This window comes from Streptomyces sp. ISL-96 (genome assembly GCF_018614035.1).
GTDB lineage: Bacteria > Actinomycetota > Actinomycetes > Streptomycetales > Streptomycetaceae > Streptomyces.
In genome coordinates, this window is sequence record NZ_JAGGPA010000034.1 from 1 (window position 1) to 114898 (window position 114898).

Here is a 114898-nt window from a genome sequence, read left to right on the forward strand (position 1 = left end):
CCCCGGCCCGAGGACACCCCCGGACCGGTCACACCATACGAATCAACGACCCGCGAAGTACGGGTCTAGGAGTTCGATCAGAGGCTGTTCCGGCCGCCGCGATTCACCAGCACGACGGCTGGACAGGGATGCTGGGGTGCACCGCCGTCCGGCGTCGTTGATGTCAGCCGTGGATGTCAGAGAAGGTGGGTGCTTTCTCGTCCATGGGTAGTCCACGGCGCTGTTGCGCAGTCAGACACTCGCCTCGGCGGAGAGGAAGCCGCGAGAGGAACGCCAGGACAGTATCGACCACTGCGACTGGGCCGACAACAGTGATCCCGAGCTCAGCAAGGATCCGGCTGAGATCCGCGACAGGGCGGAACCGATCGAGCCGACCGACAGGGCCGAGCCGACCGGCCCGATGGACAACACCGACCCCACCGAGCCGATCGATAGCATTGAGTTCTGCGACCACAGTTTGGCCGACTGGGCGGGCCGGTCGCTGAAGTCTTTCCGGCTGATCAGCATGCGGCCGCTGAGCTCAACTCTGCTACTGCAGGGCAGCAAGGCCCCTCTGCAAATCGTCGAGGTTCATGATCGGCTCAAATGTGACCTCCGCGCCCATCTCCTGGAAGAACGGATCGGCGATGGATGGCAGCTGTGAGCTGTCCTCCATGTCGAATACGAGAAACATGGTGCGCCCGCCCTCAGGGGTGAAGTAGGCGGCCTCGGGCTTCAGCTGCTCGATGGCTGACTTCAGTGACTTGGGCATCGCTCCGCCCTTCGTCACCTGATTCGACATCTGGGTGTCCATGCGGGCCTTCATCATCATCCGCATCGCACGCTCTCCTCGCGCACCGCGACCTGCGCGGTTCCGTCCGCGCTCGCTGAGATCCGGTGCATCCCGCTCAGCTTCACCTCGCTGATCACCGACCGCAACATCTTCTACGCCCTACGTGACAACAGGGAGGGATGGCGTTGCGACGCGCAGACATCTGCAAGGTCGGTGGAGCGGGTTTGGCCGGTGGCCTGCCCGGTTTGGGGTCGAGCATGATCAGGGGGCCGTACGCTGGCCGGCAACTCGGGCAGGCTGTGATCCTGCCCGGAATTTGAACGAGTGGCCCCCTGGTCTTGCTCGACGCGGGACCCGAACCGGGGAGGTGGCTAAAGCCGTGGAGCCGACCGCCCCAGCCACTGCGGGGTTTCCCCACCTTCTGCCCGCAGCACGTAGCGCGCCGCCGGGCGCGGCCAGCCGGGGCGCAGACAGGAGGCAGGCCGCGCCGCAGAGGCGGCGCGTCCCGCGCCGTGCGCGGGGTCTTGATCGAGGTAGAGAAACCTGTAACAGGCCCATCGGGGCGGGCAGCTACTCCAGGTCGTAGTCGGCGGCCAACTCTCGGTCCCCACCAATGAAGTCACGCGCGTACTCCGTAATTTGGCCGTGCTGATCCCAGTAGTAGTTGGCCATGGTGAGGGTTGGGGATCCCGGCTCGACCTCAAGGAGCGGCGCCACGTCGTCAGGAACGGCGCGAACGGACACGACGTCTCGACGCTTGGTGGCCCTCCGTCCAGTGCGGTCCTCGATCAGTCCGAAGGTCATCTTCGGAAGTGGCCCACTAGAGATCAGCTCCGGTGCCGCCTGTGCAAGATCGGCAGGTAGCCACGATGTGGAGAGAGCAACTACGCCTTCGTCGTCCAGGTACCGGCGACGGCGCTGAACGACGGGGCTCCCTTCGTCCACCTCTAGGGCGTCGGCCACCTCGGCAGGGGCCGGGATCAGTTCAGCGCTCACGATCTCTACGCGTTCACCTGGCCGAAACCCGCTTCCCGTTGTGCGCTGCAACTGAAGTCGATCAGGACCAGTCGTGATCTTGCTCGGCATGCGCGCCACCGTTCCAATCCCAGAGATGGTCTCTGCGTACCCCTCTGCCCGCAGCACTGCCGCGACACGCGTGGCCGTTCCGACCGATACGCCCTCGTCGCGGATGATCTCGCGCACAGACGGAATGCGGTCTCCTGGTTGCAGCTCACCGCGCTCAATCGCGCCCTTGATCTGCGCGGCGATACGCCGGTACGGGGGCAGCGCCGGTGAGTTGCCGGTCATACGTCAGCTCCTGTTCTAAAGCACCTCAGTACACCCCCTGACCGGGGTGCCGCTCTAGAACACTATAGAGCTGTCCTCGCTGGTCCGATAGGCGAGAACTCGCACACGTCTTGACCCGGGGGCGGCGCTCCTACCGCCAAGCAGATTCGCCGCCCCCTTCGTCCCTCTGAAGGGAAGTTCCATCATGCCTGCGACGCTCACTCCTTCGCGAACCGCGTTACTGTCTCCGGCCGTTGTGGCGAGCCTGCCTGACGTGTCGTTGATCGTGGCGCTGTACGCCTCCGACTGCGTTTCCCTGCGCCACCTGGACCCGGCGAAGATCGCCGCGTTCATGGTTGACGGCGCGAACCGCTGGGGGCTGGCGCAGCTCATCGAGCGAACGTGTGACCTGGTTGTGTTCTGGCAGCGCTGCGCCGACCAGATCACCACCTCTGAGGACTGGGCGGAGCACCACTCCCGTTTCGACAACAGCCGGATCATCCGCTTCTCCCTCGATGCAAGCGAAATGGCTCCCGTTCGCCAACACCTGGCCGCCATGGCCTCTGAGGCGGTGGCCGCATGACTGCCTCCGTGGTCGTGCCACTAACCAACGTGCCTGCTCCGCCCGTTCAGCCGCCCGCCTCTGGTGTCCTGCGGGCTCCGGAAACCCCTCTCGGGAAAGCACGGGTGGCGCGGGGCTGGTCTCAGCACAAGGTCGTACGCGCCCTGATCCTCACGGCTGATCACTGGGGCTGGGAGATCGCCACTGAGAGCTCGTTGAAGGTCTTCGTATCGCGGTGGGAGAACGAGACCCATCGGCCGGGAGCGACCTATCAGGTCCTGCTCTGCGCGATCTTCCGCGCGACCCCGGACGAACTGGGCTTCACCCGGCCTGTGCCTGTGGTCTCGCTGTCCCAGCGGGTCACCGCGCTGGAATCCCTGGTCCGTGACCTCTCCGAACAGCTCGGGCAGGTGGCCGCGTGACCGACTTCCCCGTTGCCCCGGCGGCCGTGGCTGATGTTGCGGCCGCTGTCGGCACCGACCCGATCACCCTCGCGGACATGCTGCGGGTGGCCAACTCGCCCAGCTTTGAGCGCTGGCAGGAACAAGTCCGCCGTACTGGTGGCTGTGCCAACCCCATCCACTTGAGCGGCCATTCGCGGACCGTGGACACGTTGACGGGTGAGTTCTTCGAGTACTCCACCAGCAGTGAGCCGGGCGGCCGTCTGCGGATCGCCTGCGGCAACCGCCGGGCCTCGCGCTGCCCGTCCTGCGCCTGGACCTACGCCGGGGACACCTACCACCTGATCATGGCCGGACTCGTCGGCGGCAAAGGCGTGCCCGCCACCGTGGCGGAACGGCCCCGCGTCTTCGCGACGCTCACCGCCCCCTCGTTCGGACCGGTCCACAACCGCCCCGACTCCGGTCGCTGCCGCTGCGGCACCACCCACGCCGAGGATGACTCCGCCCTGGGGACGGCTCTTGATCCAGAGCGCTACGACTACGCGGGCGCGGTGCTGTGGAACAACCACGCCGGGGCCCTGTGGCAGCGCTTCACCATCTACCTGCGCCGTGAGGTCGCCGCCCGCGCCGGACTCACACAGGCCGCTTGCAAGGCTGAGGCTCGGGTCTCGTTCGGGAAGGTCGCAGAGTTCCAAAAGCGCGGGGCGGTCCACTTCCACGCGATCATCCGTATCGACGGACCGGACGGGCCCGACACCCCGGCCCCGGCCTGGGCGACGGTCGAACTCCTCGACGACGCGATCCGCGCTGCCGCAGCACGGGCGACGGTTCCGCTCGCGCCCGCCGGCCGATTCCCCTCCCGAACCCTGCGCTGGGGAACTCAACTCGACGTCCAGCCCATCGGCGCCCTTGAAGACCAGGCCGACATCACGGAGCGGTCCGTCGGTGCCTACGTCGCCAAGTACGCCACCAAGGCAGCAGAGACGACCGGCACTCTCGACCGCCGCATCGGGGAGCTCTCGGAACTGGACCTGCATCCCGAACTGCCCGACCACACCCGGCGGCTGATCGAAGCCTGCTGGGACCTGGACGCGGACTACCCGGATCGGCTGCTGGCGCACTGGTCCCACATGCTCGGCTTCCGGGGCCACTTCTCCACCAAGACGCCCCGCTACTCGACCACCCTCGGGGCCTTACGCGGGGCGCGGGCCGACTGGCGGGCCCAGCAAGAACGCCGGGAACGCGGCCTGCCCGACCTGGACCAGGGCGACGACACCGAGGACACGACGCTCGTACTCGCGCACTGGGAGTACGCCGGGCAAGGCCATACCCCCGGCGAATCCTGGCTCGCGGCCTCCATCGCCCGCGACCTCAAGCTCAACCGCGACACGGCACGCGAAGCACTGGCGGCCATGCCAGCCCTCGACGACGCGGAGGTGTGGGCATGAAGCGGCCTCTGCCCGACCGCTACCTGACACCGGTCGACCTGGCGGACCTCCTCGGCGTGCCTGTCGAGACGGTCTACCAGTGGCGCCGGAAGGACACCGGACCTCGGGGCTTCCGCGTCGGCCGACACCTCCGTTACGACCCGGAAGACGTACGCGCCTGGGTCGCCACCCTCATGGAAGAGGCTGCCTGATGGCTGGACACGTGCAAGACCGCTGGTACAAGACCGAGCCGGGGGCGGACGGCAAGTCCATCAGGGTCAAGACCGACCGCTTCGGCGTCGGCCTGCGCTACCGCGCCCGATACATCGCTCCGGACGGCACGGAGAAGAGCAAGGCATTCCCCGACAAGCAGAAGCGCAAGGCGGATGCCTGGCTGGCCAACATCGAAGCCGACATGACGCGCGGCGACTACGTCGACCCGAAGGCGGGCAAGACCACGTTCCGGCAGTACGTGACTGGCTGGCTGAAGACACAAACCACTGACCCGGCGACGCGGGCCGCCGTCGACATGCGGCTTCGCCTGCACGCTGTCCCTTACTTGGGCTCGCGCACCATGGGCGCAATCCAGCCCTCGCACCTGCGGCTCTGGATGCGGCAGATGGAGGACGCCGGACTATCGCCTGGCTATCGCCGTGTGATCTTCGCGCACGTCTCAACGGTCTTCACCGCCGCTGTAGAAGACCGCGTAATCAAGGACAACCCGTGCCGTGCCCGCTCGGTCAAGGCGCCTCGGCTCGATCCTCGCAAGGTCAAGCCCTGGACGTACGAGCAAGTGATGAGCGTGCGCTCGGAGCTCCCCGGCCGCTACAGCGAGATGATCGAGGTTGCCGCCGGATGCGGGCTGCGACAAGGAGAGGTCTTCGGGCTCGCTGTCGAGGATGTCGACTTCCTCGGCGGTGTCCTGCACGCCGTTCGCCAAGTCAAGCTGCTCGGCAGCCGCGCCGTGTTCGCCCCGCCCAAGGGTGGCAAGGAGCGTGACGTACCGCTCCCCGAGTCGGTGGCCTTCGCACTCGCGGCTCACATCACTCGGCACAAGCCCACAGAGGTCACGCTGCCGTGGAAGACCGTGGACGGGCCGCCGGTGACGGCAGCCCTCATCTTCGTCAGCGCTGAAGGGCTGGCGCTGAACCGAAACCGCTTCAACGATCGCGTCTGGCGTCCCGCCCTGCGTTCGGCCGGCATAACGACCGGTCGCGAGAACGGCATGCACGCGCTGCGGCACTTCTACGCCTCGGTCCTCCTCGACGCGGGGGAGAGCATCAAGGCACTGAGCGAGTATCTCGGGCACCACGATCCGGGCTACACCCTCCGGACCTACACGCACCTGATGCCGAACAGCGAGACCCGGACGCGGGCCGCCGTTGATGGGGTCTTCGCTCGCCAAAGCCGGGCCGCCGACGGCCCTGACACGGCCCAAGCGTCAGACTAGGCCGCTGACCTGCGGAAAGCTCAAAAGCCGAAGTTCTGCGTCCACCAGGGGCCGCCGGGGCCCATGTGCACGCCGACGCCCAGGGTCTTGAAGTCGCAGTTCAGTATGTTCGCCCGGTGGCCTTCGCTGTTCATCCAGGCATCCATCACGGCTTGGGCGTCGGCCTGGCCGCGGGCGATGTTCTCGCCGCCCAGGCCGCTGATGCCCGCCTTTTCGGCGCGGTCCCAGGGGGTCGCCCCGTCCGGGTCGGTGTGATCGAAGAAACCGCGGGCTGCCATGTCCTGGCTGAAGTCCTCGGCCAGCGCGGCCAGGGGGCCGTCGGCCCGGACCGGGGCGCAGCCGGCCGCCGCCCGCTCCTGGTTCACCAGGGCTACGACGGTGGCCTCGGCGGTGGCTTCGCTGCCGGAGCCCGCGGCGTTGCCGTTGCCGAGGCCCGGGATCCTGGCCGGGGGAGTGGGCGCGACGCGGTCGGGCTTCGGGCTCTGGCTTTTCTCGGGCGCGACCGGCTGCTTGGCGCGGCTGTCCGGGGCGGCCGTCCTGCGCTCGGAGGGCTTCGCCGACGGCTCGGCGGACGGCTTCTCGGAGGGCTGCGTGGGCTGCGGTGCCTTCGGCTTCGGCGACGGGGACTTCGAGGGCGCCTGCGCGCGTCCGGTGTCCTCGGCGGCGGGCGAGGACGTCTGGTCCGTGGGCTCCACCGAGGTGCCGCCCTGCGGCTGGAGCTCGGGCGGACCTTCGGTGCGGATCTGGTCGGCCGACCCGCCGCTGAAGGAGTAGTTCTCCCCGCCGGGAAGCAGCCCGGAGGCCACCGCCACGGCGCCCATGGCCACGGCGGCGGAGACCCCGAGCAGCCCCGTGCGTACGGGCGCGGCTCGCTTCTTCCGGCGGCGCGCACCACCCTGATACCGGCCTGCCGGGGCGTCCGCGTGGTCTGCTGCTACGGGTCCGGCGGCGGAGCGACGATGGCGTCCCATCTGCTGTGCCTTCCTCAATGCTTACTCGACGTGGTCAACGTCAATGCGCCTCACCCGAATGGGTGAGGCCTCATTTCGTCGGGACTGTACGCCATGACGCGTGGGGGCGAAGTGCCTCGTGAGCAATTGGCCAGTTAGCGTGCAGTCATGAACGAAGACGTGCGGCTCACCGCCTGGGTACGCGGTCGCGTACAGGGAGTGGGCTTCCGCTGGTTCACCAGGGAAAACGCTTTGGAAATCGGCGGCATCACCGGCTTCGCCCTCAACCTGGACGACGGCCGGGTACAGGTGGTGGCGGAGGGACCGCGTGAGAATTGCCACCGTCTGCTGGAATGGCTGCGCTCGGCCGACACTCCCGGGCGGGTCGACGGAGTGACAGAGATCTGGGGCACACCGCGCGGCGGTTATACGAGCTTCGCGATCCGGTGATCATTCGTGGCTCGGGGGCGCCTCCGGCGCATTCCGCAGCTGCCCGTGTCAGGTGCCTGGGACAGAAACGACCTGGTGGTTGCCAAGAAACGCCTGTCGTGGAAAGCTGCCGACTACGGATGATCTCTACGCCCCCAGGGCCCCGCAGAAGAGGCGGCACCGCGCATTCCGCGGCTGCCCGCTCCCGGGCTGCCCAGCGATACGGGGCGTGATCGTGTTGACCGTCAAACTTTTTGGTGAGACTCTGGAAGCCCCGCGCACCTTAGCTGTTTGGCATTGAGAACAACAGAGATGACAAGCACCGCGGGTGCGATTCCCTCACGACCCACCACCGCTTCGGTCGGTCACTCAGTGTGGAGGACCATCCATCATGGCAAAGGCGCTTCTCGGTTACGTCGGCGGTTCCGACCCGCGACTCCTCGCCGAGATGCGACGGCTTCAGCAGCGCGTCCAGGATCTTGAATCCGAGCTCAACCGGATTCAGTCCGAGAACGACGCGCTCAGCGCCGCCGCTCACCACCGCGGAGATTCGCTGCTCGACAGCATCGACATCGACGTACCCCAGGCGGAGCCTGCGCTCACCTGACACGGCTCGTAGGAGAATCCGAGCCCGTCAGGCTGTCCGTATCAGCCGCTTGAGATCTGCTTCAAGATCTACCAGCAACACATTGCAAGGGACGCTTCGGCGTCCCTTCTTTCTTTGCGCCCCGTCTGTAGACCTCTTCGCTTACCGTCTGATGTGCCCTGCACCTTCAGAGGTGAAACCGGCGGTGAAAGGTAGAGTGCGGCGGTGCATCTCAAGGCCATGACTCTCCGCGGTTTCAAATCATTCGCATCGGCCACGACGCTGCGGTTCGAACCAGGGATCACCTGCGTCGTGGGCCCGAATGGCTCGGGCAAGTCCAACGTGGTGGACGCCCTGTCGTGGGTGATGGGAGAGCAGGGCGCGAAGTCGCTGCGCGGCGGCAAGATGGAGGACGTCATCTTCGCCGGTACGACCGGGCGGCCGCCGCTCGGGCGCGCCGAGGTCTCGCTGACGATCGACAACTCCGACGGGGCGCTGCCCATCGAGTACGCCGAAGTCACCATTACGCGGATCATGTTCCGCAACGGCGGCAGCGAATATCAGATCAATGGCGATACGTGCCGGCTGCTCGATATCCAGGAGTTGCTCTCCGACTCCGGGATAGGGCGCGAGATGCACGTGATCGTCGGGCAGGGCCAGCTGGACTCCGTACTGCATGCCGATCCGATGGGGCGCCGGGCGTTCATCGAGGAAGCCGCGGGCGTCCTCAAGCACCGCAAGCGGAAAGAGAAGGCGCTGCGGAAGCTGGACGCGATGCAGGCGAATCTCTCGCGCATACAGGACCTGACCAATGAACTGCGCCGGCAGCTCAAACCGTTGGGCCGGCAGGCGGCGGTCGCGCGGCGGGCCGCCGTCATCCAGGCCGACCTGCGCGACTCCCGGCTGCGGCTGCTCGCCGACGACCTGGTGAAGCTTCGCGAGGCACTGCGCGCCGAGATCGCCGACGAGGCGGCGCTCAAGGAGCGCAAGGACGCGGCCGAGGCGCAGCTGCGGGCCGCGCTGGCGCGGGAGGCGGAGCTGGAGGAAGAGGTACGCCGCCTCGCTCCGCGACTCCAGCGGGCGCAGCAGACCTGGTACGAGCTGTCGCAGCTGGCGGAGCGGGTGCGCGGCACGGTCTCGCTGGCCGACGCCCGGGTGAAGAGCGCGACGACCGCCGCCCCGGAGGAGGAGCGGCGCGGGCGCGATCCGGAAGACATGGAGCGCGAGGCCGCGAAGATCCGCGAGCAGGAGGCGGAGCTCGAAGCCGCGCTGGAGGCGGCGCAGCGGGCGCTGGAGGACACGGTCGAGCACCGCGCGGGACTGGAGCGCGAGCTGGCCGCCGAGGAACGCAGGCTCAAGGACGCGGCCCGCGCCATCGCCGACCGGCGCGAGGGCCTCGTCCGGCTGAACGGCCAGGTCAACGCGGCCCGTAGCAGGGTCGGCTCGGCCCAGGCGGAGATCGACCGGCTGGCCGCCGCGCACGAGGGCGCGCGGGAGCGGGCCGCCGCCGCGCAGGCGGAGTACGAGCAGCTCAAAGCCGAAGTGGACGTGCTGGACGCGGGCGAGTCCGACCTGGCCGAACAGCACGAGGCGGCCAGACGCGACCTCGCCGAGGCGGAGACCGCGCTCACGGCGGCCCGGGAAGCGGCCACCTCCGCCGAGCGCCGCCGGGCGGCGACGTCCGCCCGGCACGACGCGCTGGCCCTGGGGCTGCGGCGCAAGGACGGCACGGGAGCACTGCTCGCCGCGCAGCCCCGGCTGACCGGCCTGCTGGGCCCGGCGGCGGAGCTCCTTACAGTGGCCCCCGGTTACGAGGTCCCGGTGGCGGCGGCGCTGGGCGCGGCGGCCGACGCGATCGCGGTGACGGACCCGGCCACGGCCGCCGAAGCGATTCGCCTCCTGCGCAAACAGGACGCGGGCCGAGCGGTGCTTCTGCCGGGCGCGCCGGCGGTCCCGGTCGCGGAGGCCGCTGGGTCCGCCGACGGCGACGCTGCCGGACGGCATCACGGCGTATCGGGGCAGGGTGCGGCTCCGGCTGTTGCCGATCTGGTGCGGGGGCCCGCCGAGCTGATGCCCGCCGTGCGGCGGCTGGTGCGGGACATGGTGGTCGTCGGGACGCTGGAGGACGCCGAGGATCTGGTTGCGGCGCGGCCCTCGCTGACCGCTGTGACCGCTGAGGGCGATGTTCTCGGGGCGTACTTCGCGCAGGGCGGGTCGGCCGGGGCGCCCAGTCTGCTGGAGGTGCAGGCATCCGTCGACGAGGCCGCCGCCGAGCTGGAGGACCTGGCCGTACGGTGCGAGGAGCTGGCCGGGGCGCAGCACCGGGCGCAGGAGCGGCGTAACGAATGCGCCCTGCTCGTCGAGGAGCTGGGCCGGCGGCGAAGCGCCGCCGACCGGGAGAAATCGGGCGTCGCCCAGCAGCTCGGGCGGCTCGCCGGGCAGGCGCGCGGCGCCGCCGGCGAGGCCGAGCGGTCGGCCGCTGCCGCCGCCAGGGCCCAGGAGGCGCTGGAGCGGGCCGTCGAGGAGGCGCAGGAGCTGGCGGAGCGTTTGCTGGTGGCCGAGGAGGCGCCCGTACAGGAGGAGCCGGACACGTCCGTGCGGGACCGGCTCGCCGCCGACGGGGCCAACGCCCGCCAGACCGAGATGGAGGCCAGGCTCCAGGCGCGTACGCACGAGGAGCGGGTGAAGGGGCTCGCGGGGCGCGCGGACGCGCTCGACCGGGGGGCGCGCGCCGAGCGTGAGGCGAGGGCGCGTGCCGAACAGCGGCGCGCCCGGCTGCGCCACGAGGCGCAGGTGGCGGCGGCCGTCGCGTCCGGTGCGCGCCAGCTGCTCGCGCACGTCGAGGTCTCGCTCGTACGGGCCGCCGAGGAGCGGGCCGCGGCCGAGGCGGCCAAGGCGGAGCGTGAGCGCGACCTGGCGGCCGAGCGCGGCCGCGGCCGGGACCTCAAGGGCGAGCTCGACAAGCTGACGGATTCGGTCCACCGCGGCGAGGTGCTGGGCGCCGAGAAGCGGTTGCGCATCGAGCAGCTGGAGTCCAAGGCGCTGGAGGAGTTGGGGGTGGAGCCCGCGGGACTGGTGGCGGAGTACGGGCCCGACCAGCCCGTACCTCCGTCGCCGCCCGCCGAGGGCGAGGACGTGCCGGAGGATCCGCAGGACCCCCGCAACCAGCCGCGGCCGTTCGTGCGCGCGGAGCAGGAGAAGCGGCTCAGGGCGGCCGAACGGGCGTATCAGCAGCTCGGGAAGGTGAACCCGCTCGCCCTGGAGGAGTTCGCGGCCTTGGAGGAGCGCCACAAGTTCCTGTCCGAGCAGCTTGAAGACCTGAAGAAGACGCGCACCGACCTGATGCAGGTCATCAAGGAGGTCGACGAGCGCGTCGAGCAGGTCTTCAGCGAGGCGTTCCAGGACACGGCGCGGGAGTTCGAAGGAGTCTTCTCGCGGCTCTTCCCTGGCGGTGAGGGCCGGCTGATTCTGACGGATCCCGACAACATGCTCACCACGGGGGTGGATGTCGAGGCCAGACCGCCGGGCAAGAAGGTCAAGCGGCTGTCGCTGCTCTCCGGCGGTGAGCGGTCGCTGACGGCCGTGGCCATGCTGGTGTCGATCTTCAAGGCCAGGCCGAGCCCGTTCTACGTCATGGACGAGGTCGAGGCCGCGCTCGACGACACCAATCTCCAGCGGCTGATCCGGATCATGGAGGAACTCCAGGAGAGCTCCCAGCTGATCGTGATCACTCACCAGAAGCGGACGATGGAGGTCGCCGACGCGCTGTACGGCGTGTCCATGCAGGGGGACGGCGTCTCAAAGGTCATCAGCCAGCGGCTCCGCTGAGACGCCCACTGTCATCTTCACAACTTGAACGCAAGCAGAGGTGTCTGGCCTGTGAATTTCACGTTCCTCACCTCTTGACTTCGAAACCTGAAGGAATAGTCTCGGCAGCGTCGTTTTTACCTTCAAGTGGTGCGCGGCGCGATGCTGTGCCCCACTTGCACTGCTTGCCCCCCACGCCAGGCGACGCGGCCAGGCACCAGGAGTTGATGTGACCAGCACTGCGAAACCACTGGCGTCCGGAGCCCGCGAGGCCCACCCGGACCACCTCGGCCACGTCATCTTCATCACGGCGGCAGCCGCGATGGGCGGTTTCCTCTTCGGCTACGACAGCTCGGTGATCAACGGCGCTGTCGAAGGCATCCGCGGGAAGTACGACGTAGGATCCGGCACCCTCGCCCAGGTCATCGCCATCGCCCTGATCGGCTGTGCCGTCGGCGCCGCCACCGCGGGCCGCATCGCCGACCGCATCGGCCGGATCCGCGTCATGCAGATCGCTGCCGCGCTGTTCACCGTCAGCGCCGTCGGCTCCGCGCTGCCGTTCGCCCTGTACGACCTGGCCTTCTGGCGGGTGCTCGGCGGCATCGCCATCGGTATGGCTTCGGTCATCGGCCCGGCGTACATCGCCGAGGTCGCCCCGCCGGCGTACCGCGGCCGCCTCGGCGCCTTCCAGCAGGCCGCCATCGTCATCGGCATCGCCGTCTCCCAGCTCGTCAACTGGGGCATCCTCAACCTTGCCGACGGCGACCAGCGCGGCAAGCTGTTCGGCATCGAGGCCTGGCAGGTCATGCTCGGCGTGATGGTGGTCCCGGCCGTCCTCTACGGTCTGCTCTCCTTCGCCATCCCCGAGTCGCCGCGCTTCCTGATCTCCGTCGGCAAGGTCGACAGGGCCAAGGAGATCCTGGCCGACGTCGAAGGCAAGAACATCGACCTCGACCTGCGCGTCGTCGAGATCGAGGAGGCCATGCGCAGCGAGCACAAGTCCACCTTCAAGGACCTGCTCGGCAGCCGCTTCGGCTTCCTGCCCATCGTCTGGGTCGGCATCGGCCTCTCCGTCTTCCAGCAGCTCGTCGGCATCAACGTCGCCTTCTACTACTCCGCGACGCTGTGGCAGTCCGTCGGCATCAACCCGAGCGACTCGTTCTTCTACTCGTTCACCACGTCGATCATCAACATCGTCGGCACCGTGATCGCCATGATCTTCGTCGACCGGATCGGCCGCCGGCCGCTCGCGCTCATCGGCTCGACCGGTATGGCGATCGCCCTAGCCTTCGAAGCCTGGGCCTTCTCCGCGAACCTGATCGACGGCAAGCTGCCGCACACCCAGGGCATCGTCGCGCTGATCGCCGCCCACATCTTCGTGCTCTTCTTCGCCCTCTCGTGGGGTGTCGTCGTCTGGGTCTTCCTCGGCGAGATGTTCCCGAACCGGCTGCGCGCCGCCGCGCTCGGCGTCGCCGCCTCCGCGCAGTGGATCGCCAACTGGGCGATCACCGCGAGCTTCCCGAGCCTGTCCGAGTGGAACCTCTCGGGGACGTACGTGATCTACACATTCTTCGCCGTGCTCTCGATCCCCTTCGTGCTCAAGTTCGTGAAGGAGACCAAGGGCAAGGCGTTGGAGGAGATGGGCTAACCCCCGCTGCCCCTCTCCTCGAACACGGCACTGCCCCGGCTCACCCGTTGAGCCGGGGCAGTACGTCTTCCGCGAACAGCTGCAGGCTGCGCCAGCCCTCGTCCACCGGCATCCCGCCGCACAGCGGATGCAGTACGAGACTGCCGGCGGCCAGTGCCACGCACTCCTCCGGGGTCACGACGCGGTAGACCCCTTCCTGGCGCAGCTCGTCGACGCTGGTCGCCCGCGAGCGTACGGCCGACTTGATGTCCTTGGACTGCCAGGAGGCGTACGTCTGCGCCTCGTGCAGGAAGTGCTCGCCGTACTGGGCCCAGACGCGGTCCGGATCCTCCGCGACATGCAGCAGCGGCGTCTCGGCCGTCGGCATCATGCAGAAGCCCTCGGTCCCGAACTCCGCCCGCCGCTCGTGGTAGTACGACTCCAGCTCCGGCAGGTGCGCGCTCGGGAAGAACGGCAGACCGAGCCGCGCCGCGCGCCGGGCCGCCGCCTGCGAGGACCCGCCGACCAGCAGGAGCGGATGCGGCTGGGTGTACGGGCGCGGCGTGACGCGCACGGTCCTGCCCCGGTACGGGAAGGGCTCCCCGGTCCACGCCAGCAGCAGCGTTTCGAGCACCTCGTCCTGGAGCCTGCCGCGCCGCCCCCAGTCGACGCCCAACTGCTCGTACTCCTCCGGCCGGTATCCGATGCCCGCCACCGTGACCAGGCGCCCCTTGCCGATCAGGTCGAGTACGGCGATGTCCTCGGCCAGCCGCAGCGGCTCGTACAGCGGCCCGATGATCGCGGAGACGGTGACCGTGATGCGCCGGGTCGCGCCCAGGACCGAGCCGGCGAAGACGAAGGGGGAGGGCAGCCAGCCGTTGGCGGTGCCGTGGTGCTCCTCGGTCTGGACGGTTCCGATGCCCCGGTCGTCGGCGTACGTGGCCATCTCCAGGGCGGCGCGATAGCGGGCCGCGTGGGTGTCGGGGGTCGCGTCGGGATCGACGAGGTTGAAGCGGACCACTGTGAAGGCCATACGAACGTCCCCCTCCGCCGGCGTGTGGATGTGGCGAAGGGGGACGTTAGTTGACGTCGCGTCAGTTGGACAGGCTTCCGACGGGCTCGGACTCGGGCCGCGCCGCCTCGGCCTCCGGCTCCTGAGCCACCGGCTTCGTCCTCGGCAGCACCGCGTACAGCGCCGCCGCCACGACGACCGTCGCCGCCCAGCCCAGCCCGTTGCGCCCGATCCAGGAACCGGCGAGCGGCCCGGCGAACCAGTCGACCTTGGTGAACAGCAGGCCCGCCACCAGCGCGACGCCCCATGCCGTCATGGCCTGCCAGGCGAAACCGCCCCGGTACCAGTAGCCACTGGTGCGGGTGGTGTCCATCAGGGCCTCACCGTCGTACGTACGACGGCTCAGCATGTCCACACCGAAGACACCGATCCACGCCGAGAACGCCACGGCCAGCAGCGTCAGGAAGGAGATGAACGAACCGAAGAAGCTCGTCGCCACCACCATCAGCAGGAAGCCGAAGATCAGGCTGATGATCGCGTTGACGCTCACGGCCCAGGCGCGCGACACGTTGATGCCCAGCGTCTGCGCGGTGAAGCCTGCCGAGTACATCGACATCGAGTTGATCAGCAGCATGCCGATCAGGGCGATCAGCAGGTACGGAACGGCGATCCAGGTCGGCAGCAGCTCACCGATGAACGACACCGGATCGGTGGCCGACGCCAGGTCCGGCGTACTGACGGCCATGACCGCGCCCATCAGCACCATGGGCAGGACGACGACGCCCGCGCCACCGATGGTGGCGGAGACCAGGCCCTTGCCCGACGCCGTACGCGGCAGGTAGCGGGTGAAGTCCGGGCCCGAGGGGACCCAGCTGATGCCGCCCGCCGCGATCGTGCCGATGCCCGCGATCATCATCGCGGTCGAACCGGCCGGCTTGGCGAACACGGCGGACCAGTCGGTGCCGGCGATCAGGTAGACCAGCACGAGCACGCTGAAGGCGCCGAAGAGGTACGTCGACCAGGTGCTGCACCGGCGCAGGGCGTTGATGCCCAGACCGGAGACGAGGAAGGTGCAGCCGACGAAGAGCAGCAGCGTCACGACGATGAGCGCGGTGTTGCTCTCGATGCCGAAGAGCAGATCGAGGACCGTGAGGACGGCGTACGCCCCGGTCACCGCGTTGATCGTTTCCCAGCCCCAGCGCGCGACCCAGATCAGCGAGCCGGGGAAGAGATTGCCCCGCTGGCCGAACACCGCCCTGGAGAGCGCCATGCCCGGGGACCCGCCGCGCTTGCCCGCGATCGAGATCAGGCCGACGAGTCCGTACGAGACGACGGGCGCCGCGACGGCCACGGTCAGTACCTGCCAGAAATTCAGGCCGTTGAAGACGACCAGGCCGGCGCCCATCGTGAGCAGGAGCACGCTGATGTTGGCGGCGACCCAGGTGGGGAAGAGTTCACGGACGCGGCCCGAGCGCTCGCTGTCGGGTACGGGCTCAAGACCGCGGGTCTCTATCGCGCCCTCGGACTCGACCGGGGCGGACGTTTCAGGCATGGGGGAACTCCGTGCAGGGGTGGGGGGAACGAACAGCATCTTACGGGCACACCAGCGTGCGGTCCCCCCAAAAGGTCCAAATCCTACGCAAGCGCCTCGTGTGATCCTCCCATAAGGCTCTGTGCGTATGGCTGTGGCTGATACTGGGTGAGTTATGGAAATCGTCATCCTTGCTGTAGTCATCGCCCTGGTCGCAATCGGCGCCATCAGCGGGCTCGTGGTCAGCAGCCGCAAGAAGAAGCAGCTGCCGCCCCAGGCGCCGCCGACCACGCCGACCGTCACCGCCCCGCCCGCCGAACCGCAGGTCGGCGAGGACGCGGCGCCACCGCGCGACGAAGCGCGCCGGACCATCGAGGAGGTGGACCTCCCCGACGCGTCGACCGCCGTCGAGGAGCCCGTCGCCGTCGAGGACCCGGTCGTCGCCGAACCCGTCGCGCCCGAGATCGAGATCCCCGAGCCGGCCGCCGGCCGCCTGGTGCGGCTGCGCGCCCGGCTCGCCCGTTCGCAGAACACGCTCGGCAAGGGTCTGCTGACCCTGCTCTCCCGTGAGCACCTCGACGAGGACACCTGGGAGGAGATCGAGGACACGCTGCTCACCGCGGATGTCGGCGTCGCCCCGACCCAGGAACTGGTCGAGCGGCTGCGCGAGCGCGTACGGGTGCTCGGCACGCGTACGCCGGACGAGCTGCGCGCACTGCTCCGCGAGGAGCTGCTGAACCTGCTCGGTACGGACATGGACCGCGCGGTCAAGACCGAGAGCGCCACCGACGTACCGGGCATCGTCATGGTCGTCGGCGTCAACGGCACCGGCAAGACCACGACCACGGGCAAGCTCGCGCGTGTGCTGGTGGCCGACGGGCGCAGCGTGGTGCTGGGCGCCGCGGACACCTTCCGCGCGGCCGCCACCGACCAGCTCCAGACCTGGGGCGACCGGGTCGGCGCGCGCACGGTGCGCGGGCCCGAGGGCGGCGACCCGGCGTCGGTCGCCTTCGACGCGGTGAAGGAAGGTATCGCCGAGGGCGCGGACGTCGTACTCATCGACACGGCGGGCCGGCTGCACACCAAGGCGGGGCTCATGGACGAGCTCGGCAAGGTCAAGCGCGTCGTGGAGAAGCACGGACCGCTGGACGAGGTGCTGCTGGTGCTGGACGCGACGACCGGGCAGAACGGTCTGGTGCAGGCGCGGGTGTTCGCGGAGGTCGTGGACATCACCGGCATCGTGCTGACGAAGCTGGACGGCACGGCGAAGGGGGGCATCGTGATCGCGGTGCAGCGCGAGCTGGGCGTACCGGTGAAGCTCGTCGGCCTGGGTGAGGGTGCGGACGATCTGGCCCCGTTCGAGCCGGAGGCGTTCGTCGACGCCCTGATCGGCGACTAACGCCGCCGCGCCCGGCCCTGCGGAGGCTTGTTCCCCACCCCGCCCCTTCCCGAACTGGAGCTCCGCCCCAGACCCCGCTCCTCAAACGCCGGAGGGGCTGAACAGTGCCGCGTTGCGGCAACTTTCAGCCCGTCCGGCGCGGGAAGGGACGCCCCTACGCCGCCGGCGACCGGTGTGCCACGTACGCCAGGGTCCCCAGCAGCAGCCTCGCCTGCGGCGGCGACTGGGCCGTGTCCAGGGAGGGCGGCCGAAGCCAGCGCACCGGCCCGAGCCCGGCCAGATCGGACGGCGGGGCCACGATGTGGTCGCCAGGACCAAGACCGCGCAGGTCGAGGTCCGCGTCGTCCCACCCCATCCGGTAGAGAAGGCGCGGCAGCTCCGACGCGGCACCCGGCGCGACGAAGAAGTGCGCCCGCCCGTCAGGAGTCGCGGCGACCGGCCCCACCGGCAGCCCCATCCGCTCCAGCCGTACGAGCGCCCGCCGCCCCGCGGCCTCGGCGACCTCGATGACATCGAACGTACGCCCAACCGGCAGCAGCACCGACGCCCCGGGGAAGTCGGACCACGTCTTCGTGACGTCGTCGAGGGTCGCACCCGCCGGCACCTCGGGCGCGAAGTCCAGCGGGTGAGCCCCCGGCGCCGGGCACGACGTATCGCCGCACGAGCACTCCCGCACCGCGGAGCCCGTTGCCGAGGCTCTGGCGCCCGGCACGACCGCCCAGCCCCACAGCCCGGTGTACTCAGCCACCGTTGTGCAGTCCGACATGCGGCCGCGGCGCCGTGAGCCGGACCGCGTCTCCCGGCCGATCGTGAAGCCCATGCCCCTCCAACGGGTCCAGTGCACCGGTGGTTACGTCCTGGAGTCAATCTGTGACGCTGTGCTGCCGTCGAGGCGGTCCAGCGGCGCACCGAGGCATAAGCGGTGGTGCGGGCCGGGCCGAGCGCTCCGGCGCGCACCGCTCCGCCGACTCCCGATCGACGTGTGTCAAGTCAATCGCGCCCGGCGCCGGAGGAGTTCATCCGATGGGGTGGCGAATGGTGGCGTTTGTGGAATCACCATGGCCGGAGGCGTGATCGTAGGATTACTTTGAGTACACGAACCTCGGAAACGACCGCGCATGCGGGTATGCCGGAGGCAAGTCGGTTTCCTGTTCGAGGGGGCGCATCCCGGGGACAGCAGGCCGCAAGTCACGGCATTCTGTTAGGGGTTCGGGCAACGAGGCAAAGAGGCTTCAGCGGGATGGGGGCGTTCCAGTGAGCGGCAGTGGCGCAGGCGGTACGAACGCTGGAAAGCGCCCGAACGAGCAGCTGGGCTCGTGGTTCGTGCGCAGCGGCTGGTCCAAGGGTGAGCTCGCACGCCAAGTGAACCGCAGGGCGCGCCAGATGGGCGCCCACCACATCAGCACGGACACCTCACGGGTGCGCCGCTGGCTGGACGGCGAGCAGCCGCGCGAGCCGATCCCGCGCATCCTCTCCGAGCTCTTCTCCGAGCGCTTCGGCAGCGTCGTCGCCGTGGAGGACCTCGGACTGCGCTCCGCGCACCAGTCACCCTCGGTGTCCGGCGTCGATCTGCCCTGGGCGGGCCCGCAGACCGTCGCACTGCTCAGCGAGTTCTCGCGCAGCGACCTGATGCTCGCCCGGCGCGGGTTCCTCGGCACCTCGCTGGCGCTCGCCGCGGGACCCGCCCTCATCGAGCCCATGCAGCGCTGGCTCGTCCCCGCGCCTGCCGGCGAGCCCGGCCGTCCGGAATCCGCCGCGGCCGCGCGGCGGCCGTCCCGGCTCTCCAGGCCGGAGCTGGACCTGCTGGAGTCCACGACCATGATGTTCCGCCAGTGGGACGCCCAGTGCGGCGGCGGACTGCGGCGCAAGGCGGTCGTCGGGCAGCTCCACGAGGTCACGGACCTGCTCCAGGAGCCCCAGCCCGAGGCCACTTCCAAGCGGCTCTTCAAATGCGCCGCCGAGCTGGCCGAGCTGGCCGGCTGGATGAGCTACGACGTGGGACTCCAGCCCACAGCCCAGAAGTACTTCGTCCTCGCCCTGCACGCCGCCAAGGAAGCGGGCGACAAGCCCTTCGGGTCGTACGTCCTGTCCAGCATGAGCCGGCAGATGATCCACCTCGGCCGGCCCGACGACGCACTGGAGCTCATCCACCTCGCGCAGTACGGCAGCCGCGACTGCGCCACCCCCAGGACCCAGGCCATGCTGTATGCGATGGAGGCCCGCGCCTACGCCAACATCGGCCAGCCCAGCAAGTGCAAACGCGCCGTGCGGATGGCCGAGGACACCTTCGCCGACGCGGGCCTGGACGGCGAGCCCGAGCCCGACTGGATCCGCTTCTTCTCCGAGGCCGAGCTCAACGGCGAGAACGCCCATTCCTACCGCGACCTCGCCTACGTCGCCGGCCGCAGCCCCACGTACGCCTCGCTCTCCGAGCCCGTCATGGAGCGCGCGGTCGAGCTCTTCGGCAAGGACGACGAGCACCAGCGGTCGTACGCACTCAACCTCATCGGCATGGCCACCGTGCACCTGCTGAAGCGAGAGCCCGAGCAGTCCGTCGTACTGGCCGAAAAGGCACTCGGCGTCGCCAGGCGCGTGCGCTCCGAGCGGGTCAATACCCGCCTCCGCAAGACCGTCGACACCGCCGCCAGGGACTTCGGTGACGTCGCCCAGGTCCTCGACCTCACCGACCAGCTCGCAGCCCAGCTGCCCGAAGCCGCGGAAGCGGTCTGAGGGCCCGGTCGGCGGCCACCACAGACGCCGGTCGCGACAGCCACCCCGTGAAGCCGACTCGGCTCCCCCACCGCCAGGTCAACGGGTAGCCGTCGCGGCCGGTTTTGGCTGTGCGGGCTGTCCCGTACATGACGTGGGCAGAGGGTATCGGCGGCTCACCGACCCGGTCCGGCGGTTCATCCGTACGTAACACGCATGACCTCTTCGTCACTGCGGCGAAACATCGAGCGGCATCGACGGAAACGGCGCTGCGCCAATCTCATGGCGCATAACCGGCTCATCCCTTTGCTGCCGACAGGCCAACAGGCTCCGCCCCCGCACGGGCCGCACCGACGACGAGGAGACGCCGATGCCTCCAGGCATCATGACGCTCGCCGCAGACAAGATCGAACTGTCTGCCGCCAATACCGGCTTCATGCTCATCTGTTCCGCCCTGGTGATGCTCATGACGCCGGGCCTGGCCTTCTTCTACGGAGGCATGGTCCGGGTCAAGTCCACCCTGAACATGCTGATGATGAGCTTCATCAGCCTCGGGATCGTCACGATCCTGTGGGTGCTGTACGGCTTCAGCCTCGCGTTCGGCACCGACGTCGGCTCGGTCATCGGCTGGTCCTCGGACTACGTCGGACTGAGCAACATCGGAGTCACCGAGCTCTGGGACGGCTACACCATCCCGGTCTACGTCTTCGCCGTCTTCCAGCTGATGTTCGCCATCCTCACCCCCGCCCTGATCAGCGGCGCACTGGCCGACCGCGTCAAGTTCACCGCCTGGGCGCTGTTCGTCACCCTCTGGGTCACGGTCGTCTACTTCCCGGTCGCGCACTGGGTGTGGGGCTCCGGCGGCTGGCTCTTCGAGATGGGCGTCATCGACTTCGCGGGCGGCACGGCCGTCCACATCAACGCGGGCGCCGCCGCGCTCGGCGTCATCCTCGTCATCGGAAAGCGCGTCGGGTTCAAGAAGGACCCGATGCGCCCGCACAGCCTCCCGCTGGTGATGCTCGGCGCCGGGCTCCTGTGGTTCGGCTGGTTCGGCTTCAACGCCGGCTCGTGGCTCGGCAACGACGACGGCGTGGGCGCCGTCATGTTCCTCAACACCCAGGTCGCCACCGCCGCCGCCATGCTCGCCTGGCTCGGATACGAGAAGATCCGCCACGGCTCGTTCACGACCCTGGGCGCCGCCTCCGGCGCCGTCGCGGGCCTCGTCGCGATCACCCCGGCCGGCGGCTCCGTCAGCCCGCTCGGCGCGATCGCCGTCGGCGCCATCGCCGGTCTGCTGTGCGCCATGGCCGTGGGCCTGAAGTACAAGCTCGGTTACGACGACTCCCTGGACGTCATCGGCGTCCACCTCGTCGGCGGTGTCGTCGGCTCCCTCCTCGTCGGCTTCTTCGCCACCGGCGGCGTCCAGTCCGACGCCAAGGGCCTCTTCTACGGCGGCGGGCTCGACCAGCTCGGCAAGCAGGCCGTCGGTGTCTTCGCGGTACTGGCCTACTCTCTGGTGGTCTCCGCTCTCCTCGCCTTCGTCATTGACAAGGCGATGGGCATGCGGGTCCCCGAGGACGACGAGGTCTCCGGCATCGACCAGGTCGAACACGCCGAGACCGCGTACGACTTCAGCGGAGCGGGCGGCGGTTCGGCCTCCCGTACGGCCGCACCCCCCACGACGGGCCAGACCGACAGGGCCGGCGCCGCGACGCAGACCAAGAAGGTGGACGCATGAAGCTCATCACCGCAGTCGTGAAGCCGCACCGGCTCGACGAGATCAAGGAAGCCCTCCAGGCCTTCGGAGTCCAGGGACTCACGGTCACCGAGGCCAGCGGCTACGGCCGCCAGCGCGGCCACACCGAGGTCTACCGGGGCGCCGAGTACACGGTCGATCTCGTACCGAAGATCCGGATCGAGGTACTGGTCGAGGACAGTGACGCCGAAGAGCTCATCGAGGTGGTCGTGAAGGCCGCCCGTACGGGCAAGATCGGCGACGGCAAGGTATGGAGCGTGCCGGTCGAGACGGCGGTCAGGGTACGGACCGGCGAACGCGGCCCGGACGCCCTCTGACCGGCACGTACACAACGGGAGCTGCTGGGTGACGAGCGTAGAAGTACCTACCGAACCGTCCGACGACTCGGGACCCAGCGGCTACGCGGCGGCCCGGCTGCGACTTCTCCAGGAGGAGTCGCGGTCCGGGCCGTCGCGCCGTTCCGGCCTCGCCGGGCTGACCGACGACTGGCTGGACGCACTGTTCACCACGGCCGCCGCCGAAGTGGGCGTGCGCGGCGCGGCCCTCGTCGCCGTCGGCGGATACGGGAGAAGCGAGCTGTCGCCGCGCAGCGACCTCGACCTGCTGCTCCTGCACGACGGGCGGGCGGAGAAGGGCGCTCTCGCCGCTCTCGCCGACCGGGTCTGGTACCCGGTCTGGGACCTGGGCCTCGACCTGGACCATTCCGTACGCACACCCGCCGAGGCCCGCAAAACCGCCGGCGAGGACCTCAAGGTGCACCTCGGACTCCTCGACGCCCGCCACATCGCGGGCGACCTCGGGGTTACGGCGGGTCTGCGCACCGCCGTACTCGCCGACTGGCGCAATCTCGCCCCCAAGCGGCTGCCCGAACTCCACGAGCTGTGCCAGGAACGGGCAGTGCGGTCGGGGGAGCTCCAGTACCTCCTCGAACCCGACCTCAAGGAGGCGCGCGGCGGCCTGCGCGACGCCACCGCCCTGCGCGCCGTCGCCGCCTCCTGGGTCGCGGACGCCCCGCGCGAGGGCCTCGACGCGGCGCGGCGCCGGCTCCTCGACGTACGCGACGCACTGCACCTGACCACCGGGCGCGCCACCGACCGCCTCGCCCTCCAGGAGCAGGACCAGGTCGCCGCCGCGCTGGGGCTGCTGGACGCGGACACGCTGCTGCGGGAGGTGTACGAGGCGGCGCGCACCATCTCGTACGCAAGCGACGTCACCTGGCGCGAGGTGAACCGGGTCCTGCGCGCCCGGTCCGTCCGCCCGAGGCTGCGCGCCATGCTCGGCAGCAAGACCGCGCCCGAGCGCACCCCGCTGGCCGAGGGCGTCGTCGAGCAGGACGGCGAGGTGGTGCTCGCCCGTACCGCGCGCCCCGAGCGCGACGCGGTCCTCCCGCTGCGGGCGGCCGCCGCTGCCGCCCAGTCGGGGCTGCCGGTCTCCCTGCACGCCGTACGCCGCCTGGCGGCGGTCGCACGGCCACTGCCGGTGCCGTGGCCGGCGGAGGCGCGCGAGGAACTCGTCACGCTGCTCGGCGCCGGCGACGCGACGGTGGGGGTGTGGGAGGCGCTGGAGGCCGAAGGCCTCATCACGCTGCTGCTGCCGGACTGGGAGCGGGTGCGGTGCCGCCCGCAGCGCAACCCCGTGCACACCTGGACCGTGGACCGGCACCTGGTCGAGACGGCCGTACGGGCCTCCGCGCTCACCCGCCGCGTCCACCGGCCCGACCTGCTGCTGATCGCCGCCCTGCTGCACGACTTCGGCAAGGGCTGGCCCGGTGACCACTCGGTGGCCGGTGAGATCATCGCGCGCGACATCGCCACCCGGATCGGCTTCGACCGGTCGGATGTGGCTGTCATCGCCACGCTCGTACGCCAGCATCTCCTCCTCATCGAGACCGCGACCCGCCGCGACCTGGACGACCCGGCAACGGTGCGCGCGGTCGCCGACGCGGTCGGCGCCACCGGGACCCTCGAACTCCTGCACGCCCTCACTGAGGCCGACGCGCTGGCCACCGGGCCCGCAGCCTGGTCCACCTGGCGCGCCTCACTCGTCACCGACCTGGTGAAGCGGGTCGCCGCCGTCCTCGCGGGCGAGGAACCCGCTGCACCGGAACCCGTCGCTCCGAGCGCCGAGCAGGAACGTCTCGCCATCGAGGCGTTCCGTACCGGCGGGCCGGTGCTCTCGCTGCGCGCACAGACGGAGGGGCACGGGAAGGAGGCGGGGGAGGAGCCGGAGCCGCTGGGCGTCGAGCTGCTGATCGCCGTACCGGACCAGCCGGGTGTCCTGCCCGCCGTGGCCGGCGTTCTGGCGATGCACCGGCTGACCGTACGCACGGCGGAACTGCGGGCCGCCGAGCTGCCGGACTGGGCGGACGGCCCGGATGCGCGGGCCGGCGTACTGCTGCTCGACTGGCGGGTGGCGGCCGAGTACGGGTCGCTGCCGCAGGCCACCCGGCTGCGGGCGGACCTGGTACGCGCCCTGGACGGCTCGCTGGACATCCCGTCCCGCCTTGCCGAGCGGGAGCGCGCGTACGAGAAGAACCCGCGCAGGCGCGGCGCCCAGGCACCGCCGCCGCGCGTCACGGTGGCCCCGGCCGGATCCCGCCTCGCGACGGTGATCGAGGTCCGCGCCCAGGACGCGCCGGGCCTGCTGCACCGCATCGGCCACGCCCTGGAGGCGGCGAAGGTACGCGTGCGCAGCGCACACATCAGCACCCTGGGCGCGAACGCGGTCGATGCGTTCTACGTCACGGGGGCGGAGGGCGCCCCGCTCCCGGACGGTGACGCGGCGGCGGTGGCCAAGGTCCTGGAAGAGGCTCTGAGGTGGGCAGCGGCGTAACCTCCTGCCGCCTGCGGGTGTTCACGTCGCGTACGCGCTCCCTGCACGCGCGGGGGTGACCCGGTCGCCGCGAGACGGCCCGAGAGGGTATCGAAGCGCTCCCCGCAGCGGCGGGGATCAGCCCTCGCCCGTACTTAGTACGGGCGAGGGCTTTCCGCTTGGCGAGGTCCGGATACCCTGGAGGGCGATTGACCTGCCCCACCCCCGACCTTGAGGACCGACGAGCGCCGTGTTCGATACTCTTTCCGACCGCTTGGCGAGCACTTTCAAGAATTTGCGGGGCAAGGGCCGCTTGTCCGAGGCGGACATCGACGCCACCGCGCGCGAGATCCGTATCGCTCTGCTCGAAGCGGATGTCGCGCTGCCCGTTGTTCGCGAGTTCATCAAGCAGATCAAGGAGCGCGCCGCCGGGGCCGAGGTCTCTGCCGCGCTGAATCCCGCGCAGCAGGTCATCAAGATCGTCAATGAGGAGCTTGTCGGCATCCTCGGTGGCGAGACCCGGCGGCTGCGGTTCGCCAAGAACCCGCCCACCGTGATCATGCTCGCGGGTCTCCAGGGTGCCGGTAAGACGACCCTCGCCGGAAAGCTGGGCCTGTGGCTCAAGGGCCAGGGCCACTCGCCGATCCTGGTCGCCTGTGACCTCCAGCGCCCCAACGCCGTCAACCAGCTGAGCGTCGTCGCCGAGCGCGCCGGTGTCGCGGTGTTCGCGCCGGAGGCCGGCAACGGCTCCGGTGACCCGGTCAAGGTCGCCAAGGACTCGATCGAGTACGCCAAGAACAAGCTGCACGACATCGTCATCGTCGACACCGCGGGCCGCCTCGGTATCGACCAGGAAATGATGCAGCAGGCCGCGGACATCCGCGACGCCGTCAGCCCCGACGAGATCCTCTTCGTCGTCGACGCGATGATCGGCCAGGACGCGGTCAACACCGCCGAGGCCTTCCGCGACGGCGTCGGCTTCGACGGCGTGGTGCTGTCCAAGCTCGACGGTGACGCCCGTGGTGGCGCCGCGCTGTCGATCGCCAAGGTGACCGGCCGCCAGATCATGTTCGCGTCCAACGGCGAGAAGCTGGACGACTTCGACGCGTTCCACCCGGACCGCATGGCGTCCCGCATCCTCGGCATGGGCGACATGCTGTCGCTGATCGAGAAGGCCGAGCAGACCTTCAGCCAGCAAGAGGCCGAAGCGATGGCGGCCAAGCTGGCGAAGGGTCCCAAGGAGTTCACGCTCGATGACTTCCTGGCTCAGATGGAGCAGGTCAGGAAGATGGGCTCGATCTCCAAGCTGCTCGGCATGATGCCGGGCATGGGGCAGATCAAGGAGCAGATCGCCAACATCGACGAGCGCGACGTGGACCGTACCGCCGCGATCATCAAGTCGATGACCCCCGCCGAGCGTCACGACCCGACGATCATCAACGGCTCGCGCCGTGCCCGCGTCGCCAAGGGCTCGGGTGTCGACGTCAGCGCCGTGAAGAACCTCGTCGAGCGGTTCTTCGAGGCGCGCAAGATGATGTCGAAGATGGCCCAGGGCGGCGGAATGCCGGGCATGCCGGGGATTCCGGGCATGGGCGGCGGCCCCGGCCGTCAGAAGAAGCAGCAGAAGCAGGCCAAGGGCAAGCGCAAGAGCGGCAACCCGCTGAAGCGCAAGCTGGAGGAGCAGGCCGCCGCCGAGCGCCGCGAGCAGGCCGCGCAGTCGGGCGGCGCACTGGGTCTGCCGGCCGGCCAGAGCGCTCCTCAGGACTTCGAACTCCCCGACGAGTTCAAGAAGTTCATGGGCTGACCAGCCAGGTACGTACGCCCTGTGGGCGCTCTCTCCTCGCACGGAGTGGGCGCCCACAGCGCTTGTGTCAAGGGGTACGCGCGATCAAGTAGCGGAACACGTTCGACATCCAGACCGTTCCGTCCCGCCGCACATGGGGGTGCAGCGCCTCGACGAGCTCCTTCTCCACCTGCGCCGGATCCGTGGCCCGTACGGCCGCGTCGAAGAGCCCGGTCGACAGGAGGCCGCGTACGGCGCTGTCCATGTCGGCGTAACCGAAGGGGCACGCGACCCGCCCCGAGCCGTCCGGCTTCAGACCGGCCCGCGAGGCCGCGTCCTCCAGGTCGTCCCTGAGCGCGGGACGCCATCCGCGGCCGGCACCGCCGCCGCCGGTGGCGCGCAGTGTCTCGGTGAGCCGCGAAGCGACCCGCAGCACCGAGGAGGTCGCGCAGCGCTCGGGCGGGCCCCATCCCACCAGCACCACCGCGCTGCCGCGCTCGGCGAGCGGTATCGCGCTTGTGAGCGCCGCGGCCAGTCCCTCGGAGTCGCCGGCCGCACAGCCGAGCGGTTCGAAGGCGGTGATGAGGTTGTACGCCGGGGCGGCGCCGTCGCAGACCTCCGCCGATTCGCCTTCGTACAGGCGCGTGGGTTCGTCCGGTGTGTCCTCGGTACCGCTCAGGCGCTCACGGGCCAGCGCGACCCGGTCGGGATCGGCTTCGACGCCTGTCACACGCGCGCCTCGCGACGCGGCGATCAGCAGAGCGAGTCCCGAGCCGCAGTCGAGGCCGAGCAGCCGGGTGGCGGGGCCCACCTCCAGCCGCGCGTACGCCGCTTCGTACAGCGGGACCAGCATCCGTTCCTGGATCTCGGCCCAGTCGCGGGCGCGCGCGCCCGCGTCCGCCGTCGGCGCGGAGGCTGCGTTCGCGTGGTGCCGGTGGTGCCGGACGAGCGTTGGTGTCATCGAAAGCGCCCCAATCCGCCGAGAGGTCATTACGTGTCCTGATGGACGTTCCCCCGTGTGCGTGCGCTTGTACTCCCCGTAGCCAGGGAACTCCGCATCCGTCACCAAGTCCAGGGGTTGAAGGGCAATGCTTGTGTGCCCCTGCCGTGCGCCCCCGCGCCGGAGCGGATCCAGGTTCCAGAGTGCCGTCGTCCGGCCGATCCCGCCACGGGAAGGGCCGGTGGCGCGGTCACGGTGCGCCCCCGGTACTGTCGCCGTCGGTGGCCGGTGCCCATTGAGGCGCCCACCCGCGCCCGGAGCCCCACTCGCGCCCCCTGGAGCAACAGATGCCCCGGCGTGCGGCCTTTGCCTACGCGCTGGGGCGTACGCGCTGGTACGACCCGGGTTGATGCGAGCTGGGCGGGTCCTCCGCAGATCAGCGCACCCGCCCTCGTCAGGACGCATCGATGGCAACTGACTGGTACGTGCAAATTATTTGGGATGGCCCGGAATAGGAACACCGGGGCACCCCGGCTCGTTGTCACGACGTGAGCACGACACCACCTGTTCTCGCCGCAGAGCTGGCGCAGGCGTGGGCCGACATTCAGCGGTACCACCCCGAGCTGCCAGATCTAGCCGCGCCCGAATCCCTGATCGGAGAGTCGTCGTCCGCCTGTGGCGCCGAGCTCTCCTTCGAACGACTGCTGCACGAGGCAGTCCACGGCATCGCCGCCGCACGCGGCGTCCGTGACACCTCGCGCGCCGGCCGCTACCACAACCGCAGATTCCTCGCGATCGCCGAGGAGATGGGCCTCGACCACCCCGAGGAGCCGCATCCCAGCAGTGGCTTCTCGCTGGTCTCGCTCAACCCCGAGGCGAGGCGGCGCTACCGGCCGACGATCGAGCGGCTCCAGCGCGCCCTCAAGGCGCACACGGTCGCGACCACGTCGGACACCAAGCGCTCCTTCCGCGGGCCTGCCGCCCGGCACGGCTCGTCCGGCGGCGGGGTGCGGGTCAAGGCCGTCTGCGACTGCGGGCGCAACGTCCGCGTCGTGCCCTCGGTCCTGGCCCAGGCCCCGATCGTGTGCGGGGGCTGCGGAAAGCCGTTCCGTATCCCGGAAGTGGTGGCCGCATCGAGCTGACAGCCTTTTGCTGACTCCAGATACGCCCGGTAAACGCCCGTGCGGAGCCGTGCCGGCCGGGCGTCGGCCGGGTGCTGGTCGGGTGATGTCTGTGCCACAGGTGTGTGGCACAATGGCTAGCTGTACTCGACAGCCGCACAGGAACCCTCTCGCCTCCGGCTGACGCGTCCATCGGGCACCCCGAGTACCGCAACCCCACGTGGCATCTTGTTGTGCCCAACCACGTCATAGACCAGGAGACACCACTCCAGTGGCAGTCAAGATCAAGCTGAAGCGTCTGGGCAAGATCCGTTCGCCTCACTACCGCATCGTCGTCGCCGACTCCCGTACCCGCCGTGATGGCCGGGCCATCGAGGAGATCGGTCTGTACCACCCGGTGCAGAACCCCTCGCGCATCGAGGTCAACTCGGAGCGTGCCCAGTACTGGCTGTCCGTCGGCGCCCAGCCGACCGAGCCGGTCATGGCCATCCTGAAGCTCACCGGTGACTGGCAGGCGCACAAGGGCCTCCCGGCCCCCGCGCCGCTGCTGCAGCCGGAGCCCAAGGCCGACAAGCGTGCCGCGTTCGACGCGTTCGCCAAGGGCCTCGAGGGCACCGACGAGTCCAAGGGCGAGGCGATCACCCAGAAGGCGAAGAAGGCCGACAAGAAGGCTGACGAGGCTCCCGCAGCTGCGGAGTCGGCGTCCGCCGTTGAGTCGACCGAGGCCTGAGCATGCTCGAGGAGGCTCTTGAGCACCTCGTGAAGGGCATTGTCGACAACCCCGACGATGTGCAGGTCGCCTCGCGCAACCTGCGCCGTGGGCGCGTGCTGGAAGTCCGGGTTCACCCGGACGACCTCGGCAAGGTGATCGGCCGCAACGGCCGTACCGCCCGCGCTCTGCGTACCGTCGTGGGCGCCATCGGCGGCCGTGGCATTCGCGTCGACCTCGTCGACGTGGACCAGGTCCGCTGAACAAGTTGGCTGTTTTACCTAGATACGCCGGCTCGGGCCGGGAAGGGCTCGCGAGCCCTTCCCGGCCCGTAGTCGTAAGACAGGAGAAACATCAAGTGCAGCTCGTAGTCGCGCGGATCGGCCGCGCCCACGGGATCAAGGGCGAGGTCACGGTAGAGGTACGTACGGACGAGCCGGAGCTGCGGCTCGGACCCGGCGCCGTACTCGCCACCGACCCGGCCACCGTCGGGCCGCTGACGATCGAGACCGGCCGGGTGCACAGCGGACGGCTTCTGCTGCGCTTCGCCGGCGTCAAGGACCGCACGGCCGCCGAGGCCCTGCGCAACACCCTCCTCATCGCCGAGGTCGACCCCGAGGACACTCCGGAGGACCCGGAGGAGTTCTACGACCACCAGCTGATGGACCTCGACGTCGTCCTCGCCGACGGCACCGAGATCGGCCGGATCACCGAGATCACCCACCTGCCCTCGCAGGACCTGTTCATCGTGAAGCGCCCCGACGGCAGCGAGGTGATGATCCCCTTCGTCGAGGAGATCGTCGCCGAGATCGACCTCGAAGAGCAGCGCGCGGTCATCACCCCGCCGCCCGGCCTGATCGACGAGAGCGAGGCCGAGGTCGTGTCGTCGCGGGACGACGGCCAGAAGGACGACCAGGCATGAGGCTCGACGTCGTCACGATCTTCCCCGAGTACCTGGAGCCGCTGAACGTCTCCCTCGTGGGCAAGGCCCGCGCGCGCGGGCAGCTCGGGGTACACGTGCACGACCTCAGGGACTGGACGTACGACCGCCACAACACGGTCGACGACACTCCCTACGGCGGCGGCCCCGGCATGGTCATGAAGACCGAGCCCTGGGGCGCCGCCCTCGACGACGTCCTGGCGGACGGCTACGAGAGCGGGGCGCACGGCCCGGTGCTGGTCGTGCCCACGCCCAGCGGCCGCCCCTTCACCCAGGAACTCGCGGTCGAGCTCTCCGAGCGGCCCTGGCTGGTCTTCACGCCCGCGCGCTACGAGGGTATCGACCGCCGCGTCATCGACGAGTACGCCACCCGGATGCCGGTGTACGAGGTGTCCATCGGGGACTACGTCCTGGCGGGCGGCGAGGCGGCCGTACTCGTGATCACCGAGGCCGTCGCCCGGCTGCTGCCGGGTGTGCTCGGCAACGCCGAATCGCACCGCGACGACTCCTTCGCCCCCGGCGCGATGGCGAACCTCCTGGAAGGCCCCGTCTACACCAAGCCGCCCGAGTGGCGCGAGCGCGGTATCCCGGACGTCCTGCTCAGCGGCCACCACGGGAAGATCGCCAGGTGGCGGCGGGACGAGGCACTGCGGCGTACGACCGCCAACAGGCCGGACCTCATCGAGCGCTGCGACCCCGCGGTCTTCGACAAGAAGGACCGGGAGATGCTGAGCATCCTCGGCTGGCGGCCCGGCCCCGACGGCCGATTTGGGCGTAACCCCGAGGCCGTGGAAGAATAGGCCGCTGCTGTACGTCCGGCGTGCGCCCCTGCCACAGGGGGAACGACGCCCGCCCGACGCGGACAGCGCCCGAAACTCTCTTATCGAATTCCGTCGATGACCTGTGGCATCGGCGAGGAAGCAGACTCACATGTCCAGCCTTCTCGACTCCGTCGACTCCGCATCGCTGCGTACCGACCTTCCCGCGTTCCGCCCCGGTGACACCGTGAACGTCCACGTTCGCGTCATCGAGGGCAACCGCTCGCGTGTGCAGCAGTTCAAGGGTGTAGTCATCCGCCGCCAGGGTGCGGGCGTCCGCGAGACCTTCACGGTCCGCAAGGTCTCCTTCGCTGTCGGCGTCGAGCGCACCTTCCCGGTGCACAGCCCGATCTTCGAGAAGATCGAGCTCGTCTCCCGCGGTGACGTCCGCCGCGCGAAGCTGTACTTCCTCCGTGAGCTGCGCGGCAAGGCCGCGAAGATCAAGGAGAAGCGCGACCGCTAAGTCGCGCGTTCGGCGCCCGGGACCGGCCGGATAGGCTCACGTCCCGATGGACACCGAAGCACACGTCACGGAGCGCGACCGCTCTTCCGACCCCGAAGCAGGGGCGGAAGAGGGGTCGCGCTCCGCGCGTTTTCTCGACGCCCCGTGGCGCGGGCCGGCTCTGCTCGGCGCCGCGTGCGCGGCTTTTCTGCTGCTCTTCAGCACCTTCGTCATGCAGCCCTTCCTCATCCCCAGTGGCTCGATGCAGCCCACGCTGGAGATCGGCGACCGGGTGCTCGTCAACAAGTTGGCGTACCGTTTCGGTTCCGTACCACAGCGCGGTGATGTGGTCGTCTTCGACGGCACGGGGTCCTTCGTACGCGAGGCGCCCGCCGGGAATCCGGTCACCGGGCTGGTGCGGTGGGCGGCCGCGGCCGTGGGACTGGCCGAGCCCGCCGAGACCGACTACATCAAGCGCGTGGTGGGCGTGGGGGGCGACCGGGTCGTGTGCTGCGACAAGCGGGGGAGGGTCGAGGTGAACGGCCGGCCGGTGGACGAGGAATACCTGTATCCGGGCGACGCCCCGTCGCGGGTCCCGTTCGACATCGTCGTACCGCAGGGGACGCTGTGGGTCATGGGGGACCACAGATCGCGCTCCCGCGACTCCCGTGACCACCTGGGTGAGCCGGGCGGAGGCATGGTGCCCGTCGAGAAGGTCGTGGGGCGGGCGGACTGGATCGGCTGGCCGGCCGGCCGCTGGGGCTCGCCGGCGCGGCCGGACGCCTATACGGACGTACGCGCGCCGGGGCCGGTCGGGTCCCATGGGTAACCGGGGACGGGCACGGGCGAGCCACCGTGCGGACACCCGGCTGCCCACGGGTACGCGGCCGACGAGCGGGCCCGCGCTGCCGGGGCGGGCGGACCGGCGCAAGCTGGCGCGGCGGGTCAAGCGGCGGCGGCAGAGATCGGCCGTCAAAGAGATTCCGATCCTGATAACCGTGGCGCTGCTGATCGCCCTCGTACTCAAGACCTTCCTGGTGCAGGCCTTCGTGATCCCGTCGGGCTCGATGGAGCAGACGATCCGGATCGGCGACCGGGTGCTGGTCGACAAGTTGACACCGTGGTTCGGATCCAAGCCGGAGCGCGGCGATGTCGTGGTCTTCAAGGACCCCGGCGGCTGGCTGAAGGAAGAGAAGACCGACATCAAGGACGAGCCGGTCGTCCTCAAGCAGATCAAGGACGGCCTGACGTTCATCGGGCTGTTGCCGTCCGAGGACGAACAGGATCTGATCAAGCGGGTGGTCGCGGTCGGCGGGGACACCATCAAGTGCTGCGACGAGGACCGGCGGGTCACGGTCAACGGCGTACCGCTCGCGGAGCCGTACCTGAATCCGGGCGACCGCCCCTCCGACCTGCCGTTCGATGTGAAGGTGCCGGCCGGGCGGCTGTTCGTGATGGGGGACCACCGGTCGAACTCCGCCGACTCCCGTTTCCACCTGGACGAGCGGTTCGAGGGCACGGTCGGGGAGGAGGAGGTCGTCGGGCGGGCCGTCGTCATCGCGTGGCCGTTCAGCCACTGGCGGAAGCTGGAGGAGCCCGAGACGTACGCGGGCGTTCCTGATCCGCGCGGCGGGGCGACGTCGGCCGACGGCTCGTCGAATAGGGTGTCGTCCCAGGATCCGAACGCGATGATCCTGCTCCCGACCCCTGCGGAACTCCCGCTCGTTATGGGAGTGGTGGGCCTGCGTCAGGTTTGGCGTGGGCGGTGGAACGGAGTAAGGAGTGGATGTGGGGGATTTGGCGGTCGGCGCACGATCCGAACGCGACGAGCCCGAGGAACGACCGGAGTCACCCGCAGCCGTGAGCGATGACGTACGGGGCGAAGACCCGAGCAACAGCGACAGCAGCAGTGCCAGCAGTGGTGAGGGCGCGGGGCCGAAGAAGCCGCGCTCGTTCTGGAAGGAGCTGCCGCTGCTGATCGGCATCGCGCTCCTGCTCGCGCTGCTGATCAAGACCTTCCTGGTGCAGGCGTTCTCGATCCCCTCGGACTCGATGCAGAACACCTTGCAGCGGGGCGACCGGGTCCTGGTCGACAAACTGACGCCGTGGTTCGGCTCGGAGCCGGAGCGTGGCGAGGTCGTGGTGTTCCACGACCCGGGCGGCTGGCTGGAGACCACTGCGGCGCCGGACCCGAACGTCGTACAGAAGTTCCTCAGCTTCATCGGCCTGATGCCGTCCGCGGAGGAGAAGGACCTGATCAAGCGGGTCATCGCGGTCGGCGGGGACACGGTCGAGTGCAAGAAGAACGGGCCGGTCAAGGTCAACGGGAAGGCGCTCGACGAGAAGTCGTACATCTTCCCCGGTGACACCCCGTGCAACGACGAGCCCTTCGGGCCGCTCAAGGTGCCGGACGGCCGGATCTGGGTGATGGGCGACCACCGCCAGAACTCGCTGGACTCGCGTTACCACCAGGAGCTGCCGGGTCACGGCACGGTCTCGAACGACGAGGTCGTCGGGCGCGCCATCGTGGTGGCGTGGCCGGTGAACCGCTGGTCCACGCTGCCGGTTCCGGGCACGTTCGACCAGCAGGGGCTCAATGCCGCCGGTGTCGCCCTGGCGGCGGCGCCCGGTGCGCTGGGCCTCGCGGGAGCGGTGCCGCTGGTGCTGTGGCGCAGGCGGAAGCTGACCGGCGGGCGTACCGCCGGGTAGGGTGCCGCTCGGATCAGCGATTTTCGATCTCCTAGGTGGGGAGCGCTGCGATGAGCGGAACAGGACGTAGAGAAGGCGGCCACGGCCGGCTCGGCAACGCGTTGTCCGGGCTGGCCGTGGCCGTCGGCTGTGTGCTCTTCCTCGGCGGCTTCGCCTGGGGAGCGGTGCAGTACAAGCCGTACACGGTGCCGACCGATTCGATGACTCCCTCCATCAAGGCGGGGGACCGGGTGCTCGCGCAGCGAATAGACGGCGGCGAGGTGCGGCGCGGAGACGTGGTGATCTTCACCGACTCCGTGTGGGGCGATCTGCCGATGGTCAAGCGCGTGGTCGGCATCGGCGGCGACAAGGTCGCCTGCTGCGGCAAGGACGGCCGGCTGACGCTGAATGGCAGGCCCCTCGACGAGCCGTACCTGGCGGGCGGGGAGCCGGCGTCGACCACTCCCTTCACCTCCGAGGTGCCCGAGGGCCATCTCTTCCTGCTGGGTGACGAGCGGCGTACGTCGGTGGACTCGCGGGGGCACATCGAGGACGCCGCCAAGGGAACGGTCCCGGTGGGCAGGGTGGACGCGCGCGTCGATGCCGTTGCCTGGCCGTGGGGCGGGCTTCTCGAGCGGCCGGACTCCTTTGAGGCACTGCCCGGCGGGGTTTCGGAGCCCGGACCGGTCGCTCCGGTGCTGGCCGCTGTGGCCGCAGGTGGGGTGCTGATCTTCGGCGGGGCGGCGTACGGACCTGTCGCGAAGCGGGTCGGGCGGCGGAAGGCGGGTACCGGTGGACGGTGAGGCGACTGTGGACTCTGAGGTGGCTGTGGACTCGCAGGCAGCGGCGCGAGAGCCGGTAGAGCTCCGGAAGGTCGCGCGGGTGATCCTGCTCGACCCGGACGACCGCGCCCTGCTGATGCACGGGTACGAGCCGGAGGACCCGGCCGTCACCTGGTGGTTCACGCCGGGCGGCGGGCTGGAGGGCGACGAGACGCGCGCCGAGGCCGCGCTGCGCGAGCTGGCTGAGGAGACGGGGATCACAGAGGTCGAGCTCGGCCCGGTGATCTGGCAGCGGCACTGCTCGTTCATGTTCGACGGGCGGCGCTGGGACCAGGACGAATGGTTCTACCTGGCCCGTACGACGCGGACCGAGACGGTGCTGGACGGGCTGACCGGACTGGAGCTGCGGAGCGTCGCGGGGCTGAGGTGGTGGACCTCCGCCGAACTGTCCGCGACGCGTGAGACGGTGTACCCCATCAAGCTCGCCGGGCTGCTGCGTACGCTGCTCGACGAGGGTCCTCCTGGTACGCCGATGGTCTTGGCCCCGGAAGTCGCATAGGGGCGCACGGGGCTGGCGCACAATAGGGGGACGCAAGGCTGAAGGGGAACATGCCATGAGCGCCGAGGACCTCGAGAAGTACGAGACCGAGATGGAGCTGAAGCTCTACCGGGAGTACCGCGATGTCGTCGGTCTGTTCAAATACGTGATCGAGACCGAGCGGCGTTTCTACCTCACCAACGACTACGAGATGCAGGTGCACTCGGTCCAGGGTGAGGTCTTCTTCGAAGTTTCCATGGCGGACGCCTGGGTCTGGGACATGTACAGGCCGGCCCGGTTCGTCAAGCAGGTGCGCGTGCTCACGTTCAAGGACGTGAATATTGAGGAGCTCAACAAGAGCGATCTCGAGCTTCCGAGTGGCTGACTTTTCCACAACTGACGGGTTGTCCACCAAGATCCACTAGTTGGCGGTGATCGCGGCACATTCGGTTCCGGAGGTGGAACCGGATGAACGCGAAGAATGCCACAGGAGCACTCGGCCGGTACGGCGAGGATCTCGCGGTGCGCAGGCTGGTCGAGGCCGGAATGACCGTCCTGGAGCGCAACTGGCGCTGCCGCGCGGGAGAGATCGACATCGTCGCCCGGGACGGCGACGCACTGGTCGTCTGCGAGGTCAAGACCCGCAGAGCCGGACCGTTCGAGCACCCGATGCAGGCCGTCAGGACCACGAAGGCAGAGCGGCTGCGCCGCCTCGCCGAGCGCTGGACGCACGAGCACGGAGGACCCCCGCCGGGCGGGGTGCGTATCGACCTTGTCGGGGTGGTGCTGCCCCGGCGCGGGGCGCCCGTCGTCGAGCATGCGCGGGGGGTGGCGTGATGGGGTTCGCGCGCACGTGCTCGGTGGCCCTGGTCGGCGTCGAGGGTGTGGTGGTGGAGGTCCAGGCGGACCTCGAGCCGGGAGTGGCCGCCTTCACGCTGGTGGGGCTGCCGGACAAGAGCCTGGTCGAGAGCCGGGACCGGGTGCGGGCGGCGGTGGTCAACTCCGGCGCGGACTGGCCGCAGAAGAAGCTCACCGTGGGGCTCAGCCCGGCCTTCGTGCCCAAGAGCGGCAGTGGGTTCGATCTGGCCGTCGCCGTGGCCGTGCTGGGGGCGGCGGAGCGTATCGATCCCAGGGAGATCGCCGATCTCGTGATGATCGGGGAGCTGGGACTCGACGGGCGGGTCCGGCCGGTACGCGGCATCCTGCCGGCCGTCCTCGCCGCGGCCGAGGCCGGGTACCGGCAGGTCGTCGTACCGGAACAGACGGCGGCGGAGGCCGGGTTGGTGCCCGGGGTCTCGGTTCTCGGCGTGCGGAGCCTGCGCCAGCTCATCGCCGTACTCACCGGGGCCGAAGTGCCGGAGGAGGCGCGGGACGAGGAAGGGCGGCCCGACGCGATGCTCGCGGGGCTGATGGTGCCGGGCGCGGGGGTGGGGACCGGGCTGGCCATCGGTGACCGAGGGGGCGGGGGTGACGGCGGCCCGGACCTCGCGGACGTCGCGGGGCAGCACGCGGCCCGTACGGCCCTTGAGGTCGCTGCCGCGGGTGGCCACCATCTGCTGCTCCACGGGCCGCCGGGCGCGGGCAAAACGATGCTGGCGGAGCGGATGCCGGCCGTCCTGCCGCCGCTGACCAGGCAGGAGTCGCTGGAGGTGACCGCCGTGCACTCGGTGGCGGGCATCCTGCCGCCCGGCGAGCCGCTGGTCAGGACAGCGCCGTACTGCGCCCCGCACCATTCGGCGACGATGCAGTCGCTGGTGGGCGGCGGCAACGGACTGCCGAGGCCGGGAGCTGTCTCGCTGGCGCACCGCGGGATTCTCTTCCTGGACGAGGCTCCGGAATTCAGCGGGCGGGCACTGGACTCCTTGCGCCAGCCGCTGGAGTCCGGGCATGTGGTGGTGGCGCGCAGCGGGGGTGTGGTGCGGCTGCCGGCCCGGTTCCTCATGGTGCTGGCGGCCAATCCGTGCCCGTGCGGACGGCACACCCTGAACGGCTCGGGGTGCGAGTGCCCGCCGTCGGTGATCCGCAAGTACCAGGCGCGGCTGTCGGGGCCGCTGCTGGACCGGGTCGACCTGCGGGTGGGCGTGGAGCCGGTGCAGCGGGCGGATCTGCTGGGCCAGGGCGGTCGGGGGGAGACGACGGCGGTGGTCGCGGAGCGGGTGCGGGAAGCGAGGGCGCGGGCAGCGGCGCGGCTGGAGGGCACCCCGTGGAACACGAACAGTGACGTGCCGGGGCATGAGCTGCGTACGCGCTGGCATCCGGCGGCCGGTGCCCTCGGCGCGGCGGAGCGGGACATGGAACGCGGGCTGCTGACGGCCCGTGGCCTCGACAGGGTGCTGCGCGTCGCCTGGACCGTCGCCGACCTGGCTGGCTGCGACCGTCCCGGCGAACGCCATGTCGATCTGGCGCTGGAACTGCGTACGGGGATCGCGCGGGGCGCGCCTGCGCTGATGGGAGGGGCGGGATGAACGGGGGAGCGGGCGAGGAGACGGCGGAGGGAACGGCGGAGGGGGCGGTTGGCGGCGTGGGGGACCTGGAGCGGCTGGCGAGGGCGGCGTTGACGCGGGTCATCGAGCCCGGGGACGAGGTGGGCGGGCGGTGGCTTCGGGAGTGCGGGGCGGTGGAGCTGATGCGCAGGCTCACCTCGCTCGATTTCGACGAAGCGGCCGAGGTGCTGACCGGCGTGACGGGCAAGTGGCTCGGCGGCTACCGGATGCGGGCGGCGGCCGCCGACCCCGCGCGGGACCTGGCGGCAGTTGCGGAGGTCGGCGGCCGCTTCGTCTGCCCCGGCGACGAGGAGTGGCCCGGGCAGCTCGACGACCTGGGGGACGGCAGACCGGTCGGGCTGTGGGTGCGGGGGCGGCCGCATCTGCGGATGTGGGCGCTGCGGTCCGTCGCCCTCGTCGGGGCCCGGGCCTGCACGTCGTACGGCGCGCACATGGCGGCGTCACTGGGAGCCGGACTCGCGGAGCGGGGCTGGGTCGTGGTGTCCGGGGCGGCGTTCGGCGTTGACGGCGCCGCCCATCGGGGGGTGCTGGCCGCAGGGGGCGCCACCGTGGCGGTGCTGGCGTGCGGGGTCGACGTGGTGTATCCGCGCGGGCACGCGGAGTTGATCGGACGTATCGCGGAGCAGGGGCTGGTCGTCGGGGAGCTGCCGCCCGGAGGTCATCCCACAGCCAGCCGGTTCATCCTCAGGAACCGGGTGATCGCGGCCCTGACCAGGGGCACCGTCGTCGTGGAGGCGGAGTACCGCAGTGGCTCACTGGTCACGGCGCGCAGCGCGCAGCGGCTCGGGCGTTTCACGATGGGCGTGCCGGGCCCCGCCACCAGTGGACTCTCGGCCGGCGTGCACGAACTTCTGCGGGGCGAGGGCGTGCTGGTCACCGACGCCGCGGAGGTCGTGGAGCTGGTCGGGGACATCGGCGATCTGGCCCCGGCGCGCCGGGGGCCCGTACTGCCGAGGGATCTGCTGGATCCGGTCGCGGCACTCGTACTGGAGTCCCTGCCGGCCCGGGGCTCCGTCGACGCGCGCGGCGTCGCCCGAGGAGCGGGGACCACCCCCGACGACGCACTCGGCAAGCTGTACGAACTGCACTCCTTGGGGTTCGTTGAACGGCGGGGTGACGGCTGGCAGTTGACGCCCGGTGCCATACACCATGCGAACGTGCGGCGAGGCGGTACTTGACCAGCGGCATTCGGGTGAAAAGGTACTGGTGATGACCTTCTCAGCCCTCCCGGACCGCTTCCCGGGGCTGTCGTACACGATGACGGCCCCGGGGCTGTCTGTGCCTCACGGCGTTCATCTTGAAGGGGGGCATCCCATATCCTGCGCGGACTGCGACACCTCAGTCACGCTACGCTCACGAGGTTCCCGCCCAGACGCATGATCCCCCCGACGTCACAGCAGAACGGCTCAAGGCAACGCATGCCCCAGCACACCTCCGGGTCTGACCGCGCGGCAGTGCCACACGCGGCGCGTGGCAGCGTGCGGCCCGCCGCACCCTCGTCGCTCGACGAGTTGTGGCGGTCGTACAAGACCACGGGCGACGAGCGGCTGCGGGAGCAGCTGATCCTGCACTACTCGCCGCTGGTGAAGTACGTCGCGGGGCGGGTGAGCGTCGGGCTGCCGCCCAATGTCGAGCAGGCCGACTTCGTCTCCTCCGGGGTCTTCGGGCTCATCGACGCCATTGAGAAGTTCGACATCGAGCGGTCGATCAAGTTCGAGACCTACGCGATCACGCGCATCCGCGGCGCCATGATCGACGAACTGCGGGCGCTGGACTGGATCCCGCGTTCGGTGCGGCAGAAGGCAAAGGCGGTCGAGCGCGCCTACACGACGCTGGAGGCGCAGTTGCGCCGTACGCCCACCGAGAGCGAAGTCGCCTCGGAGATGGGCATCCTGCTCGAAGAACTGCACGCTGTTTTCAGCCAGTTGTCGCTGGCGAACGTCGTCGCCCTGGAGGAGTTGCTGCACGCCGGGGGTGAGGGCGGCGACCGGCTGAGTCTCATGGACACGCTGGAGGACACGCACGCCGACAACCCGGTCGAGGTGGCCGAGGACCGGGAGTTGCGCCGGCTGCTGGCCCGGGCGATCAATACGCTGCCCGAGCGGGAGAAGACCGTGGTCACGCTGTACTACTACGAGGGCCTCACGCTGGCAGAGATCGGCAATGTGCTCGGGGTCACCGAGAGCCGGGTCAGTCAGATCCACACGAAATCGGTCCTCCAGCTGAGGGCGAAGCTGGCCGACGCGGGGCGTTGACCCCGGCGCTGAATCGTCCCTGCCGCGCTCGTTGTGTCGACCGTTGTGTCGTCCGTCGCGTCGTCCATTACGTCGTCATCCGGGCGGCTCATCCGTAGAGTGGGACCGTGCCAAGGATTCGAGCGGCCTCGGTGGCCGAGCACCGGACAATGCAGCGCGGCGCCCTGCTGGACGCCGCCCGCTCCCTGCTGTCCGAAGGCGGTACGGAAGCGCTGACCTTCCCCGCCCTCGCTGAGCGCACCGGGCTCGCCCGGTCGTCCGTGTACGAGTACTTCCGATCGCGGGCCTCTGTGGTCGAGGAGCTGTGCGCGGTCGACTTCCCGGTTTGGGCCGCGGAGGTCGAGAACGCCATGGAGTCGGCCGATACCCCGGCGGGCAAGGTCGAGGCGTATGTACGGGCGCAGCTGGTTCTGGTCGGCGACCGGCGGCACCGGGCCGTGGTCGCGATCTCCGCGAGCGAGCTGGACGCTGGTGCGCGGGAGAAGATCCGCGCTGCGCACGGTGGGCTGGTGACGATGATCGTGGAGGCGCTCGGTGCGCTGGGGAGCGAGCAGCCTCGGCTCGCGGCGATGATGCTCCAGGGGGTTGTCGACGCTGCGGTGCGGCGTATTGAGCTTGGTGCGGCGGAGGATCCGGGCGTGATCGCGGATACGGCTGTGGCGATGGCGCTGCACGGAGTGCAGGGCTGACGGCTCGCGCCTGCGGCGGGCTCTTTCTCCACCCCGCCCCTGCTTCCGGGACGCCGAAGACGGGGAGCAGGCGTGGTGGGGCTCGGTGGAGCAGGTGGTCCGGCAGCAGCGTCAGTGGGTTCAGGTAGGTGTTGCCTCGGAGCAGGCCCCAGTGCAGGCAGGTTGTCGGGCAGTGGGACGGGCCGGGCTGGAGTACGGCCACCACTTGGCCCTCGGATACCTCGTCGCCCTTCGCTACCAGCGCGCGCACCGGTTCGTACGTCGTGCGCAGGGGTGGGTCGCCCGTGTCCGGCAGGGTGATGGACAGGACTCCGCGTCCGGCCACCGGGCCCGCGAAAGAGACCCGGCCGGCGGTCGCCGCCCGTACCGGATCACCCGGCGTGGCCGCCAGGTCTGCGCCGCGGTGGCCCGCCGCGTAGGGGGACGGGGGCGGCTCCCAGGCGCGTAGGACCAGGGGGCGCTCGCCCACCGGCCACACCGCCGCCTCCGGGAGCCGGGTGGACATCGCGGTCATGAGGATCAGTACCAGCGCAGTCATGGGGTGCATGACCGAACGGTCGCGTGATCGGGCGATTCGTGGGGATCATGGCCCCGATCTGTGGATTGGCGGCCGGTTGTGGACATCGCCGTCACCCGGCACCGCATAGGTCCCGTACACTTCTTGTGGCGATCCGGGTCACCGGGTCGACTTCGCACGCCCCGCCACCACGCCCTCTCTGCGGTCGGTGGCCGCGCCGCTCGGTCCCTCGTGGCACGGCGCATGGGGCGTCAGGCGTGACCGCAATCCTGCGGTCGCGGCAAACCGAGTAACTCAAGGAGTACGGCCATGGCCGTCGTCACGATGCGGGAGCTGCTGGAAAGCGGCGTCCACTTCGGTCACCAGACCCGTCGTTGGAACCCGAAGATGAAGCGATTCATCTTCACGGAGCGCAACGGCATCTACATCATTGACCTGCTCCAGTCGCTGTCGTACATCGACCGCGCCTACGAGTTCGTCAAGGAGACCGTCGCCCACGGCGGCTCCATCATGTTCGTCGGCACCAAGAAGCAGGCGCAGGAAGCGATCGCCGAGCAGGCGACGCGCGTGGGCATGCCCTACGTCAACCAGCGCTGGCTCGGCGGCATGCTGACCAACTTCTCCACCGTCTACAAGCGCCTTCAGCGTCTGAAGGAGCTTGAGCAGATCGACTTCGAGGATGTGGCCGCGTCCGGCCTCACCAAGAAGGAGCTCCTGGTCCTCTCCCGCGAGAAGATCAAGCTGGAGAAGACCCTTGGCGGTATCCGCGAGATGTCCAAGGTGCCCAGCGCCGTCTGGATCGTGGACACCAAGAAGGAGCACATCGCCGTCGGTGAGGCGCGCAAGCTCCACATCCCGGTCGTCGCGATCCTCGACACCAACTGTGACCCCGACGAGGTCGACTACAAGATCCCGGGCAACGACGACGCGATCCGCTCCGTCACCCTGCTCACCCGCGTGATCGCCGACGCCGTCGCCGAGGGCCTCATCGCCCGTTCCGGCGCCGCCACTGGCGACCAGAAGCCGGGCGAGAAGGCCGCTGCCGAGCCGCTCGCCGAGTGGGAGCGCGACCTGCTCGAGGGCGACAAGAAGGCTGACGAGGCTGCTCCGGCCGCCGACGCCGCCGCCGCAGAGGCCCCGGCTGCCGCCGAGGCCGAGGCCGAGGAGACGGCTGCCGCTCCGGCCGCCGACGCCGAGAAGGCCGACGAGGCCGCTGCCCCGGCCGCCGAGGCCGAGCAGGCCTGACACCCGTCACGGTTGACGACGGCGGGGGAGGGTGCGACGAGCGCCCGCCCCCGCCGCCACCCGTAGATCTTCGCTTCGACTTCGAGAGAGATTCACAAATCATGGCGAACTACACCGCCGCGGACGTCAAGAAGCTTCGTGAGCTCACCGGCGCCGGCATGATGGACTGCAAGAAGGCGCTCGACGAGTCCGACGGCAACGTCGACAAAGCCGTCGAGGCACTGCGCATCAAGGGCCAGAAGGGCGTCGCCAAGCGCGAAGGCCGTTCTGCCGAGAACGGTGCCGTCGTCTCCCTCATCTCCGAGGACAAGACCTCCGGCGTCCTGCTCGAGCTGAAGTGCGAGACGGACTTCGTCGCCAAGGGTGACAAGTTCCAGGCCGTCGCCAACACGCTCGCCGAGCACGTCGCCAAGACGTCCCCGGCCGATGTCGAGGCGCTGCTGTCCTCCGAGATCGAGCCCGGCAAGACCGTCCAGGCGTACGTCGACGAGGCCAACGCCAACCTCGGCGAGAAGATCGTCCTGGACCGCTTCGCGCAGTTCACCGGCGGTTACGTCGCGGCGTACATGCACCGCACCATGCCCGACCTTCCGCCGCAGGTCGGCGTCCTGGTCGAGCTGGACAAGGAGACCGACGAGGCCGCAGCGATCGCGAAGGATGTCGCTCAGCACATCACCGCGTTCTCGCCGAAGTACCTGAACCGCGACGAGGTCCCGGCGGAGATCGTCGAGAACGAGCGTCGCGTTGCCGAGGCCACCTCCCGCGAGGAGGGCAAGCCCGAGGCCGCCCTGCCGAAGATCGTCGAAGGCCGTGTCAACGGCTTCTTCAAGGACGTCGTCGTGCTCGAGCAGCCGTTCGCCAAGGACAACAAGAAGTCCGTCCAGAAGGTTCTGGACGAGGCCGGCGTCACGCTGAAGCGCTTCGCGCGCATCCGCGTCGGCGGCTGAGTCCGTACGCGATCGACCCAAGACCCCGATAGGGTCTGACGCAGTCGTCCGCGTGCGCGCCGGACGACCGCAGATCTGACGAGGAGGCCATTGCCGTGAGGGAACCGCGAGGATCCACCGGCAATGGCCTTCTTCGTATGTGCACGAGGAGATCTCCATGAAACAGGGCGCGGACGCCAAACAGTCTGCCGACGACACGATCGACAACGGCAAAAAGGTCGGCCGCTTCATGCTGAAGCTGTCCGGTGAGGCGTTCGCCGGCGGTGGAGGGCTCGGCGTCGACCCCGACGTCGTGCACAAGATGGCGCGCGAGATCGCCGCGGTCGTACGCGACGGCGCCGAGATCGCCGTCGTCATCGGCGGCGGCAACTTCTTCCGTGGTGCCGAGCTCCAGCAGCGCGGCATGGACCGGGCGCGCTCGGACTACATGGGCATGCTCGGTACGGTCATGAACTGCCTCGCACTCCAGGACTTCCTGGAGAAGGAGGGCATCGACTCCCGCGTCCAGACCGCCATCACCATGGGCCAGGTCGCGGAGCCGTACATCCCTCTGCGCGCCGTACGCCACCTGGAGAAGGGCCGCGTCGTCATCTTCGGCGCCGGTATGGGCATGCCCTACTTCTCCACGGACACCACCGCCGCACAGCGCGCCCTGGAGATCGACGCCGAGGCCCTGCTCATGGGCAAGAACGGTGTGGACGGTGTCTACGACTCCGACCCCAAGAAGAACCCGGACGCGGTGAAGTTCGACGCGCTGGAGTACGGCGAAGTGCTCGCCCGCGACCTCAAGGTCGCCGACGCCACTGCCATTACCCTCTGCCGCGACAACGCGCTTCCGATCCTTGTCTTCGAGCTGCTGGCCGAGGGCAATATCGCGCGCGCCGTCAAGGGTGAGAAGATCGGCACTCTCGTGAGCGCACAGGGCACCCGGGCCTGATCCGGCAGTGCCCTGTGAGGGGATAGACAAAGCCCTGGCGGTCGGACACCGTTCAGGAGCAAGACGCGGGTTACGCCGGGCCTGAATGCTGAGTTCCGGCCCCACTCAAGACATGCAGGAGCAGTGGTGATCGAAGAAATCCTCCTCGAGGCCGAGGAGAAAATGGAGAAGGCCGTCGTGGTGGCCAAGGAGGACTTCGCCGCGATCCGCACCGGCCGTGCGCACCCGGCGATGTTCAACAAGATCGTGGCCGACTACTACGGTGCGCTGACGCCGATCAACCAGCTCGCCTCGTTCTCGGTCCCCGAGGCGCGCATGGCGATCGTGACGCCGTTCGACAAGAGCGCGCTGCGCAACATCGAGCAGGCGATCCGCGACTCCGACCTGGGCGTCAACCCCAGCAACGACGGCAACATCATCCGGGTGACGTTCCCCGAGCTGACGCAGGACCGCCGCAAGGAGTTCATCAAGGTCGCCAAGACCAAGGCCGAGGACTCCAAGATCTCGATCCGCGCCGTCCGCCGCAAGGCGAAGGAAACCCTCGACAAGCTCGTCAAGGACAAGGAGTCCGGCGAGGACGAGGTCCGCCGTGCGGAGAAGGAGCTCGACGACACCACCGCGAAGTACGCCGCGCAGGTGGACGAGTTGCTGAAGCACAAGGAAGCCGAGCTGCTCGAGGTCTGATGAACGACTCTTCCTGGGGGGCCCCGGCGCGCGGCGGTTACGCCGCCGCGTGGGGACCCTCCGACCAGGGGCCTGCCCCGGCGGGTCCCGCCTACGATGCGCAGCAGGCCGAGCAGACTCGCCCCATGCCCATCGTGCCGCCCGAGGAGCCCATGCCTACCCAGCCGACGCCCCCACAGAAGAAGCGTGCGGGGCGGAATCTGCGTGCCGCCATAGGGGTGGGCCTGGGACTCGGCGCGGTGATCATCGCGTCGCTGTTCATCTGGAAGGCCGCGTTCGTCGGCGTGATAACGGTCGCCGTGGTGGTCGGTCTGTGGGAGCTGACCTCGCGGCTGGAAGAGCGCAAGGGCATCAAGGCTCCGCTGGTGCCGCTCGCGGTCGGCGGCGCGGCGATGATCGTGGCCGGGTACGTCAGGGGCGCGGAGGGCGCGTGGGTCGCCATGGCGCTCACCGCGCTCGCGGTGCTGGTCTGGCGGATGACCGAGTCGCCCGAGGGCTACCTCAAGGACGTTACGGCGGGCATCTTCGCGGCGTTCTACGTACCGTTCCTGGCGACGTTCGTCGCGATGATGCTGGCGGCCGACGACGGTGCGCAGCGGGTGCTCACCTTCCTGCTGCTGACGGTGGTCAGCGACACCGGGGCGTACGCCGTGGGCTGGCGCTTCGGCAAGCACAAACTCGCACCGCGCATCAGCCCCGGGAAGACCCGGGAAGGGCTGGGCGGCGCGGTCGCCTTCGCGATGGCGGCGGGGGCGCTGTGCATGGAGTTCCTCGTACACGGTGGGACGTGGTGGCAGGGACTGGTGATCGGTTTCGTGGTGGCCGCGAGTGCGACGCTCGGTGACCTCGGCGAATCTATGATCAAGCGGGATCTCGGCATCAAGGACATGGGCACGCTGCTCCCGGGCCACGGCGGAATCATGGACCGGCTGGACTCGCTGCTGCCGACGGCTCCGGTGGTCTGGCTGCTGCTGGTGATCTTCGTGGGTACGGGCTGACGCCACGCGGCGGTAGCCGCAAAATTGAGCACAGCGTGTGTGAGGGGTCCGTCGTCCACAGGGCGGCGGGCCCTTTCCGTATGTCTGCGTCACTGGCCGCCTGTGGGCCGTCACGTTTCCCGTTGGGCGGGTAGAAACACAGCGCGTTGCATACCGTGCGCCCGGGCGGACACGTGAGGATCGCCTTCGGTCGGCGTCGGGATGAGTCCAGCCGCCGCCAGTGCGGGCTTCCACTCCTGGATACCGCCGCCAACACCAGGTGAACGCTCGCCCAGGTACGGAAGAGGGCCAGCGGTACGACGTGATCGAGGGTGGCTTCCCGCAGAGCCCTTGAAGGGCGGGATTGGGTGCGCATCGACGTGTGGCGCACCAACAAAGGACTACAGGCGTACTACGAGCGGCAGGGCTTCACGCACGTGCGAACGGAGAGCCCGGAGCATCGACGCTCTGGCTGGCTCGCGCAACGCCCAGTCCACGCACTGGCGTTGCCGCATCAGCGGTTGAGGTCGGTCACGACTCGTGACCGACAGACGAGCGACTTCTAGCATCAGCCAGGCATGGCGCTGCCAATCTGGTTACGCAGTGCAATGAGGGCCGCCCTTCGGGCGGGCGACTTCTTGGGCGTGCCGGCCTCGAACTGCGCACCTCGATGATCTGGGTCGGAGATCTCCTCCAAGCAGCCGATTGATCACGACATCACACCGCGTCGCGGAGCGGCAGCAGCCCGTGGTGGTGACGAGGAACAAGGCGATGGTCTGCCATAGAGCGGATCCGCGATACGGGACTCCGGCGTGAACCCTCCTCCGCCGTTCGGAGCCGGGATTGCCGGTCGCGGAGCACTTTGGCGCGGCTTAGCCTGAGATCAAGGGTCCTTCGAGCAGAAAGGAACCTCAAGATGCATTTCGTCCTGATCGCGACCCACACTCCGGAAATCTGTCCGACCTCCAACGCGACCACGCGCGACCTGTTGCTGAAGACCGCCCCTGACATGCCGAACCTTGCCCAGAAGGCAGGCGTCGACATCGTGGCCGGTCCCTTCGTCAACCGTGAGCACACGATTGTCGCGGTCGTGCAGTCCGACAAGGTCGAGAATGTCGACCGCTTCCTGATGGAGACTCGTATCCCCCACTGGAACCGCGTCCGTGTGCTGCCGTCGCTGACCATGGAAGAAGGTCTCACCGAGGTCCAAGCGCAGACGCCGATCTTCTGACCTTCCGGGCCGGGCCGGGCCCGGGCCGTCCGAGGGTCACCAATGATGACCAATGACACCCATTGACGACCGCTACGGATTGCTTCCCAGGCTTGTCACGACGCGGGGTCTGCGACACTGGTGAGACCATGCCTGTACCTGGAGAACTCACTTTCGTCGCGCCGCGCGGAGCCAAGAAGCCCCCGCGGCACCTCGCCGACCTCACGCCCGCCGAGCGCCGCGAGGCCGTGGCCGCGATCGGTGAGAAGCCGTTCCGCGCCAAGCAGCTTTCGCAGCACTACTTCGCGCGGTACGCGCACGACCCGGCGGAGTGGACCGACATCCCCGCCGGCTCGCGGGAGAAGCTCCAGGCGGAGCTGCTGCCCGAGCTGATGACCGTACTGCGGCATGTCAGCTGCGACGACGACACCACCCGCAAGACCCTGTGGAAGATGCACGACGGGACGCTCGTCGAGTCCGTCCTGATGCGCTACCCGGACCGGGTCACCATGTGCATCTCGTCGCAGGCCGGGTGCGGCATGAACTGTCCGTTCTGCGCCACCGGGCAGGCCGGTCTCGACCGCAACCTGTCGACCGCCGAGATCGTGCACCAGATCGTCGACGGCATGCGCGCGCTGCGCGACGGCGAAGTGCCTGGCGGCCCCGCGCGGCTGTCCAACATCGTCTTCATGGGCATGGGCGAGCCGCTCGCCAACTACAAGCGGGTGGTCGGTGCGATTCGCCGGCTGACCGATCCGGAGCCGGACGGGCTCGGGCTGTCGCAGCGCGGCATCACCGTGTCGACCGTGGGCCTGGTGCCCGCGATGCTGCGCTTCTCCGACGAGGGCTTCAAGTGCCGCCTCGCCGTCTCGCTGCACGCGCCCGACGATGAGCTGCGCGACACCCTCGTGCCGGTCAACACGCGCTGGAAGGTGCGGGAGGTCCTGGACGCGGCATGGGAGTACGCCGAGAAGTCCGGCCGCCGGATCTCCATCGAGTACGCCCTGATCCGTGACATCAACGACCAGGCGTGGCGCGGTGACCTGCTGGGCCGCCTCCTCAAGGGCAAGCGGGTGCACGTCAACCTGATCCCGCTCAACCCGACCCCGGGCTCGAAGTGGACCGCGTCCCGTCCCGAGGACGAGAAGGCGTTCGTCGAGGCGATCGCAGCTCATGGCGTGCCCGTGACCGTACGGGACACCCGTGGCCAGGAGATCGACGGAGCGTGCGGGCAGCTGGCCGCTACGGAGCGATAAGGCCCGTGTAACGTGGGCCGCACATTTACATATTCCGACAGGGGAGCGCCACAGCGCTGAGAGTGCGGTACGCCGCAGACCCTCTGAACCTTGCCCAGGTCATTCTGGGTAGGAAGTTCGGTCTACTCGAGCTGTTGCGCCCTGCCCGTTTTCTGCGGGCAGGGCCGCGTCTCTTCCTGGATGTGCCATCCCAGGAGGAATTCAGTGAGCACCACCAAGAAGTTCGCGGTCACCGCCCTGGCCGCCGCCCTCGGCGTCTCGACGCTCGCGGCGTGCGGGAGCGACAAGGGCGAATCCGCGTCCGGCGACGGCAAGAAGTCCAAGACCGTCACGCTCGTCAGCCACGACTCCTTCAACGCCTCCGACGCCGTACTGAAGGCATTCACCAAGGAAACCGGCTACACGGTCAAGGTCCTCAAGAGCGGGGACGCGGGCGCCGCCCTCAACCAGGAGATCCTGACCAAGGGCTCCCCGCGCGGCGACGTCTTCTTCGGCGTCGACAACACGCTGCTTTCGCGGGCCCTCGACAACGGCATCTTCACGCCGTACGAGGCCAAGGGGCTCAGCGAGGTGCCGGTCGAGCTTCAGCTCGACAAGGGCAAGCACCGCGTCACGCCCGTCGACACCGGCGACATCTGCGTCAACTACGACAAGAAGTACTTCGCCGACAAGAAGCTCGCGCCGCCGAAGTCCTTCGACGACCTGATCAAGCCGGCGTACAAGAACCTCCTCGTCACCGAGAACGCCGCGACCTCGTCGCCCGGCCTCGGCTTCCTGCTCGGCACCGTCGGGCAGTACGGCGACGACGGCTGGCAGGGCTACTGGAAGAAGCTCAGGGCCAATGGCGTCAAGGTCGTGGACGGCTGGGAGCAGGCGTACAACGAGGAGTTCTCGGGCTCCGCGGGCGGTAAGAAGGCGAAGGCCGACCGGCCGCTCGTCGTCTCGTACGCCTCCAGCCCGCCCGTCGAGGTGCTGTACGCCAAGCCGCAGCCCAAGGAGGCGCCGACCGGCGTCGCGACCGGCACCTGCTTCCGGCAGACGGAGTTCGCCGGGCTGCTGAACGGTGCGAAGAACGAGGAGGGCGGCAAGGCGCTCATCGACTTCCTCATCGGGAAGAAGTTCCAGGAGGACATGCCGCTGAACATGTTCGTGAACCCGGTGATCAAGGACGCGAAGCTGCCCGAGCTGTTCACGAAGCACGGCGTGGTCGTCGACAAGCCGCAGACCGTGGCCCCGGACAAGATCGCCGACAACCGTGAGCAGTGGGTCAAGTCGTGGTCCTCGCTCGTCCTGAAGTAATCAAGGCGAAGGCGAAGGCGACCAGAGACGTGCGCGGGAGCGCGGTGCGGTTCGGTCTCCTGACCGTGCCCGTCGCGTTCTTCGCGGCCTTCTTCGCCTATCCCGTGGCCGCGATCGTCGGCCGCGGGCTCAAGGTGGACGGCGTCTGGCAGTTCGGCCGGATCGGTGAGGTGCTCGGCGATCCGCACATCACCGGTGTCCTGTGGTTCACCACCTGGCAGGCGCTCGCCTCGACAGCGCTGACGCTGCTGATCGCCCTTCCGGCGGCGTACGTCTTCGCGCGGCTCGACTTCCCCGGCAAGCAGCTGCTGCGCGCGGTGATCACTGTGCCGTTCGTGCTGCCGACGGTCGTCGTAGGGACGGCGTTCCTGGCGCTGCTCGGGCGGGGCGGGCTGCTGGACGAGGGGTGGGGCGTACGGCTCGACACGACCGTGTGGGCGATCCTGCTCGCCCACGTCTTCTTCAACTACGCAGTGGTCGTACGGACCGTGGGCGGCCTGTGGTCGCAGCTCGACCCGCGCCAGGAAGAGGCCGCGCGGGTGCTCGGCGCGGGGCGGTTCGCCGCCTGGCGGCGGGTGACGCTGCCGGCGCTTGTGCCGGCCGTGGCGGCCGCCGCGCTGATGGTCTTCCTGTTTACGTTCACCTCCTTCGGCATCGTGCAGATCCTCGGCGGGCCCGCCTACTCCACCCTGGAGGTGGAGATCTACCGGCAGACCGCGCAGTTCCTGGACCTGCCGACCGCGGCCGTGCTCACGCTGGTGCAGTTCGCTGCGGTGGGCGCGATCCTCGCCGTACACGCGTGGACCGTACGGCGCAGGGAGAGCGCGCTGAAGCTGGTCGACGCGGCGCAGACCTCGCGGCCGCCGCGCGGGGCCGGGCAGTGGGCGCTGCTCGGTGGGGTGCTGGCGACGGTGGTGCTGTTGATCCTGGTGCCGCTCGGGGTGCTCGTCGAGCGGTCGGTGGACGGGCCCGACGGGTACGGGTTCGGGTACTACCGGGCGCTTCAGTCGGCGGCCGCGAGCGGGGGCACGTTCCTCGTACCGCCGCTGGAGGCGGTGTGGAATTCGCTCCAGTACGCCCTGGTGGCCACCGCCATCGCGCTGGTCGTCGGCGGGCTCGCGGCGGCGGCCCTGACGCGGCGGGCGGGGCGGCTGGTGCGCGGGTTCGACGCGCTGCTGATGCTGCCGCTGGGGGTTTCGGCGGTGACGGTGGGGTTCGGTTTTCTCATCACGCTCGACCGGCCGCCGCTGGATCTGCGGACGTCGTGGATCCTGGTGCCGCTGGCTCAGGCGCTGGTGGGTGTGCCGTTCGTCGTACGGACGATGCTGCCCGTACTGCGGGCGGTCGACGCGCGGCTGCGCGAGGCGGCGGCGGTGCTCGGGGCCTCGCCGCTGCGGGCGTGGCGGGAGGTCGACCTGCCGATGGTGCGGCGGGCGCTGCTGGTCGCCGCCGGGTTCGCGTTCGCCGTATCGCTGGGCGAATTCGGGGCGACCGTCTTCATCGCGCGGCCCGACAATCCGACGCTGCCGGTGGCCGTGGCGCGGCTGCTGGGGCGGGCGGGGGATTTGAACTACGGGCAGGCGATGGCCCTGAGCACGATTTTGATGGTGGTGTGCGCGGTGTCGCTGCTGGTGCTTGAGCGGATGCGGCCCGACCGATCCGGATCCGGGGAGTTCTGATTCTGATGCTGCGGCTGGACGGGGCGACCGTACGGTTCGGGAAGCGGGCGGCGCTCGACTCCGTGGACCTGGAGGTCGCCGACCACGAGATCGTGTGCGTGCTCGGGCCGAGCGGCAGCGGGAAGTCCACGCTGCTGCGGGTGGTCGCGGGGTTGCAGGCGGCGGACGCCGGGCGGGTGCTGCTCGACGGGCGCGACCAGCGCGGGGTGCCGGTGCACCGGCGGGGGGTTGGGCTGATGTTCCAGGATCATCAGCTCTTCCCGCAGCGGGATGTCGGCGGGAACGTCGCCTTCGGGCTGCGGATGCGGGGGCAAGGCAAGGCGGAACAGGCGCGGCGGGTCGGTGAGCTGCTGGAGATGGTCGGCCTGCCGGGCGCGGGGCGGCGCGCGATCAGCACGCTGTCGGGCGGTGAGCAGCAGCGGGTCGCGCTGGCGCGGGCGCTGGCTCCGGAACCGAAGCTGCTGATGCTGGACGAGCCGCTGGGGCAGCTGGACCGGGGCTTGCGTGAGCGGCTTGTCGTGGAGCTGCGTCAGCTTTTCGGGCGGCTGGGTACGACGGTGCTTGCCGTGACGCACGACCAGGGCGAGGCGTTCGCGCTCGCCGACCGGGTGGTGGTCATGCGGGAGGGGCGGATCGCGCAGACCGGTACGCCGCTGGAGGTCTGGCAGCGGCCGGCCTCCGAGTTCGTCGCGCGCTTTCTGGGCTTCGACAATGTGGTGGCGGCGACGGTCAGTGGCGAGGCGGCCGACACGGTGTGGGGCAAGATCCCTGTCCCGGCGGGGACGGCGCAGGGGGAGGCGCGGCTCCTGGTCCGGCCGGCGGGCGTCAGGATGGTTCCGGCCGAGGACGGGCTGCCGTGCGTGGTGACGGGGCGGACTTTCCGGGGCAACCATGTCGCCGTACTGCTGCAGCCGATGGGCGCGCCGCTGCTGGAGGCGGAGTGCGCGCTGCGGGACGCGCCGGAGCTGGGGGCGCGGGTGGGGGTCGCTTTCGCGGCGGAGGAGGTCGTGGTGCTGGCGGAGCCCTCCGAGTAGTGACGCTGATTGTGGGTGGGGCGCTGGTGGGTCGCCGGCGCCGGTCGGTGTGGTCGCGGGTGTGGGGGCTGGGGAGCTGGCGGACCGTACGCGGGGAGCCGCTGTGGCGGCCTGCGCCGGTGACCGGGTGACCCCGGTGACCCGGTCCGGGTGACCCGGCGATCAGAGGGAACACGCGGCGATCAGCGAACCGCTCAAGCGTGACCGTGGTGTCTGACGGTGCCGTCGGCTGTGGGTTTTGCGCCGGGTGGCTCGGCGGCGCCGGTCGCTGCGGCCGGGGAGCCCAGGGACCGTACGCGGGAAGCCGCTGTGGCGGCCTGCGCCGGTGACCGGGTGACCCCGGTGACCCGGTCCGGGTGACCCGGCGATCAGAGGGAACACGCGGCGATCACAGCGAACCGCTCAAGCTCGATCGTGGTGTCTGACGATGCCGTCGGCTGTGAGTTGGTGCCGGTAGTTCGCCGGTGCCCGTCGCTGTGGTCGCGGGTGGCCGGGGAGCTGGTGGAGCGTACGGCGGGGAGCCGCTGTGGTGGTCCCACGGTGGTGACGCGGTGATCAGTGGGGACACGCGGTCGGCGGTGATCCATGCGGGGGCTTCGGGGCGTCGGGCCGGTAGGCGGGGCGGCTCCGCCGTCAGGTGAGCGGGGGCGTTCTGGGGGCTGGTGGCGGGTGGTCCGGTCAGGCTTGCCGGCCCGGCCGGACCATGCCGAGTTCGTACGCCAGGATCACCGCCTGCGCCCTGTCCCTGAGGCTCATCTTCGTGAAGAGGCGGTTGATGTGGGTCTTCACGGTGTGGTCGCTGATCGTCAGCCGGCGAGCGATGTCGGCGTTCGACAGGCCCTGTGCGATCAGCACCAGCACCTCTGCCTCGCGGGCGGTCAGTTCGCCGACCGTGCGTACCGGCTGCGGGGCGGTCCTCGCGCTGATGAACTGCCCGATCAGCCGCTTCGTGATCTCGGGCGAGAGCAGCGCGTTTCCGGCGGCCACCACCCTGACCGCGTGCAGGAGTTCGGGGAACGTCGCGTCCTTGAGGAGGAAGCCTCCGGCACCGGCGGCCAGTGCCTCGTACACGTACTCGTCGAGGCCGAAGGTCGTCAGCATCAGGACCTTCGTCGCGCCGTCCGAGGCGGCCAGGATCTCGCGGGCGGCCTCGATGCCGTTCTTGTGCGGCATGCGGATGTCGAGCAGGGCCAGGTCGGGGCGGGTCTCGGCGGCGACCCGGACCGCCTCCGCGCCGTCCTCGGCCTCGCCGACCACCGCGATGTCGTCCTGGGTGCCGAGCAGGCTCACGAAGCCGGTCCGTACGACCGCCTGATCGTCGGCCACTATCGCCCTGATCACCACGGAAGCTCCCCCTCCACCAGAAATCCGCCGTCCGGGCCCCGGCCCGCACTCAGCCTGCCGCCGACCAGCTCCGCCCTCTCGCGCATTCCGGTCAGGCCGTGGCCGGTCGTGCCGGTGGGGCCCGGTCCGTTGTCGCGTATGCGCAGCGTCAGCCGGTCGGAGCCGTAATCGATCTCCACCACCGTACGGGCGCCGGGCGCGTGCTTGCGCGCGTTGGTCAGCGCCTCCTGGACGATGCGGTACGCCGACAGCTCCCACGCGGCGGGCAGCGCGAGCCGCTCGCCGGTGACCTTGAGCTCCGCCTCGCCGCCCACCGCCCGGTGCTGGTCGAGCAGTTCGGCGAGGTGGTCGAGGGTCGGCTGCGGGGCGGTGAGGGCCGTGGCGTCCACCTGCGGGGTGCGCAGTACGCCGAGGAGGCGGCGCAGCTCGGCCATCGAGGAGCGGGCGGTGGACGCGATCTGCTGGAAGCCCTCGCGGGCGGCGGGAGTCAGGCCCGGCGTGGTGTACGTCGCGCTCTCCGCCTGCACCGCGATCATCGACACCGAGTGGGAGACGATGTCGTGCAACTCGCGGGCGATCGCGGCCCGTTCGGCCTCGGCGGCCTGCTGTCGCTCCATCGCGATCAACTGGGCCTGTGCCAGCGCGCGTTGCTGCCGGGTCTCCTCCCGGGCGCGTACCGCGTCACCCATCGACACGGCTCCGAGGAGCACCACCGACAGCACGAACGCCTCGGCGAAGAGCCCCAGCGAACCGGGGCCGCCGAGGGCGGGCACCGGCAGTCCGTCCTGCCGTGACCAGCCGGCGATGTGCGCCAGATTCACCGCGAGGGAGCCGAGCGTGCCGCCCGCGAGCAGGATCGCCGGGTGGTGGACGCGGTGGCGGCCCAGCGTGTAGAAGCCGACGAGTCCGCTGATGATGGTGCAGATGTAGAGGCTGCTGCCCGCGGCGAAACTGACCAGGCCCGCGGCGACCGTGAGTACGGCGACGGGCGGGCAGGAGCGCCGCCACATCAGCGAGGCGGCGGAGAGCAGTACGCCGATCGCGATCGTCACGGAGCCGGGATAGGCGAACAGTTCGGCGACGGCGAAGGCCGTCAGTGCGCCGCCGGTGATCCACGGGTAGGAGGGGGCGGCGATCCAGGCGAGAAAGCGCTGCCGAGGGGACGAACTCATGCCCCCATTCTTCGGACAGGGCCGGCGGTGTGCGTCACCGCAGGGGTTGAGCCGGCCGCCGGATGTCATGCCACGGGTGGAGAGCGAGGATCGGATTCTCGTTTGACGCGGTGGGTACGGGCGATTTCTAGCGTTGCGCGGTATGAGTGATCTCCGCGTTCCGGTGTACATACCGTCCGTCGGGCGTGAGCGGTACGGGTGGGCCGCCTGCGCGGCCGCCGCGCTCGCGCTCGCCGCCCTTTCGGATCTCGCGCCCCACCGGTTGTGGGGTGTGATCGCGGCCGTCGGCTATGGGCTCGCCGCGGTCACCGCCTCACGGGCCCTCGCCGTGGCCGGTGCGGTGCTGCTGCCGCTCGGCGTCCTCGTCTCCGCCGGGCTCGCACAGCTCGAAGTCGCCGTCGTGGAGCGTTCGGGGCAGCTGCTGGCGGCGACCGGCAGCCCGTACCTCTCAGCGCCCACCGCCGTCGCCGACTTCAACCCGTATCTGCCGGGCATGGCGCTCTTCGGACTGCTCCCCGGTGACAGCCGGTGGTGGATGGGCGCGGTGTTCGTCGGCGCGCTGGTCGCCGTGGGGGGCGCGGGGCGGAGCCGGGGGACGGTATGGCTGATCGCGTGCCCGGTCGTCGCCCTGCCCCTGTGCGTGGGCGGCACCGACCTGCCTGTCGTCGGGCTGATGTGTCTCGGGCTGTGGTTGGCGGGGCGGGGCCGGTCCTGGCAGGCGGGGCTGGTCCTCGGCGCGGTCGCCGCGCTCAAGTGGACGGCCTGGCCCGCGCTGCCGGTCGTCGTCGCTCTTCTCGCCGTACGGCACGGAGCGCGGCCGGCGGCGCGTTTCGCCGCCGTGGCTCTGGGAACCGCGTCGGTCGCCGTCACGCCTTTCGTCCTCGCGGACCCCGCCGGTTTCCACGCGAACGTCGTCGCCTTCCCGCTCGGCCTCGGTACGACGGCCTCGCCCGCGGCCAGCCCGCTGCCCGGCCACCTCCTCGCCGCCTACGTGCCGGGCGGCGCGGTGATCGCCCTGTCACTGCTCGCGGTGAGCGCCCTGCTGCTGGCGGCGTCGCTGTTCGTACGGCCGCCGCTCACCGTCCTCGCCGCCGCGGACCGCCTCGCGCTCGGCCTCGGGCTTGCCATGTCCCTGATGCCGGCCACCCGCTTCGGCTACCTCGTCTACCCGCTGGTGCTCTGGGCGCTGCCCCGGTGCGTCCCGCCTGCGAGCGGCCGGCCGGGCTACTTGGCCGACAGGCGGGCGAGCGCCGCCGGGGCCTCTTCGACGGTGTCGACCAGGGCGATGCGGGACTCCATCGGGCGGTCCTTGGCGAGGGACTGGAGGAGGGGCCAGGTGGGGAGCTTCTCGGTCCAGTGGGCACGGTTGACCAGGACCATGGGGGTCGGCTCGCCGCGCGACTCGTAGTAGTTGGGCGTCGCGTTGTCGAAGATTTCCTGAACCGTGCCGGCCGCGCCGGGCAGGAATACGACGCCGGCGTTGCAGCGTGCGAGGAGGCCGTCCTCGCGGGTGGCGTTGGCGAAATACTTGGCGATGTGGCCGGCGAACGCGTTCGGGGGCTCGTGGCCGTAGAACCAGGTGGGGAGGCCGATGGAGTCGCCGCCGGACGGCCACCGGTCGCGTACGTCGAAGGTGGCGCGGGCCCAGTCCGTGATGGAGGGGGTGAACGACGGGACCTTGGCGAGGAGTTCCAGGGCCTCGTCGAGTACGGCGTCGTTCTGGAAGGGTGCCATGTACGCGCCGAGGTTCGCGGCCTCCATCGCGCCGGGGCCGCCGCCGGTGGCGACGGCCAGGCCGCTGCGGGCGAGCGTACGGCCGAGGCGGGCCGCGCCGGCGTAGGCGCTGGTGCCGCGGGCCATGGCGTGGCCGCCCATGACGCCGACCACGCGGGCGCCGGCGAGGTGTTCGTCGAGGGCGTCGGACACGGCGTCGTCGTGGATGGAGCGGAGCATCGAGGCGAATATGTCGCCGTCGGCCTTGGTGCGCTGGAACCAGGCGTAGGCGAGGGCGTCGGGCGTGGCGTCGTACCCCTGGTCCAGGTGCTGGAAGAGGGAGTCGGGGGTGTAGAGGAGCCCCCGGTACGGGTCGAAGGGCAGGTCGGGGACGGGCGGGAAGACGAGCGCGCCGTCCGCGCGGACCTTGGCGAGGGCGTCGGGGTGCATGGGGCAGCCGAGGAATACGGCGCCGGCGGTGGCGACGGCGAGGAGCTCGGGCGTACGGGCCGTCAGGTCGACGGCCTGGACGCGGTAGCCGTCGAGGGAGCCGCGACGCCCGACGGCTTCGTCGAACTCGGCGAGGGTTTCGATCTCGCGGTCGTGGGCGGGGTCCTTGGCGTCGTGGTCCGTGAGTTGAGGCACGGGGAAGATGCTAGGGGGTTGGTGGCGCGGTGCGGTGCGGTGCCCCGGTTGGTTGGCAGGGGGCCGTGGCGTAGGAGTGCGCGGGGGGACAGTGGCTTCGGGGTCGGTGCCGCGCTGCGGCGTCTCCTCGGGTGCCGAACGTTCGGGTACTCGGTTTTCTTCGGGGTGGTTGCGTTCGACACCCTGCGGGGAGCGCCCCAGCACGTCCCCTCCTGGCACCTCGGTCCGCGAAACGGGGCCATCCATGGGCATGGCGCGCCCTACCACCGGGACTTGTCCGGTCAGGTGGTCAGGGGGAAGGCCGCCAGGGCTGCCAGGGCGATGGTTACCGGGGTGAAGACCGTGAGGACGGCCGCCGCGCGCAGGGCCGCTGCCGTACGGAGGGTCTGCGCCGGGGTGCCCAGGCCGGCCAGCGCTTCGGTCGTCGCGGCGCGGGACTGTTTCGCCTCCAGGGTCGCCGTGAGGAGCGTGGCGACCGTGCAGCCCATCACCAACGCCGCGCCCAGGCCGGTCAGCGGGCCGAAGGGGGGCGGGGTGAGGGCGGAGGCGGGGGAGGCGCCGGCCCCGTGCAGGGTCGCCGCCGCGATCGCCGCCGATGCCACCGCGCAGACCACGCCCAGCGGTCGGCCGATGCGGCGGGCTTCGGCCATCAGGACCCGGCCCGCCAGCAGCCGGACCGCGCCGGGGCGTACGGACTGCAGAACGCGTCCCGAGAGGTACGTCAGGCCCGGGCCCGCCATGGCCAGCCCGAGCGCGGTGAGCGCCCAGCCGGCCAGGACGCCGGCCGGCACGACGTCCAGCCGGCCCGGCAGCGAGAGGGTGGCCCCATCCGTACCGCGACTCGCGTACGTCTCGACCGCGAGGCCCGCCGCTACCAGGGCCACGCCCCAGGGCAGGCCGGTGGGGACAAGGGGGCCGGAGGGCTGCTCGTCCGGGTGCTTCGGGGTGCGCGGGCGCAGCGCCAGAGCGCCGGCGGCCGCCGCCGTGACCGGCACCACGCTCAGCAGGGTGAGCACGGCGGCCAGCGGCAACGGCTGCCCCGCGGCCAGCAGCTCCGCCTGCGCACCGTCGAACGGCAGGCCGGAGAGGTCGCCCCGCAGGTGCAGGAAGAAGAGGAGGGCGAGCGCGCTGCCCAGAGTGCACGAGAGCGCCGTGGACACGGCCGCGAGCGCTGCCAGGCGGACCGGGCCCAGGCCGATCGCGGAGAGCCCCGCACGCCGGGGCTTCGTACTCGGGTCGGTACGGGCCACCGCCACCGCGAAGTAGACCGTGGCCGCCAGCGGCGGCAGGCACCAGAGCAGGCGCCGCACCGAAGCCGTCGACTGCTCGGGGTGGCCCATCGCGTAACCCAGGGTGCACAGCAGCAGGAAACCTACGCCGCCCGACGCCGCCGCGACCAGCAGACGGCGCAGCAGGACCAGCGGGTGGGTGCCGCGGGCTAGACGGAGAGCGAGCACGCGGCCCGGCCTTCCGCACCGTCGGTGCCGTCCATCTGCGCCGGATTGACGCGGCGCCCGTCGAGCAGCGACACCGTACGGTCCGCGAGTGCCGCCACCTCCGCGTCGTGCGTCGCGAGGAGGACCGTGATGTCGTGCGAGCGGGCCGCGGTGGTGAGCGTACGCAGGACCTGGGCGCGGTCGGTGCGGTGCAGCGAAGCCGTCGGTTCGTCCGCGAACAGCACCGAGGGCGTGCCGGCCAGGGCTCGCGCGACGGCGACCCGCTGGCGCTGCGGCTGAAGGAGCGCGGCCGGGCGCTTGCGCGCGACCATGCCGATGTCGAGCCGCTCCAGCCACTCCATGGCGGCCTTCTTCGCGGCGCGGTGGGAGGCGCCGTGCAGGAGGAGCGGGAGGGCCGCGTTCTCCCAGGCGTTCAGTTCCGGTACGAGCCCCGGTTCGGGGCCGATCCAGCCGAAGCGGTCGCGGCGCAGGCGCTCGCGCAGCGGCGGGCTCATCGTGTGCACGGGCGCGCTGTTGAACCACACCTCGCCCTGCTGCGGGACCAGCTGCCCGGAGAGGCACATCAGGAGGGTTGTCTTACCGCTGCCGCGCGGACCGCTGACGGCCAGGATCTCGCCTTCGCGCACTCCCAGCGAGACGCCGGTGAGGGCGGGGGAGCCGCCGTGGGAGTAGTGCAGGGAGCGTGCCCACAGCACATCGTTGTCGGGCGGGGCCACCATGGCGTACACCTCACGTCGTCTTGAGTGTCACAGCACGTCTGAGTGTCAGCTGATATCCCGTCCCCCGTATGGGGGAACGAAGACGGGGCCGATCGGTCACTGCACCGTAAGGACGCGAGGGGTGGTGGCGTGGCAAGCGCGCGGCCCGGAGGCGTCCGTTCTCACTCGAACGGTCGCATCCGGGCCGCGACTGGGTCATACGATCAGAGCAAGCGGCAGGCCCGCTCCGGCTCTGGGATCAGAGCTTGGTCCAGGCCTCCGTGAGCACCTGGCGCAGGATCCCCTCGATCTCGTCGAAGGTCTCCTGGGTGGAGATCAGCGGCGGCGCGAGCTGGACGACCGGGTCGCCACGGTCGTCGGCGCGGCAGTACAGACCGTTCTCGAAGAGGGCCTTGGAGAGGAAGCCGTAGAGCACGCGCTCCGTCTCCTCGTCCGTGAAGGTCTCCTTCGTGGCCTTGTCCTTCACCAGCTCGATGCCGTAGAAGAAGCCGTTGCCGCGTACGTCGCCGACGATCGGCAGGTCGAGCAGCTTCTTCAGCGTCGAGTGGAACGCGTCCTCGTTGTCCAGGACGTGCTGGTTGAGACCCTCGCGCTCGAAGATGTCGAGGTTCGTGCAGCCGACCGCCGCGGAGACGGGGTGGCCACCGAAGGTGTAGCCGTGCAGGAAGGTGTTGTCACCCTTGTAGAACGGCTCGGCCAGACGGTCCGAGATGATGCACGCGCCGATCGGGGAGTAGCCCGACGTCATGCCCTTGGCGCAGGTGATCATGTCCGGTACGTAGTCGAACTTGTCGCACGCGAACATCGTGCCGAGGCGGCCGAAGGCACAGATGACCTCGTCCGACACGAGCAGGACGTTGTACTTGTCGCAGATCTCGCGGACCCGCTGGAAGTACCCGGGCGGCGGCGGGAAGCAGCCACCGGCGTTCTGCACCGGCTCCAGGAAGACGGCGGCGACGGTCTCCGGGCCCTCGAACAGGATCTCCTGCTCGATCTGGTCGGCGCACCAGCGGCCGTAGGCCTCCGGGTCGTCGCCGTGGATCGTGGCGCGGTAGATGTTGGTGTTCGGGACCTTGTGCGCACCCGGAACGAGCGGCTCGAAGGGGGCCTTCAGGGCCGGCAGGCCGGTGATCGACAGGGCGCCCTGCGGGGTGCCGTGGTAGGCGACCGCGCGGGAGATGACCTTGTACTTGGTCGGCTCGCCGGTGAGCTTGAAGTACTGCTTGGCGAGCTTCCAGGCGGTCTCGACGGCCTCGCCACCACCGGTGGTGAAGAAGACCTTGTTGAGGTCGCCGGGGGCGTAGTTGGCGAGGCGCTCGGCCAGCTCTACGGCCTTGGGGTGGGCGTACGACCAGATCGGGAAGAAGGCGAGTTCCTGAGCCTGCTTGTACGCGGTCTCGGCGAGCTCGTGACGGCCGTGGCCGGCGTTCACCACGAACAGGCCGGAGAGGCCGTCGAGGTACTTCTTGCCCTTGTCGTCGTAGATGTAGGTGCCCTCACCACGCACGATGGTGGGCACGGGTGCGTTCTCGTAGGACGACATGCGGGTGAAATGCATCCACAGGTGGTCGTACGCGGTCTTGGAGAGGTCCTGGCTCACGACTATCGGGTTCCCCACATATAGGTCTGCTTCTTCAGCTTGAGGTAGACGAAGCTCTCGGTGGATCGCACGCCGGGGAGCGAACGGATCCTTTTGTTGATCACTTCGAGCAGGTGGTCGTCGTCCTCACAGACGATCTCCACCATGAGGTCGAAGGAGCCCGCGGTCATGACCACGTACTCGCATTCGGCCATGGCTGTCAGCGCTTCGGCGACGGGATCGAGGTCGCCCTCGACATTGATGCCGACCATGGCCTGCCGCCGCAGGCCCACGGTGAGCGGGTCGGTGACGGCGACGATCTGCATGACACCCTGGTCGAGCAGCTTCTGTACGCGCTGGCGTACCGCCGCTTCGGAGAGGCCCACGGCCTTGCCGATGGAGGCGTAAGGACGGCGTCCGTCCTCCTGGAGCTGCTCGATGATCGCCAGAGAGACGGCATCGACCGTTGGAGACGAGCCGTTCCCGGTTCTGGAGTCTGCGCTTCTACTGGCCACGTCTTCACTGTGCACGACGTCTCCGCCGTTCCGCAACCCCAAACCGATGAAATTCGTTGTTTCGGGCATTGGATCTCACCGAATCCGAAGTTCACGGCGTGCGGGTATGTCGAAAGCGATACCCGAGCGACTAGGGTGGGATCTCAGTAACCGGACATCTGACAAGGGAGGGGTGGCTGTGACCACCGAACTGCGCCGCCTGCGCAACTACATCGACGGAGAGTTCCGCGAAGCCGCCGACGGGCGGACCATCGACGTGGTCAACCCGGCCACAGGCGACGTGTACGCCACCTCGCCGCTCTCCGGCCAGGAAGACGTCGACGCCGCCATGGCGGCCGCCGCCGCGGCCTTCCCCGCCTGGCGCGACACCACGCCCGCGGAGCGTCAGAAGGCGCTGCTCAAGATCGCGGACGCCTTCGAGGAGCGCGCGGAGGAGCTGATCGCGGCCGAGTCCGAGAACACCGGCAAGCCGCTCGGCCTCACGCGGAGCGAGGAACTCCCGCCCATGGTCGACCAGATCCGCTTCTTCGCGGGTGCGGCCCGGCTGCTCGAAGGCCGCTCGGCCGGCGAGTACATGGAGGGTCTGACCTCCATCATCCGCCGCGAGCCGGTCGGCGTCTGCGCGCAGGTCGCGCCGTGGAACTACCCGATGATGATGGCCGTCTGGAAGTTCGCCCCGGCGCTCGCCGCGGGCAACACCGTGGTGCTGAAGCCGTCGGACACTACGCCGGCTTCGACTGTGCTGATGGCCGAGATCATCGGTTCTATCGTCCCTAAGGGCGTCTTCAACGTCGTCTGCGGTGACCGTGACACCGGCCGCGCGATGGTCGAGCACCCGGTCCCGGCGATGGCCTCCATCACCGGTTCCGTACGGGCCGGCATGCAGGTCGCCGAGTCCGCCGCCAAGGACGTCAAGCGCGTCCACCTGGAGCTGGGCGGCAAGGCGCCGGTCGTCGTCTTCGAGGACACCGACATCGCCAAGGCCGTCGAGGACATCTCGGTCGCGGGCTTCTTCAACGCCGGCCAGGACTGCACCGCCGCGACGCGCGTCCTCGTACAGGAGTCGATCCACGACGAGTTCGTGACCGCGCTGGCGAAGGCCGCCGCCGACACGAAGACCGGACAGCCGGACGACGAGGACGTGCTCTACGGCCCGCTCAACAACGCCAACCAGCTTCGGCAGGTTAGTGGTTTCATCGAGCGGCTGCCGGCGCACGCCAAGGTCGAGGCGGGCGGCGAGCGGGTCGGGGACAAGGGCTACTTCTACGCCGCGACCGTCGTCTCCGGCCTCAAGCAGGACGACGAGATCATCCAGAACGAGGTATTCGGCCCCGTCATCACCGTCCAGTCCTTCACGGACGAGGCGCAGGCCCTGGAGTGGGCCAACGGCGTCGACTACGCGCTGGCGTCCTCGGTGTGGACGAAGGACCACGCGCGGGCGATGCGCATGTCCAAGAACCTCGACTTCGGCTGTGTGTGGATCAACACCCACATCCCGCTGGTCGCCGAGATGCCGCACGGTGGCTTCAAGAAGTCCGGTTACGGCAAGGACCTTTCGGCGTACGGCTTCGAGGACTACACGCGCATCAAGCACGTGATGACCTCGATCGAGGGCTGATCAGCACGCTGTTTCGCGAGGGCGGGCGATAGACAGACTGTCTATTGCCCGCCCTTTGTGCGTGGGGCGAGAGTGGACGACATGAGTGATCTTGGTCGTGTGTCGCGTCGTACGCTGCTCCGCGGGTTCCCGGCGGCGGGCGCCCTGGCGGCGCTGGCGGGGTGCGGGGTACCGGCGGCGTACGTCGAACCGGGGGACCGGGCTGCCGCCGACGACCGGTCGGAACGGGACCACAGTCTCCAGTTCGCCAACTGGCCGCTCTACATCGACACCGACGACGAGAACGAGTCGCGGCGGCCCACACTCGACGCCTTCACCGAGCGCACCGGGATATCCGTCCGCTACACCGAAGAGATCAACGACAACGACGAGTTCTTCGGGAAGATCAGCCCCGCGCTGATGAACCACCAGGAGACCGGCCGCGACCTGATCGTCATCAGCGACTGGATGGCCGCCCGGTTCGTACGCCTCGGCTGGGTCCAGGAGATGGACCGCGCCAAGCAGCCGAACGTCGCCAAGTACCTCGACCCGCAGCTGCGTACGCCCGCCTTCGACGAGGGGCGGCTGCACTCCGTCCCCTGGCAGTCCGGGATCACCGGCATCGCGTACAACCGCGGCAAGCTGGGCCACGAGATCCGCTCCACCTCCCAGCTGTGGGCCGACGACCTGCGCGGCAAGGTGACCCTCTTCTCGGGGCTCGACGAGAGCTTCGCGCTGCTGATGCAGGGCAGCGGCGCGGATGTCACGCGGTGGACCGCCGACGACTTCCACGCGATGTGCGAGCAGGTGGAGAAGCTGGTGCGGCGCAAGCACGTCAGGCGCTTCACCGGCAACGACTACATCAAGGACCTGGCGAGCGGCGATGTACTGGCGTGCCAGGCGTACTCGGGTGACGTCATCCAGCTCCAGGCCGACAACCCCGACATCGAGTTCGTGGTGCCGGAGGAAGGGGCGGAGCTGTGGGCGGAGAGCCTGATGATCCCCAACCTCGCGCGCCACAAGCGCAACGCGGAGAAGCTCGTCGACCACTACTACAACCCCGAGGTCGCGGCGGAGCTCGCGGCCTGGGTCAACTACGTCTGCCCCGTGCCGGCGGCGCGCGACATCCTGGCCTCGGCCAAGGACGAGGAGACTGCCGCACTCGCCGAGGACCCGCTGATCTTCCCCGACGACGCGATGCGGGAGCGGCTGGCGATCGCGCGGGACATCACGGCGGAGGAGCGCGTGGGGTTCGCGAAAACGTGGAACTCGATCGTGGGGCTCTAGCACAATCGCGATCATGAGTGATGACCGCGATGACCGCGATGGCCTCAACCCCCTGGTGACGTACGGACTGTTCGCTGCCTGGGCCCTGCACGACGTCGAGGAGCTCGCGACGCTGCCCGCGTGGATGCGCGAGAACGTGCCCCGGCTGCGCAAGCGGTTCCCGCAGGTCCCCGAGCGGATATGGCGGACCATGGAGTCCGCGGACGAGCGCGAATTCGCCCTCGCCGTCGGCGTGATGGGCACGATCGTCGCCTCGGCCGCCGTCGCCGGGCACCGGTCCGGCGGCCGCTCCGGTTTCTACCAGTCGACGCTGTACGGCTTCGGCCTGCACGGCCTGCTCCACATGGCACAGGCCGCCGCCGTACGCGGCTACACCCCCGGCGTCGCCACCTCGCCGCTGCTCGTGGTGCCCTTCTCGCTCTGGGCGCGCGGCCGGCTGCGACGGGCCGGTGTGCTGCGGCCGACGCGAGCGCGGGACGCCGTACAGGGCCTGGCCCTCGCCGGAGCCGCTACGGCGCTGTCGCACGTCGTGGCGCGGCGCGTGCTCGGGAGGCGGTCGCGGCCGGGGGCGCCGGGGCCGGTGTAAAGGGCAGGTAAACGCGGGCGTACGCTGCGGGCATGAACGAGGCGAAAGTCCTTTTGCGGCGCATACGCGTGTGGTTGGCCTTCTTTATCGTCGCTCTCGTGCTGAGCGGTGTGACGGCCTTCCCGCTCGTCACCGAACTCCACTGGCTGGAGAGCCTGCTGAAGTCCTCGGCCTCCCCGGTGGCCGAGTTCTTCCCCGGTCTGATGGAGTGGATCGAGCGCGTACGGACGGGCCTCGACGCCACCGACGCCAAGTACCCCTTCGTGCTGTACGGGACGGACTGGCTGGCCTTCGCGCACCTCGTCATCGCCGTCGCCTTCTACGGCCCGTACCGCGATCCGGTACGCAACATCTGGGTGATCGAGTTCGGGATGATCGCGTGCGCCGGGATCATCCCGCTCGCGCTGATCTGCGGCCCGATCCGGGGCATTCCCTTCTGGTGGTCGGTCATCGACATCTCCTTCGGAGTCTTCGGCGTCATCCCTCTGTACGTCGTACGCCGGAAGATCAAGCAGCTGGAGGCGCTCACCGCGCCGTTGCGGTTCGCGATGCCGGCGGCGGTCTGAGACGAACACCGCGCGGCGCTCAACCTGTCTGCGGGCTGGGCTTCTTGGCAGTGGTGGTGAGTGCTTGCAGTACGTCGATGCGGTTGGTGGTGATGGAGTCGACACCGCGGCCGATCAGGCGGCGCATCGTACGCCCGGTGTCGGCGGTCCACGCGGAGACCAGCAGTCCGTCCCGGTGCACGCGGTCCGTCAGGTCGCGGCTGACCAGGCCGAAGCGGTAGTTGAGCCAGTGGGGCTTCACCGCGTCCAGCAGCGCCGCGCCCGGCGGGGTGAGGGTCGTCCACGTCATGGCGATCTCGGCGCCGGGGTCGGCTGCGCGTACGGCCAGCATGGCGGAGGTGCCGCCGCAGTAGTACGCGCGCTCGCCCGCCCCGCACTCGTGGACGACGCCGACCACGGTACGTACGGACTCGGGCGTCGCACCCGGCAGGTCGATCATGACGCGGTGGGCGTCGACGGCGCTCAGCGCCTCGCGCAGGGTCGGTACGCCGCCGCGGGTGAGCTCGCGCAGGTCTCGCTCGGTGAGGCCGGCGAGCAGCCGCTCGTGACCCCAGAGCCGCTTGAGCGAGTCGTCGTGGAGGAGGACGGGGACGCCGTCGCGGGTCAGGCGTACGTCGATCTCCACGGCGTCCGCGCCCCGCTCCACCGCTGAGCGGAGCGAGGCGAGGGTGTTCTCACGGACTCGGTACGGGTCGCCGCGGTGGGCCACGGCAGTCACGGTGCGCATGGGTATGAGCATGGCTCCATTGTCCGGCGCGTAACCGCGTTACCGCGTTACCGCGTGAGCCAGTTCGTCGTGTACGTGTCGATCTCGGCGGTGATCCGGGCCTTGCCCGCCGGGTCGAGGAAGGACGCCTCCACGGCGTTCTTGGCCAGCCCGGCGACGCCGCGCTCGTCGAGGCCGAGGAGGCGGGCGGCCACGCCGTACTCGCTGTTCAGGTCCGTGCCGAACATCGGCGGGTCGTCGCTGTTGATCGTGACCAGGACGCCCGCCTCCACCATCTCCCTGACCGGGTGCTCGTCCAGCGAGGCCACCGCGCGGGTCGCGATGTTGGACGTCGGGCAGACCTCCAGCGGGATCCGGTGCTCAGCCAGGTGCGCGAGCAGCCGCGGGTCCTGGACGGCGCTGGTGCCGTGGCCGATGCGCTCCGCGCGCAGGTCGTTCAGCGCGTCCCAGATGGTCTGCGGCCCGGTCGTCTCACCGGCGTGCGGTACGGAACGCAGTCCGGCCGCGATCGCGCGGTCGAAGTACGGCTTGAACTGCGGGCGCGGTACGCCGATCTCGGGGCCGCCGAGTCCGAACGACACCAGGCCCTCAGGCCGCAGGTCCACGGCCAGCCTCGCCGTCTCCTCAGCCGCCTCCAGACCGGCCTCGCCCGGGATGTCGAAGCACCAGCGCAGTACGGTTCCGAGCTCGGCCTCCGCCGCCTTGCGGGCGTCCTCGATCGCCTCCATGAAGGCCTTCTCGTCGATGCCGCGGCGGGTCGAGCTGAACGGCGTGACGGTCAGCTCGGCGTACCGGATGTTCTGCCTGGCCATGTCGCGCGCGACCTCGAAGGTCAGCAGCCGGACGTCCTCCGGGGTGCGGATCAGGCCCACGACGGAGAGGTAGACGTCGACGAAGTGCGCGAAGTCGGTGAACGAGAAGTAGTCCACGAGCGCCTCGGGGTCGGTCGGGACCTTGGAGTCGGGGTGGCGGGCGGCCAGCTCGGCGACGATGCGGGGCGAGGCGGATCCGACGTGGTGCACATGCAGTTCGGCCTTGGGCAGCCCTGCGATGAAGTGGTGCAGATCAGTCATCGGATCCTCCGGTGTACGGGCAGGTGGAGCGGGCTCAGGGATCATCGTAGGCGGGCGGTACAGGCCGGAAGGCAGGCCGTAGCATGGCGGAAATCATGATGGGGGAGCACATGTCAGACAACGCAAACAACCCTTCGGGTCCGCCGCCCGAGCAGTCGCGGGACCCCTGGGCCCCGCCGGACCAGTCGGCGCCGAAGGTGCCGCTGGACAAGCCGCCGGCCGGGCGGCCTCCGGTGCACGACCAGCAGACGGTCACCTCGATGCCGGCCGCGGACCCCGTACCGGGCTTCGGCCCCACTGCTTCCGTGCAGGGCGCGGTACCGCCGCCTCCGGCCGCACCGGTGGGTCAGGCGCAGGGGACGCCCGGTCAGTACGGCTACCCGGCGGCGTACCCGGCCCCGTCGGCACCGGCTCCGTACAACACCGGCGGCTACCCCGGATATCCCGGGTACGGCGGCCCGGCCGCCTGGACCGGGCAGCATGGTCCGGCGCCGGCGAATGGTTTCGGCGTCACCGCGATGGTGCTCGGCATCATCTCCGTGACGTTCTTCTGCGCCTACGGCCTGGGCATCATCCTCGGCATCCTGGCGCTGATCTTCGGCATCCTGGGCCGCAAGCGGGTTGCGCGCGGCGAGGCGACGAACAGTGGCATGGCGCTGGCCGGGATCATCCTCGGGGTCATCGGGTTCGTGCTGAGTGCGGCGTTCATCGGGTTCGTCGTCTGGGCGATCGTCCAGGGGGAGAACGGGAGGGGCGACCTCGACTCGGAGGAGTACGACCCGTACGCGAACTCGTCGCTGGTGATCGACGCCCCCGTCCGCGACTAGTAGGGGCGGGGTGGGGGAAAGCGCCGCAGGCACCGGGCGCACGCAGGCGCAGCCCCCGCACCCGCCCGCACTCACTCCCACCGGCCCCCACCTGGGCTTTCGTCCCGTACCCGCGCCATGCCACGCCGCTTTGGGCCGCGCCACGGACACTCCGTACCGTATTTCCGTCCCGCCTCGACACATGGTCGACCGATTCCGTCGCGTAACCAAAAGGCAACAACGGAATCCCTTGTTGGTGATGGATCACTCTGCCAGGATCGGCACTCAAATCCAGCTGGAGCTACGGAGTGCGTCATGGTCAACCGCTTCCCGGTGCAGGACCGATTCGCGGACGGTGCGCAGTACATCGGCGGACAGCTGCGGCCAGGCACCTCGGGACGTACGCAAGCCGTCGTGGACCCGGCGACCGGCGAGAAGGTCTACGAGTACGAGCTGGCCTCCACCGCTGACGTGGACGCCGCCGTCGCCGCCGCGCGCGAGGCGTTCCCCGGATGGGCCGCCACCACACCCGGCGAACGCTCCGACGCGATGCACCGCTTCGCCGCCGTACTCGCCGAGCAGGCCGAGGACTTCGCGTACGTCGAGTCGCTCCAGTGCGGCAAGCCGATCAAGCTGTCCACCGAGTTCGACGTGCCGGGCAGCGTCGACAACACCGCCTTCTTCGCGGGCGCGGCCCGCCACCTCGAAGGCAAGTCGGCCGGCGAGTACTCCGGCGACCACACCTCGTACGTACGCCGCGAGCCGATCGGTGTCGTAGGGTCCATCGCACCCTGGAACTATCCCCTCCAGATGGCCGCTTGGAAGGTCCTGCCGGCGATCGCCGCAGGCAACACCATTGTTCTGAAGCCCGCCGAGATCACGCCCCTGACGTCCATCATGTTCGCGCAGGCGGCCAAGGAAGCCGGCATCCCGGACGGTGTCGTCAACATCGTCACCGGAGCCGGCAAGGACGCCGGCGAGCACCTCGTCGGGCATCCGGACGTGGTCATGACCTCCTTCACCGGGTCGACCGCCGTCGGCAAGCGCGTCGCGGAGATCGCCACCTCCACCGTCAAACGCCTCCACCTCGAACTCGGCGGCAAGGCACCCTTCGTCGTCTTCGACGACGCCGATCTCGAAGCGGCCGTGAACGGCGCGGTCGCCGGGTCGCTCATCAACACCGGGCAGGACTGCACGGCCGCGACCCGCGCCTACGTCCAGCGCCCGCTTTACGACGCTTTCGTCACCGGGGTCGCCGAGCTGATGGACAGCGTGCGGCTCGGTGACCCCTTCGACCCGTCCACCGACCTCGGGCCGCTCATCAGCCACGCCCAGCGCGACCGGGTCGCCGGTTTCGTCGAGCGGGCCCGTGCGTACGCCCGTGTCGTGGCCGGCGGCGAAGCGCCCGGCGGAGACCTCGCGAAGGGCGCCTACTACCGGCCCACCCTCGTCGCCGACGCTCCCCAGGACAGCGAGATCGTCCAGGCCGAGATCTTCGGCCCGGTACTTGTCGTGCTGCCCTTCGACACCGACGACGAAGGGATCGCGCTCGCCAACGACACCCCGTACGGACTCGCCGCCTCCGCCTGGACCCGCGACGTGTTCCGCGCGAACCGCGCCACCCGCGAGATCAAGGCGGGCTGTGTGTGGGTCAACGACCACATTCCGATCATCAGCGAGATGCCGCACGGCGGATACAAGGCCAGCGGCTTCGGCAAGGACATGTCGGCGTACTCCTTCGAGGAGTACACGCAGGTCAAGCACGTGATGTACGACAACACCGCAGTCGTCCGCAAGGACTGGCACCGCACGATCTTCGGGGACCGATAGATATACGCCGCACGACCAGCGGCCACACTCACCCGAAAGGGCACTACGCATGGAGCAGTACGAGCCGGACAGCCTCTCCGCGGCCCAAGTGGCCGCCATGCGACGCAGCATGACGCACGGCAGGGGCGCTCTCACCCGACGTTCGATGCTGCGCGCCTCAGGCGTCGGCGCGCTCGCGATCGGCGGTCTCGGCACGCTGAGCGCCTGTGGCATCCCGCCCGCCAAGCGGGAGGGCGACGCGCCGGCCTCCGACGACCACTCGGCCAAGGAGAAGCAGATCAGCTTCTCCAACTGGACCGAATACATGGACGTCAGTGAGGACGAGAAGAGCCGGCCCTCCCTGGAGGCGTTCACCAAGCGCACCGGGATCAAGGTCAAGTACACCGAGGACATCAACGACAACGTCGAGTTCTTCGGCAAGATCAAACCGCAGCTCGCGGCCGGTCAGGACACCGGACGCGACCTCATCTGCGTCACCGACTGGCTGGCCGCCCGCCTCATCCGGCTCGGCTGGGCGCAGAAGCTCGACCCGTCGAACCTGCCGAACGCGTTCGCCAACCTCTCCTCCCAGTTCCGCTCCCCCGACTGGGACCCGGGCCGCGCCTACTCGTACCCCTGGACCGGCATCTCCACGGTCATCGCCTACAACGCCAAGGCGACCGGCGGCAGGAAGGTCGAAACCGTCACGCAGCTGCTGGAGGACCCCGCCCTCAAGGGCAAGGTCGGTTTCCTCTCCGAGATGCGCGACTCCATCGGCATGACCCTCATCGACATGGGCAAGGACCCGGGGAAGTTCACCGACGACGACTTCGACGCGACCGTCGCCCGGATCCAGAAGGCCGTCGACAAGAAGCAGATCCGCCGCTTCACCGGCAACGACTACACCTCCGACCTGAGCAAGGGCGACCTCGCGGCCTGCCTCGCCTGGGCCGGTGACGTCATCCAGCTCCAGGCCGACAACCCGGACATCAAGTTCGTGATCCCGGAGGCCGGTTACATCACCTCCAGCGACAACCTGCTGGTCCCGGCCAAGGCGCGGCACAAGACCAACGCCGAGAAGCTCATCGACTACTACTACGAGCCCCCGGTCGCCGCCGAGCTCGCCGCGTACATCAACTACGTGTGCCCGGTCGAGGGTGTGCGCGAGGAGCTCGCGAAGATCGACGAGTCGATGGCCTCCAACACGCTGATCCTTCCCGACAAGGCGATGGCCGCCAAGTCCCGCGCCTTCCGCTCGCTCAGCGGCAAGGAAGAGACGGCGTACGAGGAGAAGTTCGCCAAGCTCATCGGCGCCTGAGCCGAGCCGCTGTCCGCTCCCGCCCCCCCTCTCAACACCCTGGGACCACACCCCATGACGCAGAAGACAGAAGGCGGCGACGTCCGCCTCTCCGGGATCAGCAAGACCTACGGCTCGTTCACGGCCGTACACCCGCTCGACCTGACCATCCCGCAGGGCTCCTTCTTCGCCCTGCTCGGCGCCTCCGGCTGCGGCAAGACCACAACCCTGCGGATGATCGCGGGACTTGAGGAGCCGACCACCGGCACGGTCTTCCTCGGCGACAAGGACGTCACCGACCTCCAGCCGTACAAGCGCCCGGTCAACACCGTCTTCCAGAGCTACGCCCTCTTCCCGCACCTCAACGTCTCCGAGAACATCGCCTTCGGCCTGCGCCGGCGCGGCATCAAGTCGTTCAAGAAGCAGGTCGACGACATGCTGGACCTCGTCCAGCTCGGCGCCTTCGCCGCCCGCAAGCCGCACCAGCTCTCCGGCGGCCAGCAGCAGCGCGTCGCCGTCGCCCGCGCGCTCATCAACCACCCGCAGGTGCTGCTCCTCGACGAGCCGCTCGGCGCGCTCGACCTCAAGCTGCGCCGCCAGATGCAGCTGGAGCTCAAGCGCATTCAGACCGAGGTCGGCATCACCTTCGTGCACGTCACGCACGACCAGGAGGAGGCCATGACCATGGCCGACCAGGTCGCGGTGATGAACGGCGGCCGGGTCGAGCAGCTCGGCGCCCCCGCCGACCTCTACGAGAACCCGAAGACGACGTTCGTCGCCAACTTCCTCGGTACGTCGAACCTCATCGAGGCCGAGGTCGTCGAGACCTTGGGCGACAACACCGTGGTCACCTGCGGCGGCTCCAAACTCCGCGTCCCGGGCGAGCGTTGTGCGTCGCAGCCCCGCACCGGCGGCAAGCTGCTCGTCGGCGTACGCCCGGAGAAGGTTTCGGTCGCGCACGCCGACGACGCGGGCAGCGTCGCGATCGGCCGCAACAAGATCACCGGCCGGATCGTCGCCTCCAGCTTCATAGGTGTGTCAACCCAGTACATCGTCGACAGCCCGGCCTGTTCCGACTTCGAGGTGTACGTCCAGAACATCGAGCGCGACGCGCGGCTGGCCCCCGGCGCCGAGGTCGTCCTGCACTGGAACCCCGCCCACACCTTCGGGCTGGACGCGGACCAGGACATCGACGCGGGCGTGGAGACGGTGGAGGAGAGCGCGTGAGCGTCACCGACGCGCCGCCCCTGGCGCCCGCACCGGCGGAGGAACCGCCCGCCCCGCGCAAGGCCTCCACCCGCAAGCGGCTCGTACCGTACTGGCTGCTGCTGCCCGGCATCCTGTGGCTGATCGTCTTCTTCGCGCTGCCGATGGTCTACCAGGCGTCGACCTCGGTGCAGACCGGCTCGCTGGAGAAGGGCTTCGAGGTCACCTGGCACTTCCAGACGTACTGGGACGCGCTGACCGAGTACTACCCCCAGTTCATCCGGTCGTTGCTGTACGCCGGCACCGCCACCCTGCTGTGCCTGCTGCTCGGCTACCCGCTCGCGTACATGATCGCCTTCAAGGCGGGGCGCTGGCGCGGACTCGTCCTGGTGCTGGTCATCGCGCCGTTCTTCACCAGCTTCCTGATCCGTACGCTCGCGTGGAAGACGATCCTCGCGGACGGCGGCCCGGTGGTCGACGTACTGAACACCCTGCATGTCCTGGACATCACCAGCCTGCTCGGCTGGACCGAGGGCGACCGGGTGCTGGCCACGCCGATGGCCGTGGTCTGCGGCCTGACGTACAACTTCCTGCCCTTCATGATCCTGCCGCTCTACACCTCGCTGGAGCGGATCGACGGCAGGCTGCACGAGGCGGCGGGCGACCTGTACGCCACCCCGGCGACCACCTTCCGCAAGGTGACCTTCCCGCTCTCGATGCCGGGTGTCGTCTCGGGCACGCTGCTGACCTTCATTCCGGCGTGCGGCGATTACGTCAACGCGGAACTGCTCGGCTCGACCGACACGAAAATGGTCGGCAGCGTCATCCAGTCGCAATTCCTGCGCGTGCTCGACTATCCGACGGCGGCCGCGCTGTCCTTCATCCTGATGGCGATCGTGCTGGCCATGGTCACCGTGTACATCCGCAAGTCCGGGACGGAGGATCTGGTCTGATGTCTTTGATTCGCTGGATACGACGCAATCTCGTCGTCATCGCCGGGCTGCTGACGCTCGCTTACATGATCCTGCCGAACATCGTCGTGATGGTGTTCTCCTTCAACAATCCGAAGGGGCGCTTCAACTACGCCTGGCAGGAATTCTCGCTGGACGCGTGGAAGGACCCGTGCGGCGTGGCCGACCTGTGCGGCTCGCTCTCCCTCTCGCTCCAGATCGCCGCCTGGGCGACGGTCGGCGCGACCGTGCTCGGCACGATGATCGCCTTCGCACTGGTCCGCTACCGCTTCCGGGCGCGTGGCGCGATCAACTCGCTGATCTTCCTCCCGATGGCCATGCCCGAGGTCGTCATGGCCGCCTCGCTGCTGACGCTCTTTCTCAACATGGGCGCCCAGCTGGGCTTCTGGACCGTCCTCATCGCGCACATCATGTTCTGCCTGAGCTTCGTCGTGACGGCGGTCAAGGCGCGCGTGATGTCGATGGACCCGCGCCTGGAGGAGGCGGCACGCGATCTCTACGCCGGTCCCGTGCAGACGTTCGTACGGGTGACCCTGCCGATCGCGGCGCCCGGAATCGCCGCGGGAGCGCTGCTCGCCTTCGCGCTTTCCTTCGATGATTTCATCATCACCAATTTCAATGCGGGCTCGACCGTCACCTTCCCCATGTTCGTGTGGGGATCGGCGCAGCGTGGCACGCCCGTACAGATCAACGTCATTGGTACGGCTATGTTCGTCATCGCCGTGCTGGTGGTTCTCGGCGGTCAGCTTCTCGCGAGCCGGCGAAAGAACAGCGCACAGCCCCAGTAAGTCCTGAAGGAGTTGGAAACCATGGCCCCAGTTGCCATGCGTAGTGCCGCAGAATCCCTTTCCGGCGTAAAGCCGGTGTCGTTCTGGCTGGACGACCCCGAAAAGCCCGCACCACAGCCCGCCCTCACCGGCGACGAGCGATGCGATCTGCTCGTCGTTGGCGGCGGATACAGCGGACTGTGGACCGCCCTCCTCGCCAAGGAGCGCGATCCCGAGCGGGATGTCGTACTGATCGAGGGGCACGAGGTGGGCTGGGCCGCCTCGGGTCGCAACGGCGGATTCTGCGCCGCCTCCCTCACGCACGGCCTGAGCAACGGCATCTCGCGCTGGCCGGGCGAGCTGGCCAAGCTGGAGGAGCTCGGCGAGCGCAACCTCGACGCGATCGAGGCGGCGGTGGCGGCGTACGGCATCGACTGCGACTTCGAGCGCACCGGTGAGATCGACGTCGCCACCGAGCCGCATCAGCTCGAAGAGCTGAAGGAGATGTACGAGGAGGCGCGGAAGCTGGGCTTCGCCGACGGCCTCGAACTCCTCGACCAGGACGCGGTGCGCGCAGAGGTCAATTCGCCCACCTTCGTCGGCGGGCTGCTCGACCGGCGCGGCGTCGCCATGCTGAACCCGGCCAAGCTGGCGTGGGGTCTGAAGCGGGCGTGCCTCGGTCTGGGCGTACGGATGTACGAGCACACGCGGGGTCTGGACCTGGTTTCGGCCGGCGCGGGGATGGCGGTGCGCACGCCGTACGGCCGGGTCTTCGCCCGCCGGGTCGCTCTGGGCACCAACATCTTCCCGTCGCTGGTCAAGCGGATCCGCTCGTACACCGTCCCGGTCTACGACTACGCGCTGATGACCGAGCCGCTCACCGCCGGCCAGCTCGCCTCGATCGGCTGGAAGAACCGGCAGGGCCTGGGCGACAGCGCGAACCAGTTCCACTACTTCAGGCTGAGCGCCGACAACCGCGTCCTGTGGGGCGGTTACGACGCCATCTACCCCTTCGGCGGCAAGCTGAGCGCCGACATGGACCACCGGCCACAGACCTACCTCAAGCTGGCCGAGCACTTCTTCCGCTGCTTCCCGCAGCTGGAGGACGTGCGCTTCAGCCACGCGTGGGGCGGCGCGATCGACACCTGCTCGCGCTTCTCCGCGTTCTTCGGCACGGCTCACGCGGGGAAGGTCGCGTACGCCGCCGGGTACACCGGCCTCGGTGTCGGATCGACCCGCTTCGGAGCGGACGTCATGCTCGACCTGCTCGCGGGCGAGCGTACCGAGCGTACGGAGCTGGAGATGGTGCGCAGCAAGCCGGTGCCGTTCCCACCGGAGCCCTTCGCGTGGGCCGGCATCGGCATCACCAAGTGGTCGCTCGCCCGGTCGGACGACAACGGCGGCCACCGCAACGTGTGGCTGAAGGCCATGGACAAGCTGGGACTCGGCTTCGACAGCTGAGGCCCGGCTCACACCAATGAGGTGACCGAACCCGCGTAATACTCCGGGCCCGGCCCTCTCTCCCTCGTGAACGCATTGACTGCGCACACGAATGGAGGCCGGACAACATGACTGGCTTGGGGCCGAAGACCGCGGTGGAATGGCTCGTCTCGGTAGCACCGGACCCTGACGCCTGCCGGTGGGAATGGGAGCGAAACCCCCTGGGGGTCGCTCTCCTTCCCGCCGGCAGGCGCTGGGACGTCCTGATCCTGCCGGGGGAGCTGGGCTACCCCACGCTCGACATCCTGGCGCGTCTCATCGACCGCCCGGGGCCTGTCCTCGCCGACTTCGGCGATTCCCGCATGGGCTTCTTCGTGCCGCCGGGCACGGTCGGCCGCTGGATCGGTACGGGCGTACGCGGCGCGGGCCGCGGTACCTGGATCGTCGTCCCCTACCCCGGCCGGGCGGCCGGCGGAGTCCGCTGGCTGGTCCTGCCGGACGGCTCGGGCACGCTCACTGATCCGGCGCTGCTGGAGCTCGCGATGCACGAGGCGGCGGCCGGTATCGCACGGGAAGGCGACGGCTGACCAGAACCAGCAAGGGGAAGCAAAGACACCAGCTGCCCACGACATCCAGCGGCCAGTGGTAGCCGCGCAGGATCAGGCCGGCGCCGGTGGCGAGCGTAAGGACGAGCGCGAGAAGAGGCGGCCAGCAACGGTGGCGGCGTACGTACGCCGAGACGAGCAGGGCCGCGCCGCAGTAGGCCACGGCCGCTGTCGCCGCGTGCCCGGACGGGTAGTACCCGGTCTCCTGTGTGAGCGGCCCGGGCCGGGCGATCCAGGACTTGAGCGGGGCGACCAGGGCGGGGACCGCCGCCATGGCGAGCACGGCGGCGCACGCGGGGGCGACAGCGCTGCGACCGGCGCGCCACAGCGTGTACACGACAGCGGCGCCCAGGGCCGGCAGCGCGACGGCCGCATTGCCGAGATCGGCGAAGAATTCCGTGAGACCGGTCGGGCCGTCGCCCACAACGGCCCGGCCGAGGCGCTCGTCAGCGCGGCGCAGGGGGCCGTGGGCCGCGACCTGCCAGGTGATCAGCGCGAAGAGAAGCCCGAAGAGGGCGCAGAGGGCGAAGCGGGTGAGGAGGAAAGCCGGCTGCCCCGGAACAGGGGGGGTAGTTCCGGGGCAGCCGCCCGGACCGGGCTGCCGCGCGCCCCGGGGGGTGTGGGACGGGCGGCGATCCGATCGGTGAGGAGTTCCGGAGCCCGAAGCTCCGGTGGTGTGCGCGACGGCACGACCAGGGCGGGGCGGGGGGTGCCTCGACCTGGAACCGCCCGCAGTCCCCTGCGAGCGGGGTGTTTCTCTCATCTGCAGAAACCGTACGGCAGAGGGTGGGGGACCGACAGGCGGATCGTCATCCCGCCATTGGCCCCCCACCCTTTCTTCACAGGGTCACCCCCCGCTCACAGACCGCTCACACCCCGGCGAAGGCCGCCTCGATGATGTCCAGACCCTCGTTGAGCAGGTCCTCGCCGATGACGATCGGCGGCAGGAAGCGGAGCACGTTGCCGTACGTACCGCAGGTGAGGACCAGCAGACCCTCGGCGTGGCACGCCTTGGCGAGCGCGCCGGCGGCGGCCGCGTTCGGCTCCTTGGTGTCGCGGTCCGTGACGAGCTCGATGGCGATCATGGCGCCGCGGCCACGGATGTCACCGATGATGTCGAACTTCTCGGCCATGACGGCGAGGCGGCCCTTCATGACCTCTTCGATCCGCTTCGCCTTCTTGTTGAGGTCGAGCTCCTTCATCGTCTCGATGGAGCCGAGCGCACCGGCGCAGGCGACCGGGTTTCCGCCGTACGTGCCGCCCAGGCCGCCACCGTGCGGGGCGTCCATGATCTCGGCGCGGCCGGTCACGGCGGCGAGCGGCAGGCCGCCCGCGATGCCCTTGGCAGTCGTGATGAGATCCGGAACGATCCCCTCGTCCTCACACGCGAACCACTGGCCGGTGCGGCAGAAGCCGGACTGGATCTCGTCGGCGACGAAGACGATGCCGTTGTCGTTGGCGAACTTCACGATCGCCGGCAGGAAGCCCTTGGCGGGCTCGATGAAGCCGCCCTCACCGAGCACCGGCTCGATGATGATCGCGGCGACGTTGTCGGCACCGACCTGCTTCGTGATCTGGTCGATGGCCTGGGCCGCGGCCTCGGGGCCGCAGTTCTCGGCGCCGGTGGGCCAGCGGTAGCCGTAGGCGACCGGGACGCGGTAGACCTCGGGGGCGAACGGGCCGAAGCCGTTCTTGTACGGCATGTTCTTGGAGGTCAGCGCCATGGTCAGGTTCGTACGCCCGTGGTAACCGTGGTCGAAGACGACCACAGCCTGCCGCTTGGTGTACGCACGCGCGATCTTGACGGCGTTCTCGACGGCCTCGGCGCCGGAGTTGAACAGCGCGGACTTCTTGGCGTGGTCGCCCGGGGTCAGCTCGGCGAGCGCCTCACAGACCTCGACGTAGCCCTCGTACGGCGTGACCATGAAACAGGTGTGCGTGAAGTTCTGCAGCTGGGCGCTCGCCCGCCGCACGACCGCCTCGGCGGAGGCGCCGACGGAGGTCACGGCGATGCCGGAGCCGAAGTCGATCAGGCGGTTGCCGTCGACGTCCTCGATGATGCCGCCGTCCGCGCGCGCGGTGAAGACGGGCAGCACGGAGCCCACGCCACCGGCGACCGTGGCGGTGCGCCGGGCCTGAAGCTCGGCCGACTTCGGGCCGGGAATCGCGGTGACGACGCGGCGCTCCTGCGGGATTGCGGTCATGGTGGGGCTCCTGGGGGTATTCCGGACGCTTCTTTACTTCGCAGGCTAGGGGTGGGGGGTGGGACGGGGCATGTTCCGTTAGGGAGAAGTGGGGGCGTGTCGTTGTCCGCGGCGGACATACCGGGGGCGGGGGCGCGACGCGGTGGCGGTGCCTTGCGGGCTTTTCCCCCCGCCACTTCCCGCTGTGACTTCGCGGCTCCGCCGCGCCGGGGGCAAGCCCCCAGCCTCCCGGAGGCCCTCCGGCCGCCCTCCGGGCGTGTCCTCAAACGCCGGACGGACTGGATATCGCCTGGATATCGCAGGGCAGGGGCTGCGCAGCTACGCCACTTGCACCGTCAGTCGGCTTCGGTCGCTTCAACAGCACGATTCAGGGCTCAACGTGCGACGAACCCGCCACTTAACGAGGCGCAGCACTTCTCGAGCCCCATCCGTCTCAGCCGTATCGCCTCCAGCTGTCTCAGGAGTCGAATGGGGGTGGGTGCACCAGCGGCCGTTCCCGCAGCCGCTTAGCCAGGGGCCGAGCCACCCCTTCAACCTCGCGCGCCCCACCCGCCGAGTCCGCCACCCGGCAACGAGACACCATCCCCAGCAATATCCCCCCACCCGGGCGTGCAGCAGTGAACTGCCCAGCCCCGGGCACTAGATTGAGGCCCGGCGCACAGGCTGGTCAGGGGACGAGGGGCAGGGCAGCACATGGACACCGAGGGCACACACGACGCACCGGGCGCCTGGGCCACTCCGGTGACACCAGCGAGTCCACCGCCCCCGCCCCCGCTGCCGCCGACCCTCCCATCGCAGGCTCCGGCTCCGCCGGCCCGTTCCCCACTCGCCGGCTGGCTGAACATGCCCAGGCAGGCAGAGGCACCCGGCATCTGGAAGTACGGTCATCAGCCGCGCCCGCCGCAGGCACAGCCGGACGCGGTCGCCGACCGCCAGCTCCTGGTGGGGGCACTGATCGCGCTGCTGTCCGGGATTCTGATCTGGACGCTCTGGTGGAACGGCTATATCCCGTACTGGCGTGTCCCGATGAAGCTGGTCACGCCCGCCGACTGGTGGAACCCGGGCCTGACCGGAGGGCCGCGGAACAGGGACGCGATCGACGCCACCATCGTCTATCAGGGACTCTTCGCGGTGCTGCTGATCTACGGCTTCGGCCGGCTCGGCAACTGGAACGAGGTCTTCAGGCGCTTCGTCGGCAGCCGTGAGCAGCCCTTCCGTGCCACCGTCACGGTGCTGGCTGCGGCCCTTGCCCAATGGGCGGCCTGGACCGGCAACATCCCCGTCACCGCGCCGGTACTGATCCTGGTTCCCGACGCGTGGCTGGCCGGCGGCGGCAACCGGTACCTGGCGGCGCTGGTCGTCTACCTCCTGTACGCGTTGATCACGGCCGCCCTGCTGTGGCCCTTCGCCAGGCTGGGGGACTGGGCCGGAGCCATGCGGCTGCTGCTGCGGCGACGTCCCGCCGACGGCGCCGCGCAGGCCCGTGAACACCAGGCCCCGCCGGCTCCCGGGGTCACTGCGGCCGACTGGCCGGAACTCAGGGAGGCAGGCCGGCGGGAGGCAGCCGACCGGCTCGCCGCCGATCTGACCGGAGGCCGGATGAACGATGTCGACTGCGTGCGCGTGCGCCGCGCCTGGAGCGCGGCGCAGCGCGATCCGGCGCGCATGGCGTCCTTCGCCGACACCGTCCGCCAACACGGTGCGGCAGCCTTCGCCCACCCCTCCGGCGACCGGGACCTGCCGAGTCGCACGGCCACCCACGACGTGCTCGCCGGCCAGGTGCGCATCGGCAGTTACGCGGACGACGACCGGAATCCGTACCAGTGCCGCGGCTCCGGCGTGGCCCTGGAGCCCGCACTGCTCGGCACCTCCCTGCTCGCGGTCGGCCCTCCCGGCGCGGGCAAGACGCGCCGGCTCGTCCGGCCCGTCGTCGAGTCGCTCTCCCTGCAGGCGCTCGCCGGGCAGTGCGGCGTCATCGTGGTCTGCGCCGCCGGCACCCCGCTCGGCCCGGACGAGGCGTACGACGTCGTGGTCAAGCTCGGTGACGCCGCATCCGTCCACGACCTCGACCTGTACGGCGGCACCTCAGACGTCGACGAGGCAGCTGCCGTCCTGGCGGAGGGGCTCGTCGGTGACCTGGGCGGTGTCGACAGCCGGCGTGCCGCGACGGCGCTGGCCCAGCTGCTCGGGCCGTACCACGCCGCCCACGGGCGGTTCCCCACCGTGCCCGAACTGTGCGAACTGCTCCACGGCACACCCTCCGCCCTTGAGGAGCTCCGCCAGACGCTCGAAGCGAGTGACGATCAGGCGATGCTGCGCGAACTGGCGTCCCACCAACGGCACAGGGGCAGTACGGCCGACCCCTGCGCGGCGCTCGCCGACCGGCTCTTCCTCCTCGACCGCCCCGCCTTCGCCGGATTCTTCGCCACGGGCAAAGAGCGGCCCTTCTCACTGCGGGCCATGCGCCATCACCCGCTTCGCGTTCGCGTCGACCTGCCGGAACGCGGCCACCCCGAGGCATCGAGGCTGTTCGCCCGGCTGATCCTGGCCCAGTTCACGGCCATGGCCGTCAACCGCGCCGATCCATCCCTCTTCACGTGTCTGGTGCTCGACGACGCCGTCGGCACGCTGACCGCCGACACGGTGCGTGGCATCCGTCGTCTGCGGTCCGCCAACGCGGGAGTCGTGCTCGGCCTGCGGACCATCGACGACGTCGCGGAGCAACTGCACAAACCACTGCTCGGCGCGGTGGGCTGCCACCTGGTCCTCTCCGGGGTGACCACCTGGGACGGCAAGCAATTCTCCGAGGCATGGGGCACGCAGTGGGTCGAGACCAGGGAGGTCGCCGAGCACGCGGTCTTCGCCGACCAGCCTTTCACCCGCGCGGTCCATGCCGTGCGCAAGATGGTCACCGGCAAGACCGTCACCAGGAATGCCGTTACGGTGCGGAAGGTCGAGCGGGACCGCTGGTCGGCTTCCGACCTGGCGCACGCCGTGCCCGCGGGACACGCGGTTCTCTCCCTGACCACGGTGCGGGGCGAGCACGCTCCGCCGCTGCTCGTGGACCTGCGGAGCTGAGTGGGGCGGCGCGCGGGACCCGTACGTCCTGGCACAATCGGTATGAGCCGTTCATACGCGACGGCGAAAAAACCCTTCTCCCTAAGGTCATACCGTCCATGCCGCCCACGCTCGCCTCGCTCGTCCACCACTCGGCGCTCAAGCTCACCGTGCGCGCCGGGGAGGACCGGCTGGACACGCCGGTGCGCTGGGCTCACGTCAGTGAGCTCCCGGACCCCGTGCCGTACATGGAGGGCGGTGAACTCCTCCTCGTCACCGCCGTGAAGCTCGAAGCCGAGGACCCGGAAGTGATGCGCCGGTACGTGCGGCGGCTGGCCGGGGCGGGTGTCGTGGGGCTCGGCTTCGCCGTCGGCGTCCATTACGACGACGTCCCGCAGGCGCTCGTCGACGCCGCCACCGAGGAGGGGCTGCCGCTGCTGGAAGTGCCGCGCCGTACGCCCTTCATCGCCATCAGCAAGGCCGTCTCCGCCGCCAACGCCGCCGACCAGTATCGCGCGGTGACCGCCGGTTTCGAGGCGCAGCGCGAGCTGACGAAGGCGGCGCTGTCGGGCGACGGGCCGGGGGATCTGCTGGCCCGCCTCGCGTCGCACGTCAACGGGTGGGCGGCGCTGTACGACGTCTCCGGGGCGGTGGTCGCCTCCGCGCCCGACTGGGCCGCGCGCAGGGCCGCCCGGCTGACCGCCGACGTCGAACGCCTGCGGGAGCGGCCCGCGCCGGCGAGTTCCGTCGTCGGCGGCGGCGGCGCGGACAGCGACGCCGAGGCGGACGACCGCGTGGAGCTGCAGTCGCTGGGCGCAGGGCGGCGCGTGCGGGGCGTACTGGCGGTCGGGACGGGCGCTCCGCTGGGGACGGCCGAGCGGTACGCCGTCCACTCGGCGATCGCGCTCCTGACCCTGACCACGGAGCGGTCGCGGTCGTTGCAGGCGGCCGAGCAGCGGCTGGGCGCGGCGGTGCTGCGGATGCTGCTGGCTGGGGAACCGGACCATGCGCGGGCGGTCGCCGGCGACCTGTACGGGGCGCTGCTGGACGCCCCCTTCCGCCTCCTCATCGCCGAGCCGACGGCCGCGGAGGCGGAGGGCGCGGACGCGGGGTCCGACCCGTTGCACGGGCTTGCCGACGCGATGGAGTCGGCGGCGATGCGGGCGGGGGAGCCGGTGCTGGTGGTTCCGGACGGCGACCGGCTGGTGGTGCTGGCGGCGGACGGGGGCGACGCGGTGCGAGCATGCCTCGCCCATACGGAGGCGCGGCGCGGCGATTCGGCGCGACCGCACGAGCCGGCGGACGAGGACGAGCTGGTGGTCGGTCTTTCGGCACCGGCCGGCCCGATTGCGGCGGTCGGCGCGTACAAGCAGGCGGAGCAGGCGCTCTCGGTGGCGCGGCGCCGGGGGCGTGCGCTGGTCGAGCACGAGGAGCTGGCGGCGGGCTCGGTGATGCAGCTGCTGGCGGACGACGCGGTGCGATCTTTCGCGGACGGGACGCTGCGGGCACTGCACGAGCACGACGCGAAGGGCCGCGGCGACCTGATCGCCTCGCTGCGGGCGTGGCTGTCGCGCCACGGCCAGTGGGACGCGGCGGCGGCGGACCTGGGCGTTCACCGGCATACGCTGCGGTACCGGATGCGGAGGGTCGAGGAAATCCTGGGCCGGTCGCTGGACGACGCGGATGTGCGGATGGAGCTGTGGCTGGCGCTCAAGGCGACGGGGGCGGGGTCCGGCTCCGCCTGAGTAGGGTCCCGCCGGGGGGCTACCGGAGCGGCGCGGGGGTGCCTGCGGCGCTGTGTTCCCCTACCCGCCCCTCCTGGACTGGGGCGTAAAGCGCCGCAGGCGACCCGCACCACACCGCCCGCACCAAGGCGCAGAACCGTGTCGTCCTCCAAACCGGCGTCCCCGCCACCCGCAGCACTCCATCCCGGACAAACGACCTTCCGCCCCCGCACCCCTACCGTGGTGACATCAGCACCCACCCCCTCGGAAGGGCCGGAAACGATATGACTTCCACCCACGCCTTCTGGCTCGCCGGCCGCCAGGCCACCGGCGAGGACGCGTTCGACGTCACGTCCCCCTGGGACGGCCGGCTCGTCGGCAAGGTGAGCATCCCCACCGACGCGCAGGTCGAAGAGGCCGTCGCGGCCGCGTACGCCGTCGAGAACGAGTTCGCGGCGACCCCCGCGCACGTGCGCGCCGCCGCCCTCGACCACGTCAGCAAGCGCCTCGTCGAGCGCACCGAAGAGATCGCGCAGCTCATCTCCGCGGAGAACGGCAAGCCGATCAAGTGGGCCCGCGGCGAAGTCGGCCGCGCCGTTTCCGTGTTCCGGTTCGCAGCCGAGGAAGCCCGCCGTTTCAACGGCGGCGAGGCCCAGCGCCTCGACACCGACGCCGGCGGCACCGGCCGCCTCGCCCTGACGCGCCGCTTCCCCCGCGGCACGATCCTCGGCATCGCGCCGTTCAACTTCCCGCTGAACCTCTGCGCCCACAAGGTCGCCCCGGCCATCGCCGTAGGCGCGCCCATCATCCTCAAGCCGGCGCCCGCCACACCGCTCTCCGGCCTGATCCTGGGTGAGCTGCTCGCCGAGACCGACCTCCCGGCCGGCTCCTGGTCCGTCCTCCCCGTCGCCAACGACAAGATGCCGGCCCTCGTCCAGGACGAGCGTCTGCCCGTCATCTCGTTCACCGGTTCCGAGAAGGTCGGTTACGCGATCATGGACTCGGTGCCGCGCAAGCACTGCACCCTGGAGCTCGGCGGCAACGGCGCGGCCGTCGTCCTCGCCGACTGGGCCTCGGACCAGGACCTGGACTGGGCCGCGACCCGCATCGCGACCTTCTCCAACTACCAGGCCGGCCAGTCCTGCATCTCCGTGCAGCGCGTGATCGCCGACGCCTCCGTGTACGAGCGTCTCGTCCCGAAGATCGTCGCGGCCGTCGAGTCCCAGGTCACCGGCGACCCGAACGACGCCGGCACCGACGTCGGCCCGCTGGTCAACGAGGACGCCGCCAAGCGCGTCGAGTCGTGGGTCGAGGAGGCCGTCAAGGCGGGCGCGACGCTGCTCACCGGCGGCAAGCGCGACGGCGCTTCGTACGCCCCGACCGTTCTCGCCGACGTACCGGCCGACACCACGATCTCCTGCGAGGAGGTCTTCGGCCCGGTCCTGACGGTCCGTAAGGTCGAGGGCGAGGCCGAGGCGTTCGCCGCGGTCAACGACTCCAAGTTCGGCCTCCAGGCGGGCGTGTTCACGCACGACCTCCAGACGGCCTTCCGCGCCCACCGCGAGCTGGAGGTCGGCGGCGTGATCGTCGGCGACGTCCCCTCGTACCGCGCGGACCAGATGCCGTACGGCGGCGTCAAGCAGTCCGGCGTCGGCCGCGAGGGTGTGCGGTACGCGATGGACGACTACACGTACGAGCGGGTCATGGTCTTCACGGGCCTCGCCCTCTGACCTCGTACGACACCAGAGCCACGGCCGGAGCCCACTGTGCGGGGGCTCCGGCCGTTCCCTTGTGCCGCGAGCCGGGCCGTGTGCCGATCGGTGCGCCAGGGGTGGTGAGGATGCCGGGAATCGGGTAGATACGGACGAGTAAAACCGGGCGGTAATGCGACCGGCCGGGCCACGACTCGCGGCGAGGTGAGCTCCTCATGTCCGCACAACCGACCAAGCAGCCCAAGCAGCCCAAGGTCTCCGAACGCGAAGCACGGCAGGTCGCCGAGGCGGCGCGCGAACAGGACTGGCGAAAGCCGAGTTTCGCCAAGGAACTCTTCCTCGGCCGCCTGCGCATGGACCTCATCCATCCGCATCCGATGCCGCCGCCCGAGGACGCGGCACGCGGAGAGGCGTTTCTCGACAAGCTCCGCGTCTTCTGCGAGGAGAAGATCGACGGCGCGCAGATCGAGCGCGACGCGAAGATCCCCGACGAGGTGATCAACGGGCTCAAGGAGCTCGGCGCGCTCGGCATGAAGATCGACATCAAGTACGGCGGCCTCGGCCTCACCCAGGTGTACTACAACAAGGCCCTGGCGCTCGTCGGCTCGGCCAACCCGGCCATCGGCGCGCTCCTGTCGGCGCATCAGTCGATCGGCGTACCCCAGCCGCTCAAACTTTTCGGCACGCAGGAGCAGAAGGACGCCTTCCTGCCGCGACTCGCCCGTACCGACATCTCCGCCTTCCTCCTCACCGAGCCGGACGTCGGCTCGGACCCGGCCCGGCTAGCGACCACGGCCGTTCCCGACGGCGACTCGTACGTCATGGACGGCGTGAAGCTCTGGACGACCAACGGCGTGGTCGCCGACCTCCTGGTCGTCATGGCGCGCGTGCCCAAGTCCGAGGGCCACAAGGGCGGCATCACCGCCTTCGTGGTGGAGGCGGACGCGCCGGGCATCACCGTCGAGAACCGCAACGCCTTCATGGGGCTGCGCGGCCTGGAGAACGGCGTCACCCGCTTCCACCAGGTACGGGTCCCCGCCGCGAACCGCATCGGCCCGGAGGGCGCCGGCCTCAAGATCGCACTCACCACGCTCAACACCGGACGCCTGTCGCTGCCCGCGATGTGCGTGGGCGCGGGCAAGTGGTGTCTGAAGATCGCCCGCGAGTGGTCGTCGGTGCGTGAGCAGTGGGGCAAGCCGGTCGCCTACCACGAGGCGGTGGGATCGAAGATCTCCTTCATCGCGGCGACCACCTTCGCTCTCGAAGCGGTCCTGGACCTCTGCTCGCAGATGGCCGACGAGGACCGTAACGACATCCGCATCGAGGCCGCCCTCGCCAAGCTGTACGGCAGCGAAATGGCCTGCCTGATGGCCGACGAACTGGTCCAGATCCGCGGCGGCCGCGGCTTCGAGACGGCGGACTCCCTGGCGGCGCGGGGCGAGCGGGCCGTACCGGCCGAGCAGATGCTGCGCGACCTGCGCATCAACCGGATCTTCGAGGGCTCGACCGAGATCATGCACCTGCTGATCGCGCGCGAGGCGGTCGACGCCCACCTGAAGGTGGCGGGCGACATCATCGACCCCGACAAGCCGCTGTCGGCGAAGGCGAAGGCGGGCGCGAACGCGGCAGGCTTCTACGCCAAGTGGCTCCCGAAGCTGGTGACGGGACCGGGTCAGCTTCCGGGCTCGTACACCGAGTTCCACCCTCCCGGGCACCCGGACCTCTCGACCCACCTCCGCTACGCCGAACGCACGGCGCGCAAGCTCGCCCGCTCCACCTTCTACGCCATGTCGCGCTGGCAGGGCCGCATGGAGACGAAGCAGGGCTTCCTCGGCCGGATCGTCGACATCGGCGCGGAGCTCTTCGCGATGAGCGCGGCGTGCGTACGGGCCGAACTCCTGCGTACGACAACGGATCACGGCCGCGAGGCGTACCAACTGGCCGATGTCTTCTGCCGCCAGTCCCGCATCCGGACGGAAGAACTCTTCAACCGGCTGTGGACCAACACCGACGACCTCGACCACAAGGTCGTCAAGGGCGTCCTGGCCGGTACGTACACCTGGCTGGAGCAGGGCATCGTCGACCCGAGCGGCGAAGGCCCCTGGATCGCGGAGGCCGCCCCCGGCCCCTCGCAACGGGAGAACGTCCACCGTCCGATCCGCTGAGGAACGGTGCCTGAAGCCCGGCGGGCCCCGCCGGGCTTCAGGCGTGTCCAAAGGGCGAAACGCCCCGAAGCGCACCAAGCCCCACCCGGCAGGATGGGGCCCGTGACCGTCGTAGACATCCCCGGCTCCAAGTCCGTGACCGCGCGCGCCCTCTTTCTCGCCGCCGCGGCCGCCGGAACCACCACCCTCCTGCGCCCGCTGAGCTCGGACGACACCGAGGGCTTCACCGAAGGGCTCGGCAGGCTCGGGTACCGGGTGGAGCGCGGGCCCGACGCCTGGCGCGTCGAGGGCCGCCCGTCGGGCCCGGCCGCCGTCGAAGCCGACGTCTACTGCCGCGACGGCGCCACCACCGCCCGCTTCCTGCCCACGCTTGCCGCCGCAGCCGCGTCAGGTACGTACCGCTTTGACGCATCGCCGCAGATGCGCCGCCGCCCGCTCGCCCCGCTCACCGACGCGCTGCGCGCGCTCGGCGTCGACCTGCGCCACGAGGAGGCCGAGGGTCACCACCCGCTGCGCATCGCCGCCGCCGGCGTCAAGGGCGGCGAAGTCACCCTGGACGCGGGGGAGTCGTCGCAGTACCTGACCGCGCTCCTGATGCTCGGCCCGCTCACCGAGGAGGGCCTGCGCATCACCGTCACCGACCTGGTCTCGGCGCCGTACGTCGAGATCACTCTCGCGATGATGCGTAGCTTCGGCGCCGAAGTGACGCGCGAGGGGAGCGTTTTCAGCGTCGCGCCCGGCGGCTACCGCGCGACGACGTACGCCGTCGAACCCGACGCCTCCACCGCGAGCTACTTCTTCGCCGCGGCGGCGATCTCGCGCGGCCGGGAGGTCACCGTCCCCGGTCTCGGCGCGGGCGCGCTCCAGGGGGACCTGCGCTTCGTCGACGTACTGGAACGGATGGGCGCGCAGGTCCGTATCACCGCGGACGCCACCACGGTCCGGGGCACCGGCACGCTGAGCGGCCTCACGGTCAACATGCGCGACATCTCCGACACCATGCCGACGCTGGCCGCCATCGCGCCGTACGCCGCCGGACCGGTCCGTATCGAGGACGTGGCCAACACGCGCGTGAAGGAGTGCGACCGGCTGGAGGCGTGCGCGGAGAATCTGCGCCGGATGGGCATCACGGTCGCCACCGGCCCCGACTGGATCGAGATCCACCCCGGCACGCCCCGCCCCACCGAAATCGCGACGTACGGCGACCACCGCATGGCGATGTCCTTCGCCGTCACGTCACTGCGCACCGCACCGCCCGGTGTCACCTTCGACGACCCCGGCTGTGTACGGAAGACCTTCCCGGCCTTCCACGAGTCCTTCGCGGCGCTTCAGCGAGCCTGGTGACCCTGCTCCTTTTCGTACGGGCGGTTGGGCGGCCGGAGGCGGCGCCTGTGGCGCGAACCGCACCCATGCACCACAATCGTGCGTTCACCCACGCATCAACGGAACCAGAGGTCACGCATGTTCGGGGCGGGAAAGCGAAACAGCCGACGGCGTGGGGCGGCCCTCGCGATGGGCGGCCTGCTGCTCGCGGGAGCGGTCGCCTGCGGCGGCAGCGGCGGCAGGGAGGGCGACGGCGGCCAGGACGACAACAAGCCCAGCGGCAAGGCCAAAGCCACCGCGAAAGGGCCCAAGGCGCTCACCGAGGCGCAGCTCACCGCCGCCTCCTTCACCGACGGCGAGACGGTCGGCAAGTACACCGCGTCCGAGTTCACCCTCGGCGCGCCCCACGGCGACGACTACACCGCCGACCCCGCCGTCTGCCAGCCCCTGGTCAGCCTCGCCGCCGATGTCACCGACTACGACCTGAAGACCGAGGTCAGCCGCCAGGTCGACGTCCCGGACGAGACGCTCGGCCTCACCGTCGCCGTCCAGCTCCGCTCGTACGGAGGTGGCGACGCCGCCCGCGTCATGAAGGACCTGGGCAAGGCCGGCGAGGAGTGCGCCGACGGCTTCACCGAGGTGCGGGCCATCGCCAAGGGCAAGTACCTCAAGGTCGAGCCGGTCGAGGCCCCCGACTTCGGGGCCGGCGCGGACGAGGCCAGGGCGTACCACTTCACGATTCTCGACGTGAAGGGGAAGCTCAAGCTCCACGAGTACCTCACCGTCGTACGCTCCGGCTCGGCCACCCTCTCCTTCCGCGGCGAGATCACCGACACCAAGGACATCGGCGGCGTGCCCAAGGAAGTCACCGACGCCCAGTGGGAGAAGTTCCGGGCGGCGGTCGGCACGAAGTGACGGGAAACGGAGTCGCTGTCCAACCAGTGAGCCATTGCGGCAACAATGGGGGCATGAGCGACAGCCCAGCCCCCCTCGCCGACCCGCACATCGCCTTCGACCCGTCCGAAGGCCGCCGGGACATCGTCGTCCTCGGTTCCACCGGGTCCATCGGTACCCAGGCCATCGACCTGGTGCTCCGCAACCCCGCCCGCTTCCGCGTCACCGCGCTCTCCGCGGCCGGCGGCCGGGTCGGACTGCTCGCCGAGCAGGCGCGGAAGCTGCGGGTCCGCAGCGTCGCGGTCGCCCGTGAGGACGCCGTGCCCGCCCTGCGCGAGGCGCTCAAGGCCCAGTACGGGAGCGCGGAACCCCTTCCCGAGATCCTGGCCGGGCCCGATGCCGCCACCGAGGTCGCCGCATCGCCGTGCCACACCGTCCTCAACGGCATCACCGGATCCATCGGCCTCGCCCCGACCCTCGCCGCCCTCGAAGCCGGCCGCACGCTCGCCCTCGCGAACAAGGAGTCGCTGATCGTCGGCGGCCCGCTCGTGAAGGCGCTCGCCAAGCCGGGGCAGATCATCCCCGTCGACTCCGAGCACGCCGCGCTGTTCCAGGCCCTGGCCGGCGGCACCCGCGCCGACGTCCGCAAGCTCGTCGTCACCGCGTCCGGCGGCCCCTTCCGCGGCCGTACGAAGGCCGAACTGGCCCACGTCACCCGCGAGGACGCCCTCGCTCACCCCACCTGGGCCATGGGCCCGGTGATCACGGTCAACTCGGCGACACTCGTCAACAAGGGGCTGGAGGTCATCGAGGCGCACCTCCTCTACGACATTCCCTTCGACCGCATTGAGGTCGTCGTCCACCCGCAGTCGTATGTTCACTCAATGGTGGAATTCACCGACGGCTCGACGCTCGCCCAGGCGACGCCGCCCGACATGCGCGGTCCGATCGCCATCGGCATCGGCTGGCCCGAGCGCGTCCCCGACGCCGCTCCCGCCTTCGACTGGTCCAAGGCGTCGACGTGGGAGTTCTACCCGCTCGACAACGACGCTTTCCCCTCTGTGGGACTGGCCCGCCACGTCGGTACGCTCGCGGGCACGGCCCCGGCGGTGTTCAATGCCGCGAACGAGGAATGCGTCGACGCGTTTCTCGCGGGACGGCTGCCGTTCACAGGAATCGTGGATACGGTCGCCGAAGTCGTGGCCGAGCATGGCAGCCCCCGTACGGGAACCTCGCTCACGGTCACGGACGTCCTGGAAGCCGAGACCTGGGCACGCGCCCGGGCCCGTGAAATCGCAGTACAGACAGCTGCACAGGCAACAGCGGAGGCTCGCGCATGACGACGGTCCTGTTGACGGTCCTCGGGATAGTCATCTTCTTTGTCGGGCTGCTCATCTCCATCGCCTGGCACGAGCTCGGCCACCTCTCGACCGCCAAGCTCTTCGGCGTCCGCGTGCCGCAGTACATGGTCGGCTTCGGCCCGACCATCTGGTCGCGGCACAAGGGCGAGACGGAGTACGGCGTCAAGGCGATTCCGCTCGGCGGCTACATCCGCATGATCGGAATGTTCCCGCCGGGCGCCGACGGGAAGATCGAGGCCAGGTCGACATCGCCGTGGCGCGGCATGATCGAGGACGCCCGTTCGGCGGCGTACGAGGAACTTCAGCCGGGCGACGAGACGCGCCTCTTCTACACGCGCAAGCCGTGGAAGCGCGTGATCGTGATGTTCGCCGGTCCCTTCATGAACCTGATCCTCGCCGTGGCGATCTTCCTCGGCGTCTTCATGACGATCGGCCTGAACCAGCAGACGACCACGGTCGACACCGTCGTCCCCTGTGTCGTCGCGCAGAGCGAGAACCGCGACTGCCGCAAGGGCGACCCGGCGTCGCCCGCCAAGGCCGCCGGCCTGGAGAAGGGCGACAAGATCGTCGCCTTCAACGGGCAGCCCGTCGATGACTGGACCACCCTCTCGGACCGTATCCGCGAGACCATCGGCCCCGCCTCGATCACTGTCGAGCGCGACGGCCGGGAGAAGGTCCTCCAGGCGACGCTGATCGCCAACAAGGTCGCCAAGAAGGACGCCCAGGGCCAGCCCGTCGAAGATCAGTACGTCAAGGCCGGCTACCTCGGCTTCGGCCCCGGCATGGCCGTCACCCCGCTGTCCTTCACCGACTCGCTGGACCACATGGGCGTCATGATCGAGTCCGGTGTCGACTCGCTCATCGCCCTGCCGTCCAAGGTCCCCGACCTGTGGAACGCGGCGTTCAACGGCGAGGAGCGCAAGGCCGACTCCCCGATGGGCGTGGTCGGCGCGGCCCGCGTCGGCGGCGAGATCCTCGGGCTCGGGCTGCCCATGGAGAACACCGCCGCGATGATGCTGTTCCTCGTCGGAGGCTTCAACCTCTCCCTCTTCCTCTTCAACATGCTTCCGCTCCTGCCACTGGACGGCGGGCACATCGCAGGGGCCCTGTGGGAGTCGCTGAGGCGCAATGTGGCGAAGGTCTTCCGGCGCCCCGACCCGGGTCCCTTCGACGTCGCGAAGCTGATGCCCCTCGCGTACGTCGTCGCCGGGATCTTCATCTGCTTCACCGCGCTGGTCCTCGTAGCCGATGTCGTGAACCCGGTTCGAATCTCCTGACACAAGCAGTTCACCGGCGGCCCACCATTGGGTGTACTTGTGGGTGGACTTGCCGAAGCGGAGCGACGTGGTGTGCTCCGGGCTTTCGCGGTGACGTAACCTCGAAGTCCGGAGCCCGCCGATCTCGGGACCTTGATCCACACCTTGGGGTTGCACAGCAGATGACTGCAATTTCTCTCGGAATGCCGTCCGTTCCGACGAAGCTCGCCGACCGAAGGGTCAGCCGCAAGATCCAGGTCGGATCTGTGGCGGTCGGCGGGGACGCACCCGTCTCGGTGCAGTCGATGACGACCACCAGGACGTCCGACATCGGCGCCACGCTCCAGCAGATCGCGGAGCTGACCGCCTCGGGCTGCCAGATCGTACGCGTGGCATGTCCCACCCAGGACGACGCCGACGCGCTCGCGACCATCGCGCGCAAGTCGCAGATCCCGGTGATCGCGGACATCCACTTCCAGCCGAAGTACGTCTTCGCCGCCATCGACGCCGGCTGCGCGGCGGTCCGGGTGAACCCGGGCAACATCAAGCAGTTCGACGACAAGGTGAAGGAGATCGCCAAGGCGGCCTCCGCCGCCGGCACCCCGATCCGCATCGGCGTGAACGCGGGCTCCCTCGACGCGCGCCTGCTCGCGAAGTACGGCAAGGCCACGCCGGAGGCGCTCGTCGAGTCCGCCCTGTGGGAAGCCTCCCTCTTCGAGGAGCACGGCTTCGGCGACATCAAGATCTCGGTCAAGCACAACGACCCGGTCGTGATGGTCAACGCCTACCGGCAGCTCGCCGCCCAGTCCGACTACCCGCTGCACCTCGGTGTCACGGAGGCCGGACCGGCCTTCCAGGGCACCATCAAGTCGGCGGTCGCCTTCGGCGCGCTGCTGAGCGAGGGCATCGGCGACACCATCCGCGTCTCGCTGTCCGCGCCGCCCGTCGAAGAGGTCAAGGTGGGCCTCCAGATCCTGGAGGCGCTCAACCTCAAGCAGCGCCGCCTGGAGATCGTCTCCTGCCCGTCCTGCGGCCGCGCCCAGGTCGACGTCTACAAGCTCGCCGACCAGGTCGCCGCCGGCCTCGACGGCCTTGAGGTCCCGCTGCGCGTCGCCGTCATGGGCTGCGTCGTCAACGGCCCCGGCGAGGCCCGCGAGGCCGACCTCGGTGTCGCCTCCGGCAACGGCAAGGGCCAGATCTTCGTCAAGGGCGAGGTCATCAAGACCGTGCCCGAGTCGAAGATCGTCGAGACGCTCATCGAAGAGGCGATGAAGATCGCCGAGCAGATGGAGAAGGACGGCGTCATGTCGGGCGAGCCCGAGGTCTCCGTCAGCAGCTGACCTCTCCGCACTACGACGACGCGACGGAGCCCCGCCCCCACCGGCAGGGCTCCGTCCCGTTTTGCGGCGTCCCCGAGGAGCGCCCGGTAGAGTGCGGAGATCAGAAGACCGTACGGTGAGGCCCCTCACGTGTTGACTCAGACCACTACCCGGGTCCTCGACCCCGGCGAACTCGGCGCCGCGCTCGCCATCCTCGAAAGCGAGCCCGTCGCCAACGCCTTCGTGACCTCACGCGTCCAGGCCGCCGGTCTCGACCCGTGGCGCCTGGGCGGTGAGATGTGGGGCTGGTACGCCGACGGCCGGCTCCGCTCGCTCTGCTACTCCGGCGCCAACCTGGTCCCGATCTGCGCGACCCCCGAAGCGGTACGCGCCTTCGCCGACCGGGCCCGCAGGGCCGGCCGCCGCTGCTCCTCGATCGTCGGCCCCGCCGAGGCCACCGGGCAGCTGTGGCGCCTGCTGGAACCCAGCTGGGGCCCGGCCCGTGACGTACGCCGGCACCAGCCGCTCATGGTCACCGACCAGCCCTCGCCCGACATCCGGCCAGACCCCCGCGTCCGCCGCATCCGCAAGAGCGAGATCGACGTGATCATGCCCGCGTGCGTGGCGATGTTCACCGAGGAGGTCGGTGTCTCGCCGCTCGCGGGCGACGGCGGACTGCTCTACCAGGCGCGGGTCGCCGAACTCGTCGCCGCCGGGCGCTCGTTCGCCCGTATCGACGACGGCAAGGTCGTCTTCAAGGCCGAGATCGGCGCCGCCACCCCGCAGGCCTGCCAGATCCAGGGCGTCTGGGTGGCCCCCGAGTACCGAGGCCGCGGCCTCTCCGAGACCGGCATGGCGGCCGTGCTGCGCTACGCGCTGGCCGATGTCGCGCCCGTGGTCAGCCTGTACGTGAACGACTTCAACACGGCCGCGCGTGCCTCGTACCGGAGGGTCGGCTTCCGCGAGGTTGGCGCGTTTATGAGCGTGTTGTTCTGAGGCGAGCGCCCAGTAGGGTGCAATTCATGGCACCTCTTGCCGGGGGCGAACCCCGGACCCCCGCCGTCGTGGTAGCGCCGGTCGACCTCGCCGAGCGCGTGGACGAGGCGCTCGCCGTACAGGCCCTGGCCTTCGGCCTCACCGACGACGAGATCGGTGTACGCCGTCACATCGTGCTGCGGCACCTCCTCAGCCCCGGCGCGCGGGCGCTCGGCGCCACGACGCCCGAAGGCCGGCTCGTCGGCTTCGTCTACGGGATGCCGAACGACCGCACGCACTGGTGGTCCACCGTCGTCGAGCCGTACCTGCGCAGGGCGGGCAACGACGACTGGCTCGACGACTCCTTCGTCATCACCGAACTGCACGTCGACCCCTCCCACCAGGCACGCGGCATCGGACGCGAGCTGATCACCACCATCACGGACACCGCCGAGCAGCCCCGCTCGATCCTCTCCGCGATCGACATCGAGAGCCCGGCCCGCGGCCTCTACCGGGCACTGGGTTACGTCGACCTGGCCCGCCAGGTGCACTTCCCGAGCGCGCCCAGGCCGTACGCGGTGATGGGCGCGCCCCTCCCGCTGCGCCGTTACGGCGCGTAACGGATTTCCCGGTGCCTGTGCCACCCGGCTAACCTCCTTGCCATCACACTTTTCTTCGCAGGAGTTCACCATGGCCCAGGTCCAGCGCATGTCCCGTCTGATGGTCAAGACACTGCGTGACGACCCGGCGGACGCCGAGACGCTCAGCCACAAGCTGCTGGTGCGCGCAGGTTACGTCCGCCGGAACGCAGCGGGGATCTGGACCTGGCTCCCGCTGGGCAAGAAGGTCCTCGACAACATCTCGCGCGTCGTGCGCGAGGAGATGGACGGCATCGGCGCCCAGGAGGTGCTGCTGCCGGCGCTTCTGCCCAAGGAGGCGTACGAGGCGAGCGGGCGCTGGGAGGAGTACGGCGACCTGCTGTTCCGCCTCAAGGACCGCAAGGGCGCCGACTACCTCCTCGGCCCGACGCACGAAGAGATCTTCACGCAGACGGTCAAGGACCAGTGCACGTCCTACAAGGACCTGCCGGTGATGCTCTACCAGATCCAGGTCAAGTACCGCGACGAGGCGCGTCCGCGCTCCGGCGTGCTGCGCGGCCGTGAGTTCCACATGAAGGACTCGTACTCCTTCGACACGACGGACGAGGGCCTCGCCGAGTCCTACGCGCTGCACCGCGCCGCCTACCAGAAGATCTTCGCGCGTCTCGGCCTCGACTACCGCATCGTCTCCGCCGTGTCCGGCGCGATGGGCGGCTCGGCGTCGGAGGAGTTCCTGGCCCCGGCCGCGGCCGGCGAGGACACCTTCGTGGACTGCCCGGCGTGCGACTACGCGGCGAACACTGAGGCCGTGACCTTCAGCGCGGAGGCCGTCGCCGCCGCGTACGACGGCTCGGAGCACGGTCCGGTGGAGGAGCTGGACACCCCGAACACCCCGACGATCGAGACCCTGGCCGACCACCTGGGCGTACCGGCGTCGGCGACGCTGAAGAACCTGCTGGTCAAGGTCGACGGCGAGATCGTCGCCGTCGGCATCCCCGGCGACCGGGAGGTCGACCTCGGCAAGCTCGGCGAGCACCTGGCGCCGGCCGTTGTCGAGCTGGTCACGGCCGAGGACTTCGTGGGCCGTCCCGATCTCGTACGGGGCTATGTCGGCCCGCAGGGCCTGGAGAAGGTCCGCTACATCGCCGACCCGCGCGTCGCGGCCGGCACGGCCTGGATCACCGGCGCCAACAAGCCCGACACCCACGCCAAGAACGTCGTCGCGGGCCGCGACTTCGAGGTCGACGACTACCTGGACGTCGTCGTCGTCGAGGAGGGCGACCCCTGCCCGAACTGCGGCACCGGGCTGAAGCTCGACCGCGCGATCGAGATCGGCCACATCTTCCAGCTCGGCCGCAAGTACGCCGACACCTTCCAGCTCGACGTGCTCGGCCAGCAGGGCAAGCCGGTCCGCGTGACCATGGGCTCGTACGGCATCGGCGTCTCGCGCGCGGTGGCCGCGCTGGCTGAGCAGTCCGCCGACGACAAGGGCCTGTGCTGGCCGGCGGAGATCGCGCCGGCGGACGTGCACGTGGTCGCGGCCGGCAAGGCGCTCCAGACCGAGCTGGCGGTGGAGGTCGCGGAGAAGCTGGGCGCGGCGGGGCTGCGGGTGCTGGTGGACGAGCGTCCGGGCGTCTCGCCGGGCGTGAAGTTCACGGATGCCGAGCTCATCGGCGTACCGAAGATCCTGGTGGCGGGGCGCCGCAGTGCTGAGGGCGTGGTTGAGCTGAAGGACCGCCGCACGGGTGAGCGCGAGGAGCTGACGGTCGACGAGGCGATCGCCCGCCTTACGGCCTGACGGCCGGCGACCCCGGCTGGGGGCGGGTGCGGGTCCGGGGTCTGGGGCGGAGCCCCAGCCACCCCCGGCCACTCCAGCCCGTCCGGCGCTTGAGGACCGGGGTCTGGGGCGGCGCCCCAGTTCGGGAAGGGGCGGGTCGGGGAAAGCCCCGCGCAGCGGATCCGAGGCCGGGCCAGGCCGGTTACAGCCAGCCGGCGAACTCCAGCAGGAGTTCCGCGTCCTGGTGGCGGCCGGCCGCTCGCGCCCGTACGCCCGACTCCACCGCCCGGAACAGCGTCCACCCGTGCAGCCTGGCCCGGTCGACGTCCAGGGAATCGGCGAGCTTATTTACCCGGCGGCGGGTGGCGGACGCGCCCCCGGCAGAGGCGACCAGGTCCTCGACCCGGTCACGGACCAGCCGTGCCAGGTCGTACGCCCGCTCACCCACCAGCGGATCCGGCCCGACCGCCAGCCACGGCGCCCGGTCGCCGGCCAGCACCTTGCCCTGCCTGAAGTTGCCGTGCAGGAGCAGGAGTTCGGCCGCGGACGACGTCAGTTCGTCGCGGGCCGCCAGGGCGGCTTCGACCAGTGGGGCCAGCTCCGGGTCGGCGGAGCGGCGCATCGCCGCCGCCTGGCGGGCCGTGCGCTCGGCGACGGTCTCGAAGGGGTGGTCCGGGGGCGGCTCGATCCACAGCCGGCGTACGATCCCGGCCGCCTCCAGGAGAGCCTTGGCCTCCGGCAGGGAACGCAGCGAGACCTCGGAGTGCAGGTGCTCCAGCAGGAGTTCACCGGCCTTGGCGTCCCCGTCGAGCAGCTGGACCGCTCCCCAGCCGTTCCAGTGCGCCAGCGCCGCCCGCTCCAGCGCGGGCCCCGCCGCTTCCGGTGCGATCTTGAGCGCGGCCGGGGAGCCGTCCTGCTGGCGTACGAGGACGACCAGGCTGCTCCTGCCGCCGGGGTTCTGCACCCGCTCGACGGTCAACTTCCAACGGGACACGGCCTCTTCGGCCAGCACGGGCAACTGCCCGAGCCAGGCGGCGGCCACGTCCGGGTACACCTCGCCGAGCGCCCGTACGAGACGCTGCGGCGGTTCAAAAGGCATGCGTGTGGTGTCCCCTTCAAAGGCCGGTTCAAAGCTCACTGCTTGCGGCTCACGTCGGGCGTGGTCAGCTCGGCGAGCCCCGGAAAGGCTACGCCGCGTCCCCGCCAGCGCACCGCCCGCACCGCTGCCTCCCGCAGCGCCCCCGCCGCCTCGCGCCGCAGCGGCCCCCCGGCGGCGCGTACGACGTCGGAGTAGACCCCGGCCACCCGGTCCTCCAGCTCGGCGGCGAGACGTACCGCAGCCGCCGCGTCGGGCACCGGAAAGGGCAGGGCGTACGCGGCGGCCGCGGCCACCGGGGTGGCACCCAGGTCGCGCACGGTCCGCTGCAGCGCGTCGCGCCGCGAGCGGTGGGCGTCGTACGCCTCCCGCGCCTCACCCCGGCGCTCGTCGGCGACCCGGCCGCCGACGACTCCGTACCCGTACACGGCGGCGTGCTCGGCGGCCAGCGCGGCCTGCACGGCCTCCACCGCCCGCATGGCGGTCGGTGTCGTCGGCGTCGTCCCGCTCATCGGCCGTCGCTCCCCTCAGTCAGCAGATACACGTGCGCGGCGCCGGCCGCGGCCACGGACGCCAGCAGCCGTGCCAGCTCCGGCGGCGCTTCGACGAGAGCCGCGGTGTGCGCGTCGGCGGCCCGCTGCTCCTCGGCGGCGAGCTCCTTGAGCGCGGCCCTGTGCTCACCTGCGACGGGCGGGGGCGCGCCCGCACGGCCCGCCGCACCCTCGCCCCGCAGCGCGTCCGCCTGCCTGGCCACCGCTTCGCGCAGCGGCTCAAGCCGCTCGGCGGCGGAAGGGTGGGCGGCGATGACGGCGTCGTAGTGCGCCAGCAGTGTCCGCCTGGTCCGGGCGGACCGCTTGCGCAGCCCGGCCTCGGCGCGCAGCGCGGCGGCCACGGCATCGGCCGTCGAGCCTTCCCCGCCCCCCGGAGCCGAATCCTCCGCACACCCGCCGGTCAGCAGCGCGACCGCAGCGGCCCCGGTCGCCGCGAGCGCACCCCTGCGTGTGGTTTCCGTGCGCCGCACCTGTGTCTCCCTCGGGCCTCAGCGGTGATCACCGCAGGCGAGCGTACCTGCGGCTCCCCGGCAGGCTGACGGCAACACCCCTCGGGACCGGATACCCTTTGATCTGACACGCGACGACACGCGACGATCCACACAACAGCACACGCGGCCGAGGAGTCACCCGGATGAGCACCACCCAGAGCGACAGGCTGCGCGCACTCCTGGAACCACTGGTCAGCGCGGAAGGCCTCGATCTGGAAGACATCGAGGTGTCCCGGGCCGGCAGACGCCGCCAGCTGAGGATCGTCGTCGACTCCGACGAAGGCGTGGAGCTCGACGCCTGTGCCGACCTGAGCCGCGCCATCTCCGAGAAGCTCGACGAGACGCCGGATGTGATGGGCGAGGGCGAGTACGTCCTCGAAGTCAGCTCCCCGGGCGCCGACCGCCCGCTGTCGGAGCACCGCCACTACGCACGGGCCACCGGCCGCCTGGCCAAGCTGACGCTGCACGACGGCAGCGAGCTGGTCGCACGCATTCTGACCGTGGACGACGAGGGACTAGACCTCGAAGTGCCGGGCGTGAAGGGCCGCAAGCCCACCGCCCGCCGGGTCGCCTTCGCGGACATCGCCAAGGCGCGCGTGGAGATCGAATTCAGTCGCAAGGACAAGAAGGAAGAGGAGGCGTAGCCATGGATATCGACGTAAAGCTCCTGAAGGGCTTGGCGAAGGAAAAGGAGATCTCCTTCGACCTGATGGTCGAGGCGATCGAAGCGGCCCTCCTCATCGCGTACCACCGCACCGAGGGAAGCTTCCGCCGCGCGCGCGTGGAGCTCAACCGCGAGACCGGGCATGTGACGGTCTGGGCGAAGGAAGACCCAGCGGATCTCGAAGAGGGCCAGGAGCCCAAGGAGTTCGACGACACCCCGTCCGACTTCGGGCGGATCGCGGCCAGCACCGCCAAGCAGGTCATCCTCCAGCGTCTGCGCGACGCCGAGGACGACCGGACCTTCGGCGAGTACGCGGGCCACGAGGGCGATGTCGTCACCGGCGTCGTGCAGCAGGGCAGGGACCCCAAGAACGTCCTCGTCGACATCGGCAAGCTGGAAGCCATCCTGCCCGTGCAGGAGCAGGTGCCGGGCGAGGAGTACACGCACGGTCTGCGCCTGCGGTCGTACGTCGTACGAGTGGCCAAGGGTGTGCGCGGTCCGTCCGTGACGCTGTCCCGGACCCACCCGAACCTCGTGAAGAAGCTCTTCGCCCTCGAAGTGCCGGAGATCGCCGACGGCTCGGTCGTCATCGAGGCCATCGCCCGCGAGGCCGGCCACCGCTCCAAGATCGCCGTACGCTCGACGCGGTCGGGGCTCAACCCCAAGGGCGCCTGCATCGGCCCGATGGGCGGCCGTGTGCGCAATGTCATGGCCGAGCTGCACGGCGAGAAGATCGACATCGTGGACTGGTCGGACGACCCGGCCGAGATGGTCGCCAACGCCCTGTCGCCCGCGCGCGTCAGCAAGGTCGAGATCGTCGACATGGCGGCCCGCTCCGCCCGCGTCACCGTGCCGGACTACCAGCTTTCGCTGGCGATCGGCAAGGAGGGCCAGAACGCCCGCCTCGCCGCCCGGCTGACCGGCTGGCGCATCGACATCCGTTCCGACACCGAGCAGCCGCAGGACCAGTCCTCCGACCAGGACTGAGGCTGTTTTTACGACAACAACCGTTCGATTTCTGCCCCCATGGGGCGAGGTCGCCGCGGGGAGGTAGACTTAATAGTGTCTGGCCGGACGCATGCCCGCGTATGCCCTGAGCGAACCTGTGTGGGATGCCGGGAGCGAGCGGCCAAGCGCGAACTGCTGCGCATCGTGGAGATCGAGGGTGAATGTGTCCCCGATCCTCGCGGTACGCTGCCCGGCCGGGGTGCGTACATTCACCCCGCCCCTGCCTGTCTCGCCCTGGCGGTTCGCCGCCGGGCGTTTCCCCGGGCCTTTCGGGGCCGGGCACCGCTCGACACAACGGCACTGAGCCAGTTTGTCGAGCAGGCAACACCGTAAGAACCGTAAGAACAGAACGGCACGGATAACCGTGCGGTCAGGTACCTCGCGAGTTGGAAGTAGGTCGAGATTGCGATGAGCACTCGATGAGTACGCGATGAGTACGCCCATGAAGTAGCGACGGTCCGGCGGTAACCCGGACCTAAAAGGAGCGAAGTGGCAAAGGTCCGGGTATACGAACTCGCCAAGGAGTTCGGTGTTGAGAGCAAGGTCGTCATGGCCAAGCTCCAAGAACTTGGTGAATTCGTCCGTTCGGCGTCCTCGACGATCGAGGCGCCGGTTGTACGCAAACTGACTGACGCACTGCAGGGTCCCGGCGGCAACGCCGGCAAGTCCGCAGCCAAGCCGGGTGCGCCTCGTAAGGCAGCGCCCGCAAAGCCGTCCCCGGCTACCCCCTCGTCCGCGCCTTCCCCGGCGCAGGCAGCACGTCCCGGCGCCCCGAAGCCCGGCGCACCGGCCCCCAAGCCGGCTGCCGCTGAGGCTCCGGCCTCTCCGGCGGCGTCCGCGCCGTCCGGTGCCCCGCGTCCGGGCCCGAAGCCCGCACCGGCCAAGCCCGCTCCGGCGGCTCCGGTGCCCGCGGCGGAGTTCTCCGCGCCCGAGCCGGCCCAGCCGGCCGCGCCCACCGCCCCCGCACAGCCGCAGCAGGCCCCGCGTCCCGCGGGTGCCACGCCCGGCCCCCGTCCCGCCCGCCCGGCTCCGGCCGGCCAGCGTGACGCCGGTCAGCGCGACGGCGGTGCCCGCGAGGGTGGCCAGCGTGACGACCGCCGTGGTGGCGAGCGTCCCGCGCGTCCCGGTGGCCAGCAGGCCCCCCGTCCCGGTGGTGCCCGTCCCGCGGGTCCCCGTCCGGGCAACAACCCGTTCACCTCTGGTGGCTCCACCGGCATGGCGCGTCCGCAGACGCCCCGTCCGGGTGGCGCCCCGCGTCCCGGCGGCGCCGGTGCCCCCGGTGGCGCCCCGCGTCCGCAGGGTGCTCCCGGTGGCGCTCCGCGTTCCGGCGGCCCCGGCGCCACTGGTGGCGCACGTCCGTCTCCCGGTGGCATGCCCCGTCCGCAGGGCGGCGCCCCGCGACCGGGTGGTGCTCCGGGCGGTAACCGTCCGAACCCCGGCATGATGCCGCAGCGTCCCGCGGCCAGCCCCCGTCCCGGTGGCGGTCCTGGCGGCGGCGGTGGCCGTGGTCCTGGTGGCCCCGGTGGCCGTCCGGCCGGCGGTGGCGGCGGTCGTCCCGGTGGCGGCGGCTTCGCAGGCCGTCCGGCCGGTCCCGGCGGTGGCGGTGGCGGCTTCGCCGGCCGTCCCGGTGGTCCCGGTGGCGGTGGCGGCGCTGGTCGTCCCGGCGGTGGCGGCGGCTTCGGCGGTCGTCCCGGCTTCGGTGGACGTCCCGGCGGCCCCGGTGCCCGTGGTGGCACGCAGGGTGCGTTCGGCCGTCCCGGCGGTCCGGCGCGTCGCGGTCGTAAGTCGAAGAGGCAGAGGCGCCAGGAGTACGAGGCCATGCAGGCCCCGTCGGTAGGCGGCGTCATGCTGCCTCGCGGCAACGGACAGACCGTCCGCCTGTCGCGCGGTGCCTCGCTCACCGACTTCGCCGAGAAGATCAACGCCAACCCGGCGTCGCTCGTCGGCGTGATGATGAACCTCGGCGAGATGGTCACTGCTACGCAGTCCGTCTCCGACGAGACTCTGAAGCTGCTCGCGGACGAGATGAACTTCATCCTCGAGATCGTCAGCCCGGAGGAAGAGGACCGCGAGCTTCTCGAGTCCTTCTCCATCGAGTTCGGCGAGGACGAGGGCGGCGAGGAAATGCTCGTCTCCCGTCCGCCGGTCGTGACCGTCATGGGTCACGTCGACCACGGTAAGACCCGACTGCTGGACGCGATCCGCAAGACGAACGTCGTTGCGGGCGAGGCCGGCGGTATTACGCAGCACATCGGTGCGTACCAGGTCGCCACCGAGGTCAACGGTGAAGAGCGCGCCATCACCTTCATCGACACCCCCGGTCACGAGGCGTTCACCGCCATGCGTGCCCGTGGTGCGAAGTCCACCGACATCGCGATCCTCGTGGTCGCGGCGAACGACGGTGTGATGCCGCAGACGATCGAGGCGCTGAACCACGCCAAGGCGGCCAACGTGCCGATCGTGGTCGCGGTCAACAAGATCGACGTCGAGGGTGCCGACCCGACCAAGGTGCGCGGTCAGCTCACCGAGTTCGGTCTGGTGGCCGAGGAGTACGGCGGCGACACGATGTTCGTCGACATCTCCGCGCGCCAGGGTCTCAACATCGAGCAGCTGCTCGAGGCCGTGATCCTCACCGCGGACGCTTCGCTCGACCTCCGGGCGAACGCCGAGATGGACGCGCAGGGCATCGCCATCGAGGCCCACCTCGACAAGGGCCGCGGCGCCGTCGCCACCGTGCTCGTCCAGCGCGGAACGCTCCGCGTCGGTGACACGATGGTCGCCGGTGACGCGTACGGCCGAGTCCGCGCCATGCTCGACGACAACGGCAACAACGTCGAGGAAGCGGGTCCGTCGACCCCCGTCCTGGTCCTGGGTCTCACCAACGTCCCCGGCGCCGGCGACAACTTCCTGGTCGTCGACGAGGACCGTACGGCCCGCCAGATCGCCGAGAAGCGTGCTGCGCGTGAGCGCAACGCGGCCTTCGCCAAGCGCACCCGCCGGGTGTCCCTCGAGGACCTCGACAAGGTGCTCAAGGCCGGTCTGGTCCAGGACCTCAACATCATCATCAAGGGCGACGCGTCCGGTTCGGTGGAGGCTCTCGAGTCCTCGCTGCTCCAGCTCGACGTCGGTGAAGAGGTTGAGATCCGGGTCCTGCACCGCGGTGTGGGTGCGGTCACCGAGTCCGACATCGACCTGGCGATGGGCTCCGACGCCATCGTCATCGGCTTCAACGTCCGTGCGGCCGGCCGTGCCGCGCAGATGGCGGAGCGCGAGGGCGTGGATGTCCGGTACTACTCGGTCATCTACCAGGCGATCGAAGAGATCGAAGCGGCCCTCAAGGGCATGCTCAAGCCGGAGTACGAAGAGGTCGAGCTCGGTACGGCGGAGATCCGCGAGGTCTTCCGCTCGTCCAAGCTGGGCAACATCGCCGGTGTCCTGGTCCGCTCGGGCGAGGTCAAGCGCAACACCAAGGCGCGCCTCATCCGCGACGGCAAGGTCGTGGCCGAGGACCTCAACATCCAGGGTCTGCGCCGCTTCAAGGACGACGTCACCGAGATCCGGGAAGGCTTCGAGGGTGGTATCAACCTCGGAAACTTCAACGACATCAAGGTCGACGACGTCATCGCGACGTACGAGATGCGCGAGAAGCCGCGCGGCTGAGCCGTGTAGCCAGCCATAGCGCAGTGTGTCGGGGCCGCTCGGCGGAGATTATTTCCGTCGAGCGGCCCCGGCCGTTGCGTGTACGGTTCTTGTGTCCCTGCCAAGTGGTTGGCGGGGCACGACCCCGAACCGGCGGGACATCCGGACACACATGTATGTGGGGACACTGTCCTTCGACCTCCTCCTCGGCGACGTACGGTCGCTGAAGGAGAAGCGCTCCGTAGTACGCCCGCTCGTCGCTGAACTTCAGCGCAAATTCGCCGTGAGTGTGGCGGAAGTCGGCGACCAGGATGTCTACCGCCGGGTCAGGATCGGCGTGGCGGTGGTATCAGGGGAAACAGGGCATCTCACAGATGTACTCGACCGGTGCGAGCGCATGGTCGCCGCCCGGCCCGAGGTGGAGCTGCTGTCGGTACGGCGGCGGCTGCACACAGACGAAGAATGACGAAGCAGAAAGAGGAGACGGACCGGTGACCGACAAAGCGCGGGCCCGCAAGCTGGCCGATCGCATCCAGGTCGTGGTCGCGGAGACCCTGGACCGGCGAATCAAGGATCCGCGACTGGGGTTCGTGACCATCACGGACGCCCGGGTCACCGGTGACCTCCGGGAGGCCACGGTCTTCTACACGGTCTACGGCGACGACGAAGCGCGTGCCGCCTCGGCCGCCGCGCTGGAGAGCGCCAAGGGTGTCCTGCGTTCCGAGGTCGGCCGGCAGACCGGCGTGCGCCACACGCCGTCGCTGGCCTTCGTCGCGGACGCTCTGCCGGACAACGCGCGCACCATCGAGGACCTCCTCGACAAGGCGCGCGCCAAGGACGCCGAGGTGCGCGAGGTGTCGACGGGCAAGACGTACGCCGGCGAGGCCGACCCGTACCGCAAGCCCGAAGACGAGGCTGACGACGAGGCCGAGGACGAGGGCGAAACCGCGGAATGAACAAGCGCACCACCACGACGCCGGACGGCCTTGTCATCGTCGACAAGCCGTCCGGCTTCACTTCGCACGACGTCGTAGCCAAGATGCGCGGGATCGCCAAGACCCGCCGCGTCGGGCACGCCGGCACCCTCGACCCCATGGCGACGGGCGTCCTCGTCCTTGGCATCGAGAAGGCCACGAAGCTCCTCGGCCATCTCGCCCTGACCGAGAAGGAGTACCTCGGTACGATCCGGCTCGGCCAGATCACCGTCACCGACGACGCGGAGGGCGAGATCACCGCGTCCACCGATGCGTCGGGCGTGACGCGGGAAGGCATCGACGCGGGTGTCGCCGAGCTGACCGGCGCCATAATGCAGGTGCCGTCGAAGGTCAGCGCCATCAAGATCGACGGCAAGCGGTCGTACTCACGGGTGCGGGAGGGCGAGGAGTTCGAGATTCCGTCCCGTCCGGTGACCGTCTCGTCCTTCCAGGTGTACGACGTGCGCCCGGCGGTGGCCGAGGACGGGACGCCCGTCGTCGACCTCGTCGTCTCCGTGGTCTGCTCCTCCGGTACGTACATCCGCGCCCTCGCCCGTGACCTCGGCGCGGGTCTCGGCGTCGGCGGTCACCTGACCGCGCTGCGCCGCACCCGGGTCGGCCCGTACGGGCTCGACGCGGCGAGGACGCTGGAGCAGCTCCAGGAGGAGCTCACCGTCATGCCGATCGCCGACGCGGCGGCTGCGGCGTTCGCGCGCTGGGACGTGGACGAGCGGCGCGCGGGCCTGGTGACCAACGGCGTACGGCTCGACATGCCGGCGTACGACACCAGCCCGGTCGCGGTCTTCGGGCCGGAGGGCCGCTTCCTGGCCCTCGTCGAGGAGCACCGGGGCAAGGCGAAGAGTCTCGCGGTATTCGGCTGAGGTTGTGTTCCACCGTGGAGCGGGCAGCCCGTCGGTCGGCCGCTCCACGATCCCCCTCGGAAGGGGTCTGTCCACGCCGCCCCGCCGATTCACCCCTTCGGGCGGGCGCTCGGAGTGAACGACGGGTGCACTGGGGGGCGCTTTCGCTGTGCGTCCTTCTCCTGCTGATCACCGCCGACCTACCGTCGGGATACGGGGCACGGCGGGAGGTTCGGCGATGGCGGTACGGGAGACGCCGCTGCCGACGGTGCCGCCGCCGCAGGTCACGCTGGTGCGGATCTGCGATCCGGCCGGGCGGCCGCGCGGGACCGGCTTCGTCGCGGACGACCGGGGAACGGTCGTCACCAGCCATGAGGCCGTCGACGGCCTGACCCGGGTCGTCCTGCACGCGCCCGGTGAGTCGAGTGAGTCCACCTGTCTCGCCGAGGCCGACGCGATCATCCCGCTGCCGGAGACGGCTCTGGCGCTCGTACGGACCGAAGGGCTCGGCGTACGGCCCGTCCCGGTGGCGGCGCGGGACCGGATCGAGACAGGCACTTACGTACGACTGCCGGCCGGGGGATGGCGTGAGGCGCGGGTCCTGAGACCGCTCTCCGTCACCTACACGGCGACCGACCGCTGCCATCTCATCGAGCACGCGGTGGAGTTGGCGATGGGGACCGCCGGCACCGACGCGCTGCGGCTCGGCAGCCGGGCCGCGGGCGGGCCGGTCCTGGACGCGGGGACGGGCGCCGTGCTGGCCGTGCTCGGCACCGCGCTGGGTGCTGAGCAGCGGGCGGCGGGCTTCGCCGTACCCCTGCGAGCGGCGGCAGCGGCGGCTCCCGACGGCCCGCTCGCGGAGCTGCTGCGGCGGAACGCGGCGACGGTGCCGGCTTATGGGCCGGACCTCAATCTCGCGGGCGCGTTGCAACTGACGGCGACGTCGGTCGGATCGGTGGGTGGGCCGGGGCCGGGGCCGGGGCGGGGGCAGGGGCAGGAGCCGGTGGAACGGCCGGAGGTGTCGCGGGAGTTCGCGTCCTTCTCGGCTCTCGGCGGAGCGCTGGTGCTCGCTCTGGTCGGGGATCCGGGGACCGGTCGTACGACGGAACTCGCCGCGCTCGCCGCCCGGCGGGCCCGGGGCCCCGAACCGGCACCGACGCTCTGGCTGCGCGGCGCCGAGTTGAGGGCCGGTGACACGTCGGTCGCGGACGCGGTGGCGCGGGCGCTTCGGCAGGCGGGACGGATCGTCGCCGCGTCGGGGAAGTGGAGTGGCGATCCGGGGGACGCGACGCCGGAGCGGGTGGCGCGGCTGGCTCTCGACGCCGGGCGGCCGCTGCTCGTACTGCTGGACGGCCCCGAGGAAATGCCGCCCGCACTGACCCACCGGCTGCCCGACTGGACCGCCGCGACGGCGAGTTGGCTGCGGACGGCGGGGGTTCGGATGGTCGTCGCGTGCCGGGCCGAACACTGGGAGCAGGCCGGCGCGCTGTACCCGGAGGGCGCCCTGCACCGGCCGGCGCGGCCTGCCCGGACTGAGCGGCCGTGGCCCGGGCTGCCCTCCGCCGTACGGATCGATGACCTGACCGAGCCCCAGGCGCTGCGCGCGCGGGAGCGGTACGGCATCCCCGACGGCGCGCTCGCGGACCCTTCCGACGCCCGGCATCCGCTGACGCTGCGGCTCCTGGCGGAGGTACGGGAGGCACTGCCGGGGGATGTGCCGGGGCGGCCCACCCGCGAGGAGGTGTTCGCCGCGTACCTGGACCTGATGTGCTTGCGCATCGCGGTGCGTCTGGCGGCGGCGGCCCGGCCGTCGCCGCGGGGCACGGCGGTGCGCCGGCTGGCGGCACGCGTGTCGGGGCAGGTGCACGAGGCGGCGCGGCGCTGTCTGGGACCGGGGCAGGGCGAGCTGGACCGCGAATCCTTCGAGGAGATCTTCCCCTGGCGTACGGGGTGGGCGTCGGCGGTACTGGCGGAGGGACTGCTGGTGCCCGCGGGGGGCGGCTACCGGTTCGCGCACGAGGAGCTGGCGGACTGGCTCCAGGGAACGCACCTGGACCTCGACGAGGCGCTGCACGCCCTGGTCCACCAAGCCCATGACCCCCACCCGCCGGTGCCTCGGCATCGCATCGGGCCGGTGGTGCAGGCGCTGCTGCTCGTGGAACGAGCGCACGGGCCGGCCGCGCTGTCCCGCAGGCTCCTGGACCTGGTCCGCGCGCTGGAATCCGTGTACGCATCCGAGGCCGCGCCTCCCGAGCCCCCGCCCGGCCACCCGCGTCGCACCGCGAGCTCCGTGCGGGAGGCCTCGTGGTGGGGGAGGCGGCTGTTGGGGGAGGTGTTGCTGCGGGTGGGGGATGCGGGGCGCCATCTGGGCGTGCTGCGGGCGCTGGCCGACTGCGTCAGCCGGCGGTCCGTCGAGGGGGGCGGGCCGCGGAGTCTCGGTGGGCTCGCGGAGTTCGGGCCATGGTTCTGGGAGCGGGTCGCCGTCACGGAGGGGGAGCGCGTCGATCTGCTGCGGCGGCTCCTGCCCGCCGACGGGGCGCCGGGGAGCGGGCACGTACCCCCGCAGGGGCGGTATCTCGACGCCGTCGCGCGGCGGCTGGAGGCCGCGCCACGAACCGTCCAGCCCATGCTCTGCCAGTGGTTCGACGACGAGCGGCCGCTGCCGGCCGCCGACGACGCCGCGGTACGCCCCACCGTCGCCGGCGTCGCCCAGGCGCTGCTCTACGCCCGCCGTGAGCTCGCCGTCGACGATCTGACCGAGGCCCTCGTCGACGGCGCGCACCCCCGCGCCGACGAACTGCTCACCGCCCTCGCCGAGGACGAGCCGTCCGCGCTCTGCCGGGCCGTCGACCGCTGGGCCCACGACGGCGAACGGCCGGGGCGGCGGGTCGCCGCCGCCCGGTACGGGCTCGCCGCCGCCCCGCACGTCACGACCGGCGCCGACCGCGAGCTGCTCAGGTACGCCGCGCTGTCGCTGCTCGCCCGGCCGGGAGACAGCACCCCGCACGGGCCCGCCCTCGGGCTGCTCGTACGGGATCCGGACACCCGGCCGCGTTACCTGGACCGGGCCCTGGCGGCGTTCGGCGGCGACGGATCCCGGCCGCCCGCCGCCGCCCTCGCCGCCGCGCTCACCACCCACCCCGAGCCCGTCCTCGCCGCGTTCCAGGCGCGCCTGGAAGGGGGCGAGGCGGATGGCGAAGTGCTGCGCGCGCTCGCAGACGTCAGTGCGCCCGCCCTCGCCCGCCGCGCCGCCGCCCTCGTCCGCGCGTACGCCGACCGCCACCCGGAAGGCGGCGCCGCGCACACCGCCGCCTACGTGGACCGGCGCCTCGAACACGGCCCCGCCGCCCGCGCCGTCCTCTTCCCACTGGTCACGGGCCTGCTGCGGGACCACCCCGGCCCGCTGCGGCGCGCCCTCGCCCCCGTGCTCGCCGCGCCCGGCAGCCGCGCCTCGCGCCAGCTGCGGGCCGAGCTGCTCGACGTACTCCTGGAGGGGGAGCAGTACGGGGGGTACGGCGAGCATCAGGTACGGGATCTCGGGGCTCTGGAGGCGGTGCTGCTGGCCGCCGGCACCGGCGCCCGGCGCAGGGGCGAGGCCCGGACCAGGGATCTCGTACACCGCACCGGGACGCTCATGGTCCGTACGCCCGAGGGCGCCACCCGCTTCGACCGGCTGCTGGCCGGGCTCGCCCGCGAGGTCCCCGGATTCGCGTCCCTCGTCGCCGGCTGGCTGGCCGCCGCGCCGGACGAGTGGGCGGCGGTCGCCGGGCCGGGCGCGCGCCGCACCGTCGAGAGCCTGGCCACTCCCATGCCGATGCGAGCCGCAACCCGTGGGCATGGCAGTCTTAGACCTGCGTAATCGATGCGTAATCGGGTTCGAGTTCGGACGAGGAGAGCGGTCACAGTGCAGCGCTGGCGTGGCTTGGAGGACATCCCCCAGGACTGGGGACGCAGCGTCGTCACCATCGGCTCCTACGACGGCGTACACCGCGGGCACCAGCTGATCATCGGCCGCGCGGTCGAGCGCGCCCGCGAGCTGGGCGTGCCGTCGGTCGTCGTGACCTTCGATCCGCACCCGAGCGAGGTCGTGCGCCCCGGCAGCCATCCTCCGCTGCTCGCCCCGCACCACCGCCGCGCCGAACTGATGGCGGAGCTGGGCGTGGACGCGGTGCTCATCCTCCCCTTCACCGCCGAGTTCTCGAAGCTCTCGCCGGCCGATTTCATCGTGAAGGTGCTGGTCGACAAGCTGCACGCGCGGGCGGTCATCGAGGGCCCCAACTTCCGCTTCGGGCACCGGGCGGCGGGCAATGTGGACTACCTGGCCGAGCTCGGGCGGACGTACGGCTACGAGGTCGAGGTCGTCGACCTGTACGTGCGCGGAGCGGCGGGCGGCGGCGAGCCGTTCTCGTCGACGCTGGTGCGGCGTCTGGTCGCCGAGGGCGACGTCGAAGGCGCCGCGGAGATCCTGGGCCGGCCGCACCGCGTCGAGGGCGTCGTGGTGCGCGGGGCGCAGCGCGGCCGCGAGCTCGGTTACCCGACGGCGAACGTCGAGACGCTGCCGCACACCGCGATTCCGGCCGACGGCGTGTACGCGGGCTGGCTGACGGTGGAGGGCGAGAAGATGCCCGCCGCGATCTCGGTCGGCACGAACCCGCAGTTCAACGGCACCGAGCGGACCGTCGAGGCGTACGCCATCGGCCGGGTCGGCCTCGACCTGTACGGGCTGCACGTCGCCGTGGACTTCCTCGCGTACGTACGCGGCCAGGAGAAGTTCGAATCGATCGTGGCGCTGCTGGAAGCGATCGCGGACGACGTGAAGCGTTGCAGCGAGCTCATCGAGGCGTACGAGGCTCGGTAGCCGCCCCTTCCGTGGACCGGGCCGCCGCCCAGTGGCAGGCAACCTGCGCCTCGTCACCGCCGGTCAGGACCGGCAGCAGCGTCGTACGGCAGTCGGCGGCGACGCCCGTACGCTCGGCCTCACCGGAGGCGAGCACCTGGCAGCGGGCGTGAAAGCGGCAGCCGCCGGGGACGCGGGACGGGTCCGGGGGCTCACCGGTGAGGACGACCGGCACCTCGCCCGACTCCGGAAGTACGGACAACAGTGCGCGGGTATACGGGTGCTGAGGAGCCGTCAGAACCTTTTCGGCCGGTCCGGTCTCGACGATCCGGCCCAGGTACATCACCGCCACACGGTCCGCGATGTTCCAGGCGAGACCGAGGTCGTGGGTCACGACGAGGGCGGACAGCCCGAGTTCGTCGCGCAGGGAGAGGAGCAGGGCCAGGATCTCGCCCCGTACGGACGCGTCGAGGGACGCCACCGGCTCGTCCGCGACGATGAGTTCGGGTTCGAGGACGAGCGCCCCGGCGATGACGACACGCTGGCGCTGGCCACCGGAGAGCTCGTGCGGGTAGCGCAGGAAGAACCGTTCGGGGGGCCTGAGCCCGGCGCGGGACAGCGCCCCGGCGACGGCTTCGCGCTCGTCACCGGCGTAACCGTGGATCCGCAGGCCTTCCGCCACGGCGTCGTACACCGTGTGACGCGGATTGAGCGAGCCGCTCGGGTCCTGGAGCACCAGCTGGACGCGCTTGCGGTACGCCTTGAGGGCACGCGAGCGGTAGTCGAGGGGCGCGCCGGCGAAGGTGACCTGGCCGGAGGTGGGCGCGACGAGGCCGAGCAGGGACCGGGCGAGCGTGGTCTTGCCGCAGCCGGACTCGCCGACCAGCGCGACGATCTCACCCGGTCGGATGTCGAGGTCGACCCCGTCGACGGCACGGGCGGTCGCCGCGCCACGCCGGCCGGGGAAGGCGACGTGGAGTCCGGCGGCGGAGAGGAGGGGGGTGGGGGTGGTGCGGCTCATGTGTGTCTCCGGTGGGTGACGAAGGGTGTGGGGTGCGGTGGGGGGCGGGTGGGGCCGCTGCGCGGAGCTTTTTCCCCACCCCGCCCCTCCCTCCAGCCCCTCCGGCGTTTGAGGAGCGGGGTCTGGGGCGGAGCCCCAGTTCGGGAAGGGGCGGGTCGGGGAACGCCCCGCGCAGCGGAGGCACCGAACGCCCCCGCTCACGCCGGCGGCAGCCCCGGCGCCGGCACCGCCGCCCCCACCCGCACACACGCCGCCCGCCGCCCCACCCCCGCCTCCAGCAGCACCTGGTCCTCCGTGGCGCACTCGTCCAGCGCGACCGGACACCGAGGGTGGAACGTACAGCCGGCCGGAAGCGCCGACGGATCCGGCGGGTCGCCCGGCAGGCCGCGCGGGGCCCGGCGCGAAGCCGGGTCGCCGATGCGCGGGAACGCCGCCGACAGGGCCAGGCCGTACGGATGCCGCGCATCGGTGAACACCTGGTCCGCCGGACCCTCCTCCACGACCCTCCCGGCGTACATCACCGCGAGCCGGTCACACGTGTCGGCCAGCACCGACAAATCGTGGCTGATCATCAGCAGACTGATGTCCTTGTCCGCGACCAACTGCTTGATCAGCCGCAGGATCTGCGCCTGGATCATCACATCCAGCGCCGTCGTCGGCTCGTCCGCGACGATCAGCCGCGGATCGCACGCCAGCGCCATCGCGATCATCACGCGCTGCCGCTGACCGCCGGACAGCTCGTGCGGATACGCGTCGGCCCGCGAGACCGGCAGCCCCACCTGCTCCAGGAGATCGCCGACCCGCCGCCGCGCGGCCGCCGCAGTGGACTTCTGGTGCAGCAGCACCGGCTCGGCGATCTGCTCGCCGATGCGGTGCACGGCGTTCAGCGAATGCATGGCGCCCTGGAAGACGATCGAGGCGCCCGCCCACCGTACGGCCCGCAGCCGCCCCCACTTCATCGTCAGGACGTCCTCGCCGTCGAGCAGGATCTCACCGCTGAGCCTCGCGGACGCGGGCAGCAGGCGCAGCAGCGCCAGCGCCAGCGTCGACTTGCCGCAGCCCGACTCGCCCGCGACGCCGAGCTTCTGACCGGCCGACAGGGACAGATCCACACCCCGTACGGCCCGCGTCCCGGCGCCGTACGTGACGTGCAGGTCCTTCACCTCAAGCAGCGCACTCATCGGGCGGACACCCCCAGCTTCGGGTTCAGTACGGACTCCACTGCACGCCCGCACAGCGTGAACGCCAGCGCGACGAGCGCGATGGCGATGCCCGGCGGCGCCAGGTACCACCAGTGGCCGGACGAGACCGCGCCCGCCTCCCGCGCGTCCTGGAGCATGCCGCCCCACGAGACGACGTCCGGGTCGCCGAGGCCGAGGAAGGCGAGCGTCGCCTCGGTCAGGATGGCGTTGGAGATGCCGAGCGTCGTCTGGGCGAGCACGAGCGGCATGACGTTGGGCAGGACATGGCGGCTCATGATGTGCCCGTGGCCGCCGCCGAGCGCCGTCGCGCGTTCGATGTACGGACGCGACTCGACGGCCAGGGTCTGCGCCCGCACCAGCCGGGCCGTCGTCGGCCAGCTCGTGACGCCGATCGCCAGGATCACCGTCCACACACTGCGCGACATCACCGTGGCGAGCACGATCGCGAGCACCAGCGCCGGCATCACGAGGAACCAGTCGGTGATCCGCATGGTCACGGTCGCGAACCAGCCGCCGAAGTGCCCGGCGAGGATGCCCACGAGCGTACCGATGGCCACTGACAGCGCGGCCGCCATCAGGCCCACCGTCAAGGAGATTCGCGCGCCCCAGATCAGCAGCCCCAGCAGCGAGCGCCCGAACTGGTCGGTGCCGAGCGGGAATTGACCGCTCGGCGACTCCAGCGCCGATCCCGGAGCGCTCGTCACACTCTGTACGTCGCTGCCGACGAGCAGCGGCGCGGCCAGTGCCACCAGCGCGATCACGGCCAGGGCGCCGAGTCCGAAGAGGCCGGCCCGGTGCGTACGGTACGAACCCCAGAACCGGGCCACGGAGTGCCGTCGCCGCGCCCACGCGAGGGACGAGGCGGTCTGGGCAGCGGTCACAGGACTAGTCATCGGCCCACCCGGGGATCGAGCAGCGGATAGAGCAGGTCGGCGAGGAGGTTCATCACGATCATCGCGCCCGCGAAGACGACGAACAGCCCCTGCACCAGCGGCAGATCGGGCACACTCAGCGCCTGGTAGAAGAGCCCGCCGAGCCCCGGCCAGGAGAAGACCGTCTCGACGAGGATCGAACCGGCCGCCACATGACCGAGGTTGATGAAGACCATGGTGACGGTGGGCAGCAGGGCGTTCGGTACGGCGTGGTGGCGTCGTACGAGGTCGTCGCGCAGCCCCTTCGCGCGCGCCGTCGTCAGATAGTCGCTGCCCATCTCGTCGAGCAGCGAGGCCCGCATGACCAGCAGCGTCTGCGCGTACCCCACCGCGGTCAGGGTGACGACGGGCAGCACCATGTGGTGCGCGACATCGGCGACGTACGCGAAACCGGTCTCGCCGCCCGTCTCCATGCCGCCGGTCGGGAACATGCCGGGGATCGGGCCGATGCCCACCGAGAAGGTGATGATCAGCAGCAGGCCCAGCCAGAACGACGGGACGGACCAGAGGGTGAGGGCCACCCCGGTGTTGACCTTGTCGCCGAGCCGGCCGTGCCGCCACGCGGAACGCGTGCCGAGCCACAGGCCGAGCGCCGAGTAGATGACGACGGCGACCCCGGTCAGCAGCAGGGTCGCGGGCAGCTTCTCCACGATCAGCTCGCCCACGGGCGAGTGGAACTGGTACGAAACGCCGAGATCGCCGCTCAGCGCCTTCGCGCAGTAGTCCGTGAACTGCTGCCACACCGGCAGGTCCAGGCCGAACTGCCGGCGCAGCGACGCGAGCTGCTCGGCGGACACCTGGCGGCCGTGCGTCATGGTGTGCACCGGGTCGCCGGGGATGATCCGGAAGAGGAAGAAGCTGGTGAC

General features: G+C 70.2%; 101 protein-coding genes, 1 pseudogene and 1 riboswitch (1 of these 103 cut by a window edge). Of the genes and pseudogenes, 75 read left to right on the forward strand and 27 right to left on the reverse strand.

Features of this window, described 5'->3' with window-relative positions:
- Nucleotides 1-231: 231 nt before the first annotated feature.
- The 3 genes from J7E96_RS21505 to J7E96_RS21515 all read right to left on the reverse strand — a co-directional run bounded on the left by J7E96_RS21505 (nt 232) and on the right by J7E96_RS21515 (nt 2080).
- Nucleotides 232-507 (reverse strand): hypothetical protein, encoded by a 276-nt coding sequence (locus J7E96_RS21505; protein WP_214909341.1) that lies wholly within the window; start codon nt 505-507, stop codon nt 232-234.
- 22 nt (nt 508-529) lie between these two features.
- Entirely contained in the window at nt 530-817 is a 288-nt protein-coding gene (locus tag J7E96_RS21510) for a DUF3303 family protein (protein WP_214909343.1), read from the reverse strand.
- A 525-nt stretch (nt 818-1342) separates the two neighbouring features.
- The gene (locus J7E96_RS21515; RefSeq protein WP_215133300.1) at nt 1343-2080 is read right to left on the reverse strand and encodes a GntR family transcriptional regulator; all 738 of its coding nucleotides are present in this window, start codon (nt 2078-2080) and stop codon (nt 1343-1345) included.
- A 184-nt stretch (nt 2081-2264) separates the two neighbouring features.
- On the opposite strand from J7E96_RS21515, the gene J7E96_RS21520 reads away from it, so the two are divergent.
- Genes J7E96_RS21520 through J7E96_RS21540 form a run of 5 tightly spaced genes read left to right on the forward strand, consistent with a single transcriptional unit; the run spans nt 2265 to nt 5899 of the window.
- On the forward strand, nt 2265-2642 hold the full coding sequence (locus J7E96_RS21520) for a hypothetical protein (protein ID WP_215133301.1): 378 nt from the start codon (nt 2265-2267) through the stop codon (nt 2640-2642).
- Nucleotides 2639-3043, forward strand: coding sequence for a helix-turn-helix transcriptional regulator (locus tag J7E96_RS21525; protein WP_215133302.1), 405 nt, complete (start codon nt 2639-2641; stop codon nt 3041-3043). The genes J7E96_RS21520 and J7E96_RS21525 overlap by 4 nt, the downstream gene beginning before the upstream one ends.
- Before the next feature lie 26 nt (nt 3044-3069).
- Nucleotides 3070-4470: a replication initiator protein RepSA gene (gene repSA, locus J7E96_RS21530; protein WP_308296074.1), complete on the forward strand. Its 1401-nt coding sequence runs from the start codon at nt 3070-3072 to the stop codon at nt 4468-4470.
- On the forward strand, nt 4467-4661 hold the full coding sequence (locus tag J7E96_RS21535) for an AlpA family transcriptional regulator (protein ID WP_215133303.1): 195 nt from the start codon (nt 4467-4469) through the stop codon (nt 4659-4661). The genes repSA and J7E96_RS21535 overlap by 4 nt, the downstream gene beginning before the upstream one ends.
- Complete coding sequence (locus tag J7E96_RS21540; protein ID WP_215133304.1) at nt 4661-5899, forward strand: site-specific integrase; 1239 nt, start codon at nt 4661-4663, stop codon at nt 5897-5899. Before J7E96_RS21535 ends, J7E96_RS21540 begins: the two co-directional genes overlap by 1 nt.
- A gap of 20 nt (nt 5900-5919) precedes the next feature.
- On the opposite strand, the gene J7E96_RS21545 is transcribed toward J7E96_RS21540, so the two are convergent.
- Nucleotides 5920-6870 carry a CAP domain-containing protein gene (locus tag J7E96_RS21545; protein ID WP_215133305.1) on the reverse strand — a complete coding sequence of 317 codons (951 nt, stop codon included), beginning with the start codon at nt 6868-6870 and terminating at the stop codon, nt 5920-5922.
- Between the two features lie 147 nt (nt 6871-7017).
- On the opposite strand from J7E96_RS21545, the gene J7E96_RS21550 reads away from it, so the two are divergent.
- The 4 genes from J7E96_RS21550 to J7E96_RS21565 all read left to right on the forward strand — a co-directional run bounded on the left by J7E96_RS21550 (nt 7018) and on the right by J7E96_RS21565 (nt 13319).
- Entirely contained in the window at nt 7018-7299 is a 282-nt protein-coding gene (locus tag J7E96_RS21550) for an acylphosphatase (protein WP_215133306.1), read from the forward strand.
- Nucleotides 7300-7669: 370 nt separating this feature from the next.
- The gene (locus tag J7E96_RS21555) at nt 7670-7885 is read left to right on the forward strand and encodes a hypothetical protein (protein WP_028814575.1); all 216 of its coding nucleotides are present in this window, start codon (nt 7670-7672) and stop codon (nt 7883-7885) included.
- A 204-nt stretch (nt 7886-8089) separates the two neighbouring features.
- Nucleotides 8090-11692 carry a chromosome segregation protein SMC gene (gene smc, locus J7E96_RS21560; protein ID WP_215133307.1) on the forward strand — a complete coding sequence of 1201 codons (3603 nt, stop codon included), beginning with the start codon at nt 8090-8092 and terminating at the stop codon, nt 11690-11692.
- 208 nt (nt 11693-11900) lie between these two features.
- Nucleotides 11901-13319 carry a sugar porter family MFS transporter gene (locus J7E96_RS21565; RefSeq protein ID WP_215133308.1) on the forward strand — a complete coding sequence of 473 codons (1419 nt, stop codon included), beginning with the start codon at nt 11901-11903 and terminating at the stop codon, nt 13317-13319.
- Nucleotides 13320-13359: 40 nt separating this feature from the next.
- On the opposite strand, the gene J7E96_RS21570 is transcribed toward J7E96_RS21565, so the two are convergent.
- Complete coding sequence (locus J7E96_RS21570; RefSeq protein ID WP_215133309.1) at nt 13360-14331, reverse strand: LLM class flavin-dependent oxidoreductase; 972 nt, start codon at nt 14329-14331, stop codon at nt 13360-13362.
- Nucleotides 14332-14392: 61 nt separating this feature from the next.
- A complete protein-coding gene (locus J7E96_RS21575) occupies nt 14393-15862 on the reverse strand; it encodes a cytosine permease (protein ID WP_215133310.1) in 1470 nt (489 codons plus the stop codon).
- A 154-nt stretch (nt 15863-16016) separates the two neighbouring features.
- Here J7E96_RS21575 and ftsY point away from each other — a divergent pair, with 154 nt between their 5' ends.
- Entirely contained in the window at nt 16017-17240 is a 1224-nt protein-coding gene (ftsY, locus tag J7E96_RS21580) for a signal recognition particle-docking protein FtsY (RefSeq protein ID WP_215133311.1), read from the forward strand.
- A gap of 154 nt (nt 17241-17394) precedes the next feature.
- On the opposite strand, the gene J7E96_RS21585 is transcribed toward ftsY, so the two are convergent.
- A complete protein-coding gene (locus tag J7E96_RS21585) occupies nt 17395-18060 on the reverse strand; it encodes a bifunctional DNA primase/polymerase (RefSeq protein ID WP_215133312.1) in 666 nt (221 codons plus the stop codon).
- Nucleotides 18061-18494: 434 nt separating this feature from the next.
- Between J7E96_RS21585 and J7E96_RS21590 the strand changes: the two genes are divergently transcribed.
- The 5 genes from J7E96_RS21590 (at nt 18495) to ffh (ending at nt 26320) form a co-directional block, all read left to right on the forward strand.
- Nucleotides 18495-19970, forward strand: a complete 1476-nt coding sequence (locus J7E96_RS21590; RefSeq protein ID WP_215133313.1) for a hypothetical protein — start codon at nt 18495-18497, stop codon at nt 19968-19970.
- 349 nt (nt 19971-20319) lie between these two features.
- The gene (locus tag J7E96_RS21595; RefSeq protein WP_215133314.1) at nt 20320-21687 is read left to right on the forward strand and encodes an ammonium transporter; all 1368 of its coding nucleotides are present in this window, start codon (nt 20320-20322) and stop codon (nt 21685-21687) included.
- Nucleotides 21684-22022: a P-II family nitrogen regulator gene (locus J7E96_RS21600; RefSeq protein ID WP_215133315.1), complete on the forward strand. Its 339-nt coding sequence runs from the start codon at nt 21684-21686 to the stop codon at nt 22020-22022. The genes J7E96_RS21595 and J7E96_RS21600 overlap by 4 nt, the downstream gene beginning before the upstream one ends.
- Nucleotides 22023-22050: 28 nt before the next feature.
- The gene (locus J7E96_RS21605; protein WP_215133316.1) at nt 22051-24537 is read left to right on the forward strand and encodes a [protein-PII] uridylyltransferase; all 2487 of its coding nucleotides are present in this window, start codon (nt 22051-22053) and stop codon (nt 24535-24537) included.
- A 229-nt stretch (nt 24538-24766) separates the two neighbouring features.
- Nucleotides 24767-26320: a signal recognition particle protein gene (gene ffh / locus J7E96_RS21610; RefSeq protein ID WP_215133317.1), complete on the forward strand. Its 1554-nt coding sequence runs from the start codon at nt 24767-24769 to the stop codon at nt 26318-26320.
- A 67-nt stretch (nt 26321-26387) separates the two neighbouring features.
- Here ffh and J7E96_RS21615 read toward each other — a convergent pair whose 3' ends face one another.
- Nucleotides 26388-27260, reverse strand: a complete 873-nt coding sequence (locus J7E96_RS21615; RefSeq protein WP_215133318.1) for an SAM-dependent methyltransferase — start codon at nt 27258-27260, stop codon at nt 26388-26390.
- 527 nt (nt 27261-27787) lie between these two features.
- Here J7E96_RS21615 and J7E96_RS21620 point away from each other — a divergent pair.
- The 17 genes from J7E96_RS21620 (at nt 27788) to J7E96_RS21700 (ending at nt 40725) form a co-directional block, all read left to right on the forward strand.
- Nucleotides 27788-28381, forward strand: coding sequence for a hypothetical protein (locus tag J7E96_RS21620; protein ID WP_215133319.1), 594 nt, complete (start codon nt 27788-27790; stop codon nt 28379-28381).
- 250 nt (nt 28382-28631) lie between these two features.
- Complete coding sequence (gene rpsP, locus J7E96_RS21625; protein WP_215133320.1) at nt 28632-29090, forward strand: 30S ribosomal protein S16; 459 nt, start codon at nt 28632-28634, stop codon at nt 29088-29090.
- A gap of 2 nt (nt 29091-29092) precedes the next feature.
- Nucleotides 29093-29332 carry an RNA-binding protein gene (locus J7E96_RS21630; RefSeq protein WP_005311361.1) on the forward strand — a complete coding sequence of 80 codons (240 nt, stop codon included), beginning with the start codon at nt 29093-29095 and terminating at the stop codon, nt 29330-29332.
- A gap of 95 nt (nt 29333-29427) precedes the next feature.
- Nucleotides 29428-29991, forward strand: a complete 564-nt coding sequence (gene rimM, locus J7E96_RS21635; protein WP_215133321.1) for a ribosome maturation factor RimM — start codon at nt 29428-29430, stop codon at nt 29989-29991.
- Nucleotides 29988-30809, forward strand: coding sequence for a tRNA (guanosine(37)-N1)-methyltransferase TrmD (trmD, locus tag J7E96_RS21640; protein WP_214975095.1), 822 nt, complete (start codon nt 29988-29990; stop codon nt 30807-30809). The genes rimM and trmD overlap by 4 nt, the downstream gene beginning before the upstream one ends.
- A gap of 130 nt (nt 30810-30939) precedes the next feature.
- Entirely contained in the window at nt 30940-31290 is a 351-nt protein-coding gene (rplS, locus tag J7E96_RS21645; RefSeq protein WP_215133322.1) for a 50S ribosomal protein L19, read from the forward strand.
- A gap of 46 nt (nt 31291-31336) precedes the next feature.
- Nucleotides 31337-32098 (forward strand): signal peptidase I, encoded by a 762-nt coding sequence (gene lepB / locus J7E96_RS21650; protein ID WP_215133323.1) that lies wholly within the window; start codon nt 31337-31339, stop codon nt 32096-32098.
- Nucleotides 32091-33140, forward strand: coding sequence for a signal peptidase I (gene lepB, locus J7E96_RS21655; RefSeq protein WP_215133324.1), 1050 nt, complete (start codon nt 32091-32093; stop codon nt 33138-33140). Before lepB (J7E96_RS21650) ends, lepB (J7E96_RS21655) begins: the two co-directional genes overlap by 8 nt.
- The gene (lepB, locus tag J7E96_RS21660; RefSeq protein ID WP_215133399.1) at nt 33067-33978 is read left to right on the forward strand and encodes a signal peptidase I; all 912 of its coding nucleotides are present in this window, start codon (nt 33067-33069) and stop codon (nt 33976-33978) included. The genes lepB (J7E96_RS21655) and lepB (J7E96_RS21660) overlap by 74 nt, the downstream gene beginning before the upstream one ends.
- Nucleotides 33979-34028: 50 nt before the next feature.
- Nucleotides 34029-34760, forward strand: a complete 732-nt coding sequence (lepB, locus tag J7E96_RS21665) for a signal peptidase I (protein ID WP_215133325.1) — start codon at nt 34029-34031, stop codon at nt 34758-34760.
- Nucleotides 34761-34767: 7 nt separating this feature from the next.
- Nucleotides 34768-35298, forward strand: a complete 531-nt coding sequence (locus J7E96_RS21670) for an NUDIX hydrolase (RefSeq protein ID WP_308296071.1) — start codon at nt 34768-34770, stop codon at nt 35296-35298.
- A 55-nt stretch (nt 35299-35353) separates the two neighbouring features.
- Nucleotides 35354-35662 (forward strand): DUF2469 domain-containing protein, encoded by a 309-nt coding sequence (locus tag J7E96_RS21675; protein ID WP_003993268.1) that lies wholly within the window; start codon nt 35354-35356, stop codon nt 35660-35662.
- An 83-nt stretch (nt 35663-35745) separates the two neighbouring features.
- Entirely contained in the window at nt 35746-36114 is a 369-nt protein-coding gene (locus J7E96_RS21680; protein ID WP_215133326.1) for a YraN family protein, read from the forward strand.
- The gene (locus J7E96_RS21685) at nt 36114-37742 is read left to right on the forward strand and encodes a YifB family Mg chelatase-like AAA ATPase (protein WP_215133327.1); all 1629 of its coding nucleotides are present in this window, start codon (nt 36114-36116) and stop codon (nt 37740-37742) included. Before J7E96_RS21680 ends, J7E96_RS21685 begins: the two co-directional genes overlap by 1 nt.
- On the forward strand, nt 37739-38959 hold the full coding sequence (dprA, locus tag J7E96_RS21690; protein WP_215133328.1) for a DNA-processing protein DprA: 1221 nt from the start codon (nt 37739-37741) through the stop codon (nt 38957-38959). The genes J7E96_RS21685 and dprA overlap by 4 nt, the downstream gene beginning before the upstream one ends.
- Nucleotides 38960-39199: 240 nt before the next feature.
- Nucleotides 39200-40036 (forward strand): RNA polymerase sigma factor WhiG, encoded by an 837-nt coding sequence (gene whiG, locus J7E96_RS21695; RefSeq protein WP_215133329.1) that lies wholly within the window; start codon nt 39200-39202, stop codon nt 40034-40036.
- Nucleotides 40037-40167: 131 nt separating this feature from the next.
- Entirely contained in the window at nt 40168-40725 is a 558-nt protein-coding gene (locus J7E96_RS21700; RefSeq protein WP_215133401.1) for a TetR/AcrR family transcriptional regulator, read from the forward strand.
- Between the two features lie 58 nt (nt 40726-40783).
- On the opposite strand, the pseudogene J7E96_RS21705 reads toward J7E96_RS21700, so the two are convergent.
- Nucleotides 40784-41299: pseudogene (locus J7E96_RS21705) on the reverse strand (M23 family metallopeptidase); the annotation flags it as partial.
- Between the two features lie 252 nt (nt 41300-41551).
- Between J7E96_RS21705 and rpsB the strand changes: the two are divergent.
- The 10 genes from rpsB (at nt 41552) to J7E96_RS21755 (ending at nt 52510) form a co-directional block, all read left to right on the forward strand.
- A complete protein-coding gene (gene rpsB, locus J7E96_RS21710) occupies nt 41552-42487 on the forward strand; it encodes a 30S ribosomal protein S2 (protein ID WP_215133330.1) in 936 nt (311 codons plus the stop codon).
- Nucleotides 42488-42588: 101 nt separating this feature from the next.
- On the forward strand, nt 42589-43434 hold the full coding sequence (gene tsf, locus J7E96_RS21715; RefSeq protein ID WP_215133331.1) for a translation elongation factor Ts: 846 nt from the start codon (nt 42589-42591) through the stop codon (nt 43432-43434).
- 157 nt (nt 43435-43591) lie between these two features.
- Nucleotides 43592-44371 (forward strand): UMP kinase, encoded by a 780-nt coding sequence (gene pyrH / locus J7E96_RS21720; protein WP_215133332.1) that lies wholly within the window; start codon nt 43592-43594, stop codon nt 44369-44371.
- Nucleotides 44372-44497: 126 nt separating this feature from the next.
- Nucleotides 44498-45055, forward strand: a complete 558-nt coding sequence (gene frr, locus J7E96_RS21725; protein ID WP_214909381.1) for a ribosome recycling factor — start codon at nt 44498-44500, stop codon at nt 45053-45055.
- On the forward strand, nt 45055-46053 hold the full coding sequence (locus J7E96_RS21730; protein WP_215133333.1) for a phosphatidate cytidylyltransferase: 999 nt from the start codon (nt 45055-45057) through the stop codon (nt 46051-46053). Before frr ends, J7E96_RS21730 begins: the two co-directional genes overlap by 1 nt.
- Before the next feature lie 895 nt (nt 46054-46948).
- Nucleotides 46949-47263, forward strand: coding sequence for a hypothetical protein (locus J7E96_RS21735; RefSeq protein WP_215133334.1), 315 nt, complete (start codon nt 46949-46951; stop codon nt 47261-47263).
- Between the two features lie 128 nt (nt 47264-47391).
- Nucleotides 47392-48498, forward strand: a complete 1107-nt coding sequence (rlmN, locus tag J7E96_RS21740; RefSeq protein ID WP_215133335.1) for a 23S rRNA (adenine(2503)-C(2))-methyltransferase RlmN — start codon at nt 47392-47394, stop codon at nt 48496-48498.
- 29 nt (nt 48499-48527) lie between these two features.
- Nucleotides 48528-48631, forward strand: a riboswitch (TPP riboswitch).
- 71 nt (nt 48632-48702) lie between these two features.
- Entirely contained in the window at nt 48703-49797 is a 1095-nt protein-coding gene (locus J7E96_RS21745; RefSeq protein WP_215133336.1) for a thiamine ABC transporter substrate binding subunit, read from the forward strand.
- A 44-nt stretch (nt 49798-49841) separates the two neighbouring features.
- A complete protein-coding gene (locus tag J7E96_RS21750) occupies nt 49842-51476 on the forward strand; it encodes an iron ABC transporter permease (RefSeq protein ID WP_215133402.1) in 1635 nt (544 codons plus the stop codon).
- A 5-nt stretch (nt 51477-51481) separates the two neighbouring features.
- Nucleotides 51482-52510, forward strand: a complete 1029-nt coding sequence (locus J7E96_RS21755) for an ABC transporter ATP-binding protein (protein ID WP_215133337.1) — start codon at nt 51482-51484, stop codon at nt 52508-52510.
- A 678-nt stretch (nt 52511-53188) separates the two neighbouring features.
- On the opposite strand, the gene J7E96_RS21760 is transcribed toward J7E96_RS21755, so the two are convergent.
- The 7 genes from J7E96_RS21760 to J7E96_RS21790 form a co-directional block, all read right to left on the reverse strand.
- Nucleotides 53189-53854, reverse strand: a complete 666-nt coding sequence (locus tag J7E96_RS21760; protein ID WP_215133338.1) for a response regulator transcription factor — start codon at nt 53852-53854, stop codon at nt 53189-53191.
- A complete protein-coding gene (locus J7E96_RS21765) occupies nt 53848-55026 on the reverse strand; it encodes a sensor histidine kinase (RefSeq protein WP_215133339.1) in 1179 nt (392 codons plus the stop codon). The genes J7E96_RS21760 and J7E96_RS21765 overlap by 7 nt, the downstream gene beginning before the upstream one ends.
- A 1224-nt stretch (nt 55027-56250) precedes the next feature.
- A complete protein-coding gene (locus tag J7E96_RS38500) occupies nt 56251-57384 on the reverse strand; it encodes an LOG family protein (RefSeq protein WP_215133340.1) in 1134 nt (377 codons plus the stop codon).
- Between the two features lie 281 nt (nt 57385-57665).
- Entirely contained in the window at nt 57666-58841 is a 1176-nt protein-coding gene (locus J7E96_RS21775) for a hypothetical protein (protein WP_215133341.1), read from the reverse strand.
- Entirely contained in the window at nt 58823-59560 is a 738-nt protein-coding gene (locus J7E96_RS21780; protein WP_215133342.1) for an ABC transporter ATP-binding protein, read from the reverse strand. The genes J7E96_RS21775 and J7E96_RS21780 overlap by 19 nt, the downstream gene beginning before the upstream one ends.
- A gap of 238 nt (nt 59561-59798) precedes the next feature.
- Nucleotides 59799-61178, reverse strand: a complete 1380-nt coding sequence (locus J7E96_RS21785) for an aspartate aminotransferase family protein (RefSeq protein WP_215133343.1) — start codon at nt 61176-61178, stop codon at nt 59799-59801.
- Entirely contained in the window at nt 61163-61669 is a 507-nt protein-coding gene (locus J7E96_RS21790) for an Lrp/AsnC family transcriptional regulator (protein WP_215133344.1), read from the reverse strand. Before J7E96_RS21790 ends, J7E96_RS21785 begins: the two co-directional genes overlap by 16 nt.
- A gap of 163 nt (nt 61670-61832) precedes the next feature.
- On the opposite strand from J7E96_RS21790, the gene J7E96_RS21795 reads away from it, so the two are divergent.
- The 4 genes from J7E96_RS21795 to J7E96_RS21810 all read left to right on the forward strand — a co-directional run bounded on the left by J7E96_RS21795 (nt 61833) and on the right by J7E96_RS21810 (nt 65690).
- Nucleotides 61833-63272 (forward strand): gamma-aminobutyraldehyde dehydrogenase, encoded by a 1440-nt coding sequence (locus J7E96_RS21795; RefSeq protein WP_215133345.1) that lies wholly within the window; start codon nt 61833-61835, stop codon nt 63270-63272.
- A 99-nt stretch (nt 63273-63371) separates the two neighbouring features.
- Nucleotides 63372-64538 (forward strand): spermidine/putrescine ABC transporter substrate-binding protein, encoded by a 1167-nt coding sequence (locus tag J7E96_RS21800; protein ID WP_215133403.1) that lies wholly within the window; start codon nt 63372-63374, stop codon nt 64536-64538.
- 13 nt (nt 64539-64551) lie between these two features.
- On the forward strand, nt 64552-65124 hold the full coding sequence (locus tag J7E96_RS21805) for an HXXEE domain-containing protein (RefSeq protein ID WP_215133346.1): 573 nt from the start codon (nt 64552-64554) through the stop codon (nt 65122-65124).
- Between the two features lie 32 nt (nt 65125-65156).
- Nucleotides 65157-65690 carry a hypothetical protein gene (locus J7E96_RS21810; RefSeq protein WP_215133347.1) on the forward strand — a complete coding sequence of 178 codons (534 nt, stop codon included), beginning with the start codon at nt 65157-65159 and terminating at the stop codon, nt 65688-65690.
- 19 nt (nt 65691-65709) lie between these two features.
- Here J7E96_RS21810 and J7E96_RS21815 read toward each other — a convergent pair whose 3' ends face one another.
- Both J7E96_RS21815 and J7E96_RS21820 read right to left on the reverse strand, forming a co-directional pair.
- Nucleotides 65710-66417, reverse strand: coding sequence for a glycerophosphodiester phosphodiesterase (locus J7E96_RS21815; protein ID WP_215133348.1), 708 nt, complete (start codon nt 66415-66417; stop codon nt 65710-65712).
- Between the two features lie 47 nt (nt 66418-66464).
- Nucleotides 66465-67490, reverse strand: coding sequence for an adenosine deaminase (locus J7E96_RS21820; protein ID WP_215133349.1), 1026 nt, complete (start codon nt 67488-67490; stop codon nt 66465-66467).
- Between the two features lie 110 nt (nt 67491-67600).
- Here J7E96_RS21820 and J7E96_RS21825 point away from each other — a divergent pair, with 110 nt between their 5' ends.
- The 8 genes from J7E96_RS21825 (at nt 67601) to J7E96_RS21860 (ending at nt 76373) form a co-directional block, all read left to right on the forward strand.
- A complete protein-coding gene (locus J7E96_RS21825; protein WP_215133350.1) occupies nt 67601-68317 on the forward strand; it encodes a DUF4190 domain-containing protein in 717 nt (238 codons plus the stop codon).
- Nucleotides 68318-68611: 294 nt separating this feature from the next.
- Nucleotides 68612-70126, forward strand: coding sequence for a gamma-aminobutyraldehyde dehydrogenase (locus J7E96_RS21830; RefSeq protein WP_215133351.1), 1515 nt, complete (start codon nt 68612-68614; stop codon nt 70124-70126).
- A 49-nt stretch (nt 70127-70175) separates the two neighbouring features.
- Nucleotides 70176-71423 carry a spermidine/putrescine ABC transporter substrate-binding protein gene (locus J7E96_RS21835; RefSeq protein WP_215133352.1) on the forward strand — a complete coding sequence of 416 codons (1248 nt, stop codon included), beginning with the start codon at nt 70176-70178 and terminating at the stop codon, nt 71421-71423.
- A 54-nt stretch (nt 71424-71477) separates the two neighbouring features.
- Entirely contained in the window at nt 71478-72629 is a 1152-nt protein-coding gene (locus tag J7E96_RS21840) for an ABC transporter ATP-binding protein (protein WP_215133353.1), read from the forward strand.
- On the forward strand, nt 72626-73561 hold the full coding sequence (locus J7E96_RS21845) for an ABC transporter permease (RefSeq protein ID WP_215133354.1): 936 nt from the start codon (nt 72626-72628) through the stop codon (nt 73559-73561). The genes J7E96_RS21840 and J7E96_RS21845 overlap by 4 nt, the downstream gene beginning before the upstream one ends.
- A complete protein-coding gene (locus tag J7E96_RS21850) occupies nt 73561-74367 on the forward strand; it encodes an ABC transporter permease (RefSeq protein WP_215133355.1) in 807 nt (268 codons plus the stop codon). The genes J7E96_RS21845 and J7E96_RS21850 overlap by 1 nt, the downstream gene beginning before the upstream one ends.
- Before the next feature lie 21 nt (nt 74368-74388).
- The gene (locus J7E96_RS21855; protein ID WP_215133356.1) at nt 74389-75807 is read left to right on the forward strand and encodes an FAD-binding oxidoreductase; all 1419 of its coding nucleotides are present in this window, start codon (nt 74389-74391) and stop codon (nt 75805-75807) included.
- Nucleotides 75808-75914: 107 nt separating this feature from the next.
- On the forward strand, nt 75915-76373 hold the full coding sequence (locus tag J7E96_RS21860) for a hypothetical protein (protein ID WP_215133357.1): 459 nt from the start codon (nt 75915-75917) through the stop codon (nt 76371-76373).
- Here the strand turns inward: J7E96_RS21860 and J7E96_RS21865 are convergent.
- Both J7E96_RS21865 and gabT read right to left on the reverse strand, forming a co-directional pair.
- On the reverse strand, nt 76300-77154 hold the full coding sequence (locus tag J7E96_RS21865; RefSeq protein ID WP_215133358.1) for a phosphatase PAP2 family protein: 855 nt from the start codon (nt 77152-77154) through the stop codon (nt 76300-76302). The two genes, J7E96_RS21860 and J7E96_RS21865, sit on opposite strands and share 74 nt — an antisense overlap.
- Nucleotides 77155-77260: 106 nt before the next feature.
- Nucleotides 77261-78595: a 4-aminobutyrate--2-oxoglutarate transaminase gene (gene gabT, locus J7E96_RS21870; protein ID WP_215133359.1), complete on the reverse strand. Its 1335-nt coding sequence runs from the start codon at nt 78593-78595 to the stop codon at nt 77261-77263.
- Nucleotides 78596-79288: 693 nt separating this feature from the next.
- Here gabT and J7E96_RS21875 point away from each other — a divergent pair.
- The 12 genes from J7E96_RS21875 to J7E96_RS21930 all read left to right on the forward strand — a co-directional run bounded on the left by J7E96_RS21875 (nt 79289) and on the right by J7E96_RS21930 (nt 96778).
- Entirely contained in the window at nt 79289-81673 is a 2385-nt protein-coding gene (locus J7E96_RS21875; RefSeq protein ID WP_215133360.1) for an ATP/GTP-binding protein, read from the forward strand.
- Between the two features lie 98 nt (nt 81674-81771).
- Entirely contained in the window at nt 81772-83397 is a 1626-nt protein-coding gene (locus tag J7E96_RS21880; protein ID WP_215133361.1) for a PucR family transcriptional regulator, read from the forward strand.
- A 263-nt stretch (nt 83398-83660) separates the two neighbouring features.
- Nucleotides 83661-85106 carry an aldehyde dehydrogenase family protein gene (locus J7E96_RS21885; protein WP_215133362.1) on the forward strand — a complete coding sequence of 482 codons (1446 nt, stop codon included), beginning with the start codon at nt 83661-83663 and terminating at the stop codon, nt 85104-85106.
- A gap of 197 nt (nt 85107-85303) precedes the next feature.
- Nucleotides 85304-87253 carry an acyl-CoA dehydrogenase family protein gene (locus tag J7E96_RS21890; protein WP_215133363.1) on the forward strand — a complete coding sequence of 650 codons (1950 nt, stop codon included), beginning with the start codon at nt 85304-85306 and terminating at the stop codon, nt 87251-87253.
- A gap of 102 nt (nt 87254-87355) precedes the next feature.
- Nucleotides 87356-88597, forward strand: a complete 1242-nt coding sequence (gene aroA / locus J7E96_RS21895) for a 3-phosphoshikimate 1-carboxyvinyltransferase (protein ID WP_215133364.1) — start codon at nt 87356-87358, stop codon at nt 88595-88597.
- A 117-nt stretch (nt 88598-88714) separates the two neighbouring features.
- On the forward strand, nt 88715-89491 hold the full coding sequence (locus tag J7E96_RS21900) for a hypothetical protein (protein WP_215133365.1): 777 nt from the start codon (nt 88715-88717) through the stop codon (nt 89489-89491).
- A 53-nt stretch (nt 89492-89544) separates the two neighbouring features.
- Complete coding sequence (dxr, locus tag J7E96_RS21905; protein ID WP_215133366.1) at nt 89545-90810, forward strand: 1-deoxy-D-xylulose-5-phosphate reductoisomerase; 1266 nt, start codon at nt 89545-89547, stop codon at nt 90808-90810.
- Complete coding sequence (locus J7E96_RS21910) at nt 90807-92108, forward strand: RIP metalloprotease (protein WP_215133367.1); 1302 nt, start codon at nt 90807-90809, stop codon at nt 92106-92108. The genes dxr and J7E96_RS21910 overlap by 4 nt, the downstream gene beginning before the upstream one ends.
- A 161-nt stretch (nt 92109-92269) precedes the next feature.
- Nucleotides 92270-93427, forward strand: a complete 1158-nt coding sequence (ispG, locus tag J7E96_RS21915; RefSeq protein WP_215133368.1) for a flavodoxin-dependent (E)-4-hydroxy-3-methylbut-2-enyl-diphosphate synthase — start codon at nt 92270-92272, stop codon at nt 93425-93427.
- A 129-nt stretch (nt 93428-93556) separates the two neighbouring features.
- Nucleotides 93557-94402 carry a GNAT family N-acetyltransferase gene (locus J7E96_RS21920; RefSeq protein WP_215133369.1) on the forward strand — a complete coding sequence of 282 codons (846 nt, stop codon included), beginning with the start codon at nt 93557-93559 and terminating at the stop codon, nt 94400-94402.
- 26 nt (nt 94403-94428) lie between these two features.
- Nucleotides 94429-95001, forward strand: a complete 573-nt coding sequence (locus tag J7E96_RS21925; protein WP_215133370.1) for a GNAT family N-acetyltransferase — start codon at nt 94429-94431, stop codon at nt 94999-95001.
- A 70-nt stretch (nt 95002-95071) separates the two neighbouring features.
- Entirely contained in the window at nt 95072-96778 is a 1707-nt protein-coding gene (locus J7E96_RS21930) for a proline--tRNA ligase (protein WP_215133371.1), read from the forward strand.
- Nucleotides 96779-96959: 181 nt separating this feature from the next.
- On the opposite strand, the gene J7E96_RS21935 is transcribed toward J7E96_RS21930, so the two are convergent.
- Genes J7E96_RS21935 through J7E96_RS21945 form a run of 3 tightly spaced genes read right to left on the reverse strand, consistent with a single transcriptional unit; the run spans nt 96960 to nt 98874 of the window.
- Nucleotides 96960-97856 carry an aminoglycoside phosphotransferase family protein gene (locus J7E96_RS21935; RefSeq protein ID WP_215133372.1) on the reverse strand — a complete coding sequence of 299 codons (897 nt, stop codon included), beginning with the start codon at nt 97854-97856 and terminating at the stop codon, nt 96960-96962.
- Between the two features lie 35 nt (nt 97857-97891).
- Entirely contained in the window at nt 97892-98365 is a 474-nt protein-coding gene (locus J7E96_RS21940; RefSeq protein WP_251070244.1) for a ferritin-like domain-containing protein, read from the reverse strand.
- A complete protein-coding gene (locus tag J7E96_RS21945; RefSeq protein WP_215133373.1) occupies nt 98362-98874 on the reverse strand; it encodes a hypothetical protein in 513 nt (170 codons plus the stop codon). The genes J7E96_RS21940 and J7E96_RS21945 overlap by 4 nt, the downstream gene beginning before the upstream one ends.
- Before the next feature lie 164 nt (nt 98875-99038).
- Here J7E96_RS21945 and rimP point away from each other — a divergent pair, with 164 nt between their 5' ends.
- The 9 genes from rimP to J7E96_RS21990 all read left to right on the forward strand — a co-directional run bounded on the left by rimP (nt 99039) and on the right by J7E96_RS21990 (nt 110898).
- Nucleotides 99039-99539, forward strand: coding sequence for a ribosome maturation factor RimP (gene rimP / locus J7E96_RS21950; protein ID WP_215133374.1), 501 nt, complete (start codon nt 99039-99041; stop codon nt 99537-99539).
- 2 nt (nt 99540-99541) lie between these two features.
- Complete coding sequence (gene nusA, locus J7E96_RS21955; RefSeq protein ID WP_215133375.1) at nt 99542-100546, forward strand: transcription termination factor NusA; 1005 nt, start codon at nt 99542-99544, stop codon at nt 100544-100546.
- A 75-nt stretch (nt 100547-100621) separates the two neighbouring features.
- A complete protein-coding gene (locus tag J7E96_RS21960) occupies nt 100622-100900 on the forward strand; it encodes a YlxR family protein (RefSeq protein ID WP_215133376.1) in 279 nt (92 codons plus the stop codon).
- 156 nt (nt 100901-101056) lie between these two features.
- Nucleotides 101057-104227 (forward strand): translation initiation factor IF-2, encoded by a 3171-nt coding sequence (gene infB, locus J7E96_RS38505; protein WP_215133377.1) that lies wholly within the window; start codon nt 101057-101059, stop codon nt 104225-104227.
- 151 nt (nt 104228-104378) lie between these two features.
- Complete coding sequence (locus J7E96_RS21970) at nt 104379-104672, forward strand: DUF503 domain-containing protein (RefSeq protein WP_215133378.1); 294 nt, start codon at nt 104379-104381, stop codon at nt 104670-104672.
- Nucleotides 104673-104697: 25 nt separating this feature from the next.
- On the forward strand, nt 104698-105162 hold the full coding sequence (gene rbfA, locus J7E96_RS21975) for a 30S ribosome-binding factor RbfA (protein ID WP_215133379.1): 465 nt from the start codon (nt 104698-104700) through the stop codon (nt 105160-105162).
- Nucleotides 105159-106061 (forward strand): tRNA pseudouridine(55) synthase TruB, encoded by a 903-nt coding sequence (truB, locus tag J7E96_RS21980; protein ID WP_215133380.1) that lies wholly within the window; start codon nt 105159-105161, stop codon nt 106059-106061. Before rbfA ends, truB begins: the two co-directional genes overlap by 4 nt.
- 217 nt (nt 106062-106278) lie before the next feature.
- Entirely contained in the window at nt 106279-109899 is a 3621-nt protein-coding gene (locus J7E96_RS21985; protein WP_215133381.1) for a serine protease, read from the forward strand.
- A gap of 45 nt (nt 109900-109944) precedes the next feature.
- A complete protein-coding gene (locus J7E96_RS21990) occupies nt 109945-110898 on the forward strand; it encodes a bifunctional riboflavin kinase/FAD synthetase (RefSeq protein WP_215133382.1) in 954 nt (317 codons plus the stop codon).
- Here J7E96_RS21990 and J7E96_RS21995 read toward each other — a convergent pair.
- From J7E96_RS21995 to J7E96_RS22010, 4 genes are all read right to left on the reverse strand, one after another.
- Nucleotides 110873-111898 carry an ABC transporter ATP-binding protein gene (locus J7E96_RS21995; protein WP_215133383.1) on the reverse strand — a complete coding sequence of 342 codons (1026 nt, stop codon included), beginning with the start codon at nt 111896-111898 and terminating at the stop codon, nt 110873-110875. The genes J7E96_RS21990 and J7E96_RS21995 overlap by 26 nt on opposite strands.
- 197 nt (nt 111899-112095) lie before the next feature.
- Nucleotides 112096-113079, reverse strand: coding sequence for an ABC transporter ATP-binding protein (locus J7E96_RS22000; RefSeq protein WP_215133384.1), 984 nt, complete (start codon nt 113077-113079; stop codon nt 112096-112098).
- Complete coding sequence (locus J7E96_RS22005; RefSeq protein WP_214968508.1) at nt 113076-113993, reverse strand: ABC transporter permease; 918 nt, start codon at nt 113991-113993, stop codon at nt 113076-113078. Before J7E96_RS22005 ends, J7E96_RS22000 begins: the two co-directional genes overlap by 4 nt.
- Nucleotides 113990-114898 carry the 3' portion of an ABC transporter permease gene (locus tag J7E96_RS22010; protein ID WP_215133385.1) on the reverse strand. It continues 162 nt past the right edge of the window, so 909 of the gene's 1071 nt are visible here — the last part of the coding sequence; the start codon falls outside the window, past its right edge; its stop codon occupies nt 113990-113992. The genes J7E96_RS22005 and J7E96_RS22010 overlap by 4 nt, the downstream gene beginning before the upstream one ends.

What these genes read in the sequence shown, in the direction of transcription:
- J7E96_RS21505 (WP_214909341.1), bottom strand. Translation starts at nt 507, where the DNA reads ATGCTGATCAGCCGGAAAGACTTCAGCGACCGGCCCGCCCAGTCGGCC.
- J7E96_RS21510 (WP_214909343.1), bottom strand. Translation starts at nt 817, where the DNA reads ATGCGGATGATGATGAAGGCCCGCATGGACACCCAGATGTCGAATCAG.
- J7E96_RS21515 (WP_215133300.1), bottom strand. Translation starts at nt 2,080, where the DNA reads ATGACCGGCAACTCACCGGCGCTGCCCCCGTACCGGCGTATCGCCGCG.
- J7E96_RS21520 (WP_215133301.1), top strand. Translation starts at nt 2,265, where the DNA reads ATGCCTGCGACGCTCACTCCTTCGCGAACCGCGTTACTGTCTCCGGCC.
- J7E96_RS21525 (WP_215133302.1), top strand. Translation starts at nt 2,639, where the DNA reads ATGACTGCCTCCGTGGTCGTGCCACTAACCAACGTGCCTGCTCCGCCC.
- J7E96_RS21535 (WP_215133303.1), top strand. Translation starts at nt 4,467, where the DNA reads ATGAAGCGGCCTCTGCCCGACCGCTACCTGACACCGGTCGACCTGGCG.
- J7E96_RS21540 (WP_215133304.1), top strand. Translation starts at nt 4,661, where the DNA reads ATGGCTGGACACGTGCAAGACCGCTGGTACAAGACCGAGCCGGGGGCG.
- J7E96_RS21545 (WP_215133305.1), bottom strand. Translation starts at nt 6,870, where the DNA reads ATGGGACGCCATCGTCGCTCCGCCGCCGGACCCGTAGCAGCAGACCAC.
- J7E96_RS21550 (WP_215133306.1), top strand. Translation starts at nt 7,018, where the DNA reads ATGAACGAAGACGTGCGGCTCACCGCCTGGGTACGCGGTCGCGTACAG.
- J7E96_RS21555 (WP_028814575.1), top strand. Translation starts at nt 7,670, where the DNA reads ATGGCAAAGGCGCTTCTCGGTTACGTCGGCGGTTCCGACCCGCGACTC.
- J7E96_RS21570 (WP_215133309.1), bottom strand. Translation starts at nt 14,331, where the DNA reads ATGGCCTTCACAGTGGTCCGCTTCAACCTCGTCGATCCCGACGCGACC.
- J7E96_RS21575 (WP_215133310.1), bottom strand. Translation starts at nt 15,862, where the DNA reads ATGCCTGAAACGTCCGCCCCGGTCGAGTCCGAGGGCGCGATAGAGACC.
- ftsY (WP_215133311.1), top strand. Translation starts at nt 16,017, where the DNA reads ATGGAAATCGTCATCCTTGCTGTAGTCATCGCCCTGGTCGCAATCGGC.
- J7E96_RS21585 (WP_215133312.1), bottom strand. Translation starts at nt 18,060, where the DNA reads ATGGGCTTCACGATCGGCCGGGAGACGCGGTCCGGCTCACGGCGCCGC.
- J7E96_RS21595 (WP_215133314.1), top strand. Translation starts at nt 20,320, where the DNA reads ATGCCTCCAGGCATCATGACGCTCGCCGCAGACAAGATCGAACTGTCT.
- J7E96_RS21600 (WP_215133315.1), top strand. Translation starts at nt 21,684, where the DNA reads ATGAAGCTCATCACCGCAGTCGTGAAGCCGCACCGGCTCGACGAGATC.
- J7E96_RS21615 (WP_215133318.1), bottom strand. Translation starts at nt 27,260, where the DNA reads ATGACACCAACGCTCGTCCGGCACCACCGGCACCACGCGAACGCAGCC.
- J7E96_RS21630 (WP_005311361.1), top strand. Translation starts at nt 29,093, where the DNA reads ATGCTCGAGGAGGCTCTTGAGCACCTCGTGAAGGGCATTGTCGACAAC.
- trmD (WP_214975095.1), top strand. Translation starts at nt 29,988, where the DNA reads ATGAGGCTCGACGTCGTCACGATCTTCCCCGAGTACCTGGAGCCGCTG.
- rplS (WP_215133322.1), top strand. Translation starts at nt 30,940, where the DNA reads ATGTCCAGCCTTCTCGACTCCGTCGACTCCGCATCGCTGCGTACCGAC.
- lepB (WP_215133323.1), top strand. Translation starts at nt 31,337, where the DNA reads ATGGACACCGAAGCACACGTCACGGAGCGCGACCGCTCTTCCGACCCC.
- lepB (WP_215133324.1), top strand. Translation starts at nt 32,091, where the DNA reads ATGGGTAACCGGGGACGGGCACGGGCGAGCCACCGTGCGGACACCCGG.
- lepB (WP_215133325.1), top strand. Translation starts at nt 34,029, where the DNA reads ATGAGCGGAACAGGACGTAGAGAAGGCGGCCACGGCCGGCTCGGCAAC.
- J7E96_RS21675 (WP_003993268.1), top strand. Translation starts at nt 35,354, where the DNA reads ATGAGCGCCGAGGACCTCGAGAAGTACGAGACCGAGATGGAGCTGAAG.
- J7E96_RS21680 (WP_215133326.1), top strand. Translation starts at nt 35,746, where the DNA reads ATGAACGCGAAGAATGCCACAGGAGCACTCGGCCGGTACGGCGAGGAT.
- J7E96_RS21685 (WP_215133327.1), top strand. Translation starts at nt 36,114, where the DNA reads ATGGGGTTCGCGCGCACGTGCTCGGTGGCCCTGGTCGGCGTCGAGGGT.
- dprA (WP_215133328.1), top strand. Translation starts at nt 37,739, where the DNA reads ATGAACGGGGGAGCGGGCGAGGAGACGGCGGAGGGAACGGCGGAGGGG.
- whiG (WP_215133329.1), top strand. Translation starts at nt 39,200, where the DNA reads ATGCCCCAGCACACCTCCGGGTCTGACCGCGCGGCAGTGCCACACGCG.
- rpsB (WP_215133330.1), top strand. Translation starts at nt 41,552, where the DNA reads ATGGCCGTCGTCACGATGCGGGAGCTGCTGGAAAGCGGCGTCCACTTC.
- tsf (WP_215133331.1), top strand. Translation starts at nt 42,589, where the DNA reads ATGGCGAACTACACCGCCGCGGACGTCAAGAAGCTTCGTGAGCTCACC.
- pyrH (WP_215133332.1), top strand. Translation starts at nt 43,592, where the DNA reads ATGAAACAGGGCGCGGACGCCAAACAGTCTGCCGACGACACGATCGAC.
- J7E96_RS21730 (WP_215133333.1), top strand. Translation starts at nt 45,055, where the DNA reads ATGAACGACTCTTCCTGGGGGGCCCCGGCGCGCGGCGGTTACGCCGCC.
- J7E96_RS21735 (WP_215133334.1), top strand. Translation starts at nt 46,949, where the DNA reads ATGCATTTCGTCCTGATCGCGACCCACACTCCGGAAATCTGTCCGACC.
- rlmN (WP_215133335.1), top strand. Translation starts at nt 47,392, where the DNA reads ATGCCTGTACCTGGAGAACTCACTTTCGTCGCGCCGCGCGGAGCCAAG.
- J7E96_RS21755 (WP_215133337.1), top strand. Translation starts at nt 51,482, where the DNA reads ATGCTGCGGCTGGACGGGGCGACCGTACGGTTCGGGAAGCGGGCGGCG.
- J7E96_RS21765 (WP_215133339.1), bottom strand. Translation starts at nt 55,026, where the DNA reads ATGAGTTCGTCCCCTCGGCAGCGCTTTCTCGCCTGGATCGCCGCCCCC.
- J7E96_RS21780 (WP_215133342.1), bottom strand. Translation starts at nt 59,560, where the DNA reads ATGGTGGCCCCGCCCGACAACGATGTGCTGTGGGCACGCTCCCTGCAC.
- J7E96_RS21805 (WP_215133346.1), top strand. Translation starts at nt 64,552, where the DNA reads ATGAGTGATGACCGCGATGACCGCGATGGCCTCAACCCCCTGGTGACG.
- J7E96_RS21810 (WP_215133347.1), top strand. Translation starts at nt 65,157, where the DNA reads ATGAACGAGGCGAAAGTCCTTTTGCGGCGCATACGCGTGTGGTTGGCC.
- J7E96_RS21815 (WP_215133348.1), bottom strand. Translation starts at nt 66,417, where the DNA reads ATGCGCACCGTGACTGCCGTGGCCCACCGCGGCGACCCGTACCGAGTC.
- J7E96_RS21820 (WP_215133349.1), bottom strand. Translation starts at nt 67,490, where the DNA reads ATGACTGATCTGCACCACTTCATCGCAGGGCTGCCCAAGGCCGAACTG.
- J7E96_RS21825 (WP_215133350.1), top strand. Translation starts at nt 67,601, where the DNA reads ATGTCAGACAACGCAAACAACCCTTCGGGTCCGCCGCCCGAGCAGTCG.
- J7E96_RS21830 (WP_215133351.1), top strand. Translation starts at nt 68,612, where the DNA reads ATGGTCAACCGCTTCCCGGTGCAGGACCGATTCGCGGACGGTGCGCAG.
- J7E96_RS21835 (WP_215133352.1), top strand. Translation starts at nt 70,176, where the DNA reads ATGGAGCAGTACGAGCCGGACAGCCTCTCCGCGGCCCAAGTGGCCGCC.
- J7E96_RS21840 (WP_215133353.1), top strand. Translation starts at nt 71,478, where the DNA reads ATGACGCAGAAGACAGAAGGCGGCGACGTCCGCCTCTCCGGGATCAGC.
- J7E96_RS21850 (WP_215133355.1), top strand. Translation starts at nt 73,561, where the DNA reads ATGTCTTTGATTCGCTGGATACGACGCAATCTCGTCGTCATCGCCGGG.
- J7E96_RS21855 (WP_215133356.1), top strand. Translation starts at nt 74,389, where the DNA reads ATGGCCCCAGTTGCCATGCGTAGTGCCGCAGAATCCCTTTCCGGCGTA.
- J7E96_RS21860 (WP_215133357.1), top strand. Translation starts at nt 75,915, where the DNA reads ATGACTGGCTTGGGGCCGAAGACCGCGGTGGAATGGCTCGTCTCGGTA.
- J7E96_RS21865 (WP_215133358.1), bottom strand. Translation starts at nt 77,154, where the DNA reads ATGAGAGAAACACCCCGCTCGCAGGGGACTGCGGGCGGTTCCAGGTCG.
- gabT (WP_215133359.1), bottom strand. Translation starts at nt 78,595, where the DNA reads ATGACCGCAATCCCGCAGGAGCGCCGCGTCGTCACCGCGATTCCCGGC.
- J7E96_RS21875 (WP_215133360.1), top strand. Translation starts at nt 79,289, where the DNA reads ATGGACACCGAGGGCACACACGACGCACCGGGCGCCTGGGCCACTCCG.
- J7E96_RS21880 (WP_215133361.1), top strand. Translation starts at nt 81,772, where the DNA reads ATGCCGCCCACGCTCGCCTCGCTCGTCCACCACTCGGCGCTCAAGCTC.
- J7E96_RS21885 (WP_215133362.1), top strand. Translation starts at nt 83,661, where the DNA reads ATGACTTCCACCCACGCCTTCTGGCTCGCCGGCCGCCAGGCCACCGGC.
- J7E96_RS21890 (WP_215133363.1), top strand. Translation starts at nt 85,304, where the DNA reads ATGTCCGCACAACCGACCAAGCAGCCCAAGCAGCCCAAGGTCTCCGAA.
- J7E96_RS21900 (WP_215133365.1), top strand. Translation starts at nt 88,715, where the DNA reads ATGTTCGGGGCGGGAAAGCGAAACAGCCGACGGCGTGGGGCGGCCCTC.
- dxr (WP_215133366.1), top strand. Translation starts at nt 89,545, where the DNA reads ATGAGCGACAGCCCAGCCCCCCTCGCCGACCCGCACATCGCCTTCGAC.
- J7E96_RS21910 (WP_215133367.1), top strand. Translation starts at nt 90,807, where the DNA reads ATGACGACGGTCCTGTTGACGGTCCTCGGGATAGTCATCTTCTTTGTC.
- ispG (WP_215133368.1), top strand. Translation starts at nt 92,270, where the DNA reads ATGACTGCAATTTCTCTCGGAATGCCGTCCGTTCCGACGAAGCTCGCC.
- J7E96_RS21925 (WP_215133370.1), top strand. Translation starts at nt 94,429, where the DNA reads ATGGCACCTCTTGCCGGGGGCGAACCCCGGACCCCCGCCGTCGTGGTA.
- J7E96_RS21930 (WP_215133371.1), top strand. Translation starts at nt 95,072, where the DNA reads ATGGCCCAGGTCCAGCGCATGTCCCGTCTGATGGTCAAGACACTGCGT.
- J7E96_RS21935 (WP_215133372.1), bottom strand. Translation starts at nt 97,856, where the DNA reads ATGCCTTTTGAACCGCCGCAGCGTCTCGTACGGGCGCTCGGCGAGGTG.
- J7E96_RS21940 (WP_251070244.1), bottom strand. Translation starts at nt 98,365, where the DNA reads ATGAGCGGGACGACGCCGACGACACCGACCGCCATGCGGGCGGTGGAG.
- rimP (WP_215133374.1), top strand. Translation starts at nt 99,039, where the DNA reads ATGAGCACCACCCAGAGCGACAGGCTGCGCGCACTCCTGGAACCACTG.
- nusA (WP_215133375.1), top strand. Translation starts at nt 99,542, where the DNA reads ATGGATATCGACGTAAAGCTCCTGAAGGGCTTGGCGAAGGAAAAGGAG.
- J7E96_RS21970 (WP_215133378.1), top strand. Translation starts at nt 104,379, where the DNA reads ATGTATGTGGGGACACTGTCCTTCGACCTCCTCCTCGGCGACGTACGG.
- truB (WP_215133380.1), top strand. Translation starts at nt 105,159, where the DNA reads ATGAACAAGCGCACCACCACGACGCCGGACGGCCTTGTCATCGTCGAC.
- J7E96_RS21985 (WP_215133381.1), top strand. Translation starts at nt 106,279, where the DNA reads ATGGCGGTACGGGAGACGCCGCTGCCGACGGTGCCGCCGCCGCAGGTC.
- J7E96_RS21995 (WP_215133383.1), bottom strand. Translation starts at nt 111,898, where the DNA reads ATGAGCCGCACCACCCCCACCCCCCTCCTCTCCGCCGCCGGACTCCAC.
- J7E96_RS22000 (WP_215133384.1), bottom strand. Translation starts at nt 113,079, where the DNA reads ATGAGTGCGCTGCTTGAGGTGAAGGACCTGCACGTCACGTACGGCGCC.
- J7E96_RS22005 (WP_214968508.1), bottom strand. Translation starts at nt 113,993, where the DNA reads ATGACTAGTCCTGTGACCGCTGCCCAGACCGCCTCGTCCCTCGCGTGG.